Annotated in this window: 73 protein-coding genes, 14 tRNA genes, 2 rRNA genes, 4 pseudogenes and 1 riboswitch (2 of these 94 only partly in view); of the genes and pseudogenes, 53 read left to right on the top strand and 40 right to left on the bottom strand. The window is 62.2% G+C overall.

Annotated features, from left to right (window positions below):
- From E5E97_RS23300 to E5E97_RS23290, 3 genes and pseudogenes are all read left to right on the top strand, one after another.
- Positions 1–960: ribosomal RNA gene (locus E5E97_RS23300) — 23S ribosomal RNA — on the top strand (it extends 1,927 nt beyond the left edge of the window).
- Between the two features lie 83 nt (positions 961–1,043).
- Positions 1,044–1,158: ribosomal RNA gene (rrf, locus tag E5E97_RS23295) — 5S ribosomal RNA — on the top strand.
- A gap of 323 nt (positions 1,159–1,481) precedes the next feature.
- Positions 1,482–1,880 (top strand): annotated as a pseudogene (locus E5E97_RS23290) (LysE family translocator); the annotation flags it as partial.
- 38 nt (positions 1,881–1,918) lie between these two features.
- Here E5E97_RS23290 and E5E97_RS23285 read toward each other — a convergent pair.
- Positions 1,919–3,006 (bottom strand): IS3-like element ISKpn10 family transposase gene (locus E5E97_RS23285; RefSeq protein WP_099368947.1). Its coding sequence is split into 2 segments (ribosomal slippage): positions 1,919–2,754 and positions 2,754–3,006, totalling 1,089 coding nucleotides; the frame shifts between segments, so codons are not numbered across the junction.
- A 72-nt stretch (positions 3,007–3,078) separates the two neighbouring features.
- On the opposite strand from E5E97_RS23285, the pseudogene E5E97_RS23280 reads away from it, so the two are divergent.
- Positions 3,079–3,315 (top strand): annotated as a pseudogene (locus E5E97_RS23280) (LysE family translocator); the annotation flags it as partial.
- Between the two features lie 69 nt (positions 3,316–3,384).
- Here E5E97_RS23280 and fis read toward each other — a convergent pair.
- The gene (gene fis, locus E5E97_RS23275) at positions 3,385–3,681 is read right to left on the bottom strand and encodes a DNA-binding transcriptional regulator Fis (protein ID WP_005309538.1); all 297 of its coding nucleotides are present in this window, start codon (positions 3,679–3,681) and stop codon (positions 3,385–3,387) included.
- A 25-nt stretch (positions 3,682–3,706) separates the two neighbouring features.
- Complete coding sequence (dusB, locus tag E5E97_RS23270; RefSeq protein WP_011707259.1) at positions 3,707–4,672, bottom strand: tRNA dihydrouridine synthase DusB; 966 nt, start codon at positions 4,670–4,672, stop codon at positions 3,707–3,709.
- 290 nt (positions 4,673–4,962) lie between these two features.
- On the opposite strand from dusB, the gene E5E97_RS23265 reads away from it, so the two are divergent.
- The 4 genes from E5E97_RS23265 to E5E97_RS23250 all read left to right on the top strand — a co-directional run bounded on the left by E5E97_RS23265 (position 4,963) and on the right by E5E97_RS23250 (position 9,883).
- Entirely contained in the window at positions 4,963–6,369 is a 1,407-nt protein-coding gene (locus E5E97_RS23265) for a TolC family protein (protein ID WP_164927737.1), read from the top strand.
- A 73-nt stretch (positions 6,370–6,442) separates the two neighbouring features.
- Positions 6,443–7,447, top strand: a complete 1,005-nt coding sequence (locus E5E97_RS23260; RefSeq protein WP_011707257.1) for an HlyD family secretion protein — start codon at positions 6,443–6,445, stop codon at positions 7,445–7,447.
- Entirely contained in the window at positions 7,447–8,583 is a 1,137-nt protein-coding gene (locus E5E97_RS23255) for an ABC transporter permease (RefSeq protein ID WP_011707256.1), read from the top strand. The genes E5E97_RS23260 and E5E97_RS23255 overlap by 1 nt, the downstream gene beginning before the upstream one ends.
- Positions 8,584–8,686: 103 nt before the next feature.
- Complete coding sequence (locus E5E97_RS23250) at positions 8,687–9,883, top strand: ABC transporter permease (protein WP_171281184.1); 1,197 nt, start codon at positions 8,687–8,689, stop codon at positions 9,881–9,883.
- Between the two features lie 100 nt (positions 9,884–9,983).
- On the opposite strand, the gene E5E97_RS23245 is transcribed toward E5E97_RS23250, so the two are convergent.
- The 3 genes from E5E97_RS23245 to E5E97_RS23235 form a co-directional block, all read right to left on the bottom strand.
- Positions 9,984–10,619, bottom strand: a complete 636-nt coding sequence (locus tag E5E97_RS23245) for an SDR family oxidoreductase (protein ID WP_029305295.1) — start codon at positions 10,617–10,619, stop codon at positions 9,984–9,986.
- A 129-nt stretch (positions 10,620–10,748) separates the two neighbouring features.
- Entirely contained in the window at positions 10,749–11,603 is an 855-nt protein-coding gene (locus E5E97_RS23240) for a DnaA/Hda family protein (RefSeq protein ID WP_029305296.1), read from the bottom strand.
- A gap of 69 nt (positions 11,604–11,672) precedes the next feature.
- A complete protein-coding gene (locus tag E5E97_RS23235; RefSeq protein ID WP_039215906.1) occupies positions 11,673–12,350 on the bottom strand; it encodes a DnaT-like ssDNA-binding domain-containing protein in 678 nt (225 codons plus the stop codon).
- Positions 12,351–12,689: 339 nt separating this feature from the next.
- Here E5E97_RS23235 and E5E97_RS23230 point away from each other — a divergent pair, with 339 nt between their 5' ends.
- Positions 12,690–13,661 carry a response regulator gene (locus E5E97_RS23230; protein ID WP_171281183.1) on the top strand — a complete coding sequence of 324 codons (972 nt, stop codon included), beginning with the start codon at positions 12,690–12,692 and terminating at the stop codon, positions 13,659–13,661.
- 74 nt (positions 13,662–13,735) lie between these two features.
- Here the strand turns inward: E5E97_RS23230 and E5E97_RS23225 are convergent, their stop codons facing one another.
- The 3 genes from E5E97_RS23225 to E5E97_RS23215 all read right to left on the bottom strand — a co-directional run bounded on the left by E5E97_RS23225 (position 13,736) and on the right by E5E97_RS23215 (position 16,673).
- On the bottom strand, positions 13,736–15,133 hold the full coding sequence (locus tag E5E97_RS23225) for a peptide MFS transporter (protein WP_011707249.1): 1,398 nt from the start codon (positions 15,131–15,133) through the stop codon (positions 13,736–13,738).
- A 213-nt stretch (positions 15,134–15,346) separates the two neighbouring features.
- A complete protein-coding gene (gene galU, locus E5E97_RS23220; protein WP_118880550.1) occupies positions 15,347–16,258 on the bottom strand; it encodes a UTP--glucose-1-phosphate uridylyltransferase GalU in 912 nt (303 codons plus the stop codon).
- A gap of 94 nt (positions 16,259–16,352) precedes the next feature.
- The gene (locus E5E97_RS23215) at positions 16,353–16,673 is read right to left on the bottom strand and encodes a ComEA family DNA-binding protein (RefSeq protein WP_017410999.1); all 321 of its coding nucleotides are present in this window, start codon (positions 16,671–16,673) and stop codon (positions 16,353–16,355) included.
- 168 nt (positions 16,674–16,841) lie between these two features.
- Here E5E97_RS23215 and cysQ point away from each other — a divergent pair, with 168 nt between their 5' ends.
- Complete coding sequence (gene cysQ / locus E5E97_RS23210) at positions 16,842–17,612, top strand: 3'(2'),5'-bisphosphate nucleotidase CysQ (protein WP_162901806.1); 771 nt, start codon at positions 16,842–16,844, stop codon at positions 17,610–17,612.
- 80 nt (positions 17,613–17,692) lie between these two features.
- On the opposite strand, the gene E5E97_RS23205 is transcribed toward cysQ, so the two are convergent.
- From E5E97_RS23205 to E5E97_RS23195, 3 genes are all read right to left on the bottom strand, one after another.
- Positions 17,693–17,989 (bottom strand): YciI family protein, encoded by a 297-nt coding sequence (locus E5E97_RS23205; protein WP_171281182.1) that lies wholly within the window; start codon positions 17,987–17,989, stop codon positions 17,693–17,695.
- Positions 17,990–18,014: 25 nt separating this feature from the next.
- Positions 18,015–18,566 (bottom strand): septation protein A, encoded by a 552-nt coding sequence (locus E5E97_RS23200; RefSeq protein WP_024946223.1) that lies wholly within the window; start codon positions 18,564–18,566, stop codon positions 18,015–18,017.
- Between the two features lie 104 nt (positions 18,567–18,670).
- Positions 18,671–20,176 carry an aminotransferase class V-fold PLP-dependent enzyme gene (locus E5E97_RS23195; protein WP_171281181.1) on the bottom strand — a complete coding sequence of 502 codons (1,506 nt, stop codon included), beginning with the start codon at positions 20,174–20,176 and terminating at the stop codon, positions 18,671–18,673.
- Positions 20,177–20,400: 224 nt separating this feature from the next.
- Between E5E97_RS23195 and E5E97_RS23190 the strand changes: the two genes are divergently transcribed.
- The 4 genes from E5E97_RS23190 (at position 20,401) to E5E97_RS23175 (ending at position 48,344) form a co-directional block, all read left to right on the top strand.
- Positions 20,401–21,036, top strand: coding sequence for a hemolysin III family protein (locus E5E97_RS23190; protein WP_016351856.1), 636 nt, complete (start codon positions 20,401–20,403; stop codon positions 21,034–21,036).
- Positions 21,037–21,154: 118 nt separating this feature from the next.
- Positions 21,155–22,816 carry a putative transporter gene (locus E5E97_RS23185; protein ID WP_017411002.1) on the top strand — a complete coding sequence of 554 codons (1,662 nt, stop codon included), beginning with the start codon at positions 21,155–21,157 and terminating at the stop codon, positions 22,814–22,816.
- A 228-nt stretch (positions 22,817–23,044) separates the two neighbouring features.
- The gene (locus tag E5E97_RS23180) at positions 23,045–47,104 is read left to right on the top strand and encodes a VCBS domain-containing protein (RefSeq protein WP_171281180.1); all 24,060 of its coding nucleotides are present in this window, start codon (positions 23,045–23,047) and stop codon (positions 47,102–47,104) included.
- 295 nt (positions 47,105–47,399) lie between these two features.
- Positions 47,400–48,344 (top strand): chemotaxis protein CheV, encoded by a 945-nt coding sequence (locus E5E97_RS23175; protein ID WP_017410908.1) that lies wholly within the window; start codon positions 47,400–47,402, stop codon positions 48,342–48,344.
- Positions 48,345–48,427: 83 nt separating this feature from the next.
- On the opposite strand, the gene E5E97_RS23170 is transcribed toward E5E97_RS23175, so the two are convergent.
- Positions 48,428–49,027: an arylesterase gene (locus E5E97_RS23170; RefSeq protein ID WP_011707238.1), complete on the bottom strand. Its 600-nt coding sequence runs from the start codon at positions 49,025–49,027 to the stop codon at positions 48,428–48,430.
- Between E5E97_RS23170 and E5E97_RS23165 the strand changes: the two genes are divergently transcribed.
- Both E5E97_RS23165 and E5E97_RS23160 read left to right on the top strand, forming a co-directional pair.
- On the top strand, positions 49,026–49,751 hold the full coding sequence (locus E5E97_RS23165; protein WP_045789088.1) for an ABC transporter ATP-binding protein: 726 nt from the start codon (positions 49,026–49,028) through the stop codon (positions 49,749–49,751). The genes E5E97_RS23170 and E5E97_RS23165 overlap by 2 nt on opposite strands.
- Positions 49,748–52,195 carry an ABC transporter permease gene (locus tag E5E97_RS23160; RefSeq protein ID WP_171281179.1) on the top strand — a complete coding sequence of 816 codons (2,448 nt, stop codon included), beginning with the start codon at positions 49,748–49,750 and terminating at the stop codon, positions 52,193–52,195. Before E5E97_RS23165 ends, E5E97_RS23160 begins: the two co-directional genes overlap by 4 nt.
- A gap of 92 nt (positions 52,196–52,287) precedes the next feature.
- On the opposite strand, the gene E5E97_RS23155 is transcribed toward E5E97_RS23160, so the two are convergent.
- A complete protein-coding gene (locus E5E97_RS23155) occupies positions 52,288–53,193 on the bottom strand; it encodes a TIGR01777 family oxidoreductase (protein WP_041217808.1) in 906 nt (301 codons plus the stop codon).
- 302 nt (positions 53,194–53,495) lie between these two features.
- Here E5E97_RS23155 and E5E97_RS23150 point away from each other — a divergent pair, with 302 nt between their 5' ends.
- On the top strand, positions 53,496–55,028 hold the full coding sequence (locus E5E97_RS23150; RefSeq protein WP_029299126.1) for an EAL domain-containing protein: 1,533 nt from the start codon (positions 53,496–53,498) through the stop codon (positions 55,026–55,028).
- A 64-nt stretch (positions 55,029–55,092) separates the two neighbouring features.
- On the opposite strand, the gene E5E97_RS23145 is transcribed toward E5E97_RS23150, so the two are convergent.
- Together E5E97_RS23145 and E5E97_RS23140 are read right to left on the bottom strand one after the other, a co-directional pair.
- Entirely contained in the window at positions 55,093–56,274 is a 1,182-nt protein-coding gene (locus tag E5E97_RS23145; protein WP_011707233.1) for a PLP-dependent aminotransferase family protein, read from the bottom strand.
- Between the two features lie 182 nt (positions 56,275–56,456).
- On the bottom strand, positions 56,457–57,524 hold the full coding sequence (locus E5E97_RS23140; RefSeq protein ID WP_017410915.1) for a M28 family metallopeptidase: 1,068 nt from the start codon (positions 57,522–57,524) through the stop codon (positions 56,457–56,459).
- Positions 57,525–57,872: 348 nt separating this feature from the next.
- On the opposite strand from E5E97_RS23140, the gene trmB reads away from it, so the two are divergent.
- From trmB to E5E97_RS23110, 6 genes are all read left to right on the top strand, one after another.
- Positions 57,873–58,586, top strand: coding sequence for a tRNA (guanosine(46)-N7)-methyltransferase TrmB (gene trmB / locus E5E97_RS23135; protein ID WP_017410916.1), 714 nt, complete (start codon positions 57,873–57,875; stop codon positions 58,584–58,586).
- 14 nt (positions 58,587–58,600) lie between these two features.
- Positions 58,601–58,933, top strand: a complete 333-nt coding sequence (locus tag E5E97_RS23130; protein WP_011707230.1) for a YggL family protein — start codon at positions 58,601–58,603, stop codon at positions 58,931–58,933.
- Positions 58,934–59,057: 124 nt separating this feature from the next.
- The gene (glsB, locus tag E5E97_RS23125; protein ID WP_029299132.1) at positions 59,058–59,978 is read left to right on the top strand and encodes a glutaminase B; all 921 of its coding nucleotides are present in this window, start codon (positions 59,058–59,060) and stop codon (positions 59,976–59,978) included.
- A 28-nt stretch (positions 59,979–60,006) separates the two neighbouring features.
- Positions 60,007–61,299, top strand: a complete 1,293-nt coding sequence (locus tag E5E97_RS23120; RefSeq protein WP_060389848.1) for a sulfurtransferase — start codon at positions 60,007–60,009, stop codon at positions 61,297–61,299.
- Positions 61,300–61,418: 119 nt separating this feature from the next.
- Positions 61,419–62,594 carry a S8 family peptidase gene (locus E5E97_RS23115; RefSeq protein ID WP_171281178.1) on the top strand — a complete coding sequence of 392 codons (1,176 nt, stop codon included), beginning with the start codon at positions 61,419–61,421 and terminating at the stop codon, positions 62,592–62,594.
- Positions 62,595–62,708: 114 nt separating this feature from the next.
- Positions 62,709–62,918 carry a YgdI/YgdR family lipoprotein gene (locus E5E97_RS23110; RefSeq protein WP_016351843.1) on the top strand — a complete coding sequence of 70 codons (210 nt, stop codon included), beginning with the start codon at positions 62,709–62,711 and terminating at the stop codon, positions 62,916–62,918.
- Between the two features lie 55 nt (positions 62,919–62,973).
- Here E5E97_RS23110 and E5E97_RS23105 read toward each other — a convergent pair whose 3' ends face one another.
- Positions 62,974–66,534, bottom strand: a complete 3,561-nt coding sequence (locus tag E5E97_RS23105) for an ATP-binding cassette domain-containing protein (protein ID WP_171281177.1) — start codon at positions 66,532–66,534, stop codon at positions 62,974–62,976.
- 99 nt (positions 66,535–66,633) lie between these two features.
- Complete coding sequence (locus E5E97_RS23100) at positions 66,634–67,911, bottom strand: alpha/beta hydrolase (RefSeq protein ID WP_171281176.1); 1,278 nt, start codon at positions 67,909–67,911, stop codon at positions 66,634–66,636.
- A 225-nt stretch (positions 67,912–68,136) separates the two neighbouring features.
- Here E5E97_RS23100 and E5E97_RS23735 point away from each other — a divergent pair, with 225 nt between their 5' ends.
- Positions 68,137–68,271, top strand: a complete 135-nt coding sequence (locus E5E97_RS23735; protein WP_011707223.1) for a hypothetical protein — start codon at positions 68,137–68,139, stop codon at positions 68,269–68,271.
- Positions 68,272–68,314: 43 nt separating this feature from the next.
- On the opposite strand, the gene E5E97_RS23095 is transcribed toward E5E97_RS23735, so the two are convergent.
- From E5E97_RS23095 to E5E97_RS23085, 3 genes are all read right to left on the bottom strand, one after another.
- Positions 68,315–68,390: transfer RNA gene (locus E5E97_RS23095), tRNA-Asn, on the bottom strand.
- 4 nt (positions 68,391–68,394) lie between these two features.
- Positions 68,395–68,470 (bottom strand) — tRNA-Phe (locus E5E97_RS23090).
- Positions 68,471–68,654: 184 nt separating this feature from the next.
- Complete coding sequence (locus E5E97_RS23085; protein WP_171281175.1) at positions 68,655–70,931, bottom strand: immune inhibitor A domain-containing protein; 2,277 nt, start codon at positions 70,929–70,931, stop codon at positions 68,655–68,657.
- Positions 70,932–71,353: 422 nt separating this feature from the next.
- Between E5E97_RS23085 and rraB the strand changes: the two genes are divergently transcribed.
- Entirely contained in the window at positions 71,354–71,701 is a 348-nt protein-coding gene (rraB, locus tag E5E97_RS23080) for a ribonuclease E inhibitor RraB (protein WP_171281174.1), read from the top strand.
- A gap of 67 nt (positions 71,702–71,768) precedes the next feature.
- On the opposite strand, the gene E5E97_RS23075 is transcribed toward rraB, so the two are convergent.
- Positions 71,769–73,742, bottom strand: coding sequence for a bifunctional diguanylate cyclase/phosphodiesterase (locus E5E97_RS23075; RefSeq protein ID WP_024945873.1), 1,974 nt, complete (start codon positions 73,740–73,742; stop codon positions 71,769–71,771).
- Positions 73,743–73,913: 171 nt separating this feature from the next.
- Between E5E97_RS23075 and E5E97_RS23070 the strand changes: the two genes are divergently transcribed.
- Positions 73,914–74,408: a hypothetical protein gene (locus E5E97_RS23070; RefSeq protein ID WP_017410927.1), complete on the top strand. Its 495-nt coding sequence runs from the start codon at positions 73,914–73,916 to the stop codon at positions 74,406–74,408.
- A 60-nt stretch (positions 74,409–74,468) separates the two neighbouring features.
- On the opposite strand, the gene E5E97_RS23065 is transcribed toward E5E97_RS23070, so the two are convergent.
- Positions 74,469–75,386, bottom strand: coding sequence for an AraC family transcriptional regulator (locus tag E5E97_RS23065; RefSeq protein ID WP_171281173.1), 918 nt, complete (start codon positions 75,384–75,386; stop codon positions 74,469–74,471).
- Between the two features lie 113 nt (positions 75,387–75,499).
- On the opposite strand from E5E97_RS23065, the gene E5E97_RS23060 reads away from it, so the two are divergent.
- Both E5E97_RS23060 and rclC read left to right on the top strand, forming a co-directional pair.
- Complete coding sequence (locus E5E97_RS23060) at positions 75,500–75,829, top strand: carboxymuconolactone decarboxylase family protein (protein ID WP_024945875.1); 330 nt, start codon at positions 75,500–75,502, stop codon at positions 75,827–75,829.
- 42 nt (positions 75,830–75,871) lie between these two features.
- Complete coding sequence (gene rclC, locus E5E97_RS23055) at positions 75,872–76,441, top strand: reactive chlorine resistance membrane protein RclC (RefSeq protein ID WP_101151028.1); 570 nt, start codon at positions 75,872–75,874, stop codon at positions 76,439–76,441.
- Between the two features lie 112 nt (positions 76,442–76,553).
- On the opposite strand, the gene E5E97_RS23050 is transcribed toward rclC, so the two are convergent.
- Genes E5E97_RS23050 through rsgA form a run of 5 tightly spaced genes read right to left on the bottom strand, consistent with a single transcriptional unit; the run spans position 76,554 to position 79,394 of the window.
- A complete protein-coding gene (locus tag E5E97_RS23050; RefSeq protein WP_029304354.1) occupies positions 76,554–76,952 on the bottom strand; it encodes a hypothetical protein in 399 nt (132 codons plus the stop codon).
- 2 nt (positions 76,953–76,954) lie between these two features.
- The gene (locus tag E5E97_RS23045; RefSeq protein ID WP_011707214.1) at positions 76,955–77,206 is read right to left on the bottom strand and encodes a DUF2960 domain-containing protein; all 252 of its coding nucleotides are present in this window, start codon (positions 77,204–77,206) and stop codon (positions 76,955–76,957) included.
- A 4-nt stretch (positions 77,207–77,210) separates the two neighbouring features.
- Positions 77,211–77,462 (bottom strand): VF530 family DNA-binding protein, encoded by a 252-nt coding sequence (locus E5E97_RS23040; RefSeq protein ID WP_041217797.1) that lies wholly within the window; start codon positions 77,460–77,462, stop codon positions 77,211–77,213.
- Positions 77,459–78,331 carry an archaetidylserine decarboxylase gene (asd, locus tag E5E97_RS23035; protein WP_017410933.1) on the bottom strand — a complete coding sequence of 291 codons (873 nt, stop codon included), beginning with the start codon at positions 78,329–78,331 and terminating at the stop codon, positions 77,459–77,461. The genes E5E97_RS23040 and asd overlap by 4 nt, the downstream gene beginning before the upstream one ends.
- A gap of 28 nt (positions 78,332–78,359) precedes the next feature.
- Positions 78,360–79,394, bottom strand: coding sequence for a small ribosomal subunit biogenesis GTPase RsgA (gene rsgA, locus E5E97_RS23030; protein ID WP_041213674.1), 1,035 nt, complete (start codon positions 79,392–79,394; stop codon positions 78,360–78,362).
- Positions 79,395–79,485: 91 nt separating this feature from the next.
- Here rsgA and orn point away from each other — a divergent pair, with 91 nt between their 5' ends.
- From orn to E5E97_RS22990, 8 genes are all read left to right on the top strand, one after another.
- Complete coding sequence (orn, locus tag E5E97_RS23025; protein ID WP_139390282.1) at positions 79,486–80,031, top strand: oligoribonuclease; 546 nt, start codon at positions 79,486–79,488, stop codon at positions 80,029–80,031.
- A gap of 177 nt (positions 80,032–80,208) precedes the next feature.
- Positions 80,209–80,284 (top strand) — tRNA-Gly (locus E5E97_RS23020).
- A 25-nt stretch (positions 80,285–80,309) separates the two neighbouring features.
- A tRNA-Gly gene (locus E5E97_RS23015) sits at positions 80,310–80,385 on the top strand.
- A gap of 33 nt (positions 80,386–80,418) precedes the next feature.
- Positions 80,419–80,494, top strand: a tRNA-Gly gene (locus E5E97_RS23010).
- Positions 80,495–80,518: 24 nt separating this feature from the next.
- Positions 80,519–80,594, top strand: a tRNA-Gly gene (locus E5E97_RS23005).
- A gap of 24 nt (positions 80,595–80,618) precedes the next feature.
- Positions 80,619–80,694 (top strand) — tRNA-Gly (locus E5E97_RS23000).
- Between the two features lie 24 nt (positions 80,695–80,718).
- Positions 80,719–80,794: transfer RNA gene (locus tag E5E97_RS22995), tRNA-Gly, on the top strand.
- A gap of 24 nt (positions 80,795–80,818) precedes the next feature.
- Positions 80,819–80,894: transfer RNA gene (locus E5E97_RS22990), tRNA-Gly, on the top strand.
- Positions 80,895–81,216: 322 nt separating this feature from the next.
- On the opposite strand, the gene E5E97_RS22985 is transcribed toward E5E97_RS22990, so the two are convergent.
- The 3 genes from E5E97_RS22985 to E5E97_RS22975 all read right to left on the bottom strand — a co-directional run bounded on the left by E5E97_RS22985 (position 81,217) and on the right by E5E97_RS22975 (position 84,568).
- Positions 81,217–81,426 (bottom strand): cold-shock protein, encoded by a 210-nt coding sequence (locus tag E5E97_RS22985; RefSeq protein ID WP_011707209.1) that lies wholly within the window; start codon positions 81,424–81,426, stop codon positions 81,217–81,219.
- A gap of 272 nt (positions 81,427–81,698) precedes the next feature.
- Positions 81,699–82,367 (bottom strand): LysM-like peptidoglycan-binding domain-containing protein, encoded by a 669-nt coding sequence (locus E5E97_RS22980; RefSeq protein ID WP_171281172.1) that lies wholly within the window; start codon positions 82,365–82,367, stop codon positions 81,699–81,701.
- 98 nt (positions 82,368–82,465) lie between these two features.
- Entirely contained in the window at positions 82,466–84,568 is a 2,103-nt protein-coding gene (locus E5E97_RS22975; protein WP_026080472.1) for a methyl-accepting chemotaxis protein, read from the bottom strand.
- Between the two features lie 260 nt (positions 84,569–84,828).
- Between E5E97_RS22975 and gltX the strand changes: the two genes are divergently transcribed.
- From gltX to E5E97_RS22945, 6 genes are all read left to right on the top strand, one after another.
- Positions 84,829–86,244, top strand: coding sequence for a glutamate--tRNA ligase (gene gltX, locus E5E97_RS22970; RefSeq protein WP_171281171.1), 1,416 nt, complete (start codon positions 84,829–84,831; stop codon positions 86,242–86,244).
- Positions 86,245–86,481: 237 nt separating this feature from the next.
- Positions 86,482–86,557: transfer RNA gene (locus E5E97_RS22965), tRNA-Ala, on the top strand.
- A 28-nt stretch (positions 86,558–86,585) separates the two neighbouring features.
- Positions 86,586–86,661 (top strand) — tRNA-Ala (locus tag E5E97_RS22960).
- A gap of 63 nt (positions 86,662–86,724) precedes the next feature.
- Positions 86,725–86,800: transfer RNA gene (locus E5E97_RS22955), tRNA-Ala, on the top strand.
- A gap of 48 nt (positions 86,801–86,848) precedes the next feature.
- A tRNA-Ala gene (locus E5E97_RS22950) sits at positions 86,849–86,924 on the top strand.
- Positions 86,925–86,957: 33 nt separating this feature from the next.
- Positions 86,958–87,033, top strand: a tRNA-Ala gene (locus tag E5E97_RS22945).
- 134 nt (positions 87,034–87,167) lie between these two features.
- Here E5E97_RS22945 and E5E97_RS22940 read toward each other — a convergent pair.
- Positions 87,168–89,311: pseudogene (locus E5E97_RS22940) on the bottom strand (ExeM/NucH family extracellular endonuclease).
- A gap of 297 nt (positions 89,312–89,608) precedes the next feature.
- A riboswitch (cyclic di-GMP riboswitch) is annotated at positions 89,609–89,694 on the top strand.
- Between the two features lie 148 nt (positions 89,695–89,842).
- Here E5E97_RS22940 and E5E97_RS22935 point away from each other — a divergent pair.
- Positions 89,843–92,845: a glycosyl hydrolase family 18 protein gene (locus E5E97_RS22935; protein WP_171281261.1), complete on the top strand. Its 3,003-nt coding sequence runs from the start codon at positions 89,843–89,845 to the stop codon at positions 92,843–92,845.
- Between the two features lie 279 nt (positions 92,846–93,124).
- Here the strand turns inward: E5E97_RS22935 and E5E97_RS22930 are convergent, their stop codons facing one another.
- The 7 genes from E5E97_RS22930 to E5E97_RS22900 form a co-directional block, all read right to left on the bottom strand.
- Complete coding sequence (locus tag E5E97_RS22930; protein ID WP_017410941.1) at positions 93,125–94,360, bottom strand: lipopolysaccharide assembly protein LapB; 1,236 nt, start codon at positions 94,358–94,360, stop codon at positions 93,125–93,127.
- 11 nt (positions 94,361–94,371) lie between these two features.
- On the bottom strand, positions 94,372–95,007 hold the full coding sequence (locus E5E97_RS22925) for an energy transducer TonB (protein ID WP_171281170.1): 636 nt from the start codon (positions 95,005–95,007) through the stop codon (positions 94,372–94,374).
- 16 nt (positions 95,008–95,023) lie between these two features.
- The gene (locus E5E97_RS22920) at positions 95,024–95,431 is read right to left on the bottom strand and encodes a biopolymer transporter ExbD (RefSeq protein ID WP_010633018.1); all 408 of its coding nucleotides are present in this window, start codon (positions 95,429–95,431) and stop codon (positions 95,024–95,026) included.
- A 67-nt stretch (positions 95,432–95,498) separates the two neighbouring features.
- Entirely contained in the window at positions 95,499–96,026 is a 528-nt protein-coding gene (locus E5E97_RS22915) for a MotA/TolQ/ExbB proton channel family protein (protein ID WP_011707201.1), read from the bottom strand.
- 10 nt (positions 96,027–96,036) lie between these two features.
- Entirely contained in the window at positions 96,037–97,410 is a 1,374-nt protein-coding gene (locus E5E97_RS22910) for a MotA/TolQ/ExbB proton channel family protein (protein ID WP_017410944.1), read from the bottom strand.
- Positions 97,407–98,171: a DUF3450 domain-containing protein gene (locus E5E97_RS22905; protein ID WP_016351821.1), complete on the bottom strand. Its 765-nt coding sequence runs from the start codon at positions 98,169–98,171 to the stop codon at positions 97,407–97,409. Before E5E97_RS22905 ends, E5E97_RS22910 begins: the two co-directional genes overlap by 4 nt.
- 110 nt (positions 98,172–98,281) lie before the next feature.
- On the bottom strand, positions 98,282–100,837 hold the full coding sequence (locus tag E5E97_RS22900) for a TonB-dependent receptor (protein WP_171281169.1): 2,556 nt from the start codon (positions 100,835–100,837) through the stop codon (positions 98,282–98,284).
- Between the two features lie 738 nt (positions 100,838–101,575).
- Here E5E97_RS22900 and E5E97_RS22895 point away from each other — a divergent pair.
- The 5 genes from E5E97_RS22895 (at position 101,576) to E5E97_RS22875 (ending at position 107,730) form a co-directional block, all read left to right on the top strand.
- Positions 101,576–102,601, top strand: coding sequence for an ABC transporter permease subunit (locus E5E97_RS22895; RefSeq protein ID WP_011707197.1), 1,026 nt, complete (start codon positions 101,576–101,578; stop codon positions 102,599–102,601).
- A 103-nt stretch (positions 102,602–102,704) separates the two neighbouring features.
- Positions 102,705–103,748 (top strand): ABC transporter permease, encoded by a 1,044-nt coding sequence (locus E5E97_RS22890; protein WP_026080473.1) that lies wholly within the window; start codon positions 102,705–102,707, stop codon positions 103,746–103,748.
- Positions 103,749–103,830: 82 nt separating this feature from the next.
- Complete coding sequence (locus E5E97_RS22885) at positions 103,831–105,648, top strand: extracellular solute-binding protein (RefSeq protein ID WP_171281168.1); 1,818 nt, start codon at positions 103,831–103,833, stop codon at positions 105,646–105,648.
- Between the two features lie 25 nt (positions 105,649–105,673).
- Positions 105,674–106,732: an ABC transporter ATP-binding protein gene (locus E5E97_RS22880; protein WP_171281167.1), complete on the top strand. Its 1,059-nt coding sequence runs from the start codon at positions 105,674–105,676 to the stop codon at positions 106,730–106,732.
- Entirely contained in the window at positions 106,729–107,730 is a 1,002-nt protein-coding gene (locus E5E97_RS22875; protein WP_130631767.1) for an ABC transporter ATP-binding protein, read from the top strand. Before E5E97_RS22880 ends, E5E97_RS22875 begins: the two co-directional genes overlap by 4 nt.
- A 679-nt stretch (positions 107,731–108,409) precedes the next feature.
- Here the strand turns inward: E5E97_RS22875 and E5E97_RS22870 are convergent.
- A complete protein-coding gene (locus E5E97_RS22870; protein ID WP_044800673.1) occupies positions 108,410–109,861 on the bottom strand; it encodes an aminoacyl-histidine dipeptidase in 1,452 nt (483 codons plus the stop codon).
- Between the two features lie 917 nt (positions 109,862–110,778).
- On the opposite strand from E5E97_RS22870, the gene gpt reads away from it, so the two are divergent.
- From gpt to E5E97_RS22845, 5 genes and pseudogenes are all read left to right on the top strand, one after another.
- Positions 110,779–111,246 carry a xanthine phosphoribosyltransferase gene (gene gpt, locus E5E97_RS22865; protein WP_011707189.1) on the top strand — a complete coding sequence of 156 codons (468 nt, stop codon included), beginning with the start codon at positions 110,779–110,781 and terminating at the stop codon, positions 111,244–111,246.
- Positions 111,247–111,365: 119 nt separating this feature from the next.
- Positions 111,366–112,634, top strand: a complete 1,269-nt coding sequence (gene frsA, locus E5E97_RS22860) for an esterase FrsA (protein ID WP_011707188.1) — start codon at positions 111,366–111,368, stop codon at positions 112,632–112,634.
- 61 nt (positions 112,635–112,695) lie between these two features.
- Positions 112,696–113,088 (top strand): sigma factor-binding protein Crl, encoded by a 393-nt coding sequence (gene crl / locus E5E97_RS22855; protein WP_011707187.1) that lies wholly within the window; start codon positions 112,696–112,698, stop codon positions 113,086–113,088.
- Positions 113,089–113,248: 160 nt separating this feature from the next.
- A complete protein-coding gene (proB, locus tag E5E97_RS22850; protein WP_011707186.1) occupies positions 113,249–114,352 on the top strand; it encodes a glutamate 5-kinase in 1,104 nt (367 codons plus the stop codon).
- 90 nt (positions 114,353–114,442) lie between these two features.
- A pseudogene (locus E5E97_RS22845) lies at positions 114,443–115,343 on the top strand (glutamate-5-semialdehyde dehydrogenase) (its annotated part continues 356 nt past the right edge of the window); the annotation flags it as partial.

Below are 115,343 nucleotides of genomic sequence, written 5' to 3'. Positions count from 1 at the left end.
TCGGGTAAGTTCCGACCTGCACGAATGGTGTAACCATGGCCATGCTGTCTCCACCCGAGACTCAGTGAAATCGAATTCGCCGTGAAGATGCGGTGTACCCGCGGCTAGACGGAAAGACCCCGTGAACCTTTACTACAGCTTGGCACTGAACATTGAACCTACATGTGTAGGATAGGTGGGAGGCTTTGAAGGCGTGACGCCAGTTGCGCTGGAGCCGTCCTTGAAATACCACCCTTGTATGTTTGATGTTCTAACGCAGGCCCATGAATCTGGGTCGCGGACAGTGCCTGGTGGGTAGTTTGACTGGGGCGGTCTCCTCCCAAAGAGTAACGGAGGAGCACGAAGGTTGGCTAATCCTGGTCGGACATCAGGAGGTTAGTGCAATGGCATAAGCCAGCTTAACTGCGAGACGGACAGGTCGAGCAGGTACGAAAGTAGGTCATAGTGATCCGGTGGTTCTGAATGGAAGGGCCATCGCTCAACGGATAAAAGGTACTCCGGGGATAACAGGCTGATACCGCCCAAGAGTTCATATCGACGGCGGTGTTTGGCACCTCGATGTCGGCTCATCACATCCTGGGGCTGAAGTCGGTCCCAAGGGTATGGCTGTTCGCCATTTAAAGTGGTACGCGAGCTGGGTTCAGAACGTCGTGAGACAGTTCGGTCCCTATCTGCCGTGGGCGTTGGATGATTGAAGGGAGTTGCTCCTAGTACGAGAGGACCGGAGTGAACGAACCTCTGGTGTTCGGGTTGTCACGCCAGTGGCACTGCCCGGTAGCTAAGTTCGGAATCGATAACCGCTGAAAGCATCTAAGCGGGAAGCGAGCCCTGAGATGAGTCATCCCTGACCCCTTGAGGGTCCTAAAGGGCCGTTGGAGACCACAACGTTGATAGGTGGGGTGTGTAAGCGCGGCGACGTGTTGAGCTAACCCATACTAATTACCCGTGAGGCTTAACCATACAACACCCAAGAAGTGTTCTAAGGCTTGTAGCAGATACCGAGAACGAACAACAAAATCAGCTTTCTTAGATTGAAGAATTTGCCTGGCGGCCATAGCGCCGTGGAACCACCTGAACCCATGCCGAACTCAGAAGTGAAACGCGGTAGCGCCGATGGTAGTGTGGCATTCGCCATGCGAGAGTAGGACACTGCCAGGCACCCAACACGAGAAACCCCGCTCATCTGAGCGGGGTTTTTTATTGCCTGAAATTCAACGTGTTATAGCCTTGGCTCTGGTCTAAGTTATTACCGTCAGACCTGTTTCCCCTCCATTGTGATTGCTGAAGTGGGGCTGCCGATATCTCGATGTTCATCTCCCCATTTTCAAGTCTCACCATTCCCTCCGGCCACCTGATCTGATCGCTTGTAGCGCTTGGGCTGCCCAGCTATTCCATTCGTCGATAATCACTATTGCTGCTGCGGGGGATGACAAGGAAGGCGGGATCCATAGACTGTCTCTTTCAGGCATAAGGAGCTGTGTATGTTGGGGATCCACGATCTGGCGTTGTTTGTCTTATCCGGTCTGCTGTTGAACATGATGCCGGGACCGGACTCCCTGCTCATCATGCTGCGCAGCGGTTCACAAGGCTGGCGGGCCGGTTCGGTGGCTGCATTGGGAATTGGGACGGGCACCATGGTACATGTGCTGGCGGCGGCGCTGGGACTGTCGGCTCTGCTGAGTGCCTCGGCGGAGCTGTTCACCGTCATCAAGTTGATGGGGGCGCTCTACCTGGTCTATCTGGGAGGCTCGCTCCTGTGGCAAGGGTCTGGCTCACCGGCTGTGCGCGAGCCTGCCATGCGGCTGCCTGTGCTCTCCTATGGCCGGATCTTCCGGCAAGGGTTGCTGACCAATGTGCTCAACCCCAAGGTGGCTCTGTTCGGTAATCCCCCATTTTTAGGGGCATTCAAAAGTAGAGGTCATGCGGCCTGTGCCAGACGCTGTTTCGGCGTGTAGCCACCCAGCGCCATATTGGGCCGCTCATGGTTATAAACCCACAGCCAGTTCGTGGCAAACTCCTGTAGTTCATTCAGTGACTCAAACAGGTAATGGCCCAGCCAGTCGTAGCGCACCGTGCGGTTAAACCGTTCGATGTAGGCATTCTGCTGCGGATTTCCTGGCTGGATATAGCCCAGGGTTATCCCCTCCTGTTTCGCCCATCGCTTGAGCTCTTCGCTGATGTATTCCGGGCCATTGTCACATCGGATAATGGCGGGCTTACCTCGCCACGTGATCACCTGCTCCAGCGCCCGTTTGACTCGTGAGGCGGGTAAGGAGAAATCCACCTCGATGCACAGCGCTTCACGATTGAAGTCATCGATCACATTAAACAGCCGCACCGAGCGGCCATCGCTGAGCTGGTCATGCATAAAGTCCATCGACCAGCACTGATTAGGCTGGTCGGGAACCGCCAACGGCTCTGGCTTAGCCCGAACCAACCGTTTCCTGGGTTTTATCCGCAGATTGAGCTCCAGCGCCCGATAGATCCGGTATACCCGTTTGTGATTCCAGCCAAAGCCTTGGACGTTGCGCAGGTACAAAAAGCATAACCCGAAGCCCCAGTTGCGCTGGCTGGCCGTGATACGTAGCAGCCAATCGGCAATTTCCTGGTTTTCATCGACCAGCACGGGCTGATAGCGATAGCAGCTTTCACTGACCTTGAAGATCCGGCAAGCCAGACGGATGGATATGGCGTAGTGAGTCACGGCTTTGGTCGCCATCTCCCGGCGGGCAGATGGCGTTACCACTTTTTTGCCATGGCCTCGGTGATGATCTCTGCCTTGAGGCGCTCCTCGGCGTACATCTTCTTGAGGCGGCGGTTTTCGTCCTCCAGCTCCTTGAGTCGAGCCATGAGGGAGGCATCCATCCCCCCGAATTTGGAACGCCACTTGTAGAAGGTGGTCGTGCTGATGCCATGCTCGCGGCAGAGCTCCGGGACGGGAGCTCCAGCCTCAGCTTGTTTGAGGATGGCGATGATCTGGGTATCGCTAAAGCGTGATGTTTTCATGTAGAACCTCCTGCGTTCAAGGTACGGGAAAATTCTACTTATGAGCACCCTGGTTTTTCGGGGGGATTACCGTTCTTTCTCGCCTTTGTGCCCCAGTTCATCGCTCCCGATGCACCGCAGAAGGCGCTGGCCTTCATCGTGCTGGGCTGCATCTTCAATTTCAACGGTATGATCTGGTGCCATCTGCTGGCCTTCTCGACCGCCTATGCGAGTCGCAAGGTGGCCTTGCCTGGCTGGTTGGGTCGCTGGCTCAATCGCCTGATGGGGGGGCTTTTCGTGGGGCTTGGCATCAAGCTGGCGGTGGAGTGAGGGCATAGAAAAAGGCGTATCCCATCACTGGGATACGCCTTCGTCTGCACTGCAGCAGGCTGACTGAAATCAGTTCATGCCGTAGCGCTTGAGTTTCTTGCGCAGAGTACCGCGGTTGATGCCCATCATCACGGCGGCGCGAGTCTGGTTACCACGGGTGTACTGCATGATCACGTCCAGCATGGGAGCTTCGACTTCGGAGAGAACCATATCGTACAGATCAATCACTTCCTGACCGTTCAACTGGGCCAGGTAGTTACGCAGGGCCTGTTGCACAGAGTCACGCAGGGGGCGCTGGGTCGGCTCGGCAGCGTGATTGTGAGTAGTTGTTACCAATGCATCAGAAGTCAGGGTTTGTTCGAACATATTCGGTCGGCTCTTTAGTTATGCGTTAACCTAATCCATCGAAATACGCTTCGAGTGCCTCGAGTTGTGCATCTGCACAATCCAGGGCATTGAAGTGCTTACGGAATTCTCGGCCCGTCTCTTCTTCATCCAGATACCAGCCCACGTGTTTACGGGCAATGCGCGCTCCCAGATATGCACCATAAAACTGGTGCAGGTTGGTTACATGCTCGTTCATCAGGGTGCGAACCTCTTCCCTTTCGGGAGGCGGCAGCTTGGTGCCCGTCTCAAGAAAATGACGGATTTCCCGGAAAATCCAGGGTCGTCCTTGCGCAGCACGGCCGATCATCACGGCATCAACGCCGGTATAGTCGAGGACATACCGGGCCTTCTCCGGGCTGTCTATGTCGCCATTGGCGACAACAGGAATCGATACGGCCTGCTTAATCGCCCTGATAGTGTCGTACTCCGCCTCGCCCCGATAGAGGTCGGTACGGGTACGACCATGCACGGCAAGGGCCGCGATACCGCAATCTTCGGCGATTCGGGCGATCTCCTCGCCATTGCGGTTATCCGGATCCCATCCTGTGCGGATCTTCAAGGTGACAGGTACCTCCACTGCGTCCACTACGGCCCGGCAGATGGTTCTGACCAGGTCGGGTTGGCGCAGCAGGGCGGAACCTGCCAGCTTCTTATTCACTTTTTTTGCCGGACATCCCATGTTGATGTCGACGATCTGAGCGCCCTGCTCCACGTTGTAGCGGGCAGCAAACGCCATCATCTCGGGGTCGGCTCCGGCAATCTGGACCGATCGCAAGCCACCTTCTGCAGAGTGATCCATTCTCATCCTGGTTTTCTGGGTATCCCAGACATCCGGGTTGGCCAGCAGCATCTCGGAAACGGCCATGCCGGCGCCCAATCGCAAACAAAGTTCACGAAATGGTCGGTCTGTTACACCGGCCATGGGAGCCACAATCAGGGGAGTTTCAAGCGTGTGGGGACCTATCTGCATTCCACGGTTACCATCGGCTTAGGGCGGCGTATATTACGCATTTTTTAGTCAGGAGAAAAGGTTAGTATTTGAGCGTCAGCCATTTTTTTCTGAAAAAAACGTCGCGCCAAGGCTTGCAAATTCAGGAGTGCTTGAAAATCAGACATATTGTCGAGCCGGACTGGCAGGGCCAAATGGGTGAGGGGAGAGGCGATTTGCCTGTCCCCATCCCGGACCGGTTTGCGTTATGATAGCGAGCTTGTATCGAGCAAAGGCTCCAAACAATTTCATTACAAACAGATTGGGGATGTATGACGGCAAGGTTCATCAAATCTCTCTACCCGTGTCTGCTTGGTGCCGTGCTGGGCTCGGCCCAGGCCCAGACGGTCAGTTTCAGCGAAGCCTGGAGTCGGGTCATCCGCCAGGATGACGGGCTGGCGGCCGAGCAGGCAGGGGTGGAGCGGGCGCAGCAACTGCGCGAGGCGGCCAAGGCCATGTATCTGCCCAAGGTGGACGTGGGGGCCAGCTATACCCACCTCGATCAGCCGATGGAGCTCGATATGATGGATCTCAACCCCATCGCCAACCATCCGGAATTCGGCAAGGTGCTGGCGCCCATCATGCAGGTGCTCAAGCTGACGCCCAACGACTTCGTCACCCCCCTCACCAAACAGAACGTGGTGACCAGTTCGGTCAAGATGCTGTGGCCGCTGTTTACCGGTGGCCGCATCGATGCGGCGCAGGACATTCGTCAGGCCCAGGTGAGCGAGGCGCAGCAGTTGCTGGTACTGAAGCAGCAGTCTACCTTCGAGAGCCTCTCCCAGACCTACTTCGGGGTGGTGCTGGCGGCCCAGGTGGTGCAGACCAAGCAGGAGATCGAGCAGGGGCTGTCCCACCATCTGGAGCATGCCAAGAAGCTGGAGGCCCAGGGCCAGATTGCCCGGGTCGAACGCCTCTCCGCCCAGTCGGCCTATGACCGAGCGCGCATCGATACCCAGAAGGCAAGGCGCAGCCTGGAGATCGCCCAGCTGGCCCTTGGCCACATGCTCAAGCTCAAGCAGGCCGAGCCCAACACCCAGCTCTTCATCAATCAGCAGATGCCCGAGCTCGACGCCCTGGTGCAGGAGACGCTGGCGGTACATCCCGGTCTCAAGCTGCTGACGGCCAAGAAGGAGCAGGCGCAGGGGATGATCAAGCTGGAGAAGGGCAAGTACGCCCCCGAGCTGTTCCTGTTCGGCAACTACAACCTCTATGAAGATGATTCGCTGGCCTCCAAGACCACGCCGGACTGGTTGGTCGGGGTGGGCGTCAGCATGCCGCTGGTGAGCCGTGACGGCCGCTCCGAGACGGTACAGGCGGCCAAGAGCGCCGAGTTGCAGGTCAATCTGCTGCAGGCCAAGACCCGCCAGGATCTGGAACTGCTGGTCGAGAAGACCTGGCGCGAGGCGGCGCAAGGGCTGGAGGAGTTCCAGTCGCTCTCTTCCACCCAGGCGCTGGCCGAGGAGAACGTGCTGCTGCGGGACAAGGCGTTCGGGCAGGGGCTCTCTACCTCCCTCGACGTGGTGGATGCCCGCAACCAGCTGGCCGGGGTCAAGACCCAGCGCGCTGCTGCCGCCTATCAATACGTGATCTCGCTGGCCCGCCTGTTGGCACTCTCCGGTCAGATGAACAGTTTCAATCAATATCAGCATGGGCAAGTGATCGAGGTGAATTCATGATCGCGCGCCACTCTGCTCCTTTTTTCATGTCTGTTTCGACCGCCAAGGGTCGCCCGTTTGCCGAGGTGAATGCATGAGTCATCCCCCCATCAAGAAGAAGATGAGCCAGGCCAAGCCGCTGCTGCTGCCACTGGCGCTGGTACTGCTGGTCATCTGGCTGGGCTGGCGCTTCTGGCTGGCCTATCAGCCGGAGCCGGTGCGCCTGCAGGGGCAGATCGAGGCGCAGCAGTACTCCGTCTCCTCCAAGGTGGCGGGCCGCATCGACGAGGTGCTGGTTAAAAAGGGTGATCAGCTGGCCAAAGATCAGCTGGTGTTTACCCTGGCCAGCCCGGAAATCGAAGCCAAGCTGAGCCAGGCCAAGGCCGGCCAGGCGGCGGCTGGCGCCATGGCCGAAGAGGCCGAGAAAGGGGCGCGTGCGCAGCAGATTGCCGCCGCCAAGGATCAGTGGCAAAAGGCCAAGGCGGCCGCGTTGCTGCGCGGCAAGACTTACGAGCGCATCGCCAGCCTGCATCGGGATGGCGTGATGCCGCTGCAAAAGCGCGATGAGGCCTGGACTGCCTGGCAGGCGGCCAAGTACAGCGAAGGCATGGCCTGGCAGCAATACCAGATGACCCTGGAAGGGGCGCGGGAAGAGACCAAGATTGCGGCGCGCGAGCAGGCCAAGATGGCCGCCGGCGGTGTGGCCGAAGTGGAGGCCTACCTGGCCGATACCCGCATCGCCAGCCCGCACACCGGGGAAGTCGCCCAGGTGCTGCTGCGCAGCGGCGAGCTGGCCCCGCAGGGCTTCCCGGTGGTGACCCTGCTCGACATGAGCGATGCCTGGGCCCAGTTCCACGTGCGCGAAGATCTGTTGCCCCGCTTTGCGCTGGGTACCGAGTTCGATGCCCGTATTCCCGGCCTTGGCGAGCAGACGGTGCGCTTCAAGGTGACCCATGTGGCAGTGATGGGGGATTTCGCCACCTGGCGTGCCACCGATACCCGTCAGGGCTTTGACATGAAGAGCTTCCAGGTAGAGGCGCGCCCGCTGCAACCGGTTGAGGGGCTGCGGGTCGGCATGAGCGTGCTGGTCGAACTCTGATGGGACGTGAATGGCGGTTGCTGTGGCAGGATCCGTTCGGCCGGGCACTGGCAAGCTGGCTACCCCTGTTGCTGATAGGGATCCTCTGCTGGGTCTTCTCGGCAGGGCTGGCGCGGGATCTCAAGATAGGTCTGGTGGATCTGGATCAGAGCCTGTTGTCACGCGAGCTGGCCTTCTCGCTGGATGCCTCAGCCGGACTCAAGGTCGCCCAGCAGTTTGATTCCATCGAGGCAGGGGCCAGGGCGCTGCGAGGGGGCGATGTCTACGCCCTGGTCGTGTTGCCGAACCACCTGGAGCGGGATGCCCGGCAAGGCACCCAGCCTCAGGTCACCGTGTTCAACAATGGCCAGTTCATCCTGATCGCCAAGCTGGTCAACTCGGCGCTGGCCCAGGTGGTCGGGACGCTCAACGGTCAGGTGGGCGTGCTCTCGGCCATGGCGGGCGGCAAGGCGCTGCCCGGTGCGCTGGGGCAGGCGGTGCCCATCGCCAGCCAGGTGACGGCGCTCTACAACATCAACTCCAGCTATGCCCAGTTTTTGCTGAGTGCCCTGTTGCCGGCGGTGTGGCAGATCCTGGTGGTGCTCTACGGCATCAATGCGCTGGCCCGTACCGATCGGCTGGGGCTGGACTGGACCACCAAAGGGGTCTGGTTCGGTCTCTGGCGCACCCTGCTGCCCCACGTGTTAATTGGCTGGGGTTGGGGGCTGGGCTGGAGTCTGCTGCTGTTCAAGGGGTTTGGTTACCCGATGCAGGGCAGCTGGCTGGTGCTGACGGCAGGGCTGGGGCTGGCGTCAGCCGCCTGCGTCAGCATGGGGGCCTTCTTCTACGGCATTATCCGGGATCCGGCCCGCGCCCTGTCGCTGGCCGGTGCCTACACGGCGCCGGGCTTTGCCTTCATGGGGGTTACCTTTCCGGTCAGCGCCATGGGGGATTTCGCCCAGTTCTGGCGCAGCCTGCTGCCCATCTCCCACTATGTCGAGCTGCAGATAGGCCAGACCAACTACGGCCAACCGCTGGCGGCGGCCCTGCCGCAATTTGGTGCCCTGCTGCTGTTTCTGCTGCCCCTGCTGTTGGTGGTTCGCCGCTATCAGGCTCAGGCGAGCGAGGCCCCCGTTAATGAGGAGCCCAAGCCATGATGGGATGTTGGAATTTGCCACGCCTCGAGTGGTGGCCGATTGCTTTGTGCCTCTTGCTGGCGCCACAAATCGCTGCCTCCTGGCGGTGGAAGGAGCCAATGACATGCTAGGTTTCTGGGATCTGCTGCGCCTCGAGCTGCGCACCCTGCTGGCGGACAGGGCCATCATGCTCACCCTGTTCGGCGGCGTCTTCTTCTACTCCTTCCTCTATCCGCAGCCCTATCTGCACCAGCTGCCGCGGGAAGAGGCGGTGGTGGTGGTCAACGAGGATGGCAGTCAGCTGTCGCGCCAGCTGGAGTTCATGGCCGATGCCACGCCACAGGTAAAACTGGTGGCGCGGGCGGGCAGCCTGGATGAGGCTCGTGCGTTGCTGCTGGCGGGGCAGGGCAGCGGCATTTTGCACATCCCCCGCCACTTCTATCGGGATCTGATGCAGGGCAAGAGCGTCACCCTGGGCTATGCCGGCGATGCCTCCTACTTCCTGGTTTACGGCACCATTGCCGAGGGGCTGGCCCAGGCGGGCGGCACCCTGGCCGCTCAGGTGAAGGTCGCCAGATTGTTGAGCCACGGTGAGGCCCTGCCGCAGGCCGCCATGGGCTGGAATGCGGTGGCGCTCAACGTGCTGCCGGTGTTCAACCCCACCATGGGCTATGTGAACTACGTGGTGCCGGCGGTGTTCGTGCTGATCCTGCACCAGGTGCTGCTGATGGGCACCGGCATCCTGGGGGCGACCCAGAACCAGCGCAGCCAGCGCGGCGAGGCGGGATATTGGCAGAATGCCCCTATCCTGCCACTGCTGCTGGCCCGCACCCTGGTGGTAGGGGGGCTGTTCGTGTTGCCGGTGAGCTACTTCTTCGGCTTCTGTTTCGATCACTACAACATAGTGCGCACCGCCGAGCCGGCCGCACTCTGGCTGTTCACCCTGCCGTTCCTGCTGGCCACCACCTGGCTGGGAGTGGTGCTGGGGGCACTGTTTACCCGCCGGGATCTACCGACCCAGGTGGTGCTTGTCTCCTCGCTGCCGCTGGTCTTTCTGGCTGGCTTCATCTGGCCGCTGGAGCTGATCCCGACTCCGCTCAACTGGCTGGCCCAGTGGGTGCCGAGCACCCCGGCCATCGAAGGCTTTTTGCGGCTCAACCAGATGGGGGCCGAGTTTGCTCAGGTCTCCCACTACTGGTGGCAGCTGTGGGGGCTGGCACTGCTCTACGGTGTGCTGGCCTGCCTGCTGCTGCGTTGGCGGCAGCCGTCGTTGCCGGTTGCCAGCCAGCCTGCCGCGCAGAGTGAAACCACCGCCGGTTGAGCGGGATGGTACCAGTGCGCGTGTGTACTAAAGCGAAAAACGGTCAGCCCTTGGGCTGACCGTTTTTGTATGCACTGGACTCAGTGAAGCTGGCGCTGGTTTAGCCGCGCTGGAGCTCGGGATCGCCGATGGCGTAGACCTGGCTGTGTGCCGCCTTGTCGCCCAGCAGACGCAGCCCGCAGGCGGCGACGTCGGCACGACGCACCAGGCCGTGCACCTCCTCGCCCTGGCTCAGCACGGCCTGACCGGTGGCCTCACCATCCTGCAAACCCGCCGGACGCAGTATGGTCCACTCGAGCGCACTGGTCTGCAGCCAGCTCTCCGCCAGGCTCTTCAATCTGACCTCGTGACCGAAGGCTGCCCGCGCCCGCTGTGGCAGATATTGCCAGCTGTCGCCGCAACCGAGTGAGGTCACCAGCAGCAGGCGCTTGAGCCCGGCCAGCTCCATCTGATCGATCACCTGACGATTGCCAAGATAGTCGACAGGCTCTGCCTGGCGAAAACTGCCGAGGGTGGAGATGGCCTGCGCCTCGTTACCGGCCAGCTGGCAGGCTGCCGCTACCGCCTGCGGGTCGAGGGCATCGCCGTTGACGACCTCGACTCCCAGAGCGCGCAGCTCGGTGGCCACCTCGGGACTGCGGATCAGGGCGATGACCCGGTGGCCCTGCTGCAGGGCTTGTTCGGTGAAGGCGCGGCCCAGCCCGCGGCTGGCTCCGAAGATGAGTGTGGTTGGCATGCTGCTGCTCCCTTTGACGAAAGGGCTAGCCTAGAGGGTTGTGGGGAAGCTGTAAATGAGAGTTGTTTTTATTTGCCTAGAAAAAGAGGGAAGCGGCGAGCCAGGGGCGGGGCCTGGCTCGCACGGGGATCAGCCGTTGTAGTGGCCGATATGGGGGCGACGGCTGGGGCCGCTCAGGTGGATATCCACCGGATTGAACGCCTTGATCGCTTCGAACGCGAAATCACCTATTGCCTGATGCAGGCTCTGGGGATTGTGGTTGGTGATGAGGATGACACTCTTGGAGAGGTTGCGACGGCGGCGCAGCAGGTGGCCGAGGAAGCTGGACTGGCTCTCCGCCATCTTGGCGCGGTTGGCCGAGACCTCGTCGATGATCAGCAAATCCACCTCTTCCAGGGCGCGCCGGTACTGGTTGCGCTCTTCCTGATCCTGGATCACGTTGAAGAACAACCTGTCCACGATGGAGGCCCACTGCTGGAAGATCACCGACCTCTGGTGGCGTGCGATCAACTCGTGCGCCACGGCGCCCGCCAGGGTCGACTTGCCGGTGCCGTAGTCGCCATAGATCAGCATGCAGCCGCCACCGCTCTTCTCCCAGTGCTCGAAACCGCTGATGAAGTAGCGGGCGGTTTCGATGGGATATTGCAGTGCCGGATCGCCGGCATCCATCCGTTCAAACACCCAGTCGGGGTTGAGGTCGGCCTGGGCGATCAGCTTCTGGATCCGCTCCTGGCGTGCCGCCTTCTGCAGCTCGCGCACCTCGGCATTGGCCTTGGCGTCGTACTCCTTGCGCAGGGTCTCGTAGTCGTACTGGCTGCCGCCGGTTTCTTGCTGAAGACGACGAATGCGCTCCAGCAGGCCTCCTACGTGGCGGCTCAATTCCGGGTCGTGAACGCGATGATCCTGCTTGGCCTTGGCGATCTTCTGGCGCTTGGCTTCGATCTCTTCCAGCTCCTGGCGCAGGGGATCGTGCGGGTCAGTCATGGAATGCTCCTTCTGCTCGGTCTGGGGTGGGGACAGGTCTCTGATTTTGCCTGCTGGCGGTGCCTGCTATCAATCATTATCCGGCTCCTGCGGCTGGCCGGCCAGCCGCTTGGCCTCTTCGATCATCTCCTGCGCCCGCTTGCTTGGGCCCGCCTCGACCTGTGCCGGGGTCACCTGCTGGTAGCCCTGCACCTCCATCGGCTTGCGGCGGGTATAGCGGCGGGTCTTGAGGGCGCGAATGAATTTGAGCATCCACTGGTGCTGGGAGTCGAACACCTCGGGCCGCCCCAGCCAGTAGGCGATGAACTCGCCGAGATCCTCTTCGTTGTAGCTGGCATCGATCACCCCGCACAGGCGGGCGAGGGCCGGCAGCTCTGCATCCGGGCGCCATTGCAGGTGCATCTGGAACGGGCGCTCTGGCAGCGGGCTGCGCACCCGCTGGGTCAGCAGCGGCAACTGGAACGGGCACTGATGGTAGTGCTCACTGTCGTTTTGCGCCTCGACTTGCAGCAAACCCGCCTCCATCAGCTCATCGAACAGCTCGGTCAGCTGGCGGGCATTGACCTGAAAGGAAAAGCCGCTGGGATCGCCCGGGTCGACCACCGCCAGCGCCCGGCCGAGTTCGGGGTAGTTGAGCCTGGCCAGCTGATTTTCCAGCACCAGTCGGCGCAGCTGCAGGGTATAGAGGCTGCGGGCCGGGTGGGACAATCTGGGATGGGCGAGGGCGCTGTATTCGGCAGGGGTCATGGCATGCTTCATTGACGGACGTGGCGGTATTATCCCCCATGGCGCAGCCTCATACAATTGATGGCATGTCCGGCACCGCCGGCGGGTGGTCGGCTCGCTCGCAATCGGGGTTGCTTGTTTTCGTATGACGCCGTTTTTTGTCGGCCAAGCTGCAAAGAGGAGAAAAAGCTGAGTTTCGATGAGCATCATTAGCTGCTTTATTTCAAGCAGTTGGCCGCCAGAATAGCTGGCGGGCATGGATTTTTCGGCGATTATTCAATCATCTGATTGGTCAATGCAGTCGGTTATGGTCTAGGCTTGAGGCTAAATAACTGGTTGACTAATAAGAGCTTTATCAAGATGTCAAAAGCCGGACTACGGATCCTGGTGGTGGAGGACGAAGCCGTTTTTCGCCACTCGCTGGTCAATTATCTCGCTCACGATGGTGCCTGTGTGTTCCAGGCCGAAGACGGCATTGAAGGCCTCTCTGCCGCCGCTCTCTATCACCCCGATGTGGTGTTATGTGATTTGAACATGCCCAACATGGATGGGCATGAGGTGATCGCCTGTCTCACGGCCCGCTACCCTCATATTCCTGTCATCGTCATCTCGGCCCAGAGCAAGATGGAAGCGGTCGAGCGAGCGCTGCGCGCCGGTGCCCGCGATTTCCTGCTTAAACCCATCTCGGATTTCGGTCAGGTGCGTCGCAGCATAGAGCAGTGCTTGAGCGCCAATCACGGTTATGGGCAACAGCTGGAGTTGATGGAGCACCTCGACTTCTTTCGCGAACACGACCAGGCGGCGACCCGGCTGCTGGCCTGGTTGAAACCGCCGGGCTTGCAGGAGTGGGGGCCCTGGCAGGTCACCTTTGAAGGGATGGGCAATCTGTTCATTCCCGATACCTTCAAGGTGGATGACAAGCTGCTGGTGCTGGTGATGGAGCTGCCGATCCTCGGGGTGGATGCCGCCTTCTGCGGCGCCCTGGTGCGCTCCCTGATGAATGCCCCGTATCGCCAGTTTCAACGTGGCGAGAGTCTGCTGCTGACCCAGCCCCACCGGTTGCTCGATTACCTCAATCTGCAACTGGTCGAATCCGGCCTGCGCCACTCCTTCGCCATGGCCGCCCTGTTGTTTGATCAGGAGGACGGGCTGGTCTTTGCCAATGCCGGGCTGACTTCGCCCCATTGGCTGGTGCGCTCCGGCGGCCTGCCGCTCGGTCTGCTGCGTACCAGCCACTACGCCTTGCACAGGCGCAGCTGGCATGAACCCTTTGATCTGCAGTTTCGCAGTGACAGCGGCAGTGCCCTGCATGTGCAGGTTCGACATCATTGAGGCCGTGTCAGACGGCCACATACAAAGAGGGCGCCCAATGGGCGCCCTCTTTGTTGCTAGACAATCCGGACCGCTTAGACGGCGGCAGATTGCAGCTTCTTGTCGTGTTCCTGCGGCTCTTTGGCCGGACCTTCTGCACCGTGCATCCAGTAGACCAGGCGATTGGCCATGGTCAGCAGGATCAGCGCGCTGATCACGGCGGCCAGTGCGATGCCACCGAAGATGGCCATGGCACCGGATTCGCCGACGAAGGAGCCGATGAAACCGGCGGCATAGTTGGCCAGGGCCACGAAGCCGAACCAGGCACCCATCATCAGGGAGGCCAGGCGCAGCGGAGCCAGCTTGGTCACCATGGAGAGGCCGATCGGGGAGAGGCAGAGCTCGCCCAGGGTGTGGAACAGGTAGGCACCGACCAGCCAGAACATGGAGGTCTTGACGGCCTGATCACCACCTTGCTCCAGCACGGCACCGATCATGAACAGGAAGCCCACGGCCAGGAACAGCAGACCCATGGCGAACTTCACCGGGGAGTTCGGCTCTTTCTTGCCGAGCTTGATCCAGATGGCGGCAACGATGGGGGCCAGCGTGATGATGAAGAAGGGGTTAAGGGACTGGAACCAGGCGGTCGGCACTTCGAAGCTGCCGATCATGCGGTCGGTATACTCCTGCGCGTACAGGTTCATCAGACCACCGGCCTGCTCGAAGCCGGCCCAGAAGATGATGGTGAACAGACCCAGCACCAGAATGACCTTGATGCGATCCACTTCCTGCTTGGTCAGCGGAGCCTTCTGCTCCTTGGAGCGCTGCTCGGCGGCGCGCTGGGCGGCCGGCACGCGGCCGATATCACCTAGGAAACGCTGAGCCATGGTGGCCTGTACCACCAGGGAGAGCAGCATGCCGATACCGGCGCTGACGAAGGCGGCTTGCCAGCCATAGGCGGTTGCGGCGGCGCCACAGATCACGCCGGCCAGCAGGGAGCCCAGGTTGATACCCATGTAGAAGATGGTGAAGGCACCGTCACGACGGTGGTCACCTTCCTGATACAGGTCACCCACCATGGTGGAGATGTTCGGTTTGAACAGACCGTTACCCACGATCAGCAAGCCGAGACCCGAATAGAAGACGGTGTTGACCATGTCCGGGAACATGGCGTGCGGCAGCGCCAGGGTAAATTGGCCGGCGGCCATCAGCACGGCACCAAACAGAATGGCGCGGCGTTGGCCGAGGAAGGTATCTGCCAGCCAGCCGCCGATGATCGGGGTGATGTAGACCAGACCGGTATAGATGCCGTACAGCTTGAGGGCATCGGCCTGAGTCCAGCCCATCCCGCCGTTGGCAGTCATGTCAGTCAGATAGAGCACGAGCACGGCACGCATGCCGTAATAGGAGAATCTCTCCCACAGTTCGGTACTAAAGAGCAAAAAAAGCCCTTTAGGGTGACCTAAAAAGGTCCCTTTGGACGGATTATTCATTGGAACTTCCACCTGTGTCTTATATTTTTTTAGAAATTTTATGCAAGGGCTAGGAACAAGCCATAATCCTTATAGAACAAGCGTGATTAAATTACAATATTGTGATTTAGCGATATTTTATCTATCAATGGTTGAATATATGTTTATAAAATGAAAAAGGGCATCGAATGATGCCCAGTGTTTTATTCCATTAATAGGTTAAATATTCAGCTATTACAGCTGCTTGGCAAACTGTTTCAACCAAGTGATAAATTCGCCGTTCAGTTCCGGATGGCGCACTGCATATTCCACGTTGGCTTTCATGTAACCGAACTTGCTGCCGCAGTCGTGGCTGCGCCCTTTCATGAAGTAGGCATTCACCTGCTCCTGCTCCATCAGCATGGCGATGGCATCGGTCAGCTGGATCTCGTCGCCGGCACCGGCAGGGGTCTTCTCCAGCAACGGCCAGATGTTGGAAGAGAGCACGTAACGGCCGACCACGGCCAGATTGGAGGGGGCCTCATCGCGGGGCGGTTTCTCAACGATAGCCTGCATCGGCAGAGACATGCCCTCGCTCAGCGCTTCTCCCTTGATGTCGGCGATGCCGTATTTGTCCACTTCACTCTCGGGGACGGCTTCCACCATGATCTGGCTGATGTGATCCTGTTCGAACATGTGCACCATCTCGGCCAGGTTGTCCTGCTTGAGGTCGCTGGCTACCTCGTCGATCAGCACGTCCGGCAGCAGTACCGCGAACGGGCTGTCGCCGATCAGCGGACGGGCGCAGAGCACCGCGTGGCCCAGACCTTTGGCTTCCCCCTGGCGGACGTGCATGATGGTGACGTCTTTCGGGCAGATGTGTTGCACCTCTTCCAGCAGTTGCCGCTTGACCCGCTTCTCGAGAGTCGCTTCCAGCTCGAAGCTCTTGTCGAAGTGGTTTTCGATGGAGTTCTTGCTCGAGTGGGTAACCAGGATGATCTCCTTGATGCCGGCGGCGATGGCTTCGCGCACCACATACTGGATCAGCGGTTTGTCGACGACGGGCAGCATCTCCTTGGGGATGGCCTTGGTGGCTGGCAGCATGCGGGTGCCCAGACCGGCGACGGGAAGAACGGCTTTGCGTACAACGAGCGGTGTCTTTTTCATGGAGAGAGTCCAGAGATACAAAGTGGGCCCATGATACCCGAAGAAAAATAGGGCAGCCACAGGCTGCCCTTATGATGGAAGGGGTATGGATCGGTTACTTGACGATAATCATGTCCCGATTTGCTTCCAGCGTGGCTGGCCCGATGCCGCTCACATCGGCCAGCTGATCCACGGTAGTGAACTTGCCCTGCTTCTCGCGGTAATCGACGATGGCCTGAGCCTTCTTCTCGCCAATGCCCTTGAGCGCAGTCAACTCATTGATATTGGCGGTGTTCAGGTTCACCTTGCCGCTCTCCTTGGCGGCGGTGACCGTGGTTGCCGGCTTGGCAGCAGGCTTGTCGGCGGCCAGTAGAGGCTGGCTGAGCAGGGGCAGGCAGCTCAGCAGCAGGGTGGCGGTCAGGGTCTTGTAGTTCATGGCGTCACGTCCTTGTGTTGTGTGGAATGCCTATTGAGAATTAGCCGAGTTGCGCCACTTTTTGTCTGTCAGAAGTAACAGGGTTATAACTCAGCTGAATCGGCTATAACCCCCGCCATTCCAAAATAGGTACACTGTGCTAACCATTTGACCAGGGTGTCTTTTCTTATGTTTTTTCCCGCGATTTCCGAGCTGGAGCCCATCGCCCGTGCCGCCGGTGACGCCATCATGGCCATCTACAGTCAGCCCTTTGCGGTGGAGTACAAGCAGGACGAAAGCCCCTTGACAGCCGCCGACAAGGGGGCGCACGAGGTGATCGTGCAGGCGTTGGCCCGGCTGACTCCCGACATCCCCGTATTGTCCGAGGAGTCCGGGCCCGAGGTGATGGCGGCGCGCCACGGCTGGTCCCGCTACTGGCTGGTGGACCCGCTGGACGGCACCAAGGAGTTCGTCTCCCGCAACGGCGAGTTCACCGTCAATATCGCCCTGATTGAAGAGGGGGCTCCGCGCTGGGGACTGGTTTATGCCCCGGTATTGGACCAGCTCTGGTATGGCGGCAAGGGGCTGGGTGCCTGGCGGGTGGCTGATGGCAAGCGTGAGGCCATCCAGAGCCAACCTCATCAGGAAGGCACGCCTTGGCGGGTGGTGGGCAGTCGCAATCACCTCTCTCAGGCCACTCTGGATTACCTGGCGGGCTTTGGTGACATGGCGCGGGGCGAGATTGAGCTGGTTTCCATGGGCAGTTCGCTCAAGTTCTGTATCATCGCCGAGGGGGGCGCCGAGCTTTACCCGCGCCTCGCCCCCACTTGCGAGTGGGATACCGGTGCGGCGCAGGCGGTGCTGGAGGGGGCGGGCGGCAGTGTCACCCAGCTCGATGGCTCACCGCTGTGCTACAACAAGCCGGACATCCTCAACCCCTGGTTCGTGGCCAAGGCGTAAAACGGGATATCGGGATACAAAAAGGCCGGACTGGCGTGAACTGCCAGTCCGGCCTTTTTTATTTCGCTATTCGCGTTGGGTCAGAAGACCTTCTTGAACGGCTTGATGGTCACCTTGGCATAGACACCGGCCGCCACATAGGGATCGGCATCGGCCCAAGCCTTGGCATCCGCCTGTGAGGCGAACTCGGCGATGACGGTGCTGCCGGTAAAGCCGGCATCGGCCGGATCCTCGGCATCGATGGCCGGGTTAGGGCCGGCGGTGAGCAGCCGTCCTTCATCCAGCAGCGTCTGTAGCCTGGCCAGATGGGCTGGACGCGCCTGTTTGCGCAGCGGCAGGCTGCCTTGAACATCTTCGGAATAGATGAGATACCACATGAGACGATCCTTTTCTTGATGGCAGTTATTTTTTCATTTCATTTTTCTGCTCGGCGGGCAGGTGGCGATAGAGATAGACACCGCTTAGCAGAGTGAATACCAGGGTCATGCCAAGCAGACCGAACACCTTGAAGTTGACCCACATCTCCTGCGGCAGGTTGAAGGCCACATAGAGGTTGAGCAGGCCGCAGACGGTAAAGAAGCCGACCCAGCCGAGGTTGACCCTATCCCAGACGGGATCCGGTGCTTGCAGCTCCTTGCCCAGCATCTGCTTGATCAGGTTTTTGCCAAAGCCGTAACGGCTGATGAGCAGGCCCAGCGCAAACAGTACGTTGATGACGGTGACTTTCCACTTGATGAAGGTGTCGTCGTGGAAGAAGACGGTGAGGCCGCCAAAGAAGCCGACCAGCAGGAAGGTGAACAGCTGCATCTTCTCGACCTTGCGATAGCGGATCCAGCTGTAGGCGAGCTGCAGACCGGTCACCACCACCAGGGCACCGGTCGCCATGTAGATGTCGTAGAACTTATAGACTGCAAAGAAAACGATAAGAGGAATAAATTCAATAAATTGCTTCATGTCTGGCTCGTCGCCCTCAAAAGTGGACCGCAAAATTTCATTCAGTGTACCTGCCCGATGGGCAACGGCAAATGAATAAGACCGCTCATTCGCCAGCCAGTTCCTCAGCCAAATAACTGCCTTGCGATCTCGGCGCCCAGCCGCTGCTGATCCGCCAGCAGATCGCGGATGTGGCGCTCTTCGATGAGCGGATTGAGCAGCACGGCCCGCAGCAGAGTGAGCGGCTGGGTGCCGTAGCGACCCACGGCGCGCTGGGTGCGGGAGACAAAACTGTGCCCCTCGGCGCGCTGAGCCTTCTGCAGGGCGACGTTGAAGGTATTGACCTGTTCGTTGGCGGCCTCGTCCAGCACCTTGCCCTGCAGATGAGGGGGGATGCAGCGATAGGAGAGCAGGTTCATCACCGGGGCCGACATCAGTTCGAAGGCAGGATCCTGGTCGATAAGGCCTGCCATCAGGCGGGCCCGGTCGTAGTTGGCCTCGATGAGCTCGGCATAACCCTCTTGGCCGAATAGCTGGAAGGCGGCATCCAGATAGAGCGCATTGGCCGGGCGGGTGCCCTCCAGGGTGAAGCGCCCCTGATCAAAGGAGCTGGCGCGGATGGCGTAGGGGGCCTCCCGCTTGACCGCCATCATCAGGTCTGGCTGGCGGCAGAGCAGCATGCCGGTACCGAGCGGCACCAGCAATTGTTTGTGGCCATCCAGGGTGACGGTATCGGCTCGCTCGATCCCCGCCAGCAGCGCCTGATAGCGGGGGGAGAACAGGGTCGGGCCGCCCCAGGCTGCATCCACGTGGAAGTGGATCTGCTCGCGCTCGGCAATGTCCGCCAGCTCAGGCAAGGGGTCGATGGAGCCGAAATCGGTGCTGCCGGCCACGCCGACCAGTGCCAGCACCTTGAGTTTTTGCTCCTTGCACTGGGCAAGGGCCTGCTCCAGCGCCGCCATGTCGAGCCGGTTCTGGTCGTCGGTCGGGAGGCGCCAGACGCTGCGCGCCCCCAGCCCCAGCAGATCCATCCCCTTGTCGAAGGAGTAGTGCATCAGCCGCGAGCCCAGAATGACGGCGCCGCGATAACCCTGCTCATAAAGGGCGAACAGGTTGTCGCCGCAGGCGCGGTTGCGGGCCAGCCAGAGGGCGGTGACGTTGGCGATGGTGCCGCCGCTGGTCATGACCCCGAGGGCGGCATCCTTGGCATGCATCTGGGCGTCATAGAAGAGATCGTCGGCGCGATAGATGAGGCGGTGCAGCTTGGCCAGCACCTCCCGCTCCAGAAAGCTGAGCAGACGGGAGGACTCCATCTTCATCGGGTTCTGGTTGAGCATCACCACCAGGCGGGACAACTCGGCGGTAAAGGCCGGTAACGGGGCCGTCATATGACCCATGTAGCGTGGCGAGGTGAGGTGGGATGCGCCAGGCACCAAGGTGGCCAGGCGCGCCAGGTACTCATCCATGGCGATGCCGGTGGCCGGCATGCGGGATTGATCGAGCTGGTGGGTGAACTGGTCGCGCTGGTAGGGAGCCTGACTGTCATCCGAGTGGTGGAAGGTCTCCAGCAGATCCGTCATGGCCTGGCCGAAGGCCGGATCCGGTAGTGCAAACAGTTCAGTCAACTTCATCAGGTTCTCCAGACCGGGTTGCCAGGGAGTCACTGGGTGGTGAGCAAGCGCGGTGGCAACAGCTACGTGGGCATCGGCCGCAGAGCATACACCAAAGGCCAGCGGGTGACAGCCATGTGCATCTCCTCAACACATGGCAAATGGCATGAAAATCACTTTAAGCTAACACTTGTACTCTGAAATGGCGACGGCTAGAGTGAGTGCAGTTTGGGCAGGAGTATGCAATGAGCAGTGTGACGGATTATTCGCCCCGCGAGGAGCTGGCCAACCGCCTCAGCCACGGCCTGGGGCTGGTACTGGGGATCCTGGGGTTGGTGTTGTTGTTGAACAAGGGCTGGGCGCAGGGCCCTCAGGCGCTGGTCAGTTACAGCCTCTATGGCGGCAGTCTGGTGCTGCTTTACTTGGCCTCGACTCTCTACCACAGCATGGCGGAAGGGCCGGCCAGACGTTGGTGCAAGGTATTCGACCACTGTGCCATCTATCTGCTGATCGCCGGTACCTATACCCCCTTCCTGCTGGTGGCACTCGACACGCCGCTGGCACAAGGGTTGATGGTGGTGATCTGGGGGCTGGCGCTGGCGGGGGTGGTGTTCAAGCTGCTCTTCATCAACCGCTTCAAGAAGTTGTCGCTGTTTACCTACCTTATGCTGGGCTGGCTGTCGTTGCTGGTGGTCTATCAGCTTTATATCCATCTGGAGGGGGAAGGCTTGCTGCTGCTCGGGCTGGGTGGTCTCATCTACAGCCTGGGTGTGATCTTCTATGTGGCCAAACGTATCCCCTACAACCACGCCATCTGGCATCTGTTCGTGCTGGGGGGCAGCGTTTGTCACTTTATGGCCATTTATGGCTACGTCGCCTAACTAGCCCTTAATTGGTATTTTTTGCTGCTCAAAAGGATAAATTCGTGCGGTATCACACAGTTGGTCGCGACGTTTGCTGACAAGCTAGGGACAGTTCAATTCGCAAAGGATGCACGAAATGAGTGATATCGCGCTTTCCATCAGCATGTTGTCGCTGGTGGCAGTGCTGGGGCTCTGGCTGGGAAACTGGCGGGTCTATGGCGTCGGTCTCGGGATCGGTGGGGTGCTGTTCGGCGGCATCATAGTGGGCCACTTCGCCGGCCTCTCGGGGCTGGCGCTGGATGAGCAGACCCTGCACTTCATTCAGGAGTTCGGCCTGATCCTGTTTGTCTACACCATCGGCATTCAGGTCGGCCCCGGCTTCTTCTCCTCCCTGCGCAGCTCTGGCCTCAAGCTAAACGGCTTCGCCGCTCTGCTGGTACTGCTTGGCTGCGCCGTGGCGGCAGCCCTGCACCAGCTGTTCGACGTGCCGCTGCCGGTGATCCTGGGGGTCTTCTCCGGCGCCGTGACCAACACCCCTTCTCTCGGTGCCGGCCAGCAGATCCTGGCTGAGCTGGGCGCCGCGCCAGGTTCCACCGGCCTGATGGGGATGGGCTATGCAGTCGCCTATCCGTTCGGCATCTGTGGCATCTTGTTGACCATGTGGCTGATCCGCATGTTCTTTCGCATCAAGATCGACGAAGAAGCAGCCCAGTTTGAACAACAGGCCGGCAAGACCAAGGAGAGTCTGCAGACCATCAACATCGCGGTGCGCAACCCCAACATCCACGGTCTGATGCTGAGCGAGATCCCGAGTCTCGACGAGGCAGACGTCATCTGCTCGCGCCTCAAACGCGGCGAGGAGCTGATGGTGCCGCGGCCAGATTCGCGCATCGAGCTGGGCGACCTGCTGCACCTGGTGGGTGAGCGGCACGCCCTGCGTAAAGTACTGCTGGTGCTGGGGGAGGAGGTGGAGACCTCGCTCTCCACTCGCGGCACCGATCTGCGGGTAGAGCGGGTGGTGGTGACCAACGAGCAGGTGCTCGGCAAGAAGATCCGCGATCTCGACATCAAGCAGAAGTATGACGTGGTGATCTCGCGCCTCAACCGGGCCGGTATCGAGCTGGTACCAACCAGCCAGACCAGTCTGCAGTTCGGCGACATCCTCAACCTGGTGGGACGACTCGACGCCATCGAGGCGGTCACCAATGTGGTGGGCAACGTGCAGCAGAAACTGCAGCAGGTGCAGATGCTGCCGGTGTTTATCGGCATCGGCCTTGGCGTGCTGCTCGGCTCCATCCCCTTCTACCTGCCCGGGTTCCCGGCGGCGCTCAAGCTGGGTCTGGCGGGTGGGCCGCTGGTGGTGGCGCTGATCCTGTCGCGCATCGGCAGCATCGGCAAGCTCTACTGGTTCATGCCCCCCAGTGCCAACCTGGCGCTGCGGGAGATCGGCATAGTGCTGTTTCTGGCGGTGGTGGGCTTCAAGTCCGGCGCCGGCTTCATCGATACCCTGATCAACGGCGATGGCCCGGCCTGGATGATGTATGGGGTGGCGATCACCCTGATCCCGCTGCTGGTGGTCGGCGTGCTGGCCCGTCTGTACGGCAAGATGAACTACCTCACCCTGTGCGGCTTGCTGGCCGGTTCCATGACGGATCCTCCCGCCCTAGCGTTTGCCAACGGCATGCACCCCACCAGTGGTGCCAGTGCCCTGTCGTACGCGACCGTCTATCCGCTGGTGATGTTCCTGCGCATCATCTCACCCCAGTTGCTGGCCATCCTGCTGTGGGCTGGCGCCTGATATGAAGCCCCTGACGGGGGCACTGGCAGTGCTCCCGTCATCAAAGTGCAACACATTGATCATCTTGATTTTATTTTCCATCCCCGCCGTTGTTGACCCTTCTGTTTAACCGACCGTTCCAGCCTCAAATCAGTCTATCCATTCGAATTTTCTAACTGGTTTCCGGCGCCATTCGCGGGCACATTAGACGGTGGAATATTGCATGCCAATAGAGATTCAGGAGAGAACATGAGCAGCCACAATATCGCATTGGATCAGGACGTCGTCGTTACCCAGTTGAAAGGCAAGGTTTACCTGGTGGCCGCTGATGGCAGCCAGAAGCAGCTCGCCGAAGGCGATATCCTGCCCAAGGATGCGGTGCTGATCACTCCTGAAGGCGCCAGCTTCAAAGGTGGCAACCAGACTTTCACCCTGAGCCCGACCAACGAGCAGCAGGTTGAGGATGAAACGTCTCAAGAGCCGCAGCTTGCCCAGAATGTGCCGTCCGGCAATCCCAATGACATCGCGGCCCTGCAGCAGGCCATCCTGGGCGGCGCCGACCCGACCAAGGCATTTGAAGCATCTGCCGCGGGTGGGGCGCCTGCCGCCGGTGGTGGTGGCATTGGTGGCGTGGCTGGCGCCAGTGGCAACGGTGGTTTCGTTACCATCGATCGTACCGGTGATGCCACCATAGCAGCGGCCGGTTTTGATACGGCCAACCAGACCGATGCCGGCGTGATCGCTGATGCACTGCCGGGTGAAGAGAATCGCCTGATTGATCTCGTCCCGCCGGTGATCACCGTCTCCGCCCCTGACAATACCAACGACACGACACCGACCATCACCGGAACCACGGATGCCGACGCCGGCAGTACCGTGACCCTGCTGGTGACCGATGCCAATGGCAACCAGCAAACCCTGATCACCACCGTCAATCCGGATGGCACCTTCAGCGTGGACGTGATCACTCCGCTGGTTGATGGCTCCTACACAGTGACTGCCAGCGTCACCGATCCGGCTGGCAACACCGGCACCGCGACCGATGACGGCAGCGTGGACAGTACCGCGCCCTCGGCGCCGCAAGTGGAAATCCAGGACGGCGCGGACAATGTCATCTCCGCCAACGAGCGCGAAAACGGGGTGGATGTCATCATCCGGCTGCCGGGCGATGCCAAGGCTGGCGATCGTCTCGATGTGGACTGGAACGGTGATGGTGTGCCCGATTCCAGTAGAATTCTGACGACCGACGACATCGGCCGTACCCAGGTCACTCTGACCATCCCTACCACGGATCTGCCGGTCAATGGCCCCATCACGGTGGATGCCACCCTGACCGACCCGGTGGGCAACACCTCGCCCAAGGGGACCGACAACAGCGTGGTGAATGCCGCGCCTCTGCCGGGTGACGACCAGTTCACCGTGGCGGAGGACGGCACCGTCACCATCAATGTGCTTGGCAACGACACGGATATGGATGGCGATCGTCTCACCATTACCGCCATCAACGGCCAGACCATTGCCGAAGGCGGCACGGTAGCGATCAGCAATGGTTCCGTCACTCTCAGCAATGGCCAGCTGATCTTCACGCCGGCTCCGGATTTCAATGGCAACATCGCGTTTGAATACACCATCACCGATGGCCTGAACAGCGCCACAGGCGGCGTGACCGGGACTGTTACGCCGGTCAACGACGCGGCTGTCATTACCGGCACCGACACCGGCGGCGTGGTGGAAGACGAGACCAACCCGACTCTGACCGAGACCGGCACCCTGAGCGTCACCGACGTGGACGGCGCTGACGAGGCCAAGTTTGTGGCCGGCAACGGTACCCCGAGTGCGGGTGCGCTGGGCAGCCTGACCATCACCGAAGGCGGGGCTTGGAGCTACAACGTCGACAACAGCAAGGTGCAGTATCTGGGCGAGGGCGAGACCAAGGTCGAGACCTTCACCGTGGCCTCAGTCGATGGCACCACTCACACCGTCACCATCACCATCACCGGCGTGAACGACTCTGCCGTGATCGGTGGCACTGACAGCGGTGCGGTCACCGAAGATGAAACCAACCCGACTCTGACCGAGACCGGTACCCTGAGCGTGACCGACGTGGACGGGGCGGATGAAGCCAAGTTCCTGGCCGGCAACGGCACCCCGAGTGCGGGCGCACTGGGCAGCCTGACCATCACCGAAGGCGGTGCCTGGACCTACAACGTCGACAACAGCAAGGTGCAGTACCTGGGCGAGGGCGAGACCAAGGTCGAGACCTTCACCGTGGACTCAGTCGATGGCACCACTCACACCGTCACCATCACCATCACCGGCGTGAACGATGCCGCTGTCATTACCGGCACCGACACCGGCAGCGTGGTGGAAGACGAGACCAACCCGACTCTGACCGAGACCGGTACCCTGAGCGTGACTGACGTGGACGGGGCGGATGAAGCCAAGTTCCTGGCCGGCAACGGCACCCCGAGCGCGGGTGCACTGGGCAGCCTGACCATCACCGAAGGCGGTGCCTGGACCTACAACGTCGACAACAGCAAGGTGCAGTACCTGGGCGAGGGCGAGACCAAGGTCGAGACCTTTGTGGTCAAGTCCGTGGACGGCACCGAGCACACCGTCACCATCACCATTACCGGCGTCAACGATGCCGCGGTGATCACCGGTAGCGATACCGGTAGCGTGGTGGAAGACGAAACCAACCCGCTGCTGACCGAGACCGGTACCCTGAGCGTCACCGACGTGGATGGTGCCGACGAGGCCAAGTTCCTGGCCGGCAACGGCACCCCGAGCACTGGCGCACTGGGTAGCCTCGCCATCACCGAAGGCGGTGCCTGGACCTACAACGTCGACAACAGCAAGGTGCAGTACCTGGGCGAAGGCGAGACCAAGGTCGAGACCTTTGTGGTCAAGTCCGTGGATGGCACCGAGCACACCGTCACCATCACCATCACCGGCGTGAACGACTCTGCCGTGATCGGTGGCACTGACAGCGGTGCAGTCACCGAAGACGAAACCACCCCGCTGCTGACCGAGACCGGTACCCTGAGCGTCACCGACGTGGACGGGGCGGATGAAGCCAAGTTCCTGGCCGGCAACGGCGTGGCCAGCACTGGCGCACTGGGCAGCCTGACCATCACCGAAGGCGGTGCCTGGACCTACAACGTCGACAACAGCAAGGTGCAGTACCTGGGCGAAGGTGAGACCAAGGTCGAGACCTTTGTGGTCAAGTCCGTGGACGGCACCGAGCACACCGTCACCATCACCATCACCGGCGTGAACGACTCTGCCGTGATCGGTGGCACTGACAGCGGTGCAGTCACCGAAGACGAAACCACCCCGCTGCTGACCGAGACCGGCACCCTGAGCGTCACCGACGTGGACGGCGCCGATGAGGCCAAATTTGTGGCCGGCAACGGCACCCCGAGCGCGGGTGCGCTGGGCAGCCTCGCCATCACCGAAGGCGGTGCCTGGACCTACAACGTCGACAACAGCAAGGTGCAGTACCTGGGCGAGGGCGAGACCAAGGTCGAGACCTTCACCGTGGCCTCAGTCGATGGCACCACTCACACCGTCACCATCACCATCACCGGCGTCAACGATGCCGCGGTGATCACCGGTAGCGATACCGGTAGCGTGGTGGAAGACGAGACCAACCCGCTGCTGACCGAGACCGGTACCCTGAGCGTGACCGACGTGGATGGTGCCGACGAGGCCAAATTTGTGGCCGGCAACGGCACCCCGAGCGCCGGTGCGCTGGGCAGCCTGACCATCACCGAAGGCGGTGCCTGGACTTACAACGTCGACAACAGCAAGGTGCAGTACCTGGGCGAGGGCGAGACCAAGGTTGAGACCTTCACCGTGGCCTCGGTCGATGGCACCACCCACACCGTGACCATCACCATCACTGGCGTGAACGACTCTGCCGTGATCGGTGGCACTGACAGCGGTGCAGTCACCGAAGACGAGACCAAGCCGACTCTGACCGAGACCGGCACCCTGAGCGTCACCGACGTGGACGGGGCGGATGAAGCCAAGTTCCTGGCCGGCAACGGCACCCCGAGCGCGGGTGCGCTGGGCAGCCTCGCCATCACCGAAGGCGGTGCCTGGACCTACAACGTCGACAACAGCAAGGTGCAGTACCTGGGCGAGGGCGAGACCAAGGTCGAGACCTTCACCGTGGCCTCAGTCGATGGCACCACTCATACCGTCACCATCACCATCACCGGCGTTAACGATGCGGCTGTTATTACTGGCACCGACAGCGGTGCGGTGACGGAAGATGCCAGCCCGGATGTACTGACTGACAGCGGCACTCTGACCGTGACCGACGTGGATGGGGCGGATGAAGCCAAGTTCCTGGCTGGCAACGGCACCCCGAGCGCGGGTGCGCTGGGCAGCCTGACCATCGATGCCGATGGCAACTGGACTTACAACGTGGCCAACGGCGACGTGCAGTACCTGGGCGAAGGCGAGACCAAGGTCGAGACCTTTGTGGTCAAGTCCGTGGATGGCACCGAGCACACCGTGACCATCACCATCACCGGCGTCAACGATGCCGCGGTGATCACCGGTAGCGATACTGGTGCGGTCACCGAAGACGAGACCAACCCGACTCTGACCGAGACCGGCACCCTGAGCGTGACCGACGTGGACGGCGCCGACGAGGCCAAGTTTGTGGCCGGCAACGGCGTGGCCAGCACTGGCGCACTGGGTAGCCTGACCATCACCGAAGGCGGTGTCTGGACCTACAACGTCGACAACAGCAAGGTGCAGTACCTGGGCGAAGGTGAGACCAAGGTCGAGACCTTCACCGTGGCCTCGGTCGATGGCACCACTCACACCGTCACCATCACCATCACCGGCGTCAACGATGCCGCGGTCATTACCGGTAACGACACTGGTGCGGTCACCGAAGACGAGACCAACCCGACCCTGACCGAGACCGGTACCCTGAGCGTGACCGACGTGGACGGCGCCGACGAAGCCAAGTTTGTGGCCGGCAACGGCACCCCGAGCGCGGGTGTGCTGGGCAGCCTGACCATCACCGAAGGCGGGGCCTGGACCTACAACGTCGACAACAGCAAGGTACAGTACCTGGGCGAAGGCGAGACCAAGGTCGAGACCTTCACCGTGGCCTCGGTCGATGGCACCACTCACACCGTCACCATTACCATCACCGGCGTGAACGACTCTGCCGTGATCGGTGGCACTGACAGCGGTGCAGTCACCGAAGACGAGACCAACCCGCTGCTGACCGAGACCGGCACTCTGAGCGTGACCGACGTGGACGGGGCGGATGAAGCCAAGTTCCTGGCCGGCAACGGCACCCCGAGCGCCGGTGCACTGGGCAGCCTGACCATCACCGAAGGCGGTGCCTGGACCTACAACGTCGACAACAGCAAGGTGCAGTACCTGGGTGAGGGCGAGACCAAGGTCGAGACCTTCACCGTGGCTTCAGTCGATGGCACCACTCACACCGTCACTATCACCATCACTGGCGTGAACGACTCTGCCGTGATCGGCGGCACTGACAGCGGTGCAGTTACCGAAGACGAAACCAACCCGCTGCTGACCGAGACCGGCACCCTGAGCGTGACCGACGTGGACGGCGCCGACGAAGCCAAGTTCCTGGCCGGCAACGGCACCCCGAGCGCGGGTGCACTGGGTAGCCTCTCCATCACCGAGACCGGTACCTGGAGCTACAACGTCGACAACAGCAAGGTGCAGTACCTGGGCGAGGGCGAGACCAAGGTCGAGACCTTCACCGTGGCCTCAGTCGATGGCACCACCCACACCGTCACCATCACCATCACCGGCGTCAACGATGCGGCGGTCATTACCGGCACCGACACTGGCGGCGTGGTGGAAGACGAGACCAACCCGACTCTGACCGAGACCGGTACCCTGAGCGTGACCGACGTGGACGGCGCCGACGAGGCCAAGTTCCTGGCCGGCAACGGCACCCCGAGCGCGGGTGCGTTGGGCAGCCTCGCCATCACCGAAGGCGGTGCCTGGACTTACAACGTCGACAACAGCAAGGTGCAGTACCTGGGCGAGGGCGAGACCAAGGTCGAGACCTTCACCGTGGCTTCAGTCGATGGCACCACTCACACCGTCACCATCACCATCACTGGTGTGAACGACTCTGCCGTGATCGGCGGCACTGACAGCGGTGCAGTTACCGAAGACGAGACCAACCCGACTCTGACCGAGACCGGCACCCTGAGCGTGACCGACGTGGACGGGGCGGATGAAGCCAAGTTCCTGGCCGGCAACGGCACCCCGAGTGCGGGTGCGCTGGGTAGCCTCTCCATCACCGAAGGCGGTGCCTGGACCTACAACGTCGACAACAGCAAGGTGCAGTACCTGGGTGAGGGCGAGACCAAGGTCGAGACCTTCACCGTGGCTTCAGTCGATGGCACCACCCACACCGTCACCATCACCATCACCGGCGTCAACGATGCGGCGGTCATTACCGGCACCGACACTGGCGGCGTGGTGGAAGACGAGACCAACCCGACTCTGACCGAGACCGGTACCCTGAGCGTGACCGACGTGGACGGCGCCGACGAAGCCAAGTTCCTGGCCGGCAACGGCACCCCGAGTGCGGGTGCACTGGGTAGCCTGACCATCACCGAAGGCGGTGCCTGGACCTACAACGTCGACAACAGCAAGGTGCAGTACCTGGGCGAAGGCGAGACCAAGGTCGAGACCTTTGTGGTCAAGTCCGTGGACGGCACCGAGCACACCGTCACTATCACCATCACCGGCGTCAACGATGCCGCGGTGATCACCGGTAGCGACACTGGTGCGGTTACCGAAGACGAAACCAACCCGACCCTGACCGAGACCGGCACCCTGAGCGTGACCGACGTGGACGGCGCCGACGAGGCCAAGTTCCTGGCCGGCAACGGCACCCCGAGCGCGGGTGCACTGGGTAGCCTCTCCATCACCGAAGGCGGGGCCTGGACCTACAACGTCGACAACAGCAAGGTACAGTACCTGGGCGAAGGCGAGACCAAGGTCGAGACCTTCACCGTGGCCTCGGTCGATGGCACCACTCACACCGTCACCATTACCATCACCGGCGTGAACGACTCTGCCGTGATCGGTGGCACTGACAGCGGTGCAGTCACCGAAGACGAGACCAACCCGCTGCTGACCGAGACCGGCACTCTGAGCGTGACCGACGTGGACGGGGCGGATGAAGCCAAGTTTGTGGCCGGCAACGGCGTGGCCAGCACTGGCGCGCTGGGCAGCCTGACCATCACCGAAGGCGGTGCCTGGACCTACAACGTCGACAACAGCAAGGTGCAGTACCTGGGCGAAGGCGAGACCAAGGTCGAGACCTTCACCGTGGCTTCAGTCGATGGCACCACTCATACCGTCACCATTACCATTACCGGCGTGAACGACTCTGCCGTGATCGGCGGTACTGACAGCGGTGCAGTTACCGAAGACGAGACCAACCCGCTGCTGACCGAGACCGGCACCCTGAGCGTGACCGACGTGGACGGCGCTGACGAGGCCAAGTTTGTGGCCGGCAATGGCACCCCGAGCGCCGGTGCACTGGGCAGCCTGACCATCACCGAAGGCGGTGCCTGGACCTACAACGTCGACAACAGCAAGGTGCAGTACCTGGGTGAGGGCGAGACCAAGGTCGAGACCTTCACCGTGGCTTCAGTCGATGGCACCACTCACACCGTCACTATCACCATCACTGGCGTGAACGACTCTGCCGTGATCGGCGGCACTGACAGCGGTGCAGTTACCGAAGACGAAACCAACCCGCTGCTGACCGAGACCGGCACCCTGAGCGTGACCGACGTGGACGGCGCCGACGAAGCCAAGTTCCTGGCCGGCAACGGCACCCCGAGCGCGGGTGCACTGGGCAGCCTGACCATCACCGAAGGCGGTACCTGGACTTACAACGTCGACAACAGCAAGGTGCAGTACCTGGGCGAAGGCGAGACCAAGGTCGAGACCTTTGTGGTCAAGTCGGTGGACGGCACCGAGCACACCGTCACCATCACCATCACCGGCGTGAACGATGGCGCCGTGGTGGCGGGGGATGACCTGGGCGCGGTGACCGAAGATCTGAACGTGGTCGGCGGCAAGCTGAGCGACAGCGGCGTGCTGACCATCAGCGATGAAGATCAGGGTCAGGCCAAGTTCCTGGCCGGCAATGGCACCCCGAGCGCGGGCGCACTGGGCAGCCTCGCCATCACCGAAGGCGGTGCCTGGACCTACAACGTCGACAACAGCAAGGTGCAGTACCTGGGCGAGGGCGAGACCAAGGTCGAGACCTTTGTGGTCAAGTCCGTGGACGGCACCGAGCACACCGTCACCATCACCATCACTGGCGTGAACGACTCTGCCGTGATCGGTGGCACTGACAGCGGTGCAGTCACCGAAGACGAAACCACCCCGCTGCTGACCGAGACCGGCACCCTGAGCGTGACCGACGTGGACGGCGCGGATGAAGCCAAGTTCCTGGCCGGCAACGGCACCCCGAGTGCGGGTGCACTGGGTAGCCTGACCATCACCGAAGGCGGGGCCTGGACCTACAACGTCGACAACAGCAAGGTGCAGTACCTGGGCGAAGGCGAGACCAAGGTCGAGACCTTCACCGTGGCCTCGGTCGATGGCACCACTCACACCGTCACTATCACCATCACTGGCGTGAACGACTCTGCCGTGATCGGTGGCACTGACAGCGGTGCAGTCACCGAAGACGAGACCAACCCGACTCTGACCGAGACCGGCACCCTGAGCGTGACCGACGTGGACGGCGCCGACGAGGCCAAGTTCCTGGCCGGCAACGGCACCCCGAGTGCGGGTGCACTGGGTAGCCTGACCATCACCGAAGGCGGTGCCTGGACCTACAACGTCGACAACAGCAAGGTGCAGTACCTGGGCGAAGGCGAGACCAAGGTCGAGACCTTTGTGGTCAAGTCCGTGGACGGCACCGAGCACACCGTCACTATCACCATCACCGGCGTCAACGATGCCGCGGTGATCACCGGTAGCGACACTGGTGCGGTTACCGAAGACGAAACCAACCCGACCCTGACCGAGACCGGCACCCTGAGCGTGACCGACGTGGACGGCGCCGACGAGGCCAAGTTCCTGGCCGGCAACGGCACCCCGAGCGCGGGTGCACTGGGTAGCCTCTCCATCACCGAAGGCGGGGCCTGGACCTACAACGTCGACAACAGCAAGGTGCAGTACCTGGGCGAGGGCGAGACCAAGGTCGAGACCTTTGTGGTCAAGTCCGTGGACGGCACCGAGCACACCGTCACTATCACCATCACCGGCGTCAACGATGCCGCGGTGATCACCGGTAGCGATACTGGTGCGGTCACCGAAGACGAAACCACCCCGCTGCTGACCGAGACCGGCACCCTGAGCGTGACCGACGTGGACGGCGCCGACGAAGCCAAGTTCCTGGCCGGCAACGGCACCCCGAGTGCGGGTGCACTGGGTAGCCTCTCCATCACCGAAGGCGGTGCCTGGACCTACAACGTCGACAACAGCAAGGTGCAGTACCTGGGCGAGGGCGAGACCAAGGTCGAGACCTTTGTGGTCAAGTCCGTGGACGGCACCGAGCACACCGTCACTATCACCATCACCGGCGTCAACGATGCCGCGGTGATCACCGGTAGCGATACTGGTGCGGTCACCGAAGACGAAACCAACCCGACTCTGACCGAGACCGGCACCCTGAGCGTCACCGACGTGGATGGGGCGGATGAAGCCAAGTTCCTGGCCGGCAACGGCACCCCGAGTGCGGGTGCACTGGGTAGCCTGACCATCACCGAAGGCGGGGCCTGGACTTACAACGTCGACAACAGCAAGGTGCAGTACCTGGGCGAAGGCGAGACCAAGGTCGAGACCTTCACCGTGGCCTCGGTCGATGGCACCACTCACACCGTCACTATCACCATCACTGGCGTGAACGACTCTGCCGTGATCGGTGGCACTGACAGCGGTGCAGTCACCGAAGACGAGACCAACCCGACTCTGACCGAGACCGGCACCCTGAGCGTGACCGACGTGGACGGCGCCGACGAGGCCAAGTTCCTGGCCGGCAACGGCACCCCGAGTGCGGGTGCACTGGGTAGCCTCGCCATCACCGAAGGCGGTGCCTGGACCTACAACGTCGACAACAGCAAGGTGCAGTACCTGGGCGAAGGCGAGACCAAGGTCGAGACCTTTGTGGTCAAGTCCGTGGACGGCACCGAGCACACCGTCACTATCACCATCACCGGCGTCAACGATGCCGCGGTGATCACCGGTAGCGACACTGGTGCGGTTACCGAAGACGAAACCAACCCGACCCTGACCGAGACCGGTACCCTGAGCGTGACCGACGTGGACGGCGCCGACGAGGCCAAGTTCCTGGCCGGCAATGGCACCCCGAGCGCGGGTGCACTGGGTAGCCTCTCCATCACCGAAGGCGGGGCCTGGACCTACAACGTCGACAACAGCAAGGTACAGTACCTGGGCGAAGGCGAGACCAAGGTCGAGACCTTCACCGTGGCCTCGGTCGATGGCACCACTCACACCGTCACCATCACCATCACTGGCGTGAACGACTCTGCCGTGATCGGTGGCACTGACAGCGGTGCAGTCACCGAAGACGAAACCACCCCGCTGCTGACCGAGACCGGCACCCTGAGCGTGACCGACGTGGACGGCGCCGACGAAGCCAAGTTCCTGGCCGGCAACGGCACCCCGAGCGCGGGTGCACTGGGCAGCCTCGCCATCACCGAAGGCGGGGCCTGGACTTACAACGTCGACAACAGCAAGGTGCAGTACCTGGGCGAAGGCGAGACCAAGGTCGAGACCTTTGTGGTCAAGTCCGTGGATGGCACCGAGCACACCGTGACCATCACCATCACTGGCGTCAACGATGCCGCGGTGATCACCGGTAGCGACACTGGTGCAGTCACCGAAGATGAAAGCACCCCGCTGCTGACCGAGACCGGCACCCTGAGCGTGACCGACGTGGACGGCGCCGACGAGGCCAAGTTCCTGGCCGGCAACGGCACCCCGAGCGCGGGTGCGCTGGGCAGCCTGACCATCGATGCCGATGGCAACTGGACTTACAACGTGGCCAACGGCGACGTGCAGTACCTGGGCGAAGGCGAGACCAAGGTCGAGACCTTCACCGTGGCCTCAGTCGATGGCACCACTCACACCGTCACCATCACCATCACCGGCGTCAACGACTCTGCCGTGATCGGTGGCACTGACAGCGGTGCGGTCACCGAAGACGAAACCAAGCCGACTCTGACCGAGACCGGCACCCTGAGCGTGACCGACGTGGACGGCGCCGACGAAGCCAAGTTCCTGGCCGGCAACGGCACCCCGAGCGCCGGTGCACTGGGTAGCCTCTCCATCACCGAAGGCGGGGCCTGGAGCTACAACGTCGACAACAGCAAGGTACAGTACCTGGGCGAGGGCGAGACCAAGGTCGAGACCTTTGTGGTCAAGTCCGTGGATGGCACCGAGCACACCGTCACCATCACCATCACTGGCGTCAACGATGCCGCGGTGATCACCGGTAGCGACACTGGTGCAGTCACCGAAGATGAAAGCACCCCGCTGCTGACCGAGACCGGCACCCTGAGCGTGACCGACGTGGACGGCGCCGACGAGGCCAAGTTCCTGGCTGGCAACGGCACCCCGAGCGCGGGTGCGCTGGGCAGCCTGACCATCGATGCCGATGGCAACTGGACTTACAACGTGGCCAACGGCGACGTGCAGTACCTGGGCGAAGGCGAGACCAAGGTCGAGACCTTCACCGTGGCCTCAGTCGATGGCACCACTCACACCGTCACCATCACCATCACCGGCGTCAACGACTCTGCCGTGATCGGTGGCACTGACAGCGGTGCGGTCACCGAAGACGAAACCAACCCGACTCTGACCGAGACCGGCACCCTGAGCGTGACCGACGTGGACGGCGCCGACGAAGCCAAGTTCCTGGCCGGCAACGGCACCCCGAGCGCCGGTGCACTGGGTAGCCTCTCCATCACCGAAGGCGGGGCCTGGAGCTACAACGTCGACAACAGCAAGGTACAGTACCTGGGCGAGGGCGAGACCAAGGTCGAGACCTTTGTGGTCAAGTCCGTGGATGGCACCGAGCACACCGTCACCATCACCATCACTGGCGTCAACGATGCCGCGGTGATCACCGGTAGCGATACTGGTGCGGTCACCGAAGACGAGACCAAGCCGACCCTGACCGAGACCGGCACCCTGAGCGTGACCGACGTGGACGGCGCCGACGAGGCCAAGTTCCTGGCCGGCAACGGCACCCCGAGTGCGGGTGCACTGGGTAGCCTCGCCATCACCGAACGCGGGGCCTGGACTTACAACGTCGACAACAGCAAGGTGCAGTACCTGGGCGAGGGCGAGACCAAGGTCGAGACCTTCACCGTGGCCTCAGTCGATGGCACCACCCACACCGTCACCATCACCATCACCGGCGTCAACGATGCGGCGGTCATTACCGGCACCGACACTGGCGGCGTGGTGGAAGACGAGACCAACCCGACTCTGACCGAGACCGGTACCCTGAGCGTGACCGACGTGGACGGCGCCGACGAGGCCAAGTTCCTGGCCGGCAACGGCACCCCGAGCGCGGGTGCGTTGGGCAGCCTCGCCATCACCGAAGGCGGTGCCTGGACTTACAACGTCGACAACAGCAAGGTGCAGTACCTGGGCGAGGGCGAGACCAAGGTCGAGACCTTCACCGTGGCTTCAGTCGATGGCACCACTCACACCGTCACCATCACCATCACTGGTGTGAACGACTCTGCCGTGATCGGCGGCACTGACAGCGGTGCAGTTACCGAAGACGAGACCAACCCGACTCTGACCGAGACCGGCACCCTGAGCGTGACCGACGTGGACGGGGCGGATGAAGCCAAGTTCCTGGCCGGCAACGGCACCCCGAGTGCGGGTGCGCTGGGTAGCCTCTCCATCACCGAAGGCGGTGCCTGGACCTACAACGTCGACAACAGCAAGGTGCAGTACCTGGGTGAGGGCGAGACCAAGGTCGAGACCTTCACCGTGGCTTCAGTCGATGGCACCACCCACACCGTCACCATCACCATCACCGGCGTCAACGATGCGGCGGTCATTACCGGCACCGACACTGGCGGCGTGGTGGAAGACGAGACCAACCCGACTCTGACCGAGACCGGTACCCTGAGCGTGACCGACGTGGACGGCGCCGACGAAGCCAAGTTCCTGGCCGGCAACGGCACCCCGAGTGCGGGTGCACTGGGTAGCCTGACCATCACCGAAGGCGGTGCCTGGACCTACAACGTCGACAACAGCAAGGTGCAGTACCTGGGCGAAGGCGAGACCAAGGTCGAGACCTTTGTGGTCAAGTCCGTGGATGGCACCGAGCACACCGTGACCATCACCATCACTGGCGTCAACGATGCCGCGGTGATCACCGGTAGCGACACTGGTGCAGTCACCGAAGATGAAAGCACCCCGCTGCTGACCGAGACCGGCACCCTGAGCGTGACCGACGTGGACGGCGCCGACGAGGCCAAGTTCCTGGCTGGCAACGGCACCCCGAGCGCGGGTGCGCTGGGCAGCCTGACCATCGATGCCGATGGCAACTGGACTTACAACGTGGCCAACGGCGACGTGCAGTACCTGGGCGAAGGCGAGACCAAGGTCGAGACCTTCACCGTGGCCTCAGTCGATGGCACCACTCACACCGTCACCATCACCATCACCGGCGTCAACGACTCTGCCGTGATCGGTGGCACTGACAGCGGTGCGGTCACCGAAGACGAAACCAAGCCGACTCTGACCGAGACCGGCACCCTGAGCGTGACCGACGTGGACGGCGCCGACGAAGCCAAGTTCCTGGCCGGCAACGGCACCCCGAGCGCCGGTGCACTGGGTAGCCTCTCCATCACCGAAGGCGGGGCCTGGAGCTACAACGTCGACAACAGCAAGGTACAGTACCTGGGCGAGGGCGAGACCAAGGTCGAGACCTTTGTGGTCAAGTCCGTGGATGGCACCGAGCACACCGTCACCATCACCATCACTGGCGTCAACGATGCCGCGGTGATCACCGGTAGCGACACTGGTGCAGTCACCGAAGATGAAAGCACCCCGCTGCTGACCGAGACCGGCACCCTGAGCGTGACCGACGTGGACGGCGCCGACGAGGCCAAGTTCCTGGCTGGCAACGGCACCCCGAGCGCGGGTGCGCTGGGCAGCCTGACCATCGATGCCGATGGCAACTGGACTTACAACGTGGCCAACGGCGACGTGCAGTACCTGGGCGAAGGCGAGACCAAGGTCGAGACCTTCACCGTGGCCTCAGTCGATGGCACCACTCACACCGTCACCATCACCATCACCGGCGTCAACGACTCTGCCGTGATCGGTGGCACTGACAGCGGTGCGGTCACCGAAGACGAAACCAACCCGACTCTGACCGAGACCGGCACCCTGAGCGTGACCGACGTGGACGGCGCCGACGAAGCCAAGTTCCTGGCCGGCAACGGCACCCCGAGCGCCGGTGCACTGGGTAGCCTCTCCATCACCGAAGGCGGGGCCTGGAGCTACAACGTCGACAACAGCAAGGTACAGTACCTGGGCGAGGGCGAGACCAAGGTCGAGACCTTTGTGGTCAAGTCCGTGGATGGCACCGAGCACACCGTCACCATCACCATCACTGGCGTCAACGATGCCGCGGTGATCACCGGTAGCGATACTGGTGCGGTCACCGAAGACGAGACCAAGCCGACCCTGACCGAGACCGGCACCCTGAGCGTGACCGACGTGGACGGCGCCGACGAGGCCAAGTTCCTGGCCGGCAACGGCACCCCGAGTGCGGGTGCACTGGGTAGCCTCGCCATCACCGAACGCGGGGCCTGGACTTACAACGTCGACAACAGCAAGGTGCAGTACCTGGGCGAGGGCGAGACCAAGGTCGAGACCTTTGTGGTCAAGTCCGTGGACGGCACCGAGCACACCGTCACTATCACCATCACTGGCGTCAACGATGCCGCGGTGATCAGCGGTAGCGATACTGGTGCGGTCACCGAAGATGAAAGCACCCCGCTGCTGACCGAGACCGGCACCCTGAGCGTGACCGACGTGGACGGCGCCGATGAGGCCAAGTTCCTGGCCGGCAACGGCACCCCGAGTGCGGGTGCACTGGGTAGCCTGACCATCACCGAAGGCGGTGCCTGGACCTACAACGTCGACAACAGCAAGGTGCAGTACCTGGGCGAGGGCGAGACCAAGGTCGAGACCTTTGTGGTCAAGTCGGTGGATGGCACCGAGCACACCGTGACCATCACCATCACTGGCGTCAACGATGCCGCGGTGATCACCGGTAGCGACACTGGTGCAGTCACCGAAGATGAAAGCACCCCGCTGCTGACCGAGACCGGCACCCTGAGCGTGACCGACGTGGACGGCGCCGACGAGGCCAAGTTCCAGGCCGGCAACGGCGTGGCCAGCACTGGCGCACTGGGCAGCCTGACCATCACCGAAGGCGGTACCTGGACTTACAACGTCGACAACAGCAAGGTGCAGTACCTGGGCGAAGGCGAGACCAAGGTCGAGACCTTTGTGGTCAAGTCGGTGGACGGCACCGAGCACACCGTCACCATCACCATCACCGGCGTGAACGATGGCGCCGTGGTGGCGGGGGATGACCTGGGCGCGGTGACCGAAGATCTGAACGTGGTCGGCGGCAAGCTGAGCGACAGCGGCGTGCTGACCATCAGCGATGAAGATCAGGGTCAGGCCAAGTTCCTGGCCGGCAATGGCACCCCGAGCGCGGGCGCACTGGGCAGCCTCTCCATCACCGAAGGCGGTGCCTGGACCTACAACGTCGACAACAGCAAGGTGCAGTACCTGGGCGAGGGCGAGACCAAGGTCGAGACCTTTGTGGTCAAGTCCGTGGACGGCACCGAGCACACCGTCACCATCACCATCACTGGCGTGAACGACTCTGCCGTGATCGGTGGCACTGACAGCGGTGCAGTCACCGAAGACGAAACCACCCCGCTGCTGACCGAGACCGGCACCCTGAGCGTGACCGACGTGGACGGCGCCGACGAGGCCAAGTTCCTGGCCGGCAACGGCACCCCGAGCGCGGGTGCACTGGGTAGCCTCTCCATCACCGAAGGCGGGGCCTGGACCTACAACGTCGACAACAGCAAGGTACAGTACCTGGGCGAAGGCGAGACCAAGGTCGAGACCTTCACCGTGGCCTCGGTCGATGGCACCACTCACACCGTCACCATCACCATCACTGGCGTGAACGACTCTGCCGTGATCGGTGGCACTGACAGCGGTGCAGTCACCGAAGACGAAACCACCCCGCTGCTGACCGAGACCGGCACCCTGAGCGTGACCGACGTGGACGGCGCCGACGAGGCCAAGTTCCTGGCCGGCAACGGCACCCCGAGCGCGGGTGCACTGGGCAGCCTCGCCATCACCGAAGGCGGGGCCTGGACTTACAACGTCGACAACAGCAAGGTGCAGTACCTGGGCGAAGGCGAGACCAAGGTCGAGACCTTTGTGGTCAAGTCCGTGGATGGCACCGAGCACACCGTGACCATCACCATCACTGGCGTCAACGATGCCGCGGTGATCACCGGTAGCGACACTGGTGCAGTCACCGAAGATGAAAGCACCCCGCTGCTGACCGAGACCGGCACCCTGAGCGTGACCGACGTGGACGGCGCCGACGAGGCCAAGTTCCTGGCTGGCAACGGCACCCCGAGCGCGGGTGCGCTGGGCAGCCTGACCATCGATGCCGATGGCAACTGGACTTACAACGTGGCCAACGGCGACGTGCAGTACCTGGGCGAAGGCGAGACCAAGGTCGAGACCTTCACCGTGGCCTCAGTCGATGGCACCACTCACACCGTCACCATCACCATCACCGGCGTCAACGACTCTGCCGTGATCGGTGGCACTGACAGCGGTGCGGTCACCGAAGACGAAACCAACCCGACTCTGACCGAGACCGGCACCCTGAGCGTGACCGACGTGGACGGCGCCGACGAAGCCAAGTTCCTGGCCGGCAACGGCACCCCGAGCGCCGGTGCACTGGGTAGCCTCTCCATCACCGAAGGCGGGGCCTGGAGCTACAACGTCGACAACAGCAAGGTACAGTACCTGGGCGAGGGCGAGACCAAGGTCGAGACCTTTGTGGTCAAGTCCGTGGATGGCACCGAGCACACCGTCACCATCACCATCACTGGCGTCAACGATGCCGCGGTGATCACCGGTAGCGATACTGGTGCGGTCACCGAAGACGAGACCAAGCCGACCCTGACCGAGACCGGCACCCTGAGCGTGACCGACGTGGACGGCGCCGACGAGGCCAAGTTCCTGGCCGGCAACGGCACCCCGAGTGCGGGTGCACTGGGTAGCCTCGCCATCACCGAACGCGGGGCCTGGACTTACAACGTCGACAACAGCAAGGTGCAGTACCTGGGCGAGGGCGAGACCAAGGTCGAGACCTTTGTGGTCAAGTCCGTGGATGGCACCGAGCACACCGTCACTATCACCATCACTGGCGTCAACGATGCCGCGGTGATCAGCGGTAGCGATACTGGTGCGGTCACCGAAGATGAAAGCACCCCGCTGCTGACCGAGACCGGCACCCTGAGCGTGACCGACATGGACGGCGCCGATGAGGCCAAGTTCCTGGCCGGCAACGGCACCCCGAGTGCGGGTGCACTGGGTAGCCTGACCATCACCGAAGGCGGTGCCTGGACCTACAACGTCGACAACAGCAAGGTGCAGTACCTGGGCGAGGGCGAGACCAAGGTCGAGACCTTTGTGGTCAAGTCGGTGGATGGCACCGAGCACACCGTGACCATCACCATCACTGGCGTCAACGATGCCGCGGTGATCACCGGTAGCGACACTGGTGCAGTCACCGAAGATGAAAGCACCCCGCTGCTGACCGAGACCGGCACCCTGAGCGTGACCGACGTGGACGGCGCCGACGAGGCCAAGTTCCTGGCCGGCAACGGCGTGGCCAGCACTGGCGCACTGGGCAGCCTGACCATCACCGAAGGCGGTACCTGGACTTACAACGTCGACAACAGCAAGGTGCAGTACCTGGGCGAAGGCGAGACCAAGGTCGAGACCTTTGTGGTCAAGTCGGTGGACGGCACCGAGCACACCGTCACCATCACCATCACCGGCGTGAACGATGGCGCCGTGGTGGCGGGGGATGACCTGGGGGCAGTGACCGAAGATCTGAACGTGGTCGGCGGCAAGCTGAGCGACAGCGGCGTGCTGACCATCAGCGATGAAGATCAGGGTCAGGCCAAGTTCCTGGCCGGCAATGGCACCCCGAGCGCGGGCGCACTGGGCAGCCTCTCCATCACCGAGACCGGTGCCTGGAGCTACAACGTCGACAACAGCAAGGTGCAGTACCTGGGCCTGGGCGAAACCCGCGTCGAGAGCTTCACCGTGCAGTCGGTGGATGGCACCACCCACACCGTCACCATCACCATCACCGGCGTGAACGATGGCGCCGTGGTGGCGGGGGATGACCTGGGCGCAGTGACCGAAGATCTGAACGTGGTCGGCGGCAAGCTGAGCGACAGCGGCGTGCTGACCATCAGCGATGCGGACCAGGGTCAGGCCAAGTTTGTGGCCGGCAACGGCACCCCGAGTGCGGGTGCGCTGGGCAGCCTCTCCATCACCGAGACCGGTACCTGGAGCTACAACGTTGACAACAGCAAGGTGCAGTACCTGGGCCAAGGTGAGACCCGCGTCGAGAGCTTCACCGTGCAGTCGGTGGATGGCACCACCCACACCGTCACCATCACCATCACTGGCGTGAACGATGGCGCCGTGGTGGCGGGGGATGACCTGGGTGCAGTGACCGAAGACCTGAATGTGGTCGGCGGCAAGCTGAGCGACAGCGGCGTGCTGACCATCAGCGATGCGGACCAGGGTCAGGCCAAGTTTGTGGCCGGCAACGGCACCCCGAGTGCGGGTGCGCTGGGCAGCCTCTCCATCACCGAGACCGGTACCTGGAGCTACAACGTCGATAACAGCAAGGTGCAGTACCTGGGCCAAGGTGAGACCCGTATTGAAACCTTCACCGTCAAGAGTGTCGATGGCACCAGCCACACCGTCACCATCACCATCACTGGCGTGAACGATGGCGCCGTGGTGGCGGGGGATGACCTGGGTGCAGTGACCGAAGACCTGAATGTGGTCGGCGGCAAGCTGAGCGACAGCGGCGTGCTGACCATCAGCGATGCGGACCAGGGTCAGGCCAAGTTTGTGGCCGGCAACGGCACCCCGAGTGCGGGTGCGCTGGGCAGCCTCTCCATCACCGAGACCGGTACCTGGAGCTACAACGTCGATAACAGCAAGGTGCAGTACCTGGGCCAAGGTGAGACCCGTATTGAAACCTTCACCGTCAAGAGTGTCGATGGCACCAGCCATACCGTCTCGGTCACCATCACCGGCACCAACGATGCACCGACCCTGAGTATCGACAAGGGGGCCGTGGTCTCCGAAGAGGGGCTGGCCGGTGGCATTGCCGATACGGCAGGCAGCAGCGATACCACCGACAGCGTGGCCGCCAGCGGCAAGATCACGGTCGGCGATGTCGACAGCCAGGATACGCTCACCATCAGCCTGAACGGGCCGGCTGGCCTGACGGCTGGCGGTGCCGCGGTGCAGTGGAGCTGGAATGCCGCCACCAAGGTATTGACCGGTTATACCGGTACACCGGGCGGCGCTGACTACAAGGCGGTCATGGATGTGAAGCTGACCGCGCCTGCCGCTGGCAGCAAGGGCGACTGGAGTTATGACGTGACGCTCAAGGCCCCGCTTGATCATCCGGTCAAGGGCAGTGAAGACGTACTCAACTTCCAGATCGGTGTGACCGTCTCGGATGGCAAGACCACCACCACCGGCAGTCTGCCCATCTCGGTCGAGGATGACTCGCCGGTGGCCGGTGACATGGCGGCCGTCTCCGTCATCAAGACCAACATCCCGGATACCCTGACCGGCCTGTTTGATCTGACCAAGTACAGTGGCAGCAACCAGACGACCCTGAACGTGAGCGGCTTCAGCATCACGGCGCTGGGCTTTACCTCGTCGACCAACTCGGCCCTGATCACCGCCAATGTCAACGGTTCCAGCTCTGGTCTGGGGGTTTCCAGTGTCGGTTCACCGAACCACAACCTCGCCAACGAGGTAGACTTCCGCCACTTTGCAAACGGTACTTCTGCTTCCGAGCAGCTGATCGTCAAGCTGGATGCGGGCAAGGTGGCCTATGGCGCCAACATCAAGTTCAGCCAGATGTTCGGTGGCGAGCTGGAGAGCGGTGTGGTCGAGTTCTATCGCGGCGGCGTGCTGATCGGTACCCAGACCTTCAGCTCCAACGCGGCGGGTGGCGACTATGCCGGCAACTTCCAGGTGCAGCAGGGTGGTTTCGATACCATGGTCATCAAGGCCACCAACAATGGTAACGGCCTCTACGCCGACAACAGCGACTTCACCGTGAAGAGCATCGAGTTCCTCGGTGCCACCACGGCGCCGGCTATCGCCTACGGTTCCGGCACGGTCACTCCGCAGTGGGGGGCCGACGGCAAGGGCTACATGCAGCTGGTCGGTTCTACCGAGACCGGGCTGACCACGGCGACCGGCAAGCTGATCACCACGACGATGGAATCGGCCAATACCCTGGTCGGCAAGGCCAGCGATGGCACCCTGGTGTTCCGTCTGGAATTTACCCCGGCCACCGGCAAGTGGGAGTTCTTCCAGTATCAGAACATGTCCAAGCCGCTGGGAGATGGCGACATCGACTTCCAGATCAAGGTGGTGGATGGCGACGGCGACTACAGCCTGGGCTCTTTCGCAACCAAGCCGCTGTTTACGCCCATCGTACAGTCGGTCTCCAGCGAGAGTGCGGCCGAGGGTGGCAACCTGCTGCACACGGTGACGCTCTCTGATGCGACCCAGGAAGCGACCCAGTATGACTTCGGCATCAAGGGCAGCGGTACCAACCCGGCTTCCAGCCTTGACTGGGGGACTGCCCAGTTCAGCAACGGGGTGACCTACAACAGCACCACCGGCAAGATCACCGTGCCGGCCGGGGTGTCGGGCTTTACCGTGACCATCCCGACGGTGGACGATCGTCTGGTCGAAGCGAATGAAACCCTGACCGTGACCGTGGGCGGTCAGAACGGCATCGGTACCATCATCGACAACGATCGTGCGCCGGTGACCACGGGTGGCTACAGTGCCGGCAAGGAAGACACGCCGCTGGTGCTGAAGTGGGCCCAGTTTGGTGCCAGCGATGATCAGGCCGCTTCTGACCTGAGTGTGCAGATCAACACCTTGCCGCTGAACGGCAAGCTGGAGTACCTGAACGCAGCCGGCCAGTGGATTGCGGTCAAGGTGGGGGATCTTGTCTCCTACGCCGATATCGACAGCGGCCACCTGCGCTTCGTGCCGGGCCTCAACGAGTCGAGCACCAACGCCAGCAACGGCAATGGCGTCGTGACCGGCAACCTGCAGGGCGATTACGCCAGCTTTGGTTACCAGATCAGCGACGGCGCCAACCTGAGCAACAGCGGCAAGCTGGTGATCGATATCACGGCGGTCGCGGACAAGCCGGTGGTCGACATCAGCCTGACGGGCAATGGCGTCCCGCTTTATACCCAGTACCCGTCGTCCGGCATCTCCACCGGAGCGTTCCAGAGCGGCAACTTCAACAAGGGCAACTTTGGCATCACCAGCAGCTTTACCGACAGCACCACCACCCAGGACAGTGTGGTGGGGACCAGCGGCAACGACTACATCGTCAGCGTGAAGGGGGGTGGCGATTACTTCGTCGGCGGTGCAGGCAATGATGTATTGGTCGGCGGCAACTCTGTCTCCGGCGATACCCTCGACGGCGGCACTGGCAATGACATCCTGGTGGCCGGACTGGGTGGCGACACCCTGTTTGGCGGCGCCGGTACCGACCTGGCCGTACTGATGGGCTCGCGTGCCAACTATGTCATCGAGCGCAGAAGTGACGGCGGTTTCAACTTCCTGGTGAAGGAAAACGGCGTCACCATCAGCAAGTCGCTCTACGACATTGAGCTGGTGCAGTTTGATGACGGCATCTATCAGTTCAACCAGACCGACGGCACCCTGACGGCGGTACAGCCGAGCGTGGTGGATTACCCGTTCGAGATCAGCGCTTCCCTGACCGACCGGGATGGCAGCGAGCAGTTCGACAGCCTGGTGCTGACCGGCATGCCGACGGGGTCGACTCTGTATCAGGGTTCCACCGTGCTCGGCACCGTGGGAGCTGATGGCAAGCTGACGCTGACCGGTCTGTGGAACCAGAGCGCGCTGGACGTCAAGCTGACCGGTCTGACCCTGCGGGTACCGGGCAGCAGTGCCGGCCAGTTCGACCTGAAGGTAGAAGCCATCGCCAAGGAAGTGGCGACCGACCAGACCAGCAGTGCATCGGATCAGGATTCGATCCGCATGAGCTACTTCCTTTCCACCGAAGGGGAGCCGGGCGATCAGAACCGCACCTATGGCAACGAGCACAATATCGTGGTCGGGGATCTGGATGGCAGCGTGGTATTGCCGGGCCAGAACTACAACATCGCCTTCATGGTCGACAGCTCAGGCAGTATCGGCAGCAGCGCCATGAACACCATCAAGAGCCAGCTGGCTCAGGTGTTCTCCAGCCTCAAGGCGAGCGCCGGCACCGATGGGGCCGGGACGGTCAACATCTTCCTGGTGGACTTCGACACCATGGCCAACAAGTCGGTCAGTGTGAACCTGAAGGACAGCAACGCCCTGAGCCAGCTGCAAGCCATTCTCGACAGCATGGATGGCAGCACCAACAGCGGCGGTGGCACCAACTACGAGGATGTGTTCAAGACCACGGCCAACTGGTTCAACAGCTCGACCGTACAGGGTAATACCAATGCCAAGAACCTGACCTACTTCATTACCGATGGTAAGCCGACTTACTATCTGAGCAATGAAGGCAGCAACCCGCTGGTTGATGACTACACCAACAACAACAAGGACGTGTATCTCAATCAGCTGCTGCAAAATGGTTATGTGCCTGGTCAGGTATACAAGAACGGTAACTTCACCGTGATTGATGGCCAGGGCGTCGTGTACAAGAGCGATACCTCAGGCAAGGTATCCACGATCGGTTATATGCGCCCTGATGGTCTGGGTGGTTATACCTACTCGACCCTGGCAGGTAATGGACAGGATTCCACATCCACCACCATCAGCAATGCCGTTGCCGGCTTTGCCTTGCTGACGGGCATGGGGGTCACGGTGGAAGCGATCGGACTGGGGGCCAACATCTCCTACAACGATCTCAAGTCCTACGACTCTGACGGCGTCATCATGACCGGTGTCAACGCCAGCGACCTGGCCAACGCCATCCTGGGTACCTCGGTGAACAACCTGCCGGGCAGCGACCGGATCGACGGCGGTGCCGGTGACGACATCCTGTTCGGGGATGCCATCCACTTCGCCGGCATCAACGGTGAAGGTTACGCGGCCATCAAGCAGTATGTGGCCGGCAAGCTGAGCGCAGGCTCGGTGACCGATGCCCAGGTCCATGACTACATCACGGATCATGCCAGCGAGTTCGATCAGTCCTCCAACAACGACAAGGCGGACGTGCTGATCGGCGGCGATGGCAACGACATCCTGTTCGGCCAGGGTGGCGATGACTTCCTGTTCGGCGGGGCCGGCAACGACATCCTGTTCGGTGGTGCCGGCAACGACACCCTGTACGGCGAGAGCGGCAACGATACCCTGTACGGTGGCAGCGGCAACGACACCCTGTACGGCGGTAGCGGTGACGATACCCTGAGCGGTGGTCTGGGCAATGACATCCTGGTCGGCGGGCTGGGCAATGACATCCTCAAGGGGGATGGCGGCGCCGATACCTTCACCTGGCTGCAGGGCGACACCGCTGCGGGCAGCGTGGCCAAGGATTACGTGGTCGACTTCTCCAAGGCGGAGGGTGACAAGCTGGATCTGAGTGACCTGCTGGATCACGATGGTTCTCGCAACCAGAACGATCTGAAGAGCCTGCTCTCTGTCTTCCAGGACAGCGAAGGGGTTCACCTGCAGGTCAAGGAGAGCAGCGCCGCCCCCGTGACCCAGGAGATAGTGCTGATGAACCACACGTTCGACAGCCTCACCGGCAGCGCGTCGGCCACCTCGTCCCAGGTGATCGATTACATGCTGAACAACAACATGCTGGATATCGACAAGTAATCCGGTCGACCCCAGGCAACAAGCGGCAGATTCATCTGCCGCTTTTTTTATGTCATGGGATTGAAGGGGGCGCTGATTTTCATCGGATAATCAGGGCCGTATCACCGTCGACAGAGGATTGTGAGCGAATGGTTACTGACAAGCTTGAAGAGAGCCCGGCCGCGAGCAGGGTCTCGCTTTTTTTTATCAAGTTCCTGCATCATCTGGCCGACATAGGATAAGAATACGGGTCGTGTTGGGATTCTGACCCTTCTATACTATGGCGAGACTCGGGCAACGGACGTAAGGGCTTTATATGGCAAGCATATTGGATTCAGTGGACCAACGTACCCAGCTGGTAGGGGAGAACCGCCTGGAGCTGTTGATGTTCCGTTTGGGATCCCAACAGTTGTTTGCTATCAACGTGTTCAAGGTGCGGGAAGTGGTCAAGCTGCCCCATCTCAACAAGATGCCGGGAGCGCACCACAACATCAGCGGGGTGGCCAACATCCGTGGCACCTCGATCCCGGTGATCAACCTGCGCAGCGCCATCGGCATGCGCCCCATGCCCATCGATGCCGAGTCCAACCTCATCATTACCGAATACAACCGCACCATTCAGGGCTTTCTGGTGGGGCAGGTGGCCAACATCGTCAACATGACCTGGAAGGACATTCTGCCGCCGCCGCGTTCAGCCGGGCGAGCGAACTACCTGACCGCCATCACCCGCATTCCCGAAGACGGCGTCGATCAGATCGTCGAGATCATCGACGTGGAGAAGGTGCTGGCCGAGATCATCACCTATGACATCCGCATCTCGGAAGAGGTGCTGGATCGGGAGATCCTGCCGGAAATGCATGGCCGCAAGGTGCTCATCGTCGATGACTCCAGCACGGCACGCAATCTGGTGCGCGAGACCCTGGGCCAGCTGGGGCTGGAGGTGATCGAATGCCAGGATGGCCTGCAGGCGCTCAATCTGCTCAAGGGGTGGTGTGATGCGGGCAAGAAGGTGACCGACGAGATCCTGCTGATGATCACCGATGCCGAGATGCCGGAGATGGACGGCTACCGGTTGACCCATGAAATTCGCAGCGATGCCCGCATGTCCGATCTCTTCATCACCCTCAACACCTCGCTGAGCGGCAACTTCAACGAGGCCATGGTCAAGAAGGTGGGCTGTGATCGCTTCATCTCCAAGTTCCAGCCAGACCTGCTGGTCGGGGTGGCTCAGGAGCGGCTGCGCCAGATCCTGGAACGCTGAAACAGGAGCAATAAAAATCCCGCCTTGGCGGGATTTTTATTGGGGTTGGAACCCGGAAGATAGGCAAGGTCATGACACCGGGATCACTGGGTCAGCAGCGGCTCGATGAAGCTGGCCACCCGGTCGCGGATCTGCGGCTGGGCGGCGGCGGTGGGGTGAATGCCATCGTTCATCATGAGTTCAGGGCGCAGCGCAATATCATCCATGAAGAAGGGCATCAGCGGCAGCTGATTGGCGCTGGCCAGTTCCGGAAAGATCTGCTCGAACTGGCGCAGGTAGCGCGCGCCGTAGTTGCGCGGCAGTTGGATCTGGGTCAGCACGGTTTTTACCTGTTGCGCCTTGGTCAGTGCCACCATCCTGGTGAGATTGTCCCGGGTGATGGCCGGCGCGAACCCGCGCAGCCCGTCGTTGCCACCCAGCTCGATCAGCACCCAGTCCGGTTGATGTTCCTTGAGCAGGGCCGGCAATCTGGCCAGCGCCCCTTGCGTAGTTTCACCACTGATGCTGGCATTGATAAGCTGATGTTTACCCCCCTGCTGCTGCCATTTCTGATTGAGCAGCGCAGGCCAGCTCTGCTCCGCCGGCATCTGATAACCCGCACTCAGGCTGTCGCCCAGTACCAGCAGGGTCTGGGCCTGCACCGATGACACCAGGCAGCACAAGGCAAACAGGAAACGCGTCATGAATTCAACTCCCATTATCAACGTCAAGGGCCTGGGCAAGACAGTGCGCCTGGGCCAGGAAAGCCTCACCATCCTTGAAGGGATCGACCTGCAAGTCAATAGCGGCGAAACGGTGGCGCTGGTCGGTGCCTCCGGCTCCGGCAAGTCCACCCTGCTGGGGCTGCTGGCCGGGCTGGATCTGCCGAGCCAGGGGGATATCGAGATCCTCGGCCAGTCGCTGCTGCAGTTGGACGAGGAGGGGCGTGCCCGGCTACGGGCCGAGCAGGTCGGCTTTGTGTTCCAGTCCTTCCTGCTGCTGCCCACCCTGAGTGCGCTGGAAAACGTCATGCTGCCTGCCGAGCTGCGTGGCGAGACCCGCTGCGAGCCGCGGGCTCGCGAGCTGCTGGCGGCGGTCGGTCTCGGCGAGCGGCTGCACCATCTGCCGCCGCGCCTCTCCGGCGGTGAACAGCAACGGGTTGCCATCGCCCGGGCCTTCATGACCCGGCCCAGCCTGCTGCTGGCCGATGAGCCCACCGGCAACCTCGACAGCAAGACCGGGGAACGGGTGATCGAGCTGCTGTTCGAGCTCAACCGCGAGCATGGCACCACGCTCGTGGTGGTGACCCATGATCACGAGCTGGCCCAGCGTTGCCAGCGGCAGCTGGTGATGGCGGCAGGACGACTGGCGGCGGATGCGTCAGCATCCGAAGCCGCCTCTGCAGCAAGAGTCAGGGAGCTGTCATGAGTCAGTGGCGACTGGGATTCAAGTTATTGCGCCGGGAAGGATTCAACGGCGAGCTGCGTTGGTTCGTGCTGGCGCTGGCGCTGAGCGTGGCCTGCGTGCTGAGCGTGGCCCTGGTGGCGGATCGACTGGATGCCGGGCTCAAAGCCTCCGGTCGGGACTTTATCGGTGCCGACCGGGCACTGCGCTCGGCCACGCCGGCGCCGGCCGCCTGGCTCGAGCAGGCGGCAAAAACGGGCCTGGCGGTGCAGACCACGGTCAGCTTCAACAGCATGCTGTTTCATGGCGATGCCTTGCAACTGGCCTCCATCCGCGCCGTGCCTGAGGATTTCCCCTTCTACGGCAAGCTGGAGCTGAGCCCCCAGCGGGCGCCGGCACCCGGCGAGATCTGGCTTTCGGCCAGGGTGATGCAACTGTTGGCGGCCAAGCCGGGGGATGCGCTGGAAGTGGGCAATACGGTGCTCAAGGTGGCGGGGGTACTGGGTCAGGAGCCGGATCAGGGCTTCAGCCCCTTCCTGCTGGCGCCGCGGGCGCTGATCCACAGCGCCGATGTGGAGGCGACCGGTGCCCTGCTGCCGGGCAGCCGCCAGCAGTGGCGCTACCTGTTCAAAGGCAGCCGCGAGCAGGTGGCCGAGTATGAACGCTGGCTCAAACCCAGACTCAAGGCGGGGCAGAAGCTGATCAAGCCGGACGATCAGGGCTCCCAGGTGGGCCGCTCGCTGGCCAATGCCGAGCGCTTCTTCCGGCTCGCCTCCCTGGCGGGAGTGCTGCTGGGGGCGCTGGCCATGGGCATCGCGGTGCGTCACTTCGCCGAGCGCCAGACCAACATGGTGGCGCTGCTCAAGACCCTGGGGGCCTCCCGTCGCTCGCTCTGGCAGTTGATGGGCACCCTGTTGCTGTCGCTGACGCTGGTCGGCGCCCTGCTCGGTCTAGTGGCAGGCAGCGCCATGCAGTGGCTGACCCTGCATCTGCTGGGCAACCTGCTGCCCGCTGATCTACCACCGCCGTCGTGGCGACCCTTTGCGCTGGGGTTGGCGGTGGCCTTCTTCATCACCCTGCTGCTGGCCTTCGTGCCCTTCCTGCGCCTGCTCAAGGTGCCGCCGCTGCGGGTGCTGAGGCGCGAGCTGGAGGCGGGGATCCCGCCCTGGCTGGCGTTGCCGGTGGCGCTGCTTGGCCTGTTTGGGCTGGTGTGGGGCTTCACCGCCGATGCGACCCTGGCGCTGGGGCTGATCGGAGGCATGGGCCTGCTGATGGGGCTGCTGGCGCTGATCGCCTCCTTGCTGCTACGGCTGGGACGCCGGGTGCAGGGGCCCCACGCGCTGCGGCTGGCCATCAGCCATCTCTCCCGCGAGCGGGGCAGCGGCCTGTTCCAGCTGGCGGGCTTTGCGCTGGCACTCATGCTGTTCGGTCTGCTGTGGGCGGCGCGGGTCGACCTGCTCGGCGAGTTCTCGGCCCGGTTGCCGGCGGATGCCCCCAACCGCTTCCTGGTCAACGTGGCAGACGGAGAGCGGGAGGGGATCCTGGCCGATCTGCGCCAGGCGGGGGCCGTGACCTCGGACTTCTACCCCATGGTGCGCGGCCGGCTGGTCAGCATCGCCAGCGAGGCGGTGCGCGACACGGATGAAGATGGTCGCGAAGGGGTCAATCGCGAGCTCAACTTCACCACCACCGCCACCCTGCCGCCGGACAATACCCTGACCGCGGGGCGCTGGCTGGATGGCCCCGGCCAGGTATCGGTAGACAAGGATCTGGCCAAACGGCTCGACATCGCCCTCGGCGACACCCTGGGCTTCACCATCGAGGGGCGCAGCTTCAAGGCACAGGTGACCAGCCTGCGGGCCATCAAGTGGGACAACATGCGGCCCAACTTCTACATGATCTTCTCGCCGGACGTGCTGGCGCCTTTCTCCCAGACCTGGCTCGGCAGCTATCGTCTGCCGGAGCAGGGACGGGTGGCGGAAGTGGAACTGATCCGCCGGCACCCCACGGTGAGCCTGATCGATGTGGACGATTTGATCGTACGGTTGACGGCGGTGTCGGATCAGGTGAGCCGGGCGCTGGGGCTGATGCTGGGGCTGGTGACGGTGGCGGCGCTGCTGGTGCTGCTGACCCAGACCCAGGCCAGCATGGCCCATCGACGCCGGGAACTGCTGTTGATGCGCACCCTGGGGGCCGGCAGCGAGTTGCTCAGGAAGATGCTGCGTTGGGAGCTGGTTGCCAGCGGCCTGCTGGCGGGGCTGTGCGCCGCCATGGTGGTCGAGCTCTGCTCCCTCGGCCTGCAGTGGTGGTGGTTCGAGGGGCAATGGCAGTTCCACTGGGCCATCTGGATTGGTCTGCCGTTGCTGGGTGCCGTGCTGGTGACGCTGGCGGGGCAGGGCATGCAGCGCCAGCTGCTGGCGGGCACCCTGAGCGATCGGCTGCGTGGATTGGGGCAGGGCCTGCTCTGATCACCGCATCCTGTGCGGATGCCGCAAGGCGCTATAACAATCAGCCCGGCCAATGGCCGGGCTGATTGTTATCCGGTTGGCGAAGAGCCCGGTCAGCGGGCAGTGCTCAGCAGATTGGCAAGGGCCTGGGGCAGCGCCGGGTAGGTGAAGTGGAAGCCGGCCTGCTGCAGACGGGTCGGCAGCACTTTCTGGCCGGTGAGCAGCAGATCGGCCGCTTCGCCCATCAGCAACTGCAGCAGGGGGGCCGGCACGAAGAAGAGGTGCGGCCGGTGCAGGGTGCCTGCTAGGGTCCGGCTGAACTCGCGGTTGCTGACCGGTTGCGGCGCCGTGCCGTTGAACAGGCCGTCGCACTCGTCGTGCTCCAGCAGGAACAGGATGGCGCGTACCAGATCCTGGATGTGGATCCAGCTCATGATCTGGTGCCCTGTGCCCATGGGGCCACCGAGGCCGACGCGATAGGGAGGCAACATTTTGGGCAGGGCACCGCCGTCGGTGCCGAGCACCAGCCCGATGCGCACGATGCAGACCCGGGTATGCTTGCTGCGGGCCTCGCGGGCCAGGGTTTCCCACTGCTGGCAGAGCTGATGGGTGAATTCGTCGTGAGGGGTCTGGCACTGCTCGTCCAGCGGCTCATCGCCCTGCCGGCCATACCAGCCGATGGCGGAGGCGTTGATCAGCACCCTGGGCGGCGTATCGGAGAGCTTGACCAGGTCGACCAGCTGTTCGGTCAGCAGCCAGCGGCTGTCACACAGCAGCTGCTTGCGCCGCTCGCTCCAGCGGCCGTTGGCGATGGGCTCCCCCGCCAGGTTGATGACCGCGTCCACGTCGTTGAGGTTGTCGAGCCGATCCAGGCTGTCGAGCAGCTTGACGTCGTGGCCGAGCAGATCATAGGCGCGGCTGCCCTGGCGGGTCAGCACCAGCACCTCGTGGGCCACCTTGAGATGGGCCACCAGACGGCGACCGATGAAGCCTGTCCCTCCCGTGATCAATATTTTCATATGCAGACTCCCTGACGCTGTTGGCTCTACTCTAGTGGGCTGGCACCAGATGAACAAGCAGCTGTTTTTGCAAAGATTATAATCGTCACAGCAGGCATCTGGCTCATCGCGCCAGGGGGCGTGTAGCGAACACTGCGCGCATGCGAAGGGATGGCAGCGACTGCCGCTGTCGCCCCGCTGCAGACGCGATATAGTGTTGGTCAGAGCGCCCCGCTCTGCCGTCAGAGTTGTCAGAAAGGCTTGTCAGAGAAGGGGATAGGAGTAGACTCGTCCGCTTTTTCACCGTTGCCGCGAGGGTGGGTATGCCGTTTCGTCGTTTGAGGTTGCGCCAGTTTTATACCAGGCTGGGGGCGGCGTTGCTGGCCGGCCTGCTCCCCTTGCTGCTTGGGGTACTGATCGTCTCCTGGCAGACCTTTGCCGGCATGAAGCAGGATGCCGAAGAGCGTCTGCTCCATGCCAGGGAGATGCTGGAGCGTACCCTGGATCACGCCCATCAGGCGGCGGCCATGGTGCAGGGCAGCGTGGGGCGTCCCTGCGAGGAGGTGGTGCAGGGGCTGCGGGATCAGGTGGCGACCGTGCCGGACGTGCGCACCGTCAACCTGGCCAAAGGGGAAGTGGTCTACTGTTCCTCGCTCTACGGCCCCTATCAGGGCCCCTTCAAGCTGGCCGATTATGCCAATGGCCAGCTGGACCTGATGCGGGGCAATCCGGTGACGCCGGGGCGGCCTCTGGTGGTTTACCGCCAACCGGTGGGGGAGTACAGCGTGCTGGTCGGCATCGATGGCTACTACCTGCACAACATCCTCGACATGCTCAGCCGCAACTCGCCGCTGACCCTGGTGATCGGGGCGCAAAGCATGCTGGCCGACGGCCAGATCCACGACGAGGTGCCGCCTGTGGCGCTGGGGTCGCTGGAGCAGACCTCCGGCAAGTATCCGTTTCGGGTGGTCACGGATCTCTCCCACGACGAGTACGGCAGCCATATCTGGAACTACTCTCGGGCCAGTCTCATCATCTACCCATTGCTGGGTCTGCTGGCGGGTTGTCTGGTCTACTGGCTGGCCGGCCGCTCGACCTCTCCTTCCCAGGAGCTGCGACGGGCGCTGGATCAACGGGAGTTCATCCCCTATCTGCAACCCGTGGTGACCGGTGACGACGCCCACTGGAGCGGCTGCGAGGTGCTGATGCGCTGGCAGCACCCGCGTCAGGGCCTCATCTCGCCGGACCGCTTCATTCCGCTGGCCGAAGACAGCGGCCTCATCGTGCCCATGACCCGGCTGCTGATGGAGCAGGTGCGCGAGCAATTCGCCGACCGGGTACACAGCCTGCCCAGAGGGTTCCACTTCGGCTTCAACATCAGCGCCAGCCACTGCAAGGACATGAGCCTGCTGGAGGATTGCCGCGACTTCATCAACGCGTTTCGGGAGAACCCCATCAAGCTGGTGCTGGAGCTGACCGAGCGGGAGCTGATCGTGGCGGACGAGACGACCGACCGCTTGTTTGCCGAGCTGCATCAGCTGGGGGTCTTCATCGCCATCGACGACTTCGGTACCGGCCACTCCAGCCTCACCTATCTGCAGCAGTTCCAGGTCGATTTTCTCAAGATCGATCAGAGCTTCGTCGGCATGATCGGCTCCGATGCCCTCTCCAGCCACATCGTGGAGAACGTCATCGATCTGGCGACCCGGCTCGGTCTGCTGCTGGTTGCCGAAGGGGTGGAGAACGAGGTGCAGGCCGCTTATCTGCGGGCGCGTCAGGTGAACTTCCTGCAGGGCTATCTGTATGGCAGGCCGATGCCGATGAAGGAGTTTGCCGGCCTGCTGGCGCAGGGCTGAGCCAAATTTCGCGCATAAAAAAACCAGCGACCGAGGTCGCTGGTTTTTTTCGCCCCGAGGCTGGTCAGAGCATGCGGGCGAGGGCACGGCACAGACGCTTGACCCCCTCCTCGATGGTGGCCTCATCCACGCAGGAGAAGCTCAGGCGCAGGGTGTTCTGGATCTCGGGGCGTACGTAGAAGGGGGCGCCCGGTACGAAGGCCACCTTCTCCTTGATCGCCTCGTCAAACAGCGCCATGGCGCTGACACTGGCGGGCAGGGTCAGCCAGAGGAACATGCCACCCTCGGGTCGGGTATAGCTGACGCCGGGCGGGCAGTGACGGGCCAGGGCGGCCTCCATGGCGGCACGCTGGCGGCCATAGACCTCCTTGATCTTCTCCAGATGGGCATCCAGCGAGTTGTCGATCAGGAAGCGATGCAGCACCTGCTGGCTGAAGGCGTTGCTGTGCAGGTCGGTGGCCTGCTTGGCGATGGTCACCTTCTTGCGCAGCCAGTCCGGCACCAGCATCCAGCCGAGGCGGAAGGCCGGGACGACAGTCTTGGAGAAGGAGCCGAGCAGCACGGTATTGTTCGGCGCCAGCTTGGCGATGGGGGGCAGGTGTTCGCCCTCGAAGCGCAGCTCGCCGTAGGGGTCGTCTTCCACCATCAACAGCTCGTGGCTGACCAGTCGCTCGGCCAGCGCCTCGCGGTTGGCACGGCTGTAGGAGACGCCGCTCGGGTTCTGGAAGTTGGGCACGCCGTACAGCAGCTTGGCGTTGGAACCGCTCGCCAGCAGCGCATCCAGCGCCGCCAGATCCAGCCCCTCTTCACCCAGGGTGATGGGCTTGAAGGTAGGTTGATAGACGGAGAAGGCCTGGATGGCGCCAAGATAGCCCGGCTCCTCTATGATGAGATCCTGCCCCTCGTCGATCAGCACCTTGCCCAGCAGATCCAGCGCCTGCTGGGAGCCGCTGGTGATGAGGATGTTGTCCGGATTGACCTGCATGCCGTGGCGGGCCAGATAGCGGTCGGCGATGTACTGGCGCAGCGGGGCGAAGCCCTCGGTGGCGGCATACTGCAGGGCTGCGGCGCCCTGTTCGCGCAGCACGTCCTGGCAGGCCTGGTCGATGGCCTTGACCGGGAACAGGTGCGGATTGGGCAGACCGCCGGCGAAGGAGATGATCTCCGGATTGGCGGCGACCTTGAGGATCTCGCGGATGAAGGAAGGCTCTACCTTCTCGAAGCGCTGGGCAAAAAACGGCTGCATAGGATTCTCTCTGGCATGGTGAGCGGTCGCTCCATTCGACCGCCAAGTTATCCGTTTGTATCAGATTTAAAAAATGAGGCAATGGCTGTAACAAAAATCGATAAAAAAGGGCAGGTTTGGCACCTGCCCGAATTTTATCGGTCGGGGACGGCCATAGGGCGCAAAAGCCCCGGCATGATCCGTTACAGTCCCGGTTCCTTGAGGAAGCGGATCATCAGCTCGGTGTTGGCACCGAGCTGCTGCTGCACCCGGCCCGGGAACAGTTCGGCCATCTTGTCGAGGCGGTCATACTGGGTATGCCAGATCTTGCCCCACTGGGTTTCGCTGTCCCGATCGCAGGCGCTCTTGGTGGCATCGTCGTAACAGTCCCACAGCGCCGGATTGGTGGTCTGGGAGTAGCCGTCGTAGCCATCCGCCCCGTTGATGGTGAAGTTGGTAGCCTCCACGTAGGCGATGGGCACCCCGAGGCAGGCGAACGGCGCATGATCGGACCAGCTGCCGGTCTCCCCTTCCGGGTAGCCGCTGTAGCTGGGGTGAATGGCAAACGGGGTGGCGGTCTGCTTGGAGATGGCCAGCAGGCGATCCCGCACCTTGGGATCGAAGCTGTAGCGGCTCGGATCGGCGCAGTTGTACTCGGCCACGTCGGAGTGGGCCGAGTGGACGTAGACGATGTCGCCTCCGGCGATGGTGTCGTAGTTCACCATCGCCAGCAGCTTGGCGACGGCGGCACTGTCGAGGCTGGCGGCATAGGCTTTGGAGCCGTTGAGGCCGTTCTCCTCGGCGCCGAAGAAGGCGAAGCGCACCGTGTAGGGCAGGGTCTGCCCCTTGAGCGCTTCGGCCACCGCCAGCAGGGCGGCGACCCCGGCACCGTTGTCGGTGGCTCCCTCGGAGCCCTTCTTGTCGCCGGTGCTGTCATAGTGGGCACCGATCAGGATCACCTTGTCGCTGCTGCCCTTGAGCTCGGCGACCAGGTTCTGGGAGGTCTTGCTGGCCCCGCTCTTGGTGTAGGTGAAGGGCTGGTTCTGCACCTCGTAGCCCCAGCCGGCCAGATGGTCCTGGATCCAGGCGGCGGCGCGGGTCTCGGCCTCGCTGCCGGTGGGTCTGGCGCCGATCCCCTCGGCGGTGGAACTCAGCTGCACCAGGTATTCATAGGCCTGCTCGGCGGCAGAGGGGGCCTGTGAATCGTTGCTGGAGGTGTTGCACCCGGCCAGCAGGGCTGTGATGGCAAACGCCAATGCGGTGTGTTTCATACGGCAATCCTTTGTTGTGTATGGTTTTATTTGCGCAGGTCAGCATGCACCCGGCGCCTGGCAGATTCTGTGAAGGGGGTGGCATTTGTCAATCGCAGTGGCGGAATTGGTCAGTGGCGGGGGATTTGTTGCGCGAAACACTTGCGCCCTGAGCCTATCTTGGGATAATTCGCTACCCTGTTTCGCCGAGTGATGAAATGACGAACAATTTCGCGCCTCGTCGGCGAGGTGGAACGATGAAACAACGAGCAATTCATCTCGGTCGTCTGTGACCAGCACGACGAGATAACGAGCAATCCATTTATGTGGTCTGTGACCCAGACCGATGCAATAACGAGCAATTTGATTATGCCAGTGACCCAAGATGTGTTTAACGAAGACGGCAAGTTCATGCGCAAGATCCGCAGCTTTGTCCGTCGCGAAGGCCGCCTGACCAAAGGGCAGGAGAAGGCCCTGGAAGAGCTCTGGCCGGTCATGGGTATCGATTTCGCACCGGAGCCGCTCGATCTGGTTGCCCTGTTTGGCCGCGAGGCCCCGGTGGTGCTGGAAATCGGCTTCGGCATGGGCGCCTCCCTGGTGGAGATGGCCAAGAATGCCCCCGAGAAGAACTTCATCGGCATCGAAGTGCACTCGCCGGGTGTCGGTGCCTGCCTCGGTACCGCCCAGGAGGCGGGAGTCACCAACCTGCGTGTCATCTGCCACGACGCGGTCGAGGTGCTGGAGCACATGATCCCGAACGGCTCGCTCGCCTGCCTGCAGCTGTTCTTCCCGGATCCCTGGCACAAGAGCCGTCACCACAAGCGCCGCATCGTGCAGCCGGCCTTTGCCCAGGACATTCGCCAGAAGCTGGCTATCGGTGGTGTGTTCCACATGGCCACCGACTGGGAAAACTATGCCGAGCACATGCTGGAAGTGATGAGTGCCGCCGAGGGGTATGAGAACACCTCCGCCACCGGCAACTGGGTGCCGCGCCCCGACTGGCGCCCGCTGACCAAATTCGAACAACGTGGCCACCGTCTCGGCCACGGGGTTTGGGATCTGATTTTCAAACGTGTCAACTAACTGAAGGAGCTATCATGGCCAATCGTAGCCGCCGCCTGCGCAAGAAACTGCGCGTCGATGAATTCCAGGAAATGGGCTTCGACATCAGTTTCAACTTCCCGGTCGGTACCGCCGAAGAGACCATCGATGCGGTAGTCGACGCGATGATCGATGAAGTGATCGAACCCCGCAAGCTGGCCTTTGCCGGCTCCGGCCACCTGGCCTGGGAAGGGATGATCTGCACCCAGCAGCTGGGCAAATGCAGCGAAGAAGACCGCGCCGCCGTCAAAGCCTGGCTGGAAGGCAAGGGGATGGAAGCCGTGGTGGTCACCGAGCTGTTCGACCTCTGGTACGGTGAACCGGCCTGATAACGGGCTGGCTGTGGCAGGCGCCCCGGTGTCGACAGCCTGCGACAGCAGATAGACAAGTCCCGCCGCTGGCGGGATTTTTGTCGGTGGTGATGGGATCGCCACGTTAGTTATGGAATCGCTTATGGTGTTGTCATCCGAATTACTGGCCAGCATCCTGGATGAGGTGCGCCCGCTGCTCGGACAGGGCAAGGTGGCCGACTACATTCCGGCGCTGGCCCAGGTGCCGGCCGATCGGCTCGGGATCGCCGTCTGTACCGTGGAAGGGGAGCTGTTCACCGCCGGTGACGCCAGCGAGCCCTTCTCCATCCAGAGTATCTCCAAGGCCCTCAGCCTGACGCTGGCACTCACCCTCTATCAGGAGGAGGAGATATGGGCCCGGGTCGGCAAGGAGCCCTCCGGCCAGCCCTTCAACTCCCTGGTGCAGCTGGAATTCGAGCAGGGCATTCCCCGCAACCCCTTCATCAATGCCGGTGCCCTGGTGGTGAGCGATCTGCTGGAGACCCGCCTCACCGCGCCGCGTCAGCGTACCCTGGAGCTGGTGCGCCGCCTCTCGGGCAACCCGGCCATCATGGCGGATCAAGTGGTGGCCCGCTCCGAATATCAGCACTCTGCCCGCAACGCGGCCATCGCCTATCTGATGAAGGCGTATGGCAATTTCGAGAACGAAGTGGACAAGGTGCTGCAGAGCTACTTCAATGCCTGTGCGATCCGCATGAGTTGCGTCGATCTGGCGCGGGCATTCATCTATCTGGCCAATCGCGGGGTGCCGCTGGGCGCGACGACCCCCTTGCTGCCGGCCCGCACCACCAAACAGGTCAACGCCCTGCTCGCCACCTGCGGCCTCTATGACGAGGCGGGGGATTTTGCCTATCGGGTCGGCATGCCGGGCAAATCCGGGGTCGGTGGCGGCATCATCGCCCTGATCCCGGGGGAATTGTGCGTCTGTGTCTGGTCGCCCGAGCTCAACAAGGCGGGCAACTCGCTGGCGGGCACGGCGGCGCTGGAACTGCTGGCCGAGCGTCTGGGCCGCTCCATTTTTTAACCTTGTCACTCTGAATCGAGAGATCACCATGAAACGAATAATGAGCTTGTTACGGGCCACTCTGGCAACCTTGCTGCTCTGGCATGCCCTGCCGACCTTGGCTGCCGAACTGCCACCGCTTTCGCTGGCGGATGCCAACGCCAAGCAGGCGGTCATTCTGGATACCCGCGCCAGCTACTTCTATCAGGGCTGGCCGATGGAGGGCGAGCAGCAGGGCGGCCACGTGGTTGGCGCCGAGAACCTCTCCGCCGAGTGGAAGTACAGCGATGAGGAGTGGCCGGCGGCGCTGGCGACCAAGGGGCTGAAGGCCGATCGGCCGGTGGCGCTCTACGGTGCCCCGCGCGAGGTGGCCGAAGTGGCTCGCCTGCTGCGCCAGCAGGGCATCAAGCAGCTGTTCGAGCTGCAGGGCTGGAAAACCGCGCCGCGCGAGCATCTGGCCCGCTGGCAGCAGCTGGTCTACCCGCGCTGGCTGGCCGACCTGCAGGAGGGCAAGCCGGTGGTGGCTGCGCCCAAGGGCGACTGGAAGCTGTTCGAGGTGGCGTGGGGTTCACCCAAGGCTTATCTGCTGAGCCACATCCCGGGGGCCGGCTACATCGACACCAACCGGCTGGAAGAGGAGCCGCTGTGGAACAAGGTCTCTGACGAGGCGCTCAAGGCGCTGCTGCTGGAGAACGGCATCCGCCACGACACCACCGTCATCCTCTACGGCCGCAACACCATGGCGGCGGCCCGTGCGGCCCACCTGATGATGTATGCCGGCGTGCAGGACGTGCGGCTGCTGGACGGTGGCCTGGATGCCTGGTTCGTGCAGCATCTGCGCACCGAGACCGGGCTGGCCAACAAGTTCACTCCGGCCAAGGAGTTCGGCGTCGCCATTCCGGCCCATCCCGAGTACTACACCACCCTGAGCCAGGCCAAGGAACTGCTCAAGCAGCCCGACGGTGCCCTGGTCAGCGTGCGCACCTGGGACGAGTTCGTCGGCAACACCTCCGGCTACAGCTACATCAAGCCGAAGGGCGACATTCCCGGCGCCAAGTGGGGTCGTGGTGGTGTCGATGCCAACAGCATGAGCGACTTCCACAACCCGGACGGCACCATGAAGCCGGCCCGTGAGATCCTCGCCATGTGGGACGAGTGGAACATAGAGCCGACCCAGCAGGCTGCCTTCTACTGCGGGACCGGCTGGCGCGCCTCCGAGGCGTTCTTCTACGCCTGGCTGATGGACTGGAAGCGGATCAGCGTCTACGACGGCGGCTGGTACGAGTGGAGTTCTGATCCCAAGAACCCCATCGTGACCGGCGAGCGCAAGCCCGCCAAGTAACGGATACAGATCGCAAAACAGGCCGGACCCATGTCCGGCCTTTTTGTACCCGCTCGGGCCTGCGCCAGCCGGACACTACACTTTGCGAGTGACAATCAGGTCGATGCAAGGAGTGACTGATGAGACGGATATGGCTAGGCCTGCTGGTGGCAGGCGTGCTGGGACAGGGGGCGATGGCCGCCGAGCGGGATCGCTATCTGGTGCAGCTGAAACCGGGGGCGGAGGCGGCGGTGCTGGCCCAGAGCAAGGGAATGGGGGGCGAGCTGGCCCTGGCGCTGCCCGAGCAGCACGCGCTGGCACTCTGGTTGCCGGCGGCGGCAGTCACGGCGCTGGCGCACAATCCAAACGTGCTCTGGGTGGAGCCGGACGCCAAACGCTATGCCAGTGCCGAGACCCTGCCCTACGGCATTCCCATGGTGCAGGCGCCGCAGCTGAGCGATGCCGCCGCCGGGGAGGTACTGGTGTGCATCATTGACTCTGGCTACAGCGGCGGCCACCCGGACCTGCCCCACGGGGCCCAGGTGCAGGGCAGCAACGATGCCGGCACCGGCAGCTGGAGCAGCGACGAGAACGGCCACGGCACCCACGTGGCAGGCACCATCGCCGCCGTGGGCGGCAACGATCTGGGGGTCGTCGGGGTGTTGCCGAACCAGAGCGTGCCGCTGCAGATCGTCAAGGTGTTCGGGGCCAATGGCTGGGCCTACTCCTCCAACCTGGTGGGGGCGCTCAATGCCTGCAAGCAGGGGATGAGCAACCGGGGATTCACCCGCATGGTCATCAACATGAGTCTGGGGGGCAGCGTGCCCAGCAAGACCGAGGAGCAGGCGTTCAATCAGGCCTATGGCCAGAGCGTGCTGAGCGTGGCGGCGGCGGGCAATGCGGGCAACACCAGCAAGTCCTATCCCGCCTCCTACAGCAGTGTGGTGAGCGTGGCCGCCATCGATGCCAACAAGCAGCTGGCCTATTTCTCCCAGCGCAACGATCAGGTGGAGCTGGCGGCCCCGGGTGTCTCCGTGCTCTCCACCGTGCCGACCGGCTACGCCTACTACAGCGGCACCTCGATGGCGACGCCGCACGTGGTCGGGGTGGCGGCGCTGGTCTGGTCGCAGCGGCTGGAGTGCAGCAACGATCAGCTGCGCCAGACCCTGCGCAGCAGCGCCCAGGATCTGGGGGCGTTGGGGCGTGACAACAGCTATGGCTATGGCCTGGTGCAGGCGAAGGCGGCGGCAGACCGAATGGCGCTCGGCTGTGGGCCGGGAACCGGTGGTAGTGGCAAGCCGGGTGGGCGCAAGTAGCTGATTGTTGACGTTGATCCCGTTGTGGCAATGGCGGCAAACGGGCTCATCTGGTTGAACTAGGCTTCAGACACCACCCTCGTGGTGAGGGTGAAGCGGGAGGCAAAACAGGCGATGAAGCAACTGATGATGATCCTGGTGTGTGCCCTGGCACTGGTGGCGTGCAGCTCCCAGTACATCATGAGCACCAAGGATGGCAAGATGATCACCACCGACAGCAAACCCAAGCTGGACGAGAGCACCGGCATGTACCGCTATTACGATACCGAAGGGCGGGAGGTGATGATCAAGAAGGATGACGTCACCCAGATCATGGAGCGTTGAGGCCCTCCTCAAGCAACAAGGGCTGCCCGTGGGCAGCCCTTGTCATTTTCAGCTCTCACACCGTCTGGGGCACCTGGCGGTTCACCTGACCCACGAACAGCTGGTGGAAGCGGGAGTGGGAGTTGGCCAGCAGGCTCACCGGCGAGCCCTGCTCCACCACGGTGCCGGCCTCCATCACCACCACCCGGTCCACCGACAGCAGCGGCTCCAGATGGTGGGCGATCACCAGATAGCTGGCTTCGGGCCGGTAGCGATAGAGCAGCTCCGCCATCTTGCGCATGCCGATGTGATCGAGATCCGAGGTGGCTTCGTCCAGCACGATGAGCGGGCGACGCGACAGCAGGATGCGGGCGATCACCAGCAGCTGGGTCTCGCCGGCGGAGAGCTGCAGCTTGTCGAGCTCCTCGTCCAGCCGGCCGGTGCAGCGCTCGGCCAGCCCGACCCGGGCCAGCGCCTGCTCCAGTGCCGCATCGTCGTGCTCGGTCAGGGGAGCCAGATTGGCACGCAGAGTACCGAAGAAGGTGAGCGGGATCTGGGAGACGGTGTCGTAGAGATCGCGCACCGCCTCCGGTGCCAGCCGGGACAGCGGCTGCTCGCCGTAGTAGATCTCCCCCTGGGAGGTGGGATACATGGCCTGCAGCACCCCCAGCAGCGAGCTCTTGCCGGCGCCGGTGCGGCCGCACACGCCGACCTTCTCGCCGGGGGCCAGCTCGAAGTTGACCTTGTGCAGCGCCCACTGGCTGGCCTGCGGATAGCGCAGCCCCAGGTTGTCGAAACGCACCGCAGGGTGAGGGGTGGCGAGGGCCTCCCCCTCCTGACGCTCGCTCTCTATTTCGCTGTATTCGCGCACCCGCTCCACCGCGTTCATCACCTGCTCCACCTCGGCGAAGGTGCGGATGAGGGAGTTGAGCATGGCGGAGGCGGTAAAGGCGTAGGTGATGGCCACGGCCCCCAGCAGCGAGCTGTTGCCAAAGGCCACCATCAGCGCCACGGCGCCCACCAGGGCGGCGGAGAGCAGGGTCTGGTGCATGCCGAGCCAGCGATTGATGGAGGTGGTGGTGTACCAACTGCGCAGGTTGTTGTCATAGTGCAGCAACACCTGATCCAGCGCGAAGCGCTCGGCCCCGGCCAGGCGCAGGGCGGGGGCACCGCGGATGGTCTCGCTGATGCTGATGTAGAGCGGCGAGCGCAGCACCGACGCCTGCCGCCGCAGCTTGAGCTGCACCGCCCGGTAGCGGCGCTGCAGCACATAGAGGGCCCAGCCCACCAGGGGGGCGATGAGCAGCAGCAGTGGCATGTTGACGCCGATCACCACCACCTGCAGCGCCACCGATACCAGCATGCCGAACAGCCCCATCAGCATCGACAGCAGGATCTCCTGGGCTTCCCCCAGATCCCGATCGAAGCGGTTGAGGATGCGCCCCTGCGGCACCTTGTCGAAGAAGGCCATGGGGGCGCGGCTGATGCGTCCCAGCATGCCGTCAAACAGGGTCCAGGCCAGCTTGAGGCCGAGTTTGTAGTTGATGACCCGCACCACCATGATGCAGGTGAGAGAGCCCGCTCCCAGCAGCACATAGATGCCGAGCAGCTCGCTCACTCCGGTTACCCCGGCCTTGCCGCCGAGCCAGAGATCCGAGGCGATGCGCAGCCCCTCCTGACCCAGGGTGAGCAGCAGGGCGAGCAGGATGGCGCCGGGGGCGGCCAGGCGCTGCCACATGAAGCCGAACAGCCCCCAGTCCACCTTGCCCTCCACCACCTTCTCCTCGCTGAACTGCTCCGCCTCCTGAGGCGGCACCGGCGGGGTGGGGCGGGGATGCTGGATGAGATCCGCCAGCTGGTGGGCATCGAGTTCCACCAGTCGGCCCTGCTCGATGCGGATCACCCGATCGCAGTGGGCCAGCACGTCCGGATCGTGGCTCACCAGCAGCCGGGTCGGCCCCGGCTTGAAGGCGAGCCCCTGCTCCAGCACCTGGGCCGAGACGATGGGGTCGAGCGCCGAGAGCGGGTTGTCCAGCAGCAGGATGTCGGCCTGGGCGTAGAGGGCGCGGGCCAGCGCGACCCGCTGTTGCTGGCCGCCGGAGAGGCGGGTGCCGAGCTCGCCCACCAGGGTCTGGTCGCCGTGGCTGAGCAGGGTGAGGTCGGCGCCCAGCGCACAGGCCCCCAGCACCCAGCGATAGCGCTCGCCATGCCAGGGCTGGCCGAACAGGATGTTGTTGCGGATGGTGTCGTTCATCAGCCAGGGCTTGTGACCCAGATGGGCGACCCGGCCATGGCGACGGATGCTGCCCTCGAAGCCGTTGTCGAAACCGGCGATGAGGTGCAGCAGGCAGCTCTTGCCCGCACCGGTGGCACCGGTGATCCCCACCAGTTCCCCCGGCTCGATGTGCAGACTGATCCCCTCCAGCACCGGCTTTTGCTGGTGCAGGGCGGTGACGTTGTCGAGCCGCAGGCCCCCCACCGGCAAGCTGGGATCGGTGAGATCCCGGTGCTGCTCGGGGCTGTTGAGGAACTCGCACAGCCGGTTGAAGCCGGTGTTGAAGTTGATCAGGGTGCGGATGAGGTAGGGCAGCCGCATCATGGGGATGCGCAGCACGGTGAACAGGGCGATGGTGGTGAACACTTGGGGCAGGGTGAGTTCTCTGCCCGAGACCAGATAGGTGGTGAAGGTGGCCAGGGTCACCAGCAGCGGGGTGCTCAACATCAGACTCTCGTTGATGGCATCGAGCCTGAGCACCCGCCCCAGCACCCCCAGCTCCTGCTGGCGCTTGTGGCCGGCGGCCCGGGTGAAGAAGGCGCCGAGCCCGTTCTGGCGCACCAGCCGCAGCTTCTTGATGTACTCCGCCAGGATGCCGTTGCGCTCGTCCTGTTGACGCTTGAGCTGCTGCTCCTGCTGGTTCATGCGTCGCACCACCCGGGTGGAGATAAGCAGCAGCAGGGTGAGCACGGCAAAGCCGACCAGGCCGGCGCTGCCCACCTGCCACACCAGCAGGGCGATGGTGCCGAGCAGTTGCAGCAGCATGGTGAGCGGCATAGCGGGGTCAGCAAGAATCCAGGTAATGTCCCACACGTCCCGGTTGATGAGGTTCTGCACCCGGCCACCGGCCCGGTCGTCGAAGCTCTTGCCACCCAGCTTCATCACCTTGGCGAGCAGGGACTCGGCCAGCAGACGGCGGATGGGCACGTGCATCTTGAGTGCCAGCTGTAGCGAGTGCTCCGCCAGCATGCCGGAGGCGAGCACCGAGGCAAACAGGGCGAACGCCAGCAGCAATTTCTGCTCGGTGGGGGCACCGGCACCGAGTTGGGTCATGCTGTGGTTGAGCAGCCAGGGGCTGGCCAGGGTCGCCAGCATGCCAAGCATTTGCAGCAGGGTGAGCAGGCCAATGCGCCCGCGGTAATGGCGCCAGATGAAGGCGGTGATGGGCCAGGGGCGCACCGGCTGGGCGGCGGTGAGTGCGAGGAAGGCGTCGGCGCGGCCATCGCGCCTGTCTTCCGGCAGCAGGGGATAGAGATCGTCGAGGTTGACCTGGGGCTCGCTCAGCCCCTTGCGCTGCAGCGGGCCGGTCCAGTGATAGAAGAGGCGGCTCAGCCAGCCGGCCGAGATTTCCGGATGATCCAATGGGTGTCCTTATTATTTTGTGCTGCTTCCAGAGGGGCGGGGCGACTCATGGGTCGCCCTCGATATTATCGTCTTGCTGCGGGCGCGAGCCCGGCGGGATCAGCGATCCCGATTCATGCGGATGAGCCGGTCCAGGATCTGCTCACCATCGACCCGCAGGCCGTTGTGTTCGTATTCGTTGGTGATCCAGGCGCGGCTGTTGCCAAGCCCCTTGAGGGTGTCGCGGCAGTAGTCGAACTCCACGTACATGTCCTCGGCATAGACGGCGCAGGCCACCGGCACAGTGTTGCGGGCCAGCTGCGCCGGGTCGTAGAGGGGGCCCCAGTCCGCTTTCTGGGCCAGCAGGTGAGCGGCTTCCTTCAGCGGGATGAGCTCGCGGAACTGCTCGAACATCCAGGGGAAGATCATCTCGCCGGTGAAGGCAAAATCCTTGCCCGGCGCCCAGGCCAGGGCCGGGTATTCGCCTCTCACCCGCTCGGCCGCCCAGTTGCTGGCGCTCCCTTCGCAATAGATGGACTCGTGCAGGATGGCGAACACCGGGTTGGTGTTGAACGGCTGCATCGTCTGCACTTGGTAGAGGAAGGAGGGGTTGAGCCGCTCGCCGATGAAGGCGTCCTCCAGCAGGTAGTAGAGCTCCTCGAAGGCGCCGCTGGCACCCAGATCCAGCCCCTGCTGCTGCAACTGCGCCACCGTCAGGCGCTGGCCGTTGGGCAGGCGCACCTCATGGCTGTGCAGGTGGTTGGCCAGCCGGTTGGCGATGGCCTGGGCGTGGGGGAAACGGGCGAAGAAGGCGCGGTTCTTGTCCGCCACCCGCTGGTAGGTGGCGCGGTAGACCTCGTCGGCACGGCGGCCGATGGGGGCCACCCCGCCGGTGAGGTAGACCTCGTGCAGGCTGTCCGGGAACAGGGAGAGGTAGGTGAGGCTGCAAAAGCCGCCGAAGCTCTGGCCGAGCAGGCTCCAGGGGCGACCCGGGCTCAGCACTTCGCGAATGTATTCGGCGTCGCGCACTATGCTGTCGGCGCGAAAATGGCCGAGGTACTCCGCCTGCAGTGGGGCGGTGAGCTGGGCCAGCGCCTCGGCGCTGATGGGGCTGGAGTGGCCGGTGCCGCGCTGATCGAGCAGCAGTACCCGAAACTCCTGCAGGGCCCGCTTGATCCAGCCGCTGTCGGCAGTCGGGCGCGGGGCGCCAAAGCCGGGCCCACCCTGCAGGAACAGCAGCCAGGGCAGATCGTCGTGCAGCCGGTCCTGGCGACAGAGGGTGCGGCCGAACAGGGTGAGGGTCTCCTCGTCATCCGGTCGCTGGTGGTCGAGGGGCACGGTGAAGAAGCGGGGCTCGCAATGGATGCCATCCAGCACGTAACGCAACGGGCTGCTCATCTGGGGTCTCCCTGAGGGTAGGAAAATCGTCGGCCTCATCATAGCCCCGGCGTGGGAACGGGTCACGCCGGTTTTCCAAATTGTTAACATTGTCACGAAGGCAAAACGGGCGGTGGCAGCGTGATGAATTTATTGTCGGCAAGGGAGTTGACGGCGCCGGGCGGCTGCACAAAGATGGCTCGCCTGCCGACGGGGCAGGGGTCGTAACAGGACGAGGTGGGCTTGATGAAGCCTAAGTGGATACGATTTCGCAAAAAAGAGAAACGGGTAAACCCGGAGGGTGTGCTGCAGACAGGATTGCTGCTGTTCAGTGCCACCTGCGGAGCGACCCTGCTGCTGGCAACCTGCAACGGCAGCTGACCGAAATGAAAAAAGCCCGCTCGATGAGCGGGCTTTTCAAATTTGGCTCCTCCTACTGGACTTGAACCAGTGACATACGGATTAACAGTCCGCCGTTCTACCGACTGAACTAAGGAGGAATTGTGGTGCCCAGAGACGGAATCGAACCGCCGACACGGGGATTTTCAATCCCCTGCTCTACCGACTGAGCTATCTGGGCAACGGCGCGCATTAAACCCTTTCTGAACGGATGTGTCAACCGCAGGGCGCAGATAGTCTGACTGTTCGCTCGACAAGTGAGCAATCAGGGTGTTTGTTGGGCGGTTTGGCCCGTTTTCATCCTGGGCGGCAGGTCAGCAGATAAAAAAAGGGGGCCTGAGGCCCCCTGCTCACAACTGTCGTGCTCAGTGGCGGCTGACGATGATCCGCCCGGTGCTCATGTCACGGGCCTGGCCGGTGACGCTGATCTTGAGGCCGTATTCGGGCAGCAGGCGACCGGCATCCGGGATCTCCTTGCTCTGGTAGCTGCGGGAATCCTTGAACACCCGGTTCGGGGTGATCCAGAAGTCGCGCAGCAGGGAGCCGCTCGGGTGTTTCAGGTTGAGCGGCTGCTGGAAGCCCAGGCTGAAGGTGGCGTCGTGGATCTGGTAGCGGGTGCCGGCCACGGCGCCGTCGCTCCACTTGAGGGTGCGCTGATCCGCATCCACCACCCCGAGGAAGCCCTCACCCGGGTGGACACCCACCCAGTTGTTGACCTGGCTGTTGTCCACGTACCAGAGCAGCATGCCCGGCTCGTAGCGCATCAGCTGGTCGGCCACGTTGATGTGGGCCAGCCCCTTGTCCACCCCGGCGTGGTTGCGCCACTCGGCCAGGTAGTAGTGATCCTTGGCCTCGTTGCCGTTGCTCTTCACAAAGCCGGCCAGGGTAAAGGCAGAGCTGCCCTCGGCCCCGTCACTCAGCAGGGTGTCGCCATCGGCGAGGATCTGCAGCTCGTCCACGAACAGCCCGTTTTCGGCCACGCCGCCATCGCTCTGGTATTGCAGAGTGAGGGTGACCTGCTGACCGGCCCAGGGGGTGAGATCGAACTCGGCATCGGTCCAGCCGTTGGAGTTGCCGGTGATGCCGATCCCAAAGCCCACCCCGTTGGGATCGTCGCTGGTGGTCAGGTTGCCCGCGATGGGCTGGCCATTGACCAGCACCCGGGCGTAGTCGTACCCCTCTTCAATCTGATACCAGGCCTTGAAGCCGAGGCTGGCGCTCTGTTTGCCGCTCAGATCCAGCTTGAGGCTCATGCGGTTGTCGAGGTTGTTGCCCTTGCCGCCATGGTATTGGTACTGGCCGGCGTAGGGCGGGTTGAGCGGGATCTGCTTGGCCGGCAGGTTGATGCGCACCACGTCGTCGTTGCGCCCCTTGTCGTTGGCCTGATCCAGCATGTAGACGTTGCCGCGGGGGCTGAGATCGGCGAGCTGCACGTTGCTGCCGTGCAGCCAGTTGCCGCCGAGGGAGGCCTGCAGGAACTCTTTGGCCCAGGCGGAGAACCCGGTCGGCTCGGTGCCGCCGATGACCCCGGCCCAGGAGCCGGAGGACATGATGGACCAGGTCGCCACCGGTTCACCCTTGCCGGTGTACTTGGTGTCGTACTCGTCCGGCAGCCCCAGATCGTGGCCATATTCGTGGGCACAGACCCCGGCCGCCGCATCGATGGGCTGGATGGTGTAGTCGTAGGCGGCAAACTGGCCGCCGAAGTTCTGGCTCGGGCTGCTGGTGCCGGGGATGGGGTAGGGGGCGCCCAGATTCCAGCGATGGGCCCAGATGGCGTCTTCGCCGAGATCGCCGCCACCGGCCTCCTCGCCGACGCTGGAGTGGAAGATCATCAGGTGGTCGATGAGACCGTCCGGCTCGTTGCGGTTGCCGTTGCCGTTGAGATCGTAGCGATCCTCCTGGTCAAACTGCGCCAGATCGATGGAAGGGTCGTTCGCCACCTGGATCAGCGCCTCCTTCACCAGCTCCCGGATGGTGTTGGGGGTGGCGTTGGCGCCGTAGTAGGCGGCGTTCTTGTCGGCGGTATACCAGCCCGCCACCTGGCCGCGCACGCTGTAGCTCTGGCCGGACTGCTGCTCGTAGAACTGGCGCATGGAGATGAACCGCTCGCCGTTTGGGCCGGAATAGCCCTTGGACGAGAACAGCAGATCGTTGTAGTGCGCCGGGGTGTAATCCGGGTAGTACATCTTGGTGAGCTCGGGGCGTACGCTGTTCTTCGGATAGTCCGGGAAGTCCACCAGGATGGCGAGGATCTTGTCCTTGCGCATCTGGCCCTGGTAGTGCTCCCGCTCGATGGCCTTGAGCAGCAGAGTGGGCACCCGATCACCGGGGCGGGCGGTGCCGTTGAGGCGGATCTTCTTGAGGATGGTCTCGCGCACCTTGCCCTCTTTCACCGCCAGGGTGCCGCTGTTGCCCTGATAGGCTCGCGATTTCTCGCGATAGTAGCTGGCGAGGGCCGCCTGCTCCTGCTCGGGGGAGGCCAGGGTGGGGATGCGGCCGCTTTTTTTAAGCATCTCCAGCACCTTCACCTCGTCGGCCAAGGGGGCATCGAACGGACCGTGGACCGGGGCGGCCATGACCTGGTTTCCAATCATAAGGGTTGAGCCGACAAGCAGGCTCATTATTGTTTTTTTAGGCATTATCTATGTGCTCCTTCACATGATAAAAAGGGAGCCTGGCTGGCTCCTCTTTCCGTACGGGCAGTGCTCCGCCCGCGTCCCTTGATACACCTCGTCCATGGCCTTTGTCACCGGGGCGCCGCTGGTGGATCCTGCTGATTTCAAACGGCTTGTTGCGGGGGTTGTGCGGTTTTCCCGTGTTTTGCTGAAGCTCCATATGGAGCAACTCATTTCCGGCAAAAGATTACGCTTTATTAACCTTTTGTGATGGCACCCCATTTGGGGTGGTCGCCGCCAGCTGCTTATCTTGGCTTGCCGCATTGAGCCAAGGTGGCTGTGCGGGTATGCTTTGCCGCAACCATGCCTGCGGGGCAGGGGCACAGCCGATACGGCGCCCACCCGCGCGGGCATTTGATACCAACACAGTCGCATCTGGGGTTAATATGAGTCTTGATATGCAAGAGTGGCGCGAAGAGACTACCGCCATCGTCAACGAGTTGCTGGCCGATGGCAGCAACCCGGATCTGGAATACGAGATTGAGCACCACTTTGCCTGCCAGGATTTCGATCTGCTGGAGAAGGCGGCGGTCGACCTGTTCAAGGCCGGTTTCGAAGTGACCGATGCCGAAGAGATGGAGCTGGATGACGGCGCCACCATCTTCTGCTTCGACGCCACCACCGAGTGCAAGCTGGATATCGAGACCATAGTCGCCGATATCGAAAAAATGCTGCCTATCCTCGAAAAATACGGCGTGGACTACGACGGCTGGGGCACCTACTTCCAGGAGTAAGGCGCCCGCTCACGCACGCTTTGCAAAAACAACAAGGCCACCCTCGGGTGGCCTTGTTGTTGCTGGCTTACTGCTCCGGCAGCTGGTAGCTGCGGGCAAACTCGGCGGGGGGCAGGGGGCGGCTGAACAGGTAGCCCTGCAGCCGATCGCAGCCAGCCTGCACCAGCCATGCTTGCTGCTCCTGCGTCTCCACCCCTTCGGCGGTGATCTTGATGCCGAGCTCGTGGCCCAGCCCGATGACGGAGCGCACGATGGCGGTGGTCGCCTGGTTGGTGGCCAGCCCCTGGGTGAAGCTGCGGTCCAGCTTGAGGGTGGCCACCTGCAGCCTGGGCAGATAGGCCAGCGAGCAGTAACCGGTGCCGAAGTCGTCGATGGCAAGCTGAAAGCCGGCCTCGATCAGGTTGGCCAGGTTGCTCTCAATCTCGTCGGCATTCTCCATCAGCACCCCTTCGGTGATCTCCAGCTCCAGCTGCCAGGGAGCGAGCCCGTGGCGTTCGATGCAGGCGAAGATCTGCGGGCAGAGCTCGGGGTCGCGAAATTGCAGCGGCGACAGGTTGATGGAGAGCACCAGATCCGGCGCCGCCACCTGCCAGCGGGCCAGCTGGGCACAGCCCTGCTCCAGCATGTGGCTGCCGAGCAGGCCGATGAGTCCCAGCTCCTCCGCCAGCGGGATGAACTCGTCCGGCGAGATCATCCCGAGCTCGGGGTGGGGCCAGCGGCAGAGCAGCTCGGCCCCGTGCAGCTGGCTGGTGCGGGTGCTGATGATGGGCTGGTAGACGGCAGTCAGCTGGCCGGACTTGATGGCCAGCGGCAGTTGGGCAGCGATCAGCTGGCGGCGCTTGAGCTTGGCATCGAGTTCGGGATCGAACAGGGTGCAGTGCTGCTGCTGGCGCTTGCCCTGGGCCAGCGCGGCTTCGGCGTGGCTCAGCAGGCGCTCGGCGTCGTTGGCCTTGCCGTGGGCGATGCCGAGGAACACCGGGATCTGGATCCTGTGCTCTTCCACCTGATAGGGCACCATCAGTGCCCCCTGCAGGCGGCTGCTCCAGCTGGTCAGCGGCTCGCTCAGTTCGGGCAGCAGCATGGCAAAGTCGTCGGCGGCGACCCGACACACCAGCGACTGGGGCGGGGCCAGCTGTTGCAGGCGGCGGGCTACCTGATTGAGCAGCCGGTCGGCGACCCGGATGCCGAAGCGGTCGTTGATCTCGCGAAAGTGCTGCAAATCGACCAGCACCAGGCTCGCCTTGCGGGCGCCGAGATGGCGGCTGGTCTGCAGAAAGTGGGAGAGCTTGAGCAGGCCGGTCAGGCTGTCGTAGTGCTGCTCCTGCTGTAGCTGGGCCTGGGTGGTGCGCAGTCCGGTGATGTCGCGGCTCAGGGTGAGGATGCCGAGGGAGTTGCCCTCGTCATCCGGCACATCGACCCGGGTGACTTCCAGATGGCGGCCCTGGCCGTTGGCGTCCACCAGGCAGTATTCACCGCGTCCCATCGGCAGCTCGGTGGAGAGGCGGTGGGCGACCCGCTGGCCGAGCGCCTCGCTCGCCACCATGCCCATGAAGTCGAGAAAGGCCTGGTTGCAGTCGATCAGCAGCCCCTGGTGGTCTTCCAGCCGGATTGGATCCGGGATGGCGTCCAGCAGGCGGCGTTGCAGCAGCTGCTGCTGGCGAAACGTCTGCTCCAGCTCCTTGCGCTGGCCAATTTCATTGACCATGCCGAACAGGGCCACCGGTTTGCCTTGTGCATCGTAGAGCGGGATCTTGTGGATCTCCATCCAGCTGGTGGCATCACCGCTGCTGCAGTGCAACTGCTGATAGAGCAGCGGTTTGCCCTCCGCCAGCAGGCGCAGATCCTCTTCCCGAAAGATGTCGCCCCAGGGCATGTCGGCATCGGTCTTGCCGATGAGATCCGCCGGTTGCGGCAGGCCCGCCTGCTCCGTGAAGGCGCGGTTGGCAAACAGGTAGCGCCCATCCGTATCCCGGCAGAAGATATTCATGGGTAGCTGGTCGATGATCTGCTGCAGCAGGGGCAGGGTGAGCAAGGAGTTCACACAGACACTCACGGGGGAAATTTCGAGCAAATCTATGATAGCAGGCTGGTTTTGTAAAGCTTGGGTTAAGGCTGACTCATTTCTGCCGATCCCTGCTGACAGTCTGTGTCGCTGACGCCATAATAGCCGCCGGTCGGCCGATGGCCGGATTATATGGATGAGAGAAGCAGCATGAAAAAGATTGTGGGAGTAGCACTGGCCCTGTTGATGGCCGGTTGTGCCAGCGACAACAATGGCGGCGAACAGTACCGCTATACCCCGCCGGTAGCCAAGGCGACCAACAACACCCAGGAGATGCAGATCCCGGTGGATCTGGTGTGGGCCCGTGCCGAGAAGTGGTTTGGCGATCACGGTCTTAACATCGAGAACAGCCAGCGCGGCTCCGGCTTGATGACCGCCAACGTCGAGAATTCGGCCGACGGTCTGGAGTGGCTGGATTGCGGTACCATGGGTTCCAAGGTCGCACTGGGCAACCCAAACCTGCAGATCAACCTGATCATCACCCAGAGCGGTAACAACAGCGTGGCGACCGTCAACGTCAAGGGCAACACCCAGCTCTACTTCGTCGAGTCCTCCGGCGAGCGGGTGCTGGCTCCCTCCATCACCCCGGTGTGCGTCTCCCGCGGCAGCCTGGAACAGAGCCTGTTCTCCACCCTCGGCAATTAAGTCGCGCCGAGTGCCAGCAAAAACCCCGTTGCCTGCAACGGGGTTTTTGTTTGTGGCCCGCTAGCCGGGCAGGGCCGGCCAGCCCTGCTGGCGAAAGCGGCCAGGCGCCATCCCGCTCGACTGCTTGAATGCCTTGGCAAAGGAGGCCTCCGACTGATAGCCGACCCGCTGCGCCACCTCGCCGAGGGGGAGCTGATCCGGGTGGCGCAGCAGCTCGGCCGCCCGTACCATCCGCACCCGCACCATGAACTCCCAGACGCTGCAGCCCAGCCGTTGGCGAAAGTGGCGAAAATAGGTGGCGCGGGACATGGCGGCCAGCGCTGCCAGTTCATCCACGCTCCAGGGGTGGGCCGGGTCGGCCAGCATGGCCTGCAGCGAGCGCCCCAGCCTGGGGTCCTGCAGGGCGCCGACCAGTCCGAGCGCCCCGTGCGGATCGCTGGCATGGGCCCGCAGCCCCATGGCCAGCAGCACCTGGCTGAGGGCCGTCAGCACCGCCCCCGAGCCCTGCTGTTCGCGCAGCAGCTCCTGGTGGATCAGACTCAGCACCAGGCTCAGCGCCTGTTGCGACTCGCTGGCGAGCAGCGGGATGCAGAGCGGGCTGGGCAGGGCATCCAGCAACAGCGGCCGCAGCGGCCCCTGATAGCGGTACTCGCCGCACAGAAACTCCACCTGATCGCCGCCATCGCCCCTTAGCGGTAGCAGCCCGTCGCCCGGCTCGGCCAGGGTCAGGGTGTCGCCTTCCCGCCAGATGGTATGGGGCTCACCACCGGGCAGCAGCAGCAGATCGCCCGGTCGCAGGACCACGTCATCACCCTGCGCCGTGCTGACCCGGATCTCTCCTTTCATCAGCAGGTGAAACGGCATCACCCCGGCCGGGCTCTGCTCGTGGGGCAGCCTGAAACCGCCGCGATAGAGGCAGCGCATGTCGAACGTGCCCTGGATGCCGGCCTGGCTGATCAGCTGGTCTATCTGGTTCATGATTCTATTTGACTGTTATTTGCGTCTTTAAAGTATTAAACGACTCACGCCTCGATGCAATACTGGCTTCATCGAGCAGGCAGGGGCCTGTTCTGCCAAACCGGAGAGTCAAGATGCAAGACTGGGATCAATACCGTAAACAGTTGATGGGCCGCGTCATGGAGCTGGGCACCCTGAGCCCGGATACCCTCAAGGGCTATCAGCAGCTGTCGTCTGCCGGCAGCAAGAGCGGCGTGCTTGATGGCAAGACCCGCGAGCTCATCTCGCTGGCGGTGGCCGTCACGACCCGCTGCGATGGCTGCATCGCCGTCCATGCCGATGCCGCTCTCAAGCAGGGGGCCAGCCGGGCGGAGATCGCCGATGCACTGGGCGTTGCCGTTGCCATGAATGCCGGGGCCGCCATGGTCTATTCCGCCCGGGTGCTGGATGCCATCGATCGTTGAGGCTGTGCGGGGCCGGTTGCGGCCGGCCCCTGAGGAGTAAGGATGTTGATATTCAATCGCTTGCTGGCCGTGCTCGCGGGTGGTGATCGCCTGGGCGCGACCCTCTGCCGCATTGCCGTCGGGGTCGTGTTCATCTGGATCGGGCTCTTGAAGTTCATCCCCTACGAGGCGGACAGCATTACCCCTTTCGTGGCCAACAGTCCCTTCATGTCGTTCTTCTATGAACATCCGGACCAGTATCGTCAGCACCTCAATCACGAGGGGGAGCTGGTGCCAGAAAACCGGGCCTGGCACGAGCAGAACAACACCTATGGCTACTCCCATGGCCTGGGCGTGGTGGAACTGGTGTTCGCTCTGCTGATCCTGGCCAATTTCCGCTTTCCCCTGCTGGGATTGGTCGGGGCCCTGATGGCGTTTCTGACCCCCTTCGTCACCTTCAGCTTTCTGGTGTTCACGCCGGAAACCTGGGTGCCGGCGCTGGGCGATGCCCACCACGGTTTCCCCTATCTGTCGGGAGCGGGGCGGCTGGTGCTGAAGGACATCATGATGCTGGCGTGTGGTTACATCGCCATGGTGGATTCGGCCAGGACCCTGCTGGCCAGACGTGGATGAGTGACCCTGCCTGCCGTTTGCCGCACCCTCTCGGGTGCGGCTTTTTTATGGGGCGCGAGGCACGCATAAAAAAGCCCCCGGCGGGGCCGGGGGCTTGCAGAAGGTTGCCGCGTTAGCGGGCGACGTCGCCGTGAAACAGCGTCTGCTCGCCAGCTTTGAGCACATAGCCCTTCCAGGGGAAGAGGGTGTAGCCGCTGCCTTGCCACGACCAGTTGCCTTCCGCCCCCTGGCGGGTGAGCAGGTGTTGCTCGCCGCTTGGCAGGGTCAGCTCGGCCTGGCTCTGATCGGCGTTGAACAGCACGAAGGCGCTGCTGGTCTGGCCGGCATCGGTCGGATTGAGCCGGATGCCCTGCTCGAACAGCCGCACGCACTGCTTGGTCAGCGCCGACCACTGATAGCCTGCACTGCCGATGCAGCCATGGCTGTCGCGATCACTGCCAACCAGATGTTGTTCCGGGGTACTGCAGGCCGCCAGCAGCAGGGAGGCGGCCATCAGGGTCAGGGTGCGCATGCTTACTCCTTGGCGTCCCGCTCGATGACGATGTTGGAGAAGCCCAGCTCCTTGAAGTAGTTCTCCCGGTAATCCTTCACGCTCTTCTTGTCGCGCCGGCACACCTGGGCCAGTTGCTCTTCCATGGCGTGGAAGCTGGCCAGGTTGATCCCCTCGGCAGCGGCAATGGCATCGTAGATGCTGTTGAACTTGTCGTTGGCGTAGCCAATCTCTTTGGTTTTTTTGCCGTAGGTGTAGGTAATCTTGAACGCCATGGCGTTATTCCTTTGATTTGGCCTGCTTGCGCTGGACGTACAGATAGAGGCTCTCGACCTTCTCTCTGGCCCAGGGGGTCTTGCGCAAGAACTTCAGGCTGGACTTGATGCTGGGATTATCGGTGAAGCAGCGGATATTGATCTGCTGTCCCAGCTCTTCCCAGCCGTAGTATTCGACCAGCGCGGTGACGATGGCTTCCAGCGTCAGCCCATGCAGCGGGTTGTTCTTCTGCGAGGAGGCGGGTTGCTCGCTCATGCCTGCGCCGCCAGCTTGGCAAAGGGCTGACCCATGCGGGTGGTGACCCCGTTGGCCAGATGGGGCTCGAAACCGGCCAGCATGCCCGGGCCAAACAGACAGACCACGGTACTGCCCAGCTTGAACAGGCCCATCTCGGCGCCTTTTTGCAGGGTGATGGCTTCGTCGCCGCTGTAATCCCAGCGCACGACGCGCTTCTCTTTGGTCGGCGCTATGTTGCCGGCCCAGATGGTCTCGATGCTGGCCACGATAGTGGCGCCGACCAGCACCAGCGCCATGGGGCCGTGCGGGGTGCGGAAGGTGGCCACTACCCGCTCGTTGCGGGCAAACAGGTTGGGCACGTTCTCGGCGGTGAGCGGGTTGACGGAGAAGAGATCCCCCGGCACGAACACCATGCTCTCCAGTACGCCGTCCAGCGGCATGTGGATGCGGTGATAATCCTTGGGCGCCAGATAGATGGTGGCGAAGTCGCCATCCTTGAATGGTGCCACCAGATCCTCATAACCGCCCAGCAGCTCGCGGGCGCTGTAGTCGTGGCCCTTGGCCTGAATGATGCGGCCCTGCTGGATCGGACCGAGCTGGCTGACGGTGCCATCCACCGGCAGCGCCAGGGTCATGGCATCCTCGACCAGGGGGCGGATCCCCGGCTTGAGTTCGCGGGTGAAGAATTCGTTGAAGCTCTTGTAGTGGGCCGGACTCTCGTGCAGCGCCTCGCTCATGTCGACCTGGTACTGCTTGATAAAGGCCTCGATCACCCTGGTGGTGAGGTTGCCTGCTTCGGCAGCCGCAAGTTTGCCGACCAGGCGGGAGAGGGCGTGTTTGGGCAGACAGTATTGACCGGCAATTTTCAGGTTGTCAGTAATGCTCATGTTCATCATCAAGGTAGGTTGAATAGGGTCACAGCCGCGCCTGTTGGCGACCGTGACGGGCTTCCTGCATGGTTTCCAGGATGCGGTGATAGTTGTGGAAGCGATCGGCGCTGATGGCGCCACTATCGACGGCGGCCCGCAGGGCGCAGCCGGGATCGTCCTTGTGGGTGCAGTCGCGGAACTTGCAGCCACCCAGGTAGTCGCGAAACTCGACGAAGCACCAGGTGATGCGGTCGGCTTCCAGATGCCAGAGGGCGAACTCGCGGATCCCGGGGGAGTCGATCAGATCGCCGCCGCTCGGGAAGTGATAGAGTCGCGCCGTGGTGGTGGTGTGCTGGCCGAGCCCCGAGTTCTCGGAGATCTCGCCGGTGAGCACATCCAGCCCCGGCATCAGGGCATTGGTAAGGGACGACTTGCCGACCCCGGACTGGCCGACGAAGATGCTGATCTTGTCGGTCAGGGCGGCTTTCAGTTCATCGAGCCCTTCGCCGCTCTCGCAGCTTACCAGCAACACCTCGTAACCGAGCTTGCGGTAGGTCTCGAGCTGGCGCTCGATGCGGGTGCGGGCCGCGTCATCCAGCATGTCGACCTTGTTCAGCACGATCAGGGGGCGGATCTCCACATCCTCGGCGGCCACCAGATAGCGGTCGACGATGTTGGTGGAGAACTCGGGCATCACCGCCGAGACGATGATGATCTGGTCGATGTTGGCGGCGATGGGTTTGACCCCGTCGTAGAAGTCCGGCCGGGTCAGCACCGAGTGACGCGGATGCACTGCCTCGATGACGCCAGCAGTCGCGGCATTGAGGCCGGGACGCCACACCACTTTGTCGCCGCACACCAGGCTGCTGATGCTGCTGCGCCGCAGGTTGCTGCGGTGGATGGCGCCATCGCTCGCCTCGACGTCTGCGTGCTGACCAAAACGGCTGATCACCACCCCTTCGATGGCCGGGCCAAACAGGGTGTCATCCACGACCGTCGTGTGCTCTTTTTGCAGCCGCCGCTCGCGGTTGGCCTGGACGCGCCTTTGTTGACCCAGATTGAGTTTTGCTTTCTTTGCCACTCGATTCGCCAGTTTATGAACAGATCCAAAGCCAGTATGATACATGCAAATTGGCAAAATTCCGCCATTCCTCCCAATAGAGAGAGCAATCATGACAGTCAGCGCGCAGAACCTGGTATGGATCGACATGGAGATGACGGGTCTGGACCCCGAACAGAATGTGGTACTGGAGATCGCGACCATCGTCACCGACAAGGACCTGAACGTGCTGGCCGAGGGGCCGGTCATCGCCATTCACCAGAGCGATGAAGAGCTGGCCAAGATGGACGACTGGAACGTCAACACCCATACCAACAGCGGTCTGGTGGCCCGGGTCAAGGCGAGCCAGCACGATGAGGCGAAAGCCGTCGCCGAGACCCTCGACTTCATTCGCCAGTGGGTGCCGGAGCGTACCAGCCCGCTGTGCGGCAACAGCATCGGCCAGGATCGCCGCTTCATGGTCAAGCACATGAGCGAGCTGGAAGCCTTCTTCCACTACCGCAACGTCGATGTCAGCACCATCAAGGAGCTGGTACGCCGCTGGCAGCCGGCGCTGCTGGACCAGTTCAAGAAGAGCGGTACCCATCAGGCGCTGGACGACATCCGCGAATCCATTGCCGAACTGCAGTTTTACCGCAGCCACGTCTTCAAGATCTGAGTCTGCGGCAAGGGCTTGTGCTCTCCCGGTTGCTAAAATCGACAGTTCGACCAGCTTTTGAGCGAACGCGCGCAACCAGACAAAAAAGCCCTTGCAATTGGAATGTCTGCTCTTATAATTCGGCTCCCGTACAGTAGCGCAAGCAACCAAATGCTGTACGGCCGTTTTAAGGTAGTTGCGGGAATAGCTCAGTTGGTAGAGCACGACCTTGCCAAGGTCGGGGTCGCGAGTTCGAGTCTCGTTTCCCGCTCCAAAAAGTTTGCTGATGACGTTCCGATGCGGGAATAGCTCAGTTGGTAGAGCACGACCTTGCCAAGGTCGGGGTCGCGAGTTCGAGTCTCGTTTCCCGCTCCAATCATCAGCACAGCCTCAAGACAACCTAATGTTGCGGGAATAGCTCAGTTGGTAGAGCACGACCTTGCCAAGGTCGGGGTCGCGAGTTCGAGTCTCGTTTCCCGCTCCAAAAATTTGTAAGTGATATTCCGATGCGGGAATAGCTCAGTTGGTAGAGCACGACCTTGCCAAGGTCGGGGTCGCGAGTTCGAGTCTCGTTTCCCGCTCCAATCACTTGCAGATGACATCCTGTTGCGGGAATAGCTCAGTTGGTAGAGCACGACCTTGCCAAGGTCGGGGTCGCGAGTTCGAGTCTCGTTTCCCGCTCCAAAAATTTGTAAGTGACATTCCGTTGCGGGAATAGCTCAGTTGGTAGAGCACGACCTTGCCAAGGTCGGGGTCGCGAGTTCGAGTCTCGTTTCCCGCTCCAATCACTTGCAAATGACATCCTGTTGCGGGAATAGCTCAGTTGGTAGAGCACGACCTTGCCAAGGTCGGGGTCGCGAGTTCGAGTCTCGTTTCCCGCTCCAATCTATCTTCAAATTCAATCTCTCTCCCCCAAGCTCACGAATCCAATCTCTCTTCGAAGTCCTCATCATCCCTTTGAATTGCCCATCACGTCGCGCCGCGATGATTTGTCGTATCCGGCGTTCAGCCAGATCAGACCCATGTCTTCTGTAGCCGCTTCGTGCGCAGGTGCTGGGGAGGGCTGTGGTTATAGGCAAGCTTATGATTGTCGGGAGGAGGGTTGCTGTTGCTGCGGGCAGACTTATGAGCGTGGCGGGGAAGGGGAAACGGCGGGCAAAAAAATAGGAGGGCCGATGGCTCCTCCTACAGGCTCACTGGCGTGGCTTAGAGCAGGGTAACGTTCTCAGCCTGAGGGCCTTTTTTGCCCTGGGTCACAGTGAACTGGACTTTTTGACCTTCAGCCAGGGTCTTGAAACCGGCGCTCTGGATGGAGGAGAAGTGAACGAAAACGTCCGGTCCCTGGGATTGCTCGATGAAGCCAAAACCCTTGGTCTCATTGAACCATTTTACTTGGCCGGTGCGAATGTCAGACATGTGGTAAGTCCTATCTATAACAAAATGAAACTAAGCCTTGTTGGGCAGCATTTGCCTAGAAATCAGGGGTTGAAGCATGACTGACCACGTCAATTTGTCCCAGTAGCATGTAGAACAATCCCTGTCTAAAGCACAAACGATTGTACGTGAGCGCGATCCCTTGTCAATTTGGCACTTTTCATTTTTTGAGCAAGCTAAAAATATTGTGAACTCAGCGGCTTATTTCATGGATTCAGGTCAAAAAAACGGGAGGCACCAGGCCTCCCGTTGTTTCATTCCTTGAGGGCGAATCCTTCACCCTGTCGGTCGTAGCGGTAGATGGCCTGACCGTAGGAGCGGATCTCGACCCGCTGGATGCGGCGGGTGTCATCGATCAGGATGAACACGGCCCGGCCAGATTGCAGGCGGGTCAGCGGCCGATCAGGCCCTTCGATGGCGATCAGGCGGCTGAGCTCGGCGCCCGGCAGCTCGAACTTGCGGAAGATGGAGTAGAGGGTCTCGCCGGCTTGCACGTCGTGCTGCAGCCAGGTGCCATCCACCTTCTCTTCGACCGGTTTGGCTGCAGCCGGTGCACTGCCAGCGGCGCCGTTGCCGACGGTGAGGGCCTGCACCGGTACGGCGATGGGGACCGCCAGCGAACCGGACGGCGCGGCTTTGGGTGCGGGGGCCGCCGGCTCCCAGGCCAGCACCAGCAACCAGAGCGGGATCAGGATCAGCAGCCCTATGGTGTGCTTGCGCGGCAGCGGGCTCGCCAGCTTGAACTTGCCTGTTTTGGCTTCCTGGCCGCGTTGGCCAAGTCCGCTCATGCCCTGGCCGATGCGTTGACGCAGGGGCAGGGTGGCGGCATTGATACGATGGAGCAGGGATCCTTGTGATTCGTCTTGGCGACGCTGCTGGGCTCGTCTGTTGTGGCCACGGGGGCGACGGTCCGGGGTGGGCACGGCATTTACCTCTCACTACATTGCCTGCCATCAGGCAAATTCGTGCCTATGGTAAACGGACTCGCCCCCGAGGGGGAGAGTCCTGAGGTGGAAAATTATCAGCTGAGACGAAATTGTCCCAGTAATTGCTGTAAACGCTCGGCCGCCTGGCGCAACGCCTGGCTGGCTTTGGCCGTTTCGGTCGCATCCAGTGCGATGTCGTTGGCCAGTGCGTTGGTTTTTGACAGGTTGCCGGAGACGGTCTCGGAAACCGAGCTCTGCTCTTCGGCGGCGGAGGCGATCTGGTAGGTCATGTCGTTGATGGTGGAGATGGCCTGATAGATGCTGCCGAGCGCCTCTTCCGCCAGATCCGCCTCGCCCACCGCCTGATGGGTCAACTGCTGGCTCTGGTTGATGGCGTTGACCGCGTTGGCCGAGCTGTGGCGGATCTTCTCGATCAGCTCCTGGGTATTCTGTACCGCCTGCTGGGTGTTGCCCGCCAGTTTGCGAACCTCGTCGGCCACCACCGCAAAGCCGCGGCCCTGCTCGCCGGCCCGGGCCGCCTCGATGGCGGCGTTCAGCGCCAGCAGGTTGGTCTGGTCGGCAATCCCCTGAATGACGGTGAGGATGCTGGTGATCTGTTCGCTGTCGTGGGCCAGTCCCTCGACCACCTCGGCCCCCTTGCCGGCCTCGGCGGCCACCTTGTGCATCGACTGGATCACCTGCTGGAAGCGCACCTTGCCCTGATCCGCCGCCCCCTGGGCCTGTTTGGCCGAGTCGGCGGTGTTGTTGGCGTGCGTCGCTACCTCCTGGCTGACGTAGGACATCTCCTGCACCGCGGTCAGCATCTGCTCCATCTCCGCCTGGTGGTGCTGCAGGTTGGTGTCGGTCTGGCCGGCGATGCGATCGGTGTCGCCGGCGTGACGGTTGACCTCGCTGGCGGTCTTGAGCACATCCCCCAGCAGCACCTGCAGCTTGTCGATGAAGCGGTTGATGCCCTTGGCCAAGTCCCCCAATTCATCGCGGGACTGGGTATTGAGCCGCTTGGTGAGATCCCCCTCGCCATCGGCGATGTCATCCACCAGGCTGACCATCTGGCGGATGGGGCCGGTGATGCTGCGGGCAATGACCAGCATGGTGGCCAGCGCCAGCACCAGCACGACCACGGCGCCCACCAGTTGCTGGGTCATGGCTGCCCGGTTCATGTCGCTCAGCTGGGCTTCCAGCTGGTCGGCCCCGGCCAACACTACCTTGTAGGGCAGGGTGACGATGATGGCCCAGTTGCGGCTCATGCCCGGCACCGCGATGGGTACCGAGATCCGAAACGCATCGTCGAGCTCCTGGCGCTGAACCTCGGGTTTGAGGTACTGCTGCCAGCCGTTGCCGAGCAGCTTGTCGGCGCGGCTGCCGAGCAGGCTGGCATCACCGCTGGTGCCGGTGATGACGCCGGCAGCGCTGACGATCAGGGTCTCGCCCTTGCCGTCATAGATGTTGCTGTTGAGGGACTGGGCCTGACGGCTGATGGAGTCCACCGCCAGATCGAGCGCGGCGATCCCCTTGAACTGGCCGCCCACCATGATGGGGGTGGTGATGGTGCTCACCAGCACCTGCTGGCCGTTGATGTCCACCTTGAAGGGGTCGATGAGGCAGGAGCGTCCCTCCCGTTTCGGGCAGGCGTAGTAGTCGTTGGCCGGATTGCCGAACTCATCCGGATCGCTCTTCTCGATGGAGAGCAGCAGGTCGGTGCCGATGCTCTCCTTGTCGCGATAGAAATAGGGGACGAAGCGTCCCTTACTGTCACTGCCCAGCGCCGTCTGGCCGGCGAAGCTGGCGTCCTGGCCGTCGAAGCCGTTGGGTTCGAAGCCGGCGAAGGCGCCGTAGAGCTGGGGTTCGAGGGCGAGCTGGGCCTTGAGCAGGTCGGTGGCCTGCTGGCGATCCAGCGGCAGTTTGCCCTCCTGCTGCAGGGCGAGGGCGCTGGCCATCTGCTGGGTATAGGAGAGCCCCTTTTGCAGCAACTGGGTGATGGTGGCGGCCTCGGCGCGGGCGTTGGCGCTGACCTTCTGCCATGCCTCCTGCTGCAGGGCGGCGCGGCTGGAGCTGATGGTCAGCTTCTGGGTCTGTTGACCCGAGTACTGGTTGAGCAGGATCAGGATGACCAGGGCGGCGGTCATGGCGATCCCGGCCATCACCAGAATGCGATTCTGGATAGAACGGAACTGCATCGTCTCTTCCTTGTTGGTGAGCGTTATTTGGATATCGGCCGGAGGAGGCAGCTCTCCAACACTTGTCATAGCAAAACGGAAACCGGGATTTTGTTTTGCGATCCCCTTCAAATATCAGGTGGCAAGCGGCTGGGACGCCTGTGCAACCCCCTACTTTTGCCCGCTGCGGCTGCATGGTTTTCCCATCCGTCATTGTCGGTGCTAAAATGCGACGGTTTTTTTAACGAATTGGCCCAAGGCCCTCTACACAAGGCTTAAAGATGAAAGTCAAAACCCGTTTTGCTCCCAGCCCGACCGGCTTTTTGCATGTCGGCGGTGCCCGTACCGCACTCTATTCCTGGTTGTTTGCAAAAAACCAGGGCGGTGAGTTCGTGCTGCGTATCGAGGATACCGACCTGGAACGTTCTACTCAGGAGGCGATCGACGCCATCATTGAGGGCATGGAATGGCTGGAGCTGAACTGGGATGAGGGCCCCTACTACCAGACCAAGCGCTTCGATCGCTACAACGGCCTGATCGACGAGATGCTGGCCGACGGCCGTGCCTACAAGTGCTACTGCTCCAAGGAGCGACTGGAAGCGCTGCGCGAAGGCCAGATGGCCAACGGCGAGAAGCCCCGCTATGACGGCAAGTGCCGTGACCATGCCCACGATCACCCGGCAGATGCGCCCCACGTTATCCGCTTCCGCAACCCGACCGAAGGCTCCGTGGTGTTCGATGACCACGTCCGTGGCCGCATCGAGTTCGCCAACACCGAGCTGGACGATCTGATCATTCGCCGTACCGACGGCGCGCCGACCTACAACTTCTGTGTGGTGGTCGATGACTGGGACATGGAGATCACCCACGTGGTGCGTGGCGAAGACCACATCAACAACACCCCGCGCCAGATCAACATCTACAAGGCGCTGAACGCGCCTGTACCGGAGTTTGCCCACGTATCCATGATCTTGGGTGACGACGGTGCCAAGCTCTCCAAGCGCCACGGTGCAGTCTCTGTAATGCAGTACCGCGACGACGGCTACCTGCCGGAAGCGCTGCTGAACTATCTGGTGCGTCTGGGCTGGTCCCACGGCGATCAGGAGATCTTCACTCTGGACGAGATGATCAAGCTGTTCAGCCTGGATGCCATCTCCAAGTCTGCCTCCGCCTTCAATACCGACAAGCTGCTGTGGCTGAACAACCACTACATGCGCAGCCTGGATCCGGCCTATGTGGCCAAGCATCTGGCCTGGCACATGGCCGACCAGAAGATCGACACCAGCAAGGGCCCGTCACTGCCAGAGGTGGTCACCCTGCTGGCCGAGCGCTGCAACACCCTGGTCGAGATGGCCGCCCAGAGCCGCTACCTGTTCGAAGATTTTGAGGCCATCGACGAAGCGGCTGCCAAGAAGCACCTGCGCGGCGTTGCTGCCGAGCCGCTGACCCTGGCCAAGGCCAAGCTGGCTGCCCTGGATAGCTGGACCACCGAAGCGCTGCACGAGCTGATTGAAGCGACCGCCGCCGAGCTGGGTCAGGGCATGGGCAAGGTCGGCATGCCGCTGCGCGTGGCCGTCACCGGTCTCGGTCAGTCCCCTGGCATCGACGCCGTGATGGCGCTGGTGGGCAAGGAGCGGGTTCTGGCCCGCATCGACCGCGCCCTGGCATATATCGAAGCGCGCATGGCCGCCGAATAAGCGCCAGCCAGTGCTTGCGAAAGGGCTCCCGTACGGGGGCCCTTTGTTTTTGGCCAAAGGCGAGTTTTGTGACATAAAACAGCGAGATAGCTGTGTCATTGCCGGTTAAATCGGCTAACTGCTTGAATTTTGACTAAACGCGCGAATAGGCGTTATTTTTGGGTTGACAGCAAAGCGGTCGGTGCCTATCATGCGCCTCCGTTGCCGGAGATAACTTTGGTAGCGCCGAGGTGAGTTGGGGTTATAGCTCAGCTGGGAGAGCGCTTGCATGGCATGCAAGAGGTCCGCGGTTCGATCCCGCGTAGCTCCACCAAATTCTCCTCGAACAATCTGGAATCCAAGGGGTTATAGCTCAGCTGGGAGAGCGCTTGCATGGCATGCAAGAGGTCCGCGGTTCGATCCCGCGTAGCTCCACCAGGTTCCTGATTGAAATGAAGTGCCCAGGGCAGTGCGGTGTGTATCACCCAGGCCGACCTTTGTGGGGTTATAGCTCAGCTGGGAGAGCGCTTGCATGGCATGCAAGAGGTCCGCGGTTCGATCCCGCGTAGCTCCACCATTATTTAGGATGAATGGCCGCCAGAACCATTCATTCAGTGCCGAATTTGGGGTTATAGCTCAGCTGGGAGAGCGCTTGCATGGCATGCAAGAGGTCCGCGGTTCGATCCCGCGTAGCTCCACCAAATTCAGAGTGACGTTAGTCACTCACACACATCGGGGTTATAGCTCAGCTGGGAGAGCGCTTGCATGGCATGCAAGAGGTCCGCGGTTCGATCCCGCGTAGCTCCACCATATTTCGTAATGAAAGTAGAAAAGGCCACCGCACTGCGGTGGCCTTTTGTTTTGCGCTCCGTTCACCGGTCGTGCCAGCCGGCCGATAAAAAGCCCGCATCGCTGCGGGCTTTTGGTTTGATGGCGATGGCTCATCAGCCGTGGCGACGACGCCAGGCCAGCGGCAGCAGTGCCAGCAGCAGGGCGCCCATGGCACCGCCACCGCCGTTGCTCTCCTCTTTCAGCTTGAGGTCAACGATGATGGGATCGTGGTCGGAGGCGCTGAACGGATTGTCCGACTTGATCATGTCGCCGGTGAAGTCCCGGCCGTACTCGAACAGGTTGCTCTCGAACGAGTTGATGTGCCAGTCGGCCACGGCGATCACCTTGCCGGCCAGCGCCGGGTTGGCGAGGGCATAGTCCAGGGTGCCGAGCTCGGCCTCGTAGCTGTAGGAGATGGCCTTCTCCTTGTTGAACTTGACGTTCATGTCCACCAGGCCGTAGCTCTTGGCCACTTCGCTGCCGGTCTGCTCAAAGACCTGGTCGCCGAGGAAGGTCTGGGAGGCGGAGACTATCTTGCGCTGACCGTCGGTCGGCACATAGTCGGTCAGCACCCGGATCGCATCTTCCCGGGCGTAGGAGTTGAAGTCGCCCACCAGCAGCACCTGACCGGGCAGCTTGCTCACCGCCTCGCCCAGCACCTTGGCGGCGCTGACCCGGAACTCGGTGCACTTGCCCTGCAGATCGGCCGGCTCCTTGCCGTCCAGGTTTTCCAGGCAGCCTGAACCCTTGGACTTCAGGTGGTTGACCACCAAAGTCAGCGGATCCTTGCTGCTTTCGACGGTGAAGGTCTGCACCAGGGAGTCACGCTGGGAGGCCTGTTTCTCGACCCCTTTGGCATCCAGATATTTTTGCACCGGCAGGGTGATGACGTTGGCGTCCCCTTGCGGTGCCAGCTTGGCCGGCCGGTAGATCATGGCTACCATGATGGCGTCGCCACCGAAGTAGTGCTCGCCCTGCAGCAGCGCCTTGGGCAGGGTGACGAAGGCGTACTGCTTGCCCGCCTCTTTCTGTTGGGCGTTGAGGGCTTGCACCAGGTCGCTGATGGCGGAGTGGCTGTCAAAGCCGTTGTTCTCCATCTCCATCAGGCCGAGCAGGTCGGCATCCATCTCGGTGATGGCGTTGACGATCTTGGCGCGCTGTTTCTGGAAATCTTCCAGGTTCTTGGCGCCGCGGTTGCAGCCCTTGGCGCTGTCCGCATCCGCCTGATCCTTGCACAGCACGTTGAGGGCACCGCCCACGCTGGAGTGGCTGGTGAAGTAGTTGAGCACGTTGAAGCTGCCGACGCGCAGATCGGTGCCGTCGGCACGGGCCGGGGCGCTCTGGCGGTCGTTGTCGCTGGTGCGCAGCAGATCGCCGGCGGTGATCACCTGATCCTGCGGCACGATCAGCCGGTACTCGTTGTAGCTGTAGCCCACCATGGCGTCCAGATTGACCGGGGCGTCGCCGATGCGCAGGTAACCCTGCTCAGGCTCCCAGGCCGGCAGCCAGGGCAGTTTGCCGTCGGCGGCCTTGAAGTCCGATTCGAGGAACACCCTGTTGCCGGCGTTGGCCTTGGCCAGCGCCTTGGCAGCCTTGCTGTCGGCGTCGTGCAGCTGGGTTGGTTTCATCAGCGGCGCCTGGTGGGAGAGCACCAGGTTGTTGCGCCGGGCGGCGTAGTCGTAGCTGAAGTTGCGGCTGATTTTGAGCGCGCTGTCGGCATCGAGCCGTACCCGCATCCCTTCGTGGCGCTCCAGCGCCCGGGCCAGGGTCTCGTTTTCCAGCACCCGCAGCGGGATGGCGGCCGGGACCGAGCCCTGGGCGACGACCTGCAGGCGCGGGGTACCGCTGTCAAACACCGGCTTGAGCTGGGTGTGGTTGTAATACTCCTCGACCTTGGCCTCCAGGCAGACTTCGGCACCCGGCTTGATGTCCGGGTACTTGCTGGCGAAGTTCTTGTCGTTCAGGAAGCGAAGATGCCGTCCGAGGTCTGGGGGTTGCCGTCTCCCTGCACATCCAGCAGGTAGAACCCTTTGTTGAGGCTCTCGCCGAGGCCAGAGACCACTGCCTTGACCATGACACTCTGGGGGCTTTCGAACTTGTCGGCGGGAATGAGCGGGCTCTTGTCGCCGCTGCCCTGAATGACCGGGATCGGGGTGAGGGCGCTGTCGGCCGGGCAGCTGAAGCCGGCGGCATAGACGGACGGGGAGGCGAGCGCAAGCCCCACGGCCAGCGACAGCAGGGTACGTGTTCCTTTCATAACTGTTCCTTTTTTATTTTTTGCCAGTGTTTCCATAGCCTTGGCGCATTTGGCCAAGGGCGCGCATTGTCACATTTCTGGCATGTCATACCAGTGAGCCAACGCACATTACGGGGATACAAATGAGGGCAATGCAGGTTTTTTTGACTTGGCTAACAGTATGAAATTAATGACAAAACAGTTATTTCGTCACATCAGTGAAAATGTGATCTGGCTGGCATCCACATATTTTTCCTCGAGAATGAAGATTGAGACTCGGCTGGTTGATTCCTATACTCGGCTTGTTCCTCACGGAACCCAGGTAAAGGGCAAACCGGTCGAGATGCCGGGACGCAATGCCTCCGGTCTTCAGATCGCGCGATCCAGATAGCGGGGCTTCCCAGGGTGAGGGTGACGTTTGTGGCAGGTCCATTGCCAGTTGTCTGCGCCCATCACGCAGGTTGCGCTTGTTCTTTGCCTTGGTGACCAATGCCAAGACAAAACAAGGAAGATAACAATATGCAACAGACCCTAAGGCCCAGCAGGCTTGCCATGCTGGTGGCTTTGGCTGCCATGCCCGCCTGGGCACAGGCCGCCTATCCCGCCTATCAGGCCGGTACCGCCTACAAGGCCGGCGACATCGTCAGCAACGTCGGCAATCTCTATGAGTGCAAAGAATTTCCCTACTCCGGCTGGTGCGGGGCCTCGCCCTATCACTACGCCCCCGGGGTGGGTGTGGTCTGGGCTGATGCCTGGAAACTCTATGGCGGGGACGTGCCGCCTCCGGCGCTCGGCGTAGCCGTCAGCTCGCCGGCTGCCGGCGCCAGTTTCAACGAGGGGGCCAGCGTCGCGCTGGCGGTGACCCTGAGCGGCCCGGTGACGGCGCTGGTTCGGGTGGAATACCTCATCGACGGCAAGCTGGTGGCCACGGCGAGCGCCTCGCCCTGGAACGGCAGCTGGAGTGCCGCCGGTGTCGGCGCCCACGCCCTCAAGGCGCGGGCACTGGATAAAGATGGCAAGGTGCTGAGCGAGGCGGATTCGAGCTTCAACGTCGCCGCCGTGGTGGCGCCGGAGGCGCCCAAGGTGAGCATCAGCAGCCCGGCCAGCGGCGCCAAGGTGACCCTGGGTCGCAGCGTGGCGGTGAGCGGCAACGTCACCGATGCCAACAACGACGTCGCCAAGGTCGAGCTGTTCGTCGACGGCAAGAAGGTGGGCGAAGACACCAGTGCCCCCTGGCAGGTGAACTGGACGCCCCAGAGCAAGGGGCTGGCCGGCCTCAAGCTGGTGGCGACCGACAAGGAGAACCTGAGCGGCGAATCGAGCCAGGTCGACGTGCAGGTGGAAGAGGCTGCCCTGCCGCCCACCGGCGGCAACCTCTCCTGCGATATCCGCCAGATCTACCGCCCGGACGGTTACGAATGCATGGGGGATGACCACGCCCGTCGGGTCATCGGTTATTTCACCTCCTGGCGCACCGGCAAGAACGGCTTGCCCTCCTATCTGGTGAGTGACATTCCCTGGGACAAGATCACCCACATCAACTATGCCTTCGCGGCGGTGGATGAGCAGAGCCACACCATCAAGGTGGACGACTCGGCGACCAAGATGACCTGGGACGGCGTGCCGGGTGCCGAGATGGATCCGGAGTTTGCCTACAAGGGCCACTTCAACCTGCTGTCGAAGTACAAGAAGCAGTATCCGGATGTGAAGACCCTGATCTCGGTGGGGGGCTGGGCCGATACCCGCGGCTTCTATACCGCCACCACCAAGGGTGACTGCTCGGTCAACAGCGACGGCATCAACGCCTTTGCCAACTCGGCGGTGAGCTTCATCCGTCAGTACGGCTTTGACGGGGTCGACGTCGACTACGAATACCCCACCTCCATGAAGGATGCGGGCAACCCCAACGACTTCCCGCTCTCCAACCAGTGCCGTGGCAAGCTGTTTGCCAACTACAAGGTGCTGATGCAGACCCTGCGCAGCAAGCTCGACAGCGCCGGCAGCGAGGATGGTCGCAAGTACATGCTGACCATCGCCTCGCCGGCCTCGGCCTACCTGCTGCGCGGCATGGAGAACTTCCAGGTCACCCAGTACCTCGACTACGTCAACCTGATGACCTACGACTTCCACGGCGCCTGGAACAACTTCGTCGGTCACAACGCCGCCCTGTTCGACAACAAGGCGGATGCCGAACTTGCCCACTGGGGCGTCTATACCCAGAGTCAGTTTGGCGGCATCGGCTACCTCAACGCGGCCTGGTCTGCCCACTACTTCCGTGGCGCCCTGGCGGCCGGCAAGATCAACGTGGGCGTGCCTTACTACACCCGCGGCTGGCAGGGGGTCAGCGGTGGCACCCACGGCCTGGCCGGCAAGGCAGCCCTGCCGAGCCAGAGCGATTGTCAGCCGGGCACCGGTGGCAGCACCATTCCGTGTGGCAACGGGGCGGTCGGCATCGACAACATCTGGCACGATCTCGACAAGAACGGCAAGGAGATCGGCGGTGGCGCCGTGCCCATGTGGCATGCCAAGAACCTGGAGAACGCCGCCAGCCTGGGTATCACCACCATGCCGAGCTACGGCCAGGCCTGGGGTCTGGATCCCAACAACCCGGCTCACGTGATGCAGGGCAAGTACGTGCGTTACTACGATGACAAGGCGCAGGCGCCCTGGCTGTGGAACGAAGAGAAGAAGGTGTTCCTCTCCACCGAAGATGAAGAGTCCATGGGCCACAAGCTCGACTACATCATCAAGCGGGGCCTGGGCGGGGTCATGTTCTGGGAGATGGCGGGTGACTACGCCTTCGATCCGGCCAAGAACGAGTACGGCATGGGCAGCACGCTGACCACGCTCGCCTACGAGAAGTTCGCCAAGGCAGCCAAGTACAACACCCAGCAGAACGATCTGGCGGCGCCAACCGCCCAGCTCGACATCGCGGTGAGCCTCTCCGGCTTCAAGGAGGGGGATTCCAACTACCCGATCAACCCGACCCTGAAGCTCACCAACAACTCGACCCAGACCATTCCGGGCGGTACTCGCATCGAGTTCCTGGTGCCCACCTCCACCTCTGACACCATCACCGACCAGAGCGGGATGGGGCTGAAAGTGGTGGAGAGCGGCGGCAACCAGAACTCCGACGGCATCGCGGGCGAGAAGGACTTCCACAAGGCGGCCTTTACGCTGCCGACCTGGAAGGCCTGGGCGCCGGGCAGCGACGTGGAAGTGGCGATGACCTACTATCTGCCGGCCGCCGGTGTGCCAAGCGGTATCCGCATCATCAGCGGCACCCAGACTGCGGGCCTCAAGGCCGAGTTCCCGACCCTGCCGGAGGCCGTATTGGGCAGCAGTGGTGGCGGTGAGAACCCGGGCGGCGCCACCTGCAGCAGCCAGAACGTCAACCCGGCCGCCTACAAGGCCTATCCGACCTGGCCGCAGGGGGATCACGCCAACGGCGGTGACCGGATGACCAACAACAAGGCGGTGTGGCAGGCCAACTGGTGGACCAGCAGCGAGCCCAAGGCGGGTGACGGTAGCTGGAAACTGGTATGCAGCTACTGATGATCGCTTGAGGGGCAGGCCGGTACTCAGCCTGTCCTCTCGCAAGGCAATGACCCAATCCGGAGCCCAGGCTCCGGATTTTTTTATGGTGAGATGACAAAGGTAGAGGGTAGAGGCATAAAAAAAGACCGCTCCGGGGAGCGGCCAATTGCCACCAAGGCAATCTGCGGGGTGACCCCCTTGTTGCTGATCGGCAGGGCGGGGAGGGTGCCCGTCCTGCCGGGTGTGATTGCGTGCCATGCCGGGAACAAATGTCCCAGGCCGGCACGCCTGGGTTGCTTATTGGGTGACGGCGCCGCCCTGCTGCTCTTTCAAGAAGCTGATCCAGGGCGATGCGCGGCCACTGACGTTGCCGTTCTGGGCAGCCTGAGTGAAGGCGGAGAGTGCCTCCTTCGGTTTTTGCTGCTCAAAATAGGCGACCCCGGTCAGGAACTTCAGATCCGCCCGCTGCTCGCCGCTGGCATTGGCGGCGGGCTTGGCGGCGAAGGCCACCAGATCCTGGTAGCGCTTGCTCTGGATCATCATGCGCGCCATCTTGAGCTGCAGCTCGGCATTGGGGGCCAGCTTGTAGGACTTGGCCAGGGTATCGATGGCCGGGTCCAGCTCCTTGGCCTGGTGCCAGTAGTTGGCCAGCGTCTTGTAGTTGGCCGCGTTGCTCTCGATGGTCCCCTCCTTCATCGCCTTCTCCATCACGCGGGCGGCGCGGTGGGGGATGCCGGCGAAGGCCAGGTAGTTGGCCAGACGCTGCAATTCGGCGGCCTCGGTCAGCATGCCGAGGTTGTAGGCCCCTTCCAGTGCCGCCAGCGCCTTGCCATCGTTGCCCGCCTGCATGTGCATGGCGGAGAGCTGGGTCCAGTACTTCTTCTTCTCCGGATAGCGGTCGACCAGCGCGGTCAGCACCTCGGTGGCCGGCTTGTACTGTTTCAGCTCGTAGTGGGCCGCCATCTTCAGCAGATACCAGGACTCCGGCGCCTTGCCCGCGGAGAGCTTGATCGCGTTGTCCACCGCCGGTATGGCTTCCCGATACTGCTTGAGCTGCACATGGGCGTTGGCCAGCGTGATGTAGGCGTGCGGGGTCGGCTTTTCGTCCTTGCCCAGGCTCGCAAACCACTGGTTCATGGTGCTGATGGAGGCCTTGAAGTTGCCCTCCGCCATGTAGAGCTGGGCCAGGTTGTAGCGCACCTGCTGGGCCACCGGCTGGGGCAACCCGCCGGTGGCGATGGCGTCGGCGAAGTACTTGGTCGCCTGCCCGTACTTCTCCTGCTGCGCCGCCACGAAGCCCAGGGTCTGCAGAATGACTCCCTTGTCGTAGACCCGCTCGCCGGCGCCGGACAGCGCCTCCTGCAGCTTGGCATTGGCCTCGCCATATTTTTTCTCGGTGATCAGTGCCTGCGCCTTGTTGACCGCGCGGTAGGCGCGATCAGAGAGAGCAGGCTGCTCGGCGGCCCAGCCGGCGGTGCTGAGCAGCACCGCCATGGCGACCGGGGCGAGGATCAGGGTATGTAACTTTTTCATCGCCACCTTCCTTAGTTGACCGCAAACTCGATTTCTTGCTGCATGCGGGTGGCCTGCGGCTTGCCATCGACCATGGCCGGCTTGAACGTCCATTTGGCGATGGTCTTGCGGGCCTCCTTGCCGAGGTCGTAGCTGCGGGGATCCTCTTTGACGATCCGCACGTTGCTGACGGTGCCGCGCTCGGTGACGGTGAACTCCACCAGCACCTTGCCGGAGGCGAGGCCGGCCAGCGCCGCCTTGCGGGGCATCATGGGCTCGAAGGTCGCCAGCGGAATGGCGCCGTTGTTGCCGCCCATGCCGCCACCACCGCTGCCGGTGCTGTAGGCACCGAGGGCGTTGCCGCCACCGATGTTGACCGGGATGTCGAGTTTGGGCATGTCCATCGGCGAGCTCTCCATCTGCGGCCGATCCGTGCTGGCCACTTCCATCTCGGGAGGGGGAGGGGGCCGGTTCGGGGGCGGCGGCTTGGGCAGCTCGCGTTGTCTCTCTTGCAGGGTCTCCTGAGGCTTGATGCGGATGAAGTCGGTCATGCTGACGTCCTCCTTCTCCACCAACTCCCGGTGATCCGGTGTGATGAGCTTGTTCATTCCCAGAAACAGGAAGAACACCACCACACAGGAGACCGCCAACGATATCAGGTATCTCATGGTGCTCGCTCCGGCATCAGCTGCTCTTGCTCGCCGCGATGGAGATGTTCTGGACACCGGCCATGCGGATCTGATCCATGACCTGGACCACCAGACCTGAACGGGATTCGGTATCGGCCTGGATCACCACGGCGCTCTCCGGGTTTTCGGCCCGCAGCCGCTCGATGTTGGCGCGCACGGCGCCTACTTCGACGATGCGCTTGTCGACCCAGACCTGGCCGTTTTCACGGACCGCGACCATGATGTTCCCCTTCTTCACCGTCTCGGCCGTGCTGGCGCTCGGGCGGTTGATCTCCACGCCGGACTCCTTGACGAACGAGGTGGTGACGATGAAGAAGATCAGCATGATGAACACTATGTCCAGCATGGGGGTCAAATCGATGGCCGCCTCATCAGCACTGCTGTCGCTGTGACGTTTTCTCATGGCAAAAACTCCTTGCTTGTTCTGTGCCCCCGCCAGAGCCGGGCCCGGCGGGGGAGTGCATCCTGCATCAACCGTGTTTCAGGTTGTCTTCCAGCTTCTCGACCGCCAGCTTGGCCTTGTGATCGAGCTGGTTGACAAAAAACAGGCCGGAAAGGGCGGCAATCATGCCCGCCATGGTCGGTACCGTCGCCTTGGAGATCCCCGAGGCCATCGCCCGCGGTGAGCCGGTGCCGGTGATGGCCAGGGTGTCGAACACCTGCACCATGCCGACCACGGTTCCGAGCAGCCCCATCAGCGGGCAGAGGGCGATCAGCACCTTGATGACCGGCATCCCCTTGTCCACCGCCATGGCCACCCGGGAGACCAGCTCGCGCCGGATCTGCTTGGCGGACCAGGAGAGGTGATCGCTGCGGGCCAGCCAGGCGGCCTTGGTCTGCTTCACCTGCTTGGGGTAGACCGCCATGAAGTAGATCCAGCGCTCCAGCAGCAGGGCCCACATCATCAGGGTCAGGAAGAACAGGGCGACCAGTACGTCGCCCCCCAATCCCAGAAACCGGCGGACCGACTCGACTTCTTCAATCAACCAGAACCACATGGGTGACTCCTTACGCTGCGGCTTTGGAGGCGTGCAGACGTTCCTGGTAGCGGGCGACGAAACCGGCGCTCTGCTCTTCCAGCACCTGGATCAGACGACGGCTCTGGGTCTGTACGATGGTGTAGAGGAACAGCATGGGCACGGCGACCACCAGACCCTGCATGGTGGTGACCAGGGCTTCGGAGATACCGCCCGCCATCAGCTTGGGATCGCCGGTACCGAACAGGGTGATGGCCTGGAAGGTGGCGATCATCCCCACTACGGTACCCAGCAGACCCAGCAGCGGCGCGACCGAGGCGATCAGCTTGATGATGCTGATGCCCTTCTCGAACTTGGGCACGTTGCGCAGGATGATCTCGTCGAGCTTGGACTCCAGATCCTCGATGTTGTCGCCACGATGGCTCTGGTAGGCCCCCAGCATCTCGCCGATGGGGTTGCCCTTGATGATCTGATCGGATTTGAGCTGCTTGCGCATGGATCCGCCGATGAGGGAGAGGCGAGCGCCGCAGAACAGCGCCAGCAGGGTGCCGAGCACGCCGAGCACCATGATGACGTAGCCCACTTCACCCCCCTGGTCGATCCGCTCCTTCAGGGTCGGCGACTGCACCAGCAGGGAGAGGATCACGCCGCGGGACGGGTCGACGAAGATCGGCTTGACGCCGCCGCCACCCTGTTCAAAGTCGGCGATGGGCTCCAGCACCCCCTTGTCGGGCTGGCGGGGCAGCTGTTCGAACTTGCCGGTCTCCGGCACGAAGGTCAGGTACTTGCCTTCGGAGACGGTGTTGAACTCGCCGATCTGGGTGACGGTCTTCTCGGCCTGGTTGCCTTCGCCATAGACCACGGTGGCCGGGATCTGGCTCACCTTGCCACCGTCGACCATGCGGCTGAGGGTGGTGGTCCAGAAGGCGGTCAGGTCATCGCTGGAGGGCAGCTCCTTGCTCTCGGCCAGGCGGGTCAGCAGGGCGGTCTGCTCCGGATGCTCGACCCGGCGGGCAGAGGCGTTGAAGATCCCCTTGAACTCGCCGGCGAACTGGCGCAGCACCCCGAACATCTCGCCCATGTTGCCGGCACGCTGGCGCAGGGTCTCGGTCAGCTCGGTCAGCTGCTTGTCGTTGGCATCGAAGGTGGCCTTGAGCCGCTCACCCTTGGCCGTTTCGGCGGCCAGTTCTGCCTTGGCCTTGGCCAGCAGGGCGGCCTGCTCGTTCTTGTCGGCCAGGAAGCGGGCTTCCCGCTCCTTGTTGAGCTGGGATTCGGTGGTGCTGGCGGCCTTGACCTGATTGAGCAGGGCGTTCAAGTCCACCGGTTTCTCGGCGGCGGTCACCGGCAGGGTGATCAGGGTGGCGCCCGCGATCAGCGAGGCGATGGCAAGTTTGATTCCTTTCATGATGCTTTCTCCGCAGTTTGAACCGGCAGCTTGATGAGGGCGGGGGGCGCCTGCTTCTTGGCGATGCGAAGGCCCTGTTCCACTGCACTGCGATACTCCTGGGGCAACTCTTCCCACTGGCGGGTCTTCTTGTTCCACATGCCGGTCTCATTGCCGTCCGGGGACTGGTAGAGCAGGGCGATGCGGCCGACGCGCAGGAACTCGTAGGTCTTCTCGCCGCCATCCTTGGCCAGGCTGGCCTTGTAGGATTCGATGGTGCGGCTGAAGCCCTCCTCGATCTGGTAGGCCTCCAGGATCTTGCGGTACTTCTCGGAGATGGTGACGTCGGCCCGGTTCATCAGGTCGGTCAGGGCCGCGACGCGATCCTCCCGCTCGACCTTCTGGAACGGCAGATCCAGCGCCACGAACTGCTCGAGGGAGTCGATCATCTTGAGCATCAGCGGCACCACTTCGGTGCTGGTCTGATCGATCTGGGCGATCTGGCGCTGCATCGAGGCCAGTTCGCTGCTCTGGGAGTCGACCATCTTGCCCACCTGCTCGTTGTAGGTACGCAGACTGTCGACCTGACGCAGGGCGGCCTTGTACTGGGCGAGGGCGGATTCGGCAGAGTCGGCGTAGTTGTCGATCTTCTGCTGGGACACTTTGGATGCATTGTCGGTGGCGGCTTGAGCGTCCACTGCCTGGCTGGCAGAGGCGGCACTCAGATTGAAGCTGGTCAGCAAGGCAGCGGAAACCAGGCTGCCGAGGAGCGCTTTCTTCATTGTAATTGTCCTTGTTTTCATAGGATTACCCTATCTCCGTAACTTCCTTGGACGTTGGGCAAAGCCGGCCCGACCGGGCCGGCTTGGGTTTATATCTCAACAGGAGTTGATTAGAACTTCTGGGTGTAGTCGAGGTAGACGATGCGCCCGTCGATGCTGTAGAGATCGTCGTCGTAGGTGAAGCCGTCGCTGGAGAGCGAGGGGCCTACGTTGAACATGTTCTTCACACCGGCTTGCAGCTTGCCGTTCCAGGGGGTGTCCACACCGACGTTCAGGTTCCAGGTGGTCTGGGAGGCGATATGGCCCTCTGTCTGACCGTCCACGTAGTCCTGGCTCTGGGAGTCGATGTAGTTGGCACTCAGGTAGGCATCCATGTTCCACCACTGCGGTACATTGACCCCGACGCCGGAGTTGAAGCGCAGTTCAGGCTTGGCGTTCCAGCCCTTCTTGTCGACCATGGGACCACCGGCGAACAGACCCTCTTCGTATTTCAGAATGTAGGTGCTGCCGAAGTCGTAGCGCACGGTCACGACGTCGAAGTCGTACTTGTAGTCAGCCTTGAAGTCCAGACCGCTGGTCTTGAGCTGGCCCAGGTTGACCATGCCGGCGTAAACCTCTTCCACATCGCCGTTGGCATCGCGAATGACGTTCGGGTTGCTGCCGGTGTTCAGCTCCTGATAGAACTGGGTCTGGGTGGTGGCCAGCTGGATCACGTCATCAATCTTGATGTAGTAGTAGTCCAGCGAGAGGTTGAGATTGTCGATCGGGCTGTAGGCCGCGCCGATGCCGAAGGTGTCAGCCGTCTCTTCCTTCAGGTTCTTGTTGGATTGACGCACCGTGGAGTACTGCTCTTCCGGGCAGTTGGCGACACCGTTGGCCTGGCAGGAGACATAGTCCTTGGCGAAGTCGGCGGAGTCGGCATCGGCTGCATACAGATCTTCCAGGCCCGGGGCGCGGAAGGATTGTGACCAGGAGGTGCGCAGCAACAGGTTGTCCAGCGGCTGATAACGCAGGCTCGCCTTGGGCGAGAAGGCGCTGCCAAAGTCACTGTACTTGTCGAAACGACCGGCCAGGTTCAGCTCGATCTGCTCGGTGATGGGGATCAGGCTCTCGATGTAGGCGGCGAAGACATCGCGCACGCCACCGCCCGAGTTGCCGGAAGAACCGATGACGTTGCCGGCCGCTGACTGGCTGTCATAGGTGTCGGAGTAGACCCAGTCGTTGTACTCGGCCCCCAAGTACCAGCCGATGGGGCCGGCTGGCAGTTCACCCATGCTCCAGCCCAGACCGCCGTACCACTGGAAGAAGTCCATCTTGGAGGTGCGGCTGGTGTCGTAGGAGAGGCTGTTGGTGGCGTCACTGGAGAACTCGCCGTTCTTGAAGTTGCCGCTGTCGACCTCCTGCTGGACCGCCGGGTTCAGCACATAGCCGGTGCCGCGGCTCTTGTTGTCGGTCTTGGAATACATGTAACCCGCATTCCACTCCACATCGCCCACCGCTTCGGTCGGCAGCGTGCCTTCGAAGCCCAGGTTCATGCTGCCGGTCAGGTCGGTGACGTCGTTGTCACGGGGACCGACGTTGCTGAAGCGGTAGTAGACGGTGGCCTTCTCGCCGATGAAGCCGTTGTCGGCCAGCAGCTGGGCGCCGCCCGGAGTGGTGCCGTCGATGGAGAAGGGGCCGGCGGCCGGAGCGAAGCGGCCAAAGCTGGTGACCCGCGAGCCGATCAGCTGGGGAACGAAGTCGACGCTGTCATTGATGTGATAGCGGCCGTTGACGTAGACGGTGTCCCGGGTGCGGGAAGCGGTCTTGGCGGCGACCTGGGCAAAGTCGAAGCGACAGGCGCTACCGACCGGTACGAAGCCGGGGCCGGTATTGGCACAGTCGATGCCTTCCAGGGTACGGGTAACTGTCTTGCCGGTGGCGGCATCGATGCCCTTGATGTTGCGGCCATACAGGCTGGGGGCAGAGGCACCTTCACGAGCCATGTAGTCGCGATCCTTGTAGTAGATCTCGTCCTTGACATCGTGCTCGTAGACCATCATCAGGGCGCCTTTCTCCCCGGTGATGCCGCTGACGATGGAGCCGCTCTTCTCGTCGCCACCCTCTTCGGTTGGAGAGCCGATACGGCCCTGGAATTCCAGCCCTTCATAGTCCTGTTTCAGGATGACGTTGATGACGCCGCCGATGGCATCGGAACCATACAGGGCAGAGCCGCCGTCCAGGTTCACTTCCACCCGCTCCACCGCCGCCATGGGGATGGAGTTGAGGTTGATGGAGCTACCCCCCATGGAGGGAGAGCCGGCGACCCGCTTGCCGTTGAGCAACACCAGGGTGCGCTCGGAGCCAAGGCCGCGCAGGCTGACGGTGGCCTGGGATTGGGCTGAGCTGCCGGAAGAGGGGGAGATACTGCCGAAGGAGTTGTAGGAGGCCTGCTTCAGGTAGTCGGCCACGGTCTGCTGACCGGATTGCTCGATCTTGGCCTTGCTGATGGCGACGACCGGGGTGGCGCCCTCCACGTCGACGCGCGAGATACGGGAGCCGGTAACCTTGATTTTCTGGAGTTTTTCGACGTTTTGGCCCTCTTCGGCCAAGACAGGGGTGGCCACTACTGCCGCGCTCGCCAAGGCAAACGCTACGGCAGCAGAGAGTCTGCTTTTCCTAAGCATCGCTTATATCCTTCCTGGTTGTTTTTTTGTTTGCTTCCATACCGCCCTCGTTGGAGCGATGCGTAAGGCTTATCAAGCTTTGACGGTTGACGTCAATTGAGGCGGTGTGGATGGGGAAGGGGGGCGCAATAAGCTGACTATGTTTTAATACTTCCGGTTTCGCAGCGGTTTATTCTGACTTGATGATATTTTACGATGTGAAATCGATGTTAAAATGAGTGGTTTCCATTTTATTGATTAATTTTGAACTTATCGATAAGGGGGATGTCTCGCTAGTTTTTATATTGTTAACCAAGACTTTTTTAGCATTATTTTCTGTTTTGGTAGCGTGTTCGGCTGAGGTTCAGATTGCATTGTCGAGCCGGATTTCAGCTTGCCCATATAGAGAAGGGTGATTTAATTCTGATTTATCATATCTTGTTGTTTTATATAAAAAAGATGTTTTCGTGATGCTGTTTTTGTAGGTTTGATTGAAAATTTAAACGTTATTTAAATTGTTCATGTCGCAGTTTTTTATCTTGAAGTTGGCTTTTTCATAAAAAACTCACAGTAAATTCCACGGTTTGCCAAAGGGGCATGTCATGCCCTTCGTTCTACTTGATTTTTGTTGCAGAGCTTTTACAGTGACCGAGCGGATAGTCTGTCAATAACCGGCTATCCAGTGAGTAATGCCAGGAAGGACAGGCCCGTCACCGGATGTGACTGGCCATAAAAGAACAACAAGGACGAGGTTCCACCATGCTGTCGTATTTCTTACGTCGGATGCTTTTGATCATCCCGACGTTTCTCGGTATCACCCTGCTCGTCTTCACCATCACCCGCTTCGTGCCGGGCGGCCCGGTCGAACGCATGCTGCTGCAAGCTCAGGTTTCTCAGAACGAATCGGGCCGCTCCAGCGGCAGCAAGGGGGCACAGGCGCTCTCCGACGAGCAGATCGAGGAGCTCAAGGCCTTTTACGGGCTCGACAAGCCCATGCTGGTCGCCTATTGGGAGTGGCTGCAGAAGCTGGCGGTGCTGGATCTTGGCGAATCGACCCGCTATTACGAGCCGGTGTGGGGCCTCATCAAGGACAGGTTGCCGGTGACCGCCTTCTTCGGGCTGGCAACCTTTCTGCTCAGTTATGCCGTTTCCATTCCGCTCGGGGTGGCCAAGGCGCTCAGGCACAACAGCCGCTTCGATTCGCTCAGCTCCATGCTGATCTACATGGCCTATGCGCTGCCCGCCTACGTGGTGGGGATCTTCCTCATCACCGTGTTCGCGTTCCATCTGGAGTGGCTGCCGATGGGGGGCTTCCCGGGGGACGAGTTCGACGGCATGGAGAGCAGCTGGGATCAGATCCGCACCGTCTTCGCCCATGCCTTGCTGCCGCTCATCGCCTACGCCATCGGTGATTTCGCCATCCTCACCATGACCATGAAGAACAGCCTGATGGAGAACCTGTCGGCGGATTACGTGCGCACCGCCGTGGCCAAGGGGCTGCCGTTTCGCAAGGCGGTGACCGATCATGCGATGCGCAACAGCCTGATCCCCATCGCCAGCCACTTGGGGTCGGTGCTCACCGTCTTCTTCGGCGGCTCCTTTCTCATCGAGACCATCTTCAACATCGACGGCATCGGTCTGCTCGGTTACGAGGCCATCGTCGAGCGGGATTACCCCACCGTGATGGGCATTCTGGCCATCACCTCCATGCTGATGCTGGTGGGCAATATCGTCTCCGACATCTGCGTTGCCCTGGTCGATCCCCGCGTGCGGTTTGGAGAGTGAGCATGAATCCAATCTCTCTTGTCATGCCGATGCTGATATCACGCCATATCGTCTCCGATATCTGCGTTGCACCTTTTGTTGTCCCCCGCGTGCGGTTCGGAGAGTGAACATGAACCCTGTCACCTTAAAAAAACTCAAGCGTTTCAAATCGATCAAGCGCGGTTACTACTCCTTCATCATCTTCACCACCCTGGTGCTGCTCTCCCTGCTGGCGGAGCTCTTGGTCAACAGCCGGGCACTGATGGTGAGCTATCAGGGGGAGCTCTATTTTCCCACCTATGGCGACGTGATCCCGGGTCAGCAGTTCGGGCTCGATTATGAGTACGAGACCAACTATCGCCAGCTAAAAGACAAATTCGCCGCCGATGGCAAGGGGGATTGGGTGGTGTTGCCGCCGGTGCCCTGGAATCCCTATGAGCAGGATTTCAAGCAGGACGCCTACCCACCCTATGCGCCGAGCCTGGCCGAGCGCCACCTGCTAGGCACCGACACCAGCGGTCGCGACGTACTGGCGCGGCTGGTCTACGGCTTTCGCATCGCCATCGGCTTTGCCTTCATCGCGCTGGTGGCCAGCTATGCCATCGGGGTCACCATCGGCTGCATGATGGGCTTCCTCGGCGGGCGGTTTGATCTGGTGCTGCAGCGTTTTATCGAGATCTGGTCCCAGGTGCCGTTTCTCTACGTCATCATGATCCTGGTGTCGCTGGCCAAGCCCAACTTCGGCCTGTTCGTGGCCATCAACGTGCTGTTCGGCTGGATGGGCATCACCTGGTACATGCGCACCCTCACCTACAAGGAGCGGGCGCGGGACTACGTGATGGCGGCGCGTGCCCAGGGGGCCGGCACCGGGCGGATCATCTTCCATCACATTCTGCCCAACACCCTGATGATGATCGTCACCCTGGCGCCGTTTGCCGTGGTGGGCAACATCTCCACCCTGACGGCGCTGGACTATCTGGGCTTCGGCCTGGCTCCGCCCACCCCGAGCTGGGGGGAGCTGCTCTCCCAGGGCATCAACAACCTGGATGCCATCTGGATCGTGAGCTCTGTGGTGGCGGCGGTGAGCCTGGTGCTGATCATGGTCTCCTTCATCGGCGAGGCGATCCGCGAGGCGTTCGATCCGCGCAAATTTACCCGTTATCAGTGACCTGGGGCGGGCTTATGGCCCCGGGTTGCTCACCCTTGAATCGACAAGCCCCCAGTGCAGGGGTATGACCTGGAAGTCAAACATGAAAAATAAAATCAAATGGATAGGTGCTCTCTTTGTGCTGGTGAACGGATCCTGGGTATGGGCGGCCAGCCTGCCTGCGGATCTCAAATGGGAGACCAACGACACCGACCCCGTGTTCGCCTCGCCCAAGGCGCTGCCCGGTGGCAGCATCACCATGTTCGTGGACAGTTTCCCACTGACGTTTCGCACCGTGGGGCCCGACTCCAACGGCGCGTTCCGCTCCTTCATCATGGACAACCAGCTGAGGCTAATCAGCTTCCACCCCAATACCGGCAACCCCATTCCGTCGCTCGCGACCCACTGGGCCATCGCGCCGGACAACCAGACCGTCTACTTCAAGCTGGATCCGCGTGCCAAGTGGTCGGACGGCAAGCCGGTGGTCGCCGATGACTACACCTTCGGCTACGAGATGATGCGCTCCAAAGACATCAAGGGGCCCTGGTTCAACAACTACTACACCACCGAAGTGGTGGCGGTGGAGAAGGTTGACGACCATACCATCCTGGTCAAGGCGGGTACCCGCAAGGCCAAGCTGGACCTGCTCAACACCACCGAGTTGTGGCCCCAGCCCAAGCACTACTACAAGCTCACCCCCAACTGGGTGAAGCAGTACAACTGGGCCGTGGTGCCCAACACCGGCCCCTACGTGATGAGCGACGTGAAGAAGGGCAAGTCCATCACCTTCAGCAAGCAGAAGGAGTGGTGGGCAAAGGACGATCGCTACAACCAGCACAGGTTCAACCTCGACACCATCAAGGTGCAGGTGATCCGCGATCACAACATCGCCTTTCGTCACTTCCTGAAAGGGGAGCTCGATACCTTCGAGATGATCCTGCCCAACTGGTGGCATGAAAAAGCGGTCACCCCCGAGTACAAGCAGGGATACGTGCAGAAGGTGATGGCCATGACCGACACCAAGCAGGGCGGGCAGGGGGTTCACCTCAATGTGGCCAATCCCAAGCTGGCTGACCTCAACGTGCGGCTCGGCATCCAGCACGCCTTCAACATCGACAAGATGATCAAGACCGTGCTGCGTGGCGACTACGACAGAGCCACTACCTTCGGCTCGGGTTTTGGCGAGTTCACCGACATGCAGCTGCCGGAGCGGGCCTACGACATCGCCAAGGCGCGCGACTACTTTGCCAAGGGCGGCTATACCAAGCCGGGGCCGGACGGCATCCTGCAAAACGACAAGGGGGAGCGGCTGACCCTGGCGCTCACCTACACCAGTCAGGAGCACTCCAAGCGTTTGACCGTGCTCAAAGAAGAGGCCAAAAAGGCGGGGCTGGATCTGGAGCTCAACCTGGTGGATGGCGCCACCGGCTTCAAGGCGATGCTGGAGAAGAAACACGAGGCGGCCTGGATGGGTTGGGCCGGCGGCGGTCTCTACCCGCAGTATTGGGAGTCGTTCCACTCCGCCAACGCCAACAAGCCGCAAACCAACAATTTGTTCAACGTGGCTGACAAAGAGCTCGATGGGCTGATCGACGCCTACAACGTCGAGTTCGACATGGCCAAGCGGGCCGAGCTCTCTCGCCAGATCCAGCAGCGCATCTATGATCTCGCCATCTTCGTGCCCGGGGTGCAGCTCAACTACGTGCGGGCCAGCAGCTGGCGCTACGTGATGCTGCCCGAGGTGCCCGCCACCAAGAACACGCCGGATCTGCTCTACTGGCCCATGGATGGCTACCCTCACAGCAGCGGCGGCCTGCTCTGGCTCGATCCCAAGGTGAAGGAAGAGACCCTGAAAGCCAAGGAGGCAGGGGAGGCGCTGACGCCCATCAACCTGCTCGACAAGACTTATGCACGTCATTGATATGGCGCAGAAGGGAGCAGCAGTCATGTCCAACACACAGGCTCCCCACCCCGGCGCCCGGGATCATGGGGGGCAGCTCAGCGTTGATGATGACCAGAGCAAGGCCCCGATTCTGGAGGTGCGCGATCTGGCGGTGGAATTTGCCGTCGACGACGGCAAGATCAAGGTGCTCGACGGGGTCAGCTTCAAGGTGGCCCCGGGTCAGACACTGGGGGTGGTCGGTGAGTCCGGCTGTGGCAAGAGCGTCACCTCGCTCGCCATCATGGGGCTGTTGCCCAAGCCCCATGGTCAGGTGGTGGCGGGCTCCATCCGCTTTCAGGGGGAGGAGCTGCTGTCGCTTGCGCCGGATCAGATGTACAAGGTGCGCGGCAACCGCATCTCGATGATCTTTCAGGAGCCGATGACGGCGCTCAACCCGGTGCAGACGGTCGGCGATCAGCTGATGGAGGTGTTTCGCCTCCACCGTCCCGACTACAGCAAGGCCCAGCGCAGGGAGGCGGCCATCGCCATGCTGCAGAAGGTGGGGATCCCCGAACCCGCCCAGCGCTTTGCCGTCTATCCCCACAACCTCTCCGGCGGCATGCGCCAGCGGGTGATGATCGCCATGGCGCTCGCCTGCGAGCCGGCGCTGCTCATCTGCGACGAGCCGACCACGGCGCTCGATGTGACCATTCAGGCCCAGATCCTGGAGTTGATGAAGGAGCTGCAGGCCCAGACCGGCATGGCCATCATCTTCATCACCCATGATCTCGGGGTGGTGGCGGAGCTGTGCGACGAGGTGGTGGTGATGTATGCCGGCCGGGCGGTGGAGCAGGCCGACGTGTTCGAGCTGTTTGACCACCCGCGCCATCCCTATACTCATGGTCTGATGAGCTCGATCCCGCGGCTCGAAGATGAGCCCAAGAGCCTGCTCAAGACCATCAAGGGGCAGGTGCCCGCCCTGCACGAGATGCCGGCCGGATGCCGTTTCTCCAACCGTTGTCCCCATGCCACCGAGATCTGCGTGAGCGCCATTCCGGCTACCGAGCAGCTCGCCGAGCGGCATGGGGTGGCCTGCCACCACTGGAGGGAGCTAGCCGTATGAAGACGCTTTTATCGGTGCGCGACGTGAAGCAGCACTTCCAGCTGGGCGGCGGCTTGTTGCGCAAGAAGTATCATGTCTACGCGGTGGACGGCATCAGCTTCGATCTCAAGCAGGGAGAGACGCTGGGGCTGGTGGGCGAGTCCGGCTGCGGCAAGTCGACCCTGGGGCGCACCCTGCTCAAGCTGTTCGAGCCGACCGCCGGCACCATCACCTTCGAGGGGCGCGACATCACCCACCTCTCGCCCAAAGAGATGCGATCTTTGCGCCAGGAGATGCAGATCGTGTTTCAGGATCCTGCGGAATCCCTCAACAGCCGCCACACGGTGGGGCAGATCCTGGAGGAGCCCTTCGTCATCCACGGCAAGGGCAACGCCGAACAGCGGCGGGTCTGGGTGCAGGAGTTGCTGGAGAAGGTGGGGCTGCCCGGCAGCGCGGTGGATCGCTATCCCCATGAGTTTTCGGGCGGCCAGCGCCAGCGCATCGGCATCGCCCGGGCCATCGCCCTCAAGCCCAAGCTGCTGGTCTGTGACGAGGCGGTGTCGGCGCTGGATGTGTCGGTGCAGTCCCAGATCGTCAACCTGCTGCTCACCCTGCAGCGGGAGATGAACCTCGCCATCATCTTCATCGCCCACGACCTGTCGGTGGTCAAGCACATCTCGGATCGGATTGCGGTCATGTATCTGGGCAGGATCGTCGAGCTGGCCGAGGCCCAGTCGCTCTACCTGGCCCCCCGCCACCCCTATACCCAGGCGCTGATTTCGGCCATTCCGGTGCCGGACCCGCGTCGGCGCAGTCAGCGCATCCTGCTGACGGGGGATGTGCCATCTCCCATCTCGCCGCCGAGCGGCTGCCACTTTCATCAGCGCTGCCCTTACGCCGGCGAACTGTGTCGCACCAAGGCGCCGAGCCTGCAGCCGTGCGACGGGGCCGATCATCAGGTGGCCTGTCACACGCCGTTACCGCTGGCCGAGGCGATCCCTCTGGGAAAGGCGGTATGATGCCGGTGCCCGCATCGCAGCAAGATGGCACGGGAAACAGCGAATAAAAAATGGGGCCTGCGGGCCCCATCTTCATGGTTGGAGTTCAGGTTTGGCCGTGGAACATCTGGCCAGGGCAGGACAGCTCCCCCGCAAGGGGATGGCTGCTGTGTGGATTGTTGTTTCTTGTAATTTTACTACTTAATTGTTCGATCACGCTTTCACGAAATTGCCCGCTGGCGACATCAGGCGCCATAGCGGAAGTAGTAGTTGCGGGTTGCCGGCGCATAGGTATCTTTCTCTACGACGCCTTTCTTGCTGGTTACACCCTTCAGGTGGAACAGAACTGCCAGATTCTCAAACATATATTCACCTCATTGCTCTGTCGTTGATTTGTTATCTGTGACCTAGGTCACGCTTTGATCCTATGGTCTTCTGTGAGCTGGATCAACTTTTTGTGTTGTAAATTTACATAAATCATAGAAAGGGTTTTCAAATCCAAGGTTGCTTATGGAGACGGTTTCAGCAGGCTCTCAGATTGACACCTGATGGTCTGGCTGGTCTGGGTGAGCGGCGGATGGGGGGAGGCAGAGCAGTCCGGCAGTTTCGAGGGGAAACATGCCAAGGGTGGGAGCAGGCAAAAAAATACCCCGCACCTGGCGGGGTATGTGGTGTGGCCGGTCGGCCTTGACCTGCGGGCTTATTTGGCCGGGATCTGTTCCAGCACGTGAACCAGCAGTTGCCAGAACCGCTCGACCGCCGGAATGTGCACCTTCTCACCCGGGGCGTGGGCGCCGCGGATGGTCGGGCCGAAGGAGACCATGTCCCACTCCGGGTAGGCGCTCTTGAACAGACCGCACTCGAGGCCGGCGTGGATCACCATGACGTTCGGCATCTCGCCGAACAGGGTCTGGTAGCTGCTCCGTACCAAGGCCATTACCGGAGAGTCCACGTTCGGTGCCCAGCCCGGGTAGGCGCCGGTAAACTCGCAGCTGGCGCCAGCCAGATTGAACAGGGAGCGGGTCATCTGTTCGACGCTCTCGCGACCGGAGTCGATGAGGGAGCGGATCAGGCACTGTACGTACACTTCGCCATCCTGGGTCTTGATGACACCCAGGTTGGTGGAGGTCTCGGTCACGCCCGGGATGGCATCGCTCATGCGGATGACGCCGTTCGGGCAGGCCATCAGGGAGTCCAGCAGGCGGGCCTGCAGGGACTCGCTCATCAGCTGGGCCGGTTTATCCTGAGTGGTGAGCAGCACGGTCAGGTTGGCTTCGGTGGCGGCGAGCTCGCTCTGGTAGATGCCGGTATAACGGTCAACCAGGGCCTTGAATTCGTTGACGCTGGCGGCGGGTACCAGCAGCTTGGCCCGGGCCTCGCGCGGGATGGCGTTGCGCAGGGTGCCGCCATGGATCTCGGCCAGACGCACACCCAGCGGCTCGGCGGCCTTGAGCAGACGCACCAGCAGCTTGTTGGCGTTGCCGCGGCCGCGATGGATGTCGACCCCGGAGTGACCGCCGCGCAGGCCCTTGACCTGCAGCTCGAAACCTTCACCCTCGGTGGCGGCGACCAGCTCCAGCGGGAAGCGGATATTGGCATCCACCCCGCCGGCGCAGCCCATGTAGACCTCGCCATCCTCTTCGGAGTCGGTGTTGAGCAGGATCTCGCCCTCCAGCCAGCCCGCTTCCAGACCGAAGGCGCCGGTCATGCCGGTCTCTTCGTCGGTGGTCAGCAGCACTTCCAGCGGACCGTGCTTGATGGTCTTGTCGGCCAGCACGGCCAGGCAGCCGGCCATGCCCATGCCGTTGTCGGCACCCAGGGTGGTGCCGCGGGCAGTGACCCATTCACCGTCGATGTAGGCATCGATGGGATCCTTGGTGAAGTCGTGCTGGGTGTCGGCGTTGGCCTGCGGCACCATGTCGATGTGCGCCTGCAGCACCACGGCCTTGCGGTTTTCCATCCCCGGCGTGGCCGGTTTCTTGATGATGATGTTGCCGACGGCATCTTGCTTGACCGCCAGACCTTCCCCTTGTGCCCATTGGACGATCCAGGCGCTCAGCTGGGCTTCGTGCTTGGAAGGGTGGGGGATGGAGCAGATCTGTTCGAAGAAATGCCAAATCAGTTTGGGAGAGAGAGAACTAAGCTGTGCCACGTCGGGACTCCTTACCAGCACGGAAGATGACAGGGCCCCGGTAGCGGGGCGAGCAAGAGGATAACGATAATACAGTCAATCACACAAAAATGTGAGCGATCAGCGCAAATTGCGGGCGGCTTGTGCTGGCAAGCGGGGGAATGGCAGCGTACAGCTTCGGTATGGACGAAACGAACCAGCACAAAAGAAAATTTGTGACTCGCATCACAAAAATATTGAGTTTATGGCGCCGGCTGGTAAATTAACGACCGTGGTTCGCCACCCGTCAGGATGACGATGAATGCCTCCAGGGAACCGAAGCAAAGCAAGTGCGCCTCCATGGAACCGAGTGTCCGTTCAAGGATCTGAACCCGCATTAAGGTACGTAACTTGTTAAGCAATCAGGAGTTTATGATGTCAGGCAGCAATTCAACCTATTGGTTCGCCCAGTCTCTTTATACCCAGGGTTTCAACTATCCGAACCCTTACGCCAGCCGCCGTTAAGGCAGGTTGCCGGCTAGGCTGACAGGCAGATCGAAAACAGCAGGCGAGTGAGGAATCCATCCTCCCCCTGCTATTTTTTTATCTGCTGCTCGGCGAACTCCGCCTGGGAGAGGGAAAAGAGGGAGTCAGCCGGACTTGCTTCGATTTTTTTCCTGCATTTCGCATACGTTTGCCAGTCAATTTATCCGCAAACGATGGTATCATGCCCGCCCAACAGCCTGTCTGCGGTCCTGCCCCCTCTGTGACATGACCGCCAGCTCTGCCCATCCTGCTTCCATTGCATCTGTTTTCGCTGCCGAGGGTCTTCTCCCGAGGCGGTCGTGGTGCAAGCCAAATTTGGGAAAAAGGGCCGTCAGCATTAACGAAATTACGTGCATCAGCACGGATTTTTAAGTCGTAAGTGATTGTTTTTATAACTCGTTGAGATCGATAGCATGCCAAAAAAATTCTACGTATCGTGGGACAACCTGCAACGTGAAGCGCGCCGTCTGGCCCGTCGTCAACTGCCCGTCAGCCAGTGGAAAGGGATCATCGCGGTCAGCCGCGGCGGCCTGGTACCGGCTGCACTGATGGCGCGTGAACTTGGCATCCGCAACGTCGAAACCCTCTGCATCTCCAGCTATGACCACAACAACCAGCGTGATCTGGTGGTGGTGAAGGCCGCCACCACCGCGGGTGACGGCGAAGGCTGGCTGGTGGTGGAAGATCTGGTGGACACAGGCACCACCGCCAAGGCGATCCGCGAGCTTTACCCCAAGGCCAAGTTCATCGCGATCTTCGCCAAGCCGATGGGCGAGCAACTGCTGGATGACTTCGAAGTCGCCATCCCGCAGGACACCTGGATCGAACAGCCGTGGGATATGGCGCTGGAGTTTGCCACGCCGATCTGCGACGAAGAGTAAGCAGCGAATCAGCTTCACAGGGCTCCTATATGGAGCCCTGTTTTTTTGTGGTGCAACTGGCTGCCGGGCGGGAAAAGTGGTTAAGATGGAGCCATTGCATGACAGTATGAGTAATAGCTTTGGACTTGAACGACGACCTTAACCTGACCGAGAAGCTCTTTACCCGGGTAAAAAAGGTGCTGGAGACCTCTGAAGTCTCCAATTCCAGCCCGGTCGCGGAGCAGGATGACAATGTCGACGAGACCTTCATCGACGGTTCCATGTCATCGCGCTGGTATCGTCTGCTGCGCCGGCCGACCTGGGCCTGGCAGGGGGCAGACCCGGTCGAGGTGGAGCAGACCCTGGCCTGCATCGCCATGGGAGAGGGCGAGCGTACCCACGAGCGCTTCCTGGATACCATCAAGGGTTATGTGCCCGGCAACTGGGTCTATGAGTGGAGCCAGCTGGCCGGCCGCTACTTCAACCGGGGTCGCGAGCTGGTGGCACAGGGCGAGCGGGCCGCGGCCCTGAAGAGCCTGCTCAAGGCGGTGCGCTACTACTCCATCGCCAGCTATCCCCATCTGAAGAATGACGAGCTGGCGGATCAGGCCCAGCTGCTCGGCAACATGGCCTACCGTGAGGCGGGACGCCTGTTCAAGGTGCCGCTCAAGGAGCTGCAGGTGCCGTTTCGCGGCAAGCACATTCAGGGCTACCTGCACCTGCCGACCACCGACAAGCCGGTGCCCCTGGTCATCGTCAGCGGCGGTATCGACTCGCTGCAGGTCGACTTCCTCAATTTCTATCTCAAGTGCCTGGAGCCCAACGGCATCGGCATGTTGTCGCTCGATATGCCGGGCATCGGCTATGCCGAGCATTGGCCGCTGGTGCAGGACACCAGCCGGCTGCATCAGGCGGTATTGAATCATCTGTCCGAAGTGGCCTGGGTCGATCACCAGCGCATCGCCATGGTGGGCTTTCGCCTGGCGGGCAATGTGGCGGCACGGCTCGCCTTCATCGAGCCGTTCAAGCTCAGGACCGTGGTCTGCATCGGCGCTGGCGTCAACCAGGTGTTTACCAACCAGGAGATGTTTGCCCGTTGCCCGCGCATGATGCGCGACGGGCTGGCCAACCGGCTGGGGGCTGATGCGGCCCAGTGGGAGTCGCTGCGTACCAAGTGCCAGGTATTTTCACTCAAGACGCAAGGATTGCTGGGGACTCGCACTTCCGTGCCGATATTGAGTATTGGACACAAGAAAGATTTTATTTGTCCCGAGCAGGATGTCCGGGCATTGGCGTCCGCCAGCCGTAACGGCAAGGCGGTGGTGTTCGACAAGCAACCCTTGCTGGAGGTATACGACGAGGCGTTGAAAGAGATGGTCGACTGGCTCAAGAAGCACCTATGTACATGATATAGCGCTAAAATATAACGTCATCCCAGGGTGATGTGGCTTGTTCAACAGGGAGGTTAACATGTCAGAAAGAGTGACCTACAAGCGACTGCTGAGGCAGTTTGCCGCGATTGGCCCCTATTTACGTGAGGACCTGTGTGAAGAGGGGCGTTACCGTTTCGACTGCCTTTCCGTCTGTGTCAGCGCCAAGCCGGCGCCGGACAAACGGGAATTCTGGGGCTGGTGGCTGGTGCTGGAGCAGCAGGATCACAGCTTCAGCTATCACTATCAGGTCGGCTTCTACAACGCCGAAGGGGAGTGGCTCAACAAGCCGCTGCCCAAGAAGCATCAGGCTGAAGTCGAACGTACCCTCAACCACTTCTACAAGCTCATCAGTGACAAGCTGCACCAGCTTGGTTGCCAGCTCGCTCCCGCCGAGCAGGTCACCAACGAGCTGACCGTCACCGCCGCCTGATGACCCGCCGCCCCGCCAGCCACCCATCGGCTGGCGGGGTGTTTCTTTGCTGCTTGCTCCGCTTTGCCTGCACCCGCCGCTGCCTTGGTGTTAATTGCCTTGCAGGGCAACAGGGCCGTGGGTATAAAGGGATTCCTTATATTTCAGCCTTTTTGCTCCCATGGAAAACAGAACCATAGTCGTCAAACTGGGCACCAGCGTGCTCACCGGGGGATCTTCCCAGCTCAATCGTGCCCACATGGTCGAGCTGGTCAGACAGTGTGCAGCCTTGCACCGTCACGGCCACAGGGTCGTGGTGGTCACCTCGGGGGCCATCGCGGCCGGCCGTGAGCATCTGGGCCACCCCCCATTGGCGCCAACCCTGCCCAACAAGCAGATGCTGGCGGCCGTCGGCCAGACCCAGCTGATCCGGGTATGGCAGGATCTGTTCAACCTCTATGGGCTGCACATCGGTCAGATGCTGCTGACCCGCGCCGATCTTGAAGATCGCGAGCGTTACCTCAATGCCCGCGATACCCTGCGCACCCTGCTCGATCACCGCATCATCCCGGTCATCAACGAGAACGACGCGGTGGCGACCGCCGAGATCAAGGTGGGGGACAACGACAACCTCTCCGCCCGCGCCGCCATCCTGGCCGATGCGGATCTACTGATCCTGCTCACCGACCAGAAGGGGCTGTTTACCGCCGATCCCCGTACCAACCCGGATGCCCAGCTCATCGAAGAGGTGCAGACCATCGACGACACCCTGCGCAAGCTGGCGGGTGACAGTGTCAGCGGGCTCGGTACCGGCGGCATGGCCACCAAGCTGCAGGCCGCCGACGTGGCACGCCGCGCCGGCGTCAACGTGGTGATCGCCACCGGTCAGATGCCGGAAGTGGTCGGCCGTCTCGCCAAGGGCGAGCGCATCGGCACCCTGTTCCCGGCGCTGGCGTCGCCGCTGGAAGGGCGCAAGAGCTGGATCCTGGCAGGGCCTCCTCCCCACGGCGAAGTGCAGGTGGATCAGGGCGCCGTGGCCGCCATGCAGGAGAAGGGCTCCAGCCTGCTGCCCAAGGGCATAGTGGCGGTGAAGGGCGATTTCGTGCGTGGCGACGTGGTGCGCATTCTCGACCCCAAGGGTGCCGAGCTAGCGCGCGGCATCTGCCGTTACAATCATCTGGAGCTGGACAAGCTGCGCGGCGTCCATTCGGACAACATCGAACAGGTGCTGGGTTACGGCTACGGCGCCGTGGCCATCCACCGCGACGACATGGTGCTGCTGTGAGTCGCCAGCCGCTGCCACGCAAGGGCAGCGGCACATCAAGATAAGGGGGGACGCCACCATCGGGCGGCCCCGCAAGAACCAAAGGGAAGAGAGATGAGTCTGGAGAAAATGGGGCAGGCTGCCCGTGAAGCCGCCTATCAGCTGGCCACCGTCAGCACGGCGCAGAAGAACCGGGCGCTGGCCGCCATCGCCGACGAGCTGGAGGCACGCAGCCACCAGATCCTGGCCGCCAACGAGAAAGACATCGCCGCCGGCCGTGCAGCGGGTTTGTCAGACGCCATGCTGGATCGGCTGCTGCTCAACCCGGCCCGGCTGGCCGGTATCGTGGCGGACGTGCGCAAGGTGGTCTCTCTGGACGATCCGGTCGGGGCCGAAATCGACAGCCGGGTGCTGGAGAACGGCCTGCGTCTCTCCCGCCGCCGGGTGCCCATCGGGGTCATTGGCGTCATCTACGAGGCGCGTCCCAACGTCACCATCGATATCGCCAGCCTCTGCCTCAAGACCGGCAACGCCAGCATACTGCGTGGCGGGCGCGAGACCTTCCACTCCAACCTGGAGCTGGTGCGGGTGATCCAGAGCGCGCTGGCGGCCTCCGGCCTGCCGCGCGATGCGGTGCAATACATCGACAACCCGGATAGGGCGCTGGTGGGCGAGCTGCTGCGCCTCGACCGCTACGTGGACATGATCATCCCCCGCGGCGGCGCCGGGCTGCACAAGATGTGCAAGGAGAACAGCTCCATTCCGGTGATCATCGGCGGTTTCGGCATCAGCCACATCTTTGTGGACGAGAGCGCCGATCTGGCGCGCTCCCTGGCGGTCATCGACAACGCCAAGGTGCAGCGCCCCTCCGCCTGCAATGCCCTCGACAGCCTGCTGGTGCACGAGAAGGTCGCCGCGACCCTGCTGCCGCAGCTGGTGGACTTAATGAACGAGCGCAAGGTGGCCCTGGTCGCTACTCCCGAGGCCATGCCGCTGCTGGCGGGCGCCGACA

The sequence above is a fragment of the Aeromonas sp. 2692-1 genome, assembly GCF_013085505.1.
GTDB lineage: Bacteria > Pseudomonadota > Gammaproteobacteria > Enterobacterales > Aeromonadaceae > Aeromonas > Aeromonas hydrophila.
This window is presented reverse-complemented; position numbering and strand designations above follow the sequence as displayed.

Coding starts and splice junctions, on each gene's coding strand:
- fis (WP_005309538.1), bottom strand. CDS start 3,681: ATGTTCGAACAAACCCTGACTTCTGATGCATTGGTAACAACTACTCAC.
- dusB (WP_011707259.1), bottom strand. CDS start 4,672: ATGCAGATAGGTCCCCACACGCTTGAAACTCCCCTGATTGTGGCTCCC.
- E5E97_RS23265 (WP_164927737.1), top strand. CDS start 4,963: ATGACGGCAAGGTTCATCAAATCTCTCTACCCGTGTCTGCTTGGTGCC.
- E5E97_RS23260 (WP_011707257.1), top strand. CDS start 6,443: ATGAGTCATCCCCCCATCAAGAAGAAGATGAGCCAGGCCAAGCCGCTG.
- E5E97_RS23255 (WP_011707256.1), top strand. CDS start 7,447: ATGGGACGTGAATGGCGGTTGCTGTGGCAGGATCCGTTCGGCCGGGCA.
- E5E97_RS23250 (WP_171281184.1), top strand. CDS start 8,687: ATGCTAGGTTTCTGGGATCTGCTGCGCCTCGAGCTGCGCACCCTGCTG.
- E5E97_RS23245 (WP_029305295.1), bottom strand. CDS start 10,619: ATGCCAACCACACTCATCTTCGGAGCCAGCCGCGGGCTGGGCCGCGCC.
- E5E97_RS23240 (WP_029305296.1), bottom strand. CDS start 11,603: ATGACTGACCCGCACGATCCCCTGCGCCAGGAGCTGGAAGAGATCGAA.
- E5E97_RS23235 (WP_039215906.1), bottom strand. CDS start 12,350: ATGACCCCTGCCGAATACAGCGCCCTCGCCCATCCCAGATTGTCCCAC.
- E5E97_RS23230 (WP_171281183.1), top strand. CDS start 12,690: ATGTCAAAAGCCGGACTACGGATCCTGGTGGTGGAGGACGAAGCCGTT.
- E5E97_RS23225 (WP_011707249.1), bottom strand. CDS start 15,133: ATGAATAATCCGTCCAAAGGGACCTTTTTAGGTCACCCTAAAGGGCTT.
- galU (WP_118880550.1), bottom strand. CDS start 16,258: ATGAAAAAGACACCGCTCGTTGTACGCAAAGCCGTTCTTCCCGTCGCC.
- E5E97_RS23215 (WP_017410999.1), bottom strand. CDS start 16,673: ATGAACTACAAGACCCTGACCGCCACCCTGCTGCTGAGCTGCCTGCCC.
- cysQ (WP_162901806.1), top strand. CDS start 16,842: ATGTTTTTTCCCGCGATTTCCGAGCTGGAGCCCATCGCCCGTGCCGCC.
- E5E97_RS23205 (WP_171281182.1), bottom strand. CDS start 17,989: ATGTGGTATCTCATCTATTCCGAAGATGTTCAAGGCAGCCTGCCGCTG.
- E5E97_RS23200 (WP_024946223.1), bottom strand. CDS start 18,566: ATGAAGCAATTTATTGAATTTATTCCTCTTATCGTTTTCTTTGCAGTC.
- E5E97_RS23195 (WP_171281181.1), bottom strand. CDS start 20,176: ATGAAGTTGACTGAACTGTTTGCACTACCGGATCCGGCCTTCGGCCAG.
- E5E97_RS23190 (WP_016351856.1), top strand. CDS start 20,401: ATGAGCAGTGTGACGGATTATTCGCCCCGCGAGGAGCTGGCCAACCGC.
- E5E97_RS23185 (WP_017411002.1), top strand. CDS start 21,155: ATGAGTGATATCGCGCTTTCCATCAGCATGTTGTCGCTGGTGGCAGTG.
- E5E97_RS23180 (WP_171281180.1), top strand. CDS start 23,045: ATGAGCAGCCACAATATCGCATTGGATCAGGACGTCGTCGTTACCCAG.
- E5E97_RS23175 (WP_017410908.1), top strand. CDS start 47,400: ATGGCAAGCATATTGGATTCAGTGGACCAACGTACCCAGCTGGTAGGG.
- E5E97_RS23165 (WP_045789088.1), top strand. CDS start 49,026: ATGAATTCAACTCCCATTATCAACGTCAAGGGCCTGGGCAAGACAGTG.
- E5E97_RS23170 (WP_011707238.1), bottom strand. CDS start 49,027: ATGACGCGTTTCCTGTTTGCCTTGTGCTGCCTGGTGTCATCGGTGCAG.
- E5E97_RS23160 (WP_171281179.1), top strand. CDS start 49,748: ATGAGTCAGTGGCGACTGGGATTCAAGTTATTGCGCCGGGAAGGATTC.
- E5E97_RS23155 (WP_041217808.1), bottom strand. CDS start 53,193: ATGAAAATATTGATCACGGGAGGGACAGGCTTCATCGGTCGCCGTCTG.
- E5E97_RS23150 (WP_029299126.1), top strand. CDS start 53,496: ATGCCGTTTCGTCGTTTGAGGTTGCGCCAGTTTTATACCAGGCTGGGG.
- E5E97_RS23145 (WP_011707233.1), bottom strand. CDS start 56,274: ATGCAGCCGTTTTTTGCCCAGCGCTTCGAGAAGGTAGAGCCTTCCTTC.
- E5E97_RS23140 (WP_017410915.1), bottom strand. CDS start 57,524: ATGAAACACACCGCATTGGCGTTTGCCATCACAGCCCTGCTGGCCGGG.
- trmB (WP_017410916.1), top strand. CDS start 57,873: ATGCCAGTGACCCAAGATGTGTTTAACGAAGACGGCAAGTTCATGCGC.
- E5E97_RS23130 (WP_011707230.1), top strand. CDS start 58,601: ATGGCCAATCGTAGCCGCCGCCTGCGCAAGAAACTGCGCGTCGATGAA.
- glsB (WP_029299132.1), top strand. CDS start 59,058: ATGGTGTTGTCATCCGAATTACTGGCCAGCATCCTGGATGAGGTGCGC.
- E5E97_RS23120 (WP_060389848.1), top strand. CDS start 60,007: ATGAAACGAATAATGAGCTTGTTACGGGCCACTCTGGCAACCTTGCTG.
- E5E97_RS23115 (WP_171281178.1), top strand. CDS start 61,419: ATGAGACGGATATGGCTAGGCCTGCTGGTGGCAGGCGTGCTGGGACAG.
- E5E97_RS23110 (WP_016351843.1), top strand. CDS start 62,709: ATGAAGCAACTGATGATGATCCTGGTGTGTGCCCTGGCACTGGTGGCG.
- E5E97_RS23100 (WP_171281176.1), bottom strand. CDS start 67,911: ATGAGCAGCCCGTTGCGTTACGTGCTGGATGGCATCCATTGCGAGCCC.
- E5E97_RS23735 (WP_011707223.1), top strand. CDS start 68,137: ATGAAGCCTAAGTGGATACGATTTCGCAAAAAAGAGAAACGGGTAAAC.
- E5E97_RS23085 (WP_171281175.1), bottom strand. CDS start 70,931: ATGCCTAAAAAAACAATAATGAGCCTGCTTGTCGGCTCAACCCTTATG.
- rraB (WP_171281174.1), top strand. CDS start 71,354: ATGAGTCTTGATATGCAAGAGTGGCGCGAAGAGACTACCGCCATCGTC.
- E5E97_RS23070 (WP_017410927.1), top strand. CDS start 73,914: ATGAAAAAGATTGTGGGAGTAGCACTGGCCCTGTTGATGGCCGGTTGT.
- E5E97_RS23065 (WP_171281173.1), bottom strand. CDS start 75,386: ATGAACCAGATAGACCAGCTGATCAGCCAGGCCGGCATCCAGGGCACG.
- E5E97_RS23060 (WP_024945875.1), top strand. CDS start 75,500: ATGCAAGACTGGGATCAATACCGTAAACAGTTGATGGGCCGCGTCATG.
- rclC (WP_101151028.1), top strand. CDS start 75,872: ATGTTGATATTCAATCGCTTGCTGGCCGTGCTCGCGGGTGGTGATCGC.
- E5E97_RS23050 (WP_029304354.1), bottom strand. CDS start 76,952: ATGCGCACCCTGACCCTGATGGCCGCCTCCCTGCTGCTGGCGGCCTGC.
- E5E97_RS23045 (WP_011707214.1), bottom strand. CDS start 77,206: ATGGCGTTCAAGATTACCTACACCTACGGCAAAAAAACCAAAGAGATT.
- E5E97_RS23040 (WP_041217797.1), bottom strand. CDS start 77,462: ATGAGCGAGCAACCCGCCTCCTCGCAGAAGAACAACCCGCTGCATGGG.
- asd (WP_017410933.1), bottom strand. CDS start 78,331: ATGAGCATTACTGACAACCTGAAAATTGCCGGTCAATACTGTCTGCCC.
- orn (WP_139390282.1), top strand. CDS start 79,486: ATGACAGTCAGCGCGCAGAACCTGGTATGGATCGACATGGAGATGACG.
- E5E97_RS22985 (WP_011707209.1), bottom strand. CDS start 81,426: ATGTCTGACATTCGCACCGGCCAAGTAAAATGGTTCAATGAGACCAAG.
- E5E97_RS22975 (WP_026080472.1), bottom strand. CDS start 84,568: ATGCAGTTCCGTTCTATCCAGAATCGCATTCTGGTGATGGCCGGGATC.
- gltX (WP_171281171.1), top strand. CDS start 84,829: ATGAAAGTCAAAACCCGTTTTGCTCCCAGCCCGACCGGCTTTTTGCAT.
- E5E97_RS22935 (WP_171281261.1), top strand. CDS start 89,843: ATGCTGGTGGCTTTGGCTGCCATGCCCGCCTGGGCACAGGCCGCCTAT.
- E5E97_RS22930 (WP_017410941.1), bottom strand. CDS start 94,360: ATGAAAAAGTTACATACCCTGATCCTCGCCCCGGTCGCCATGGCGGTG.
- E5E97_RS22925 (WP_171281170.1), bottom strand. CDS start 95,007: ATGAGATACCTGATATCGTTGGCGGTCTCCTGTGTGGTGGTGTTCTTC.
- E5E97_RS22920 (WP_010633018.1), bottom strand. CDS start 95,431: ATGAGAAAACGTCACAGCGACAGCAGTGCTGATGAGGCGGCCATCGAT.
- E5E97_RS22915 (WP_011707201.1), bottom strand. CDS start 96,026: ATGTGGTTCTGGTTGATTGAAGAAGTCGAGTCGGTCCGCCGGTTTCTG.
- E5E97_RS22910 (WP_017410944.1), bottom strand. CDS start 97,410: ATGAAAGGAATCAAACTTGCCATCGCCTCGCTGATCGCGGGCGCCACC.
- E5E97_RS22905 (WP_016351821.1), bottom strand. CDS start 98,171: ATGAAGAAAGCGCTCCTCGGCAGCCTGGTTTCCGCTGCCTTGCTGACC.
- E5E97_RS22900 (WP_171281169.1), bottom strand. CDS start 100,837: ATGCTTAGGAAAAGCAGACTCTCTGCTGCCGTAGCGTTTGCCTTGGCG.
- E5E97_RS22895 (WP_011707197.1), top strand. CDS start 101,576: ATGCTGTCGTATTTCTTACGTCGGATGCTTTTGATCATCCCGACGTTT.
- E5E97_RS22885 (WP_171281168.1), top strand. CDS start 103,831: ATGAAAAATAAAATCAAATGGATAGGTGCTCTCTTTGTGCTGGTGAAC.
- E5E97_RS22880 (WP_171281167.1), top strand. CDS start 105,674: ATGTCCAACACACAGGCTCCCCACCCCGGCGCCCGGGATCATGGGGGG.
- E5E97_RS22875 (WP_130631767.1), top strand. CDS start 106,729: ATGAAGACGCTTTTATCGGTGCGCGACGTGAAGCAGCACTTCCAGCTG.
- gpt (WP_011707189.1), top strand. CDS start 110,779: ATGCCAAAAAAATTCTACGTATCGTGGGACAACCTGCAACGTGAAGCG.
- crl (WP_011707187.1), top strand. CDS start 112,696: ATGTCAGAAAGAGTGACCTACAAGCGACTGCTGAGGCAGTTTGCCGCG.
- proB (WP_011707186.1), top strand. CDS start 113,249: ATGGAAAACAGAACCATAGTCGTCAAACTGGGCACCAGCGTGCTCACC.